Source organism: Mesorhizobium temperatum (assembly GCF_002284575.1).
GTDB lineage: Bacteria > Pseudomonadota > Alphaproteobacteria > Rhizobiales > Rhizobiaceae > Mesorhizobium > Mesorhizobium temperatum.
Window position 1 is genome coordinate 112,823 of the sequence record NZ_NPKJ01000060.1, and the last position, 114,573, is coordinate 227,395.

102 protein-coding genes and 2 pseudogenes (2 of these 104 only partly in view) are annotated in these 114,573 nt (G+C 62.1%); 51 read left to right on the plus strand and 53 right to left on the minus strand.

What is annotated here, in order from left to right:
- The 3 genes and pseudogenes from CIT26_RS22045 to CIT26_RS38900 all read right to left on the minus strand — a co-directional run.
- Positions 1–449, minus strand: partial view of an SMP-30/gluconolactonase/LRE family protein gene (locus CIT26_RS22045; protein ID WP_167391508.1) — the 5' portion only. Its footprint begins 418 nt before the window's first position; 449 of the gene's 867 nt are visible here — the first part of the coding sequence; its start codon is at positions 447–449; its stop codon lies beyond the left edge, outside the window.
- A gap of 1,314 nt (positions 450–1,763) precedes the next feature.
- Positions 1,764–2,099 carry a helix-turn-helix domain-containing protein gene (locus CIT26_RS37860; protein ID WP_245319532.1) on the minus strand — a complete coding sequence of 112 codons (336 nt, stop codon included), beginning with the start codon at positions 2,097–2,099 and terminating at the stop codon, positions 1,764–1,766.
- A 99-nt stretch (positions 2,100–2,198) separates the two neighbouring features.
- A pseudogene (locus CIT26_RS38900) lies at positions 2,199–2,704 on the minus strand (cupin domain-containing protein); the annotation flags it as partial.
- A gap of 196 nt (positions 2,705–2,900) precedes the next feature.
- Here CIT26_RS38900 and CIT26_RS22055 point away from each other — a divergent pair.
- Both CIT26_RS22055 and CIT26_RS22060 read left to right on the plus strand, forming a co-directional pair.
- On the plus strand, positions 2,901–4,238 hold the full coding sequence (locus CIT26_RS22055; RefSeq protein ID WP_095494526.1) for a tetratricopeptide repeat protein: 1,338 nt from the start codon (positions 2,901–2,903) through the stop codon (positions 4,236–4,238).
- 107 nt (positions 4,239–4,345) lie between these two features.
- On the plus strand, positions 4,346–4,762 hold the full coding sequence (locus CIT26_RS22060) for a DsrE family protein (RefSeq protein WP_095494527.1): 417 nt from the start codon (positions 4,346–4,348) through the stop codon (positions 4,760–4,762).
- A gap of 943 nt (positions 4,763–5,705) precedes the next feature.
- Here CIT26_RS22060 and CIT26_RS22070 read toward each other — a convergent pair.
- Both CIT26_RS22070 and CIT26_RS22075 read right to left on the minus strand, forming a co-directional pair.
- Positions 5,706–5,972, minus strand: coding sequence for a DUF2853 family protein (locus CIT26_RS22070; RefSeq protein WP_206072798.1), 267 nt, complete (start codon positions 5,970–5,972; stop codon positions 5,706–5,708).
- A 164-nt stretch (positions 5,973–6,136) separates the two neighbouring features.
- On the minus strand, positions 6,137–6,583 hold the full coding sequence (locus tag CIT26_RS22075; protein ID WP_095494528.1) for a YidB family protein: 447 nt from the start codon (positions 6,581–6,583) through the stop codon (positions 6,137–6,139).
- A 155-nt stretch (positions 6,584–6,738) separates the two neighbouring features.
- On the opposite strand from CIT26_RS22075, the gene CIT26_RS22080 reads away from it, so the two are divergent.
- Positions 6,739–6,996, plus strand: coding sequence for a GlsB/YeaQ/YmgE family stress response membrane protein (locus tag CIT26_RS22080; protein ID WP_095494529.1), 258 nt, complete (start codon positions 6,739–6,741; stop codon positions 6,994–6,996).
- 441 nt (positions 6,997–7,437) lie between these two features.
- On the opposite strand, the gene CIT26_RS22085 is transcribed toward CIT26_RS22080, so the two are convergent.
- The 3 genes from CIT26_RS22085 to CIT26_RS22095 form a co-directional block, all read right to left on the minus strand.
- Positions 7,438–7,866, minus strand: a complete 429-nt coding sequence (locus CIT26_RS22085) for a nuclear transport factor 2 family protein (protein WP_425350373.1) — start codon at positions 7,864–7,866, stop codon at positions 7,438–7,440.
- A 179-nt stretch (positions 7,867–8,045) separates the two neighbouring features.
- A complete protein-coding gene (locus CIT26_RS22090) occupies positions 8,046–8,849 on the minus strand; it encodes an SDR family oxidoreductase (RefSeq protein WP_095494531.1) in 804 nt (267 codons plus the stop codon).
- 39 nt (positions 8,850–8,888) lie between these two features.
- Positions 8,889–9,293 (minus strand): GlcG/HbpS family heme-binding protein, encoded by a 405-nt coding sequence (locus CIT26_RS22095; RefSeq protein WP_245319519.1) that lies wholly within the window; start codon positions 9,291–9,293, stop codon positions 8,889–8,891.
- Positions 9,294–9,528: 235 nt separating this feature from the next.
- Here CIT26_RS22095 and CIT26_RS22100 point away from each other — a divergent pair, with 235 nt between their 5' ends.
- On the plus strand, positions 9,529–10,404 hold the full coding sequence (locus tag CIT26_RS22100; RefSeq protein WP_095494532.1) for a LysR substrate-binding domain-containing protein: 876 nt from the start codon (positions 9,529–9,531) through the stop codon (positions 10,402–10,404).
- Positions 10,405–10,774: 370 nt separating this feature from the next.
- Here CIT26_RS22100 and CIT26_RS22105 read toward each other — a convergent pair whose 3' ends face one another.
- The 4 genes from CIT26_RS22105 to CIT26_RS22120 form a co-directional block, all read right to left on the minus strand.
- Complete coding sequence (locus tag CIT26_RS22105; RefSeq protein WP_095494533.1) at positions 10,775–11,557, minus strand: ATP-binding cassette domain-containing protein; 783 nt, start codon at positions 11,555–11,557, stop codon at positions 10,775–10,777.
- Positions 11,550–13,805, minus strand: a complete 2,256-nt coding sequence (locus CIT26_RS22110; RefSeq protein WP_095494534.1) for an ABC transporter permease — start codon at positions 13,803–13,805, stop codon at positions 11,550–11,552. The genes CIT26_RS22105 and CIT26_RS22110 overlap by 8 nt, the downstream gene beginning before the upstream one ends.
- 84 nt (positions 13,806–13,889) lie before the next feature.
- On the minus strand, positions 13,890–14,972 hold the full coding sequence (locus tag CIT26_RS22115) for a substrate-binding domain-containing protein (protein ID WP_095494535.1): 1,083 nt from the start codon (positions 14,970–14,972) through the stop codon (positions 13,890–13,892).
- Positions 14,973–15,365: 393 nt separating this feature from the next.
- Positions 15,366–16,262 (minus strand): LysR family transcriptional regulator, encoded by an 897-nt coding sequence (locus CIT26_RS22120; protein WP_095494536.1) that lies wholly within the window; start codon positions 16,260–16,262, stop codon positions 15,366–15,368.
- A gap of 97 nt (positions 16,263–16,359) precedes the next feature.
- Here CIT26_RS22120 and CIT26_RS22125 point away from each other — a divergent pair, with 97 nt between their 5' ends.
- The 3 genes from CIT26_RS22125 (at position 16,360) to CIT26_RS37870 (ending at position 18,397) form a co-directional block, all read left to right on the plus strand.
- Positions 16,360–17,547 (plus strand): MFS transporter, encoded by a 1,188-nt coding sequence (locus CIT26_RS22125; RefSeq protein ID WP_095494537.1) that lies wholly within the window; start codon positions 16,360–16,362, stop codon positions 17,545–17,547.
- Between the two features lie 45 nt (positions 17,548–17,592).
- Positions 17,593–18,063, plus strand: a complete 471-nt coding sequence (locus tag CIT26_RS22130) for a cyclophilin-like fold protein (RefSeq protein WP_095494538.1) — start codon at positions 17,593–17,595, stop codon at positions 18,061–18,063.
- A 178-nt stretch (positions 18,064–18,241) separates the two neighbouring features.
- Positions 18,242–18,397: a hypothetical protein gene (locus CIT26_RS37870; RefSeq protein ID WP_245319520.1), complete on the plus strand. Its 156-nt coding sequence runs from the start codon at positions 18,242–18,244 to the stop codon at positions 18,395–18,397.
- Between the two features lie 648 nt (positions 18,398–19,045).
- Here the strand turns inward: CIT26_RS37870 and CIT26_RS22140 are convergent.
- Complete coding sequence (locus CIT26_RS22140; protein WP_245319521.1) at positions 19,046–19,591, minus strand: BBE domain-containing protein; 546 nt, start codon at positions 19,589–19,591, stop codon at positions 19,046–19,048.
- Positions 19,592–19,761: 170 nt separating this feature from the next.
- Between CIT26_RS22140 and CIT26_RS22145 the strand changes: the two genes are divergently transcribed.
- Complete coding sequence (locus CIT26_RS22145) at positions 19,762–20,646, plus strand: GlxA family transcriptional regulator (protein ID WP_167391509.1); 885 nt, start codon at positions 19,762–19,764, stop codon at positions 20,644–20,646.
- 481 nt (positions 20,647–21,127) lie between these two features.
- Here the strand turns inward: CIT26_RS22145 and CIT26_RS22160 are convergent, their stop codons facing one another.
- The 3 genes from CIT26_RS22160 to choX form a co-directional block, all read right to left on the minus strand.
- The gene (locus CIT26_RS22160) at positions 21,128–22,297 is read right to left on the minus strand and encodes an aldose epimerase family protein (RefSeq protein WP_342587032.1); all 1,170 of its coding nucleotides are present in this window, start codon (positions 22,295–22,297) and stop codon (positions 21,128–21,130) included.
- 457 nt (positions 22,298–22,754) lie between these two features.
- Positions 22,755–23,600, minus strand: coding sequence for an alpha/beta fold hydrolase (locus CIT26_RS22165; RefSeq protein WP_095494541.1), 846 nt, complete (start codon positions 23,598–23,600; stop codon positions 22,755–22,757).
- Positions 23,597–24,529 (minus strand): choline ABC transporter substrate-binding protein, encoded by a 933-nt coding sequence (gene choX / locus CIT26_RS22170; protein ID WP_095494542.1) that lies wholly within the window; start codon positions 24,527–24,529, stop codon positions 23,597–23,599. Before choX ends, CIT26_RS22165 begins: the two co-directional genes overlap by 4 nt.
- A gap of 104 nt (positions 24,530–24,633) precedes the next feature.
- Between choX and betI the strand changes: the two genes are divergently transcribed.
- Positions 24,634–25,266 carry a choline-binding transcriptional repressor BetI gene (gene betI / locus CIT26_RS22175; RefSeq protein WP_095494543.1) on the plus strand — a complete coding sequence of 211 codons (633 nt, stop codon included), beginning with the start codon at positions 24,634–24,636 and terminating at the stop codon, positions 25,264–25,266.
- Between the two features lie 417 nt (positions 25,267–25,683).
- On the opposite strand, the gene CIT26_RS22180 is transcribed toward betI, so the two are convergent.
- Positions 25,684–26,112 carry a L,D-transpeptidase gene (locus CIT26_RS22180; protein ID WP_095494544.1) on the minus strand — a complete coding sequence of 143 codons (429 nt, stop codon included), beginning with the start codon at positions 26,110–26,112 and terminating at the stop codon, positions 25,684–25,686.
- A gap of 238 nt (positions 26,113–26,350) precedes the next feature.
- Between CIT26_RS22180 and CIT26_RS22185 the strand changes: the two genes are divergently transcribed.
- The 5 genes from CIT26_RS22185 to CIT26_RS22205 all read left to right on the plus strand — a co-directional run bounded on the left by CIT26_RS22185 (position 26,351) and on the right by CIT26_RS22205 (position 32,737).
- On the plus strand, positions 26,351–27,631 hold the full coding sequence (locus tag CIT26_RS22185; protein ID WP_095494789.1) for an acetylornithine deacetylase/succinyl-diaminopimelate desuccinylase family protein: 1,281 nt from the start codon (positions 26,351–26,353) through the stop codon (positions 27,629–27,631).
- Positions 27,632–27,761: 130 nt separating this feature from the next.
- Positions 27,762–29,240 (plus strand): ABC transporter substrate-binding protein, encoded by a 1,479-nt coding sequence (locus CIT26_RS22190; RefSeq protein ID WP_095494545.1) that lies wholly within the window; start codon positions 27,762–27,764, stop codon positions 29,238–29,240.
- A gap of 22 nt (positions 29,241–29,262) precedes the next feature.
- A complete protein-coding gene (locus CIT26_RS22195; protein WP_095494546.1) occupies positions 29,263–30,210 on the plus strand; it encodes an ABC transporter permease in 948 nt (315 codons plus the stop codon).
- On the plus strand, positions 30,207–31,076 hold the full coding sequence (locus tag CIT26_RS22200) for an ABC transporter permease (protein ID WP_095494547.1): 870 nt from the start codon (positions 30,207–30,209) through the stop codon (positions 31,074–31,076). The genes CIT26_RS22195 and CIT26_RS22200 overlap by 4 nt, the downstream gene beginning before the upstream one ends.
- Entirely contained in the window at positions 31,073–32,737 is a 1,665-nt protein-coding gene (locus tag CIT26_RS22205; RefSeq protein WP_095494548.1) for an ABC transporter ATP-binding protein, read from the plus strand. The genes CIT26_RS22200 and CIT26_RS22205 overlap by 4 nt, the downstream gene beginning before the upstream one ends.
- 17 nt (positions 32,738–32,754) lie before the next feature.
- Here the strand turns inward: CIT26_RS22205 and CIT26_RS22210 are convergent, their stop codons facing one another.
- Entirely contained in the window at positions 32,755–33,186 is a 432-nt protein-coding gene (locus tag CIT26_RS22210; protein ID WP_095494549.1) for a TerB family tellurite resistance protein, read from the minus strand.
- A gap of 206 nt (positions 33,187–33,392) precedes the next feature.
- On the opposite strand from CIT26_RS22210, the gene CIT26_RS22215 reads away from it, so the two are divergent.
- From CIT26_RS22215 to CIT26_RS22230, 4 genes are all read left to right on the plus strand, one after another.
- The gene (locus tag CIT26_RS22215) at positions 33,393–34,178 is read left to right on the plus strand and encodes a TSUP family transporter (protein WP_095494550.1); all 786 of its coding nucleotides are present in this window, start codon (positions 33,393–33,395) and stop codon (positions 34,176–34,178) included.
- A gap of 51 nt (positions 34,179–34,229) precedes the next feature.
- Complete coding sequence (locus tag CIT26_RS22220; protein WP_084646958.1) at positions 34,230–34,400, plus strand: hypothetical protein; 171 nt, start codon at positions 34,230–34,232, stop codon at positions 34,398–34,400.
- A 99-nt stretch (positions 34,401–34,499) separates the two neighbouring features.
- On the plus strand, positions 34,500–35,333 hold the full coding sequence (locus tag CIT26_RS22225) for a helix-turn-helix domain-containing protein (protein ID WP_095494551.1): 834 nt from the start codon (positions 34,500–34,502) through the stop codon (positions 35,331–35,333).
- Between the two features lie 106 nt (positions 35,334–35,439).
- On the plus strand, positions 35,440–35,859 hold the full coding sequence (locus CIT26_RS22230) for a VOC family protein (RefSeq protein ID WP_095494552.1): 420 nt from the start codon (positions 35,440–35,442) through the stop codon (positions 35,857–35,859).
- Between the two features lie 129 nt (positions 35,860–35,988).
- On the opposite strand, the gene CIT26_RS22235 is transcribed toward CIT26_RS22230, so the two are convergent.
- Both CIT26_RS22235 and CIT26_RS22240 read right to left on the minus strand, forming a co-directional pair.
- Positions 35,989–37,461, minus strand: coding sequence for a cobyric acid synthase (locus tag CIT26_RS22235; protein WP_095494553.1), 1,473 nt, complete (start codon positions 37,459–37,461; stop codon positions 35,989–35,991).
- Positions 37,461–38,075, minus strand: a complete 615-nt coding sequence (locus CIT26_RS22240; RefSeq protein ID WP_095494790.1) for a dimethylsulfonioproprionate lyase family protein — start codon at positions 38,073–38,075, stop codon at positions 37,461–37,463. Before CIT26_RS22240 ends, CIT26_RS22235 begins: the two co-directional genes overlap by 1 nt.
- 137 nt (positions 38,076–38,212) lie before the next feature.
- Between CIT26_RS22240 and CIT26_RS22245 the strand changes: the two genes are divergently transcribed.
- From CIT26_RS22245 to CIT26_RS22260, 5 genes are all read left to right on the plus strand, one after another.
- Complete coding sequence (locus CIT26_RS22245; protein ID WP_095494554.1) at positions 38,213–39,379, plus strand: isobutyryl-CoA dehydrogenase; 1,167 nt, start codon at positions 38,213–38,215, stop codon at positions 39,377–39,379.
- Positions 39,380–39,430: 51 nt separating this feature from the next.
- Positions 39,431–39,799, plus strand: a complete 369-nt coding sequence (locus CIT26_RS22250; RefSeq protein ID WP_095494555.1) for a four helix bundle protein — start codon at positions 39,431–39,433, stop codon at positions 39,797–39,799.
- Between the two features lie 44 nt (positions 39,800–39,843).
- A complete protein-coding gene (gene mmsB, locus CIT26_RS22255; protein ID WP_095494556.1) occupies positions 39,844–40,728 on the plus strand; it encodes a 3-hydroxyisobutyrate dehydrogenase in 885 nt (294 codons plus the stop codon).
- A gap of 327 nt (positions 40,729–41,055) precedes the next feature.
- Positions 41,056–41,184 carry a hypothetical protein gene (locus tag CIT26_RS38335; protein WP_280951125.1) on the plus strand — a complete coding sequence of 43 codons (129 nt, stop codon included), beginning with the start codon at positions 41,056–41,058 and terminating at the stop codon, positions 41,182–41,184.
- A 181-nt stretch (positions 41,185–41,365) separates the two neighbouring features.
- A complete protein-coding gene (locus CIT26_RS22260; RefSeq protein ID WP_095494791.1) occupies positions 41,366–43,390 on the plus strand; it encodes an ABC transporter ATP-binding protein/permease in 2,025 nt (674 codons plus the stop codon).
- A gap of 333 nt (positions 43,391–43,723) precedes the next feature.
- Here the strand turns inward: CIT26_RS22260 and CIT26_RS37880 are convergent.
- Positions 43,724–43,825 (minus strand): annotated as a pseudogene (locus CIT26_RS37880) (oxidoreductase); the annotation flags it as partial.
- A gap of 92 nt (positions 43,826–43,917) precedes the next feature.
- Here CIT26_RS37880 and CIT26_RS22270 point away from each other — a divergent pair.
- Positions 43,918–44,364, plus strand: coding sequence for a winged helix-turn-helix transcriptional regulator (locus tag CIT26_RS22270; RefSeq protein ID WP_095494557.1), 447 nt, complete (start codon positions 43,918–43,920; stop codon positions 44,362–44,364).
- Between the two features lie 118 nt (positions 44,365–44,482).
- Here CIT26_RS22270 and CIT26_RS22275 read toward each other — a convergent pair whose 3' ends face one another.
- The 3 genes from CIT26_RS22275 to CIT26_RS22290 form a co-directional block, all read right to left on the minus strand.
- Positions 44,483–44,683 carry a hypothetical protein gene (locus tag CIT26_RS22275; RefSeq protein ID WP_095494558.1) on the minus strand — a complete coding sequence of 67 codons (201 nt, stop codon included), beginning with the start codon at positions 44,681–44,683 and terminating at the stop codon, positions 44,483–44,485.
- A gap of 46 nt (positions 44,684–44,729) precedes the next feature.
- On the minus strand, positions 44,730–46,109 hold the full coding sequence (locus tag CIT26_RS22280) for an aspartate aminotransferase family protein (protein WP_095494559.1): 1,380 nt from the start codon (positions 46,107–46,109) through the stop codon (positions 44,730–44,732).
- 208 nt (positions 46,110–46,317) lie between these two features.
- On the minus strand, positions 46,318–48,381 hold the full coding sequence (locus CIT26_RS22290) for a prolyl oligopeptidase family serine peptidase (protein WP_095494792.1): 2,064 nt from the start codon (positions 48,379–48,381) through the stop codon (positions 46,318–46,320).
- 146 nt (positions 48,382–48,527) lie between these two features.
- On the opposite strand from CIT26_RS22290, the gene CIT26_RS22295 reads away from it, so the two are divergent.
- Positions 48,528–49,085, plus strand: coding sequence for a hypothetical protein (locus tag CIT26_RS22295; protein WP_095494561.1), 558 nt, complete (start codon positions 48,528–48,530; stop codon positions 49,083–49,085).
- Here the strand turns inward: CIT26_RS22295 and CIT26_RS22300 are convergent.
- Both CIT26_RS22300 and CIT26_RS22305 read right to left on the minus strand, forming a co-directional pair.
- Positions 49,082–50,242, minus strand: a complete 1,161-nt coding sequence (locus tag CIT26_RS22300) for an MFS transporter (RefSeq protein WP_095494562.1) — start codon at positions 50,240–50,242, stop codon at positions 49,082–49,084. The two genes, CIT26_RS22295 and CIT26_RS22300, sit on opposite strands and share 4 nt — an antisense overlap.
- Before the next feature lie 127 nt (positions 50,243–50,369).
- Entirely contained in the window at positions 50,370–52,238 is a 1,869-nt protein-coding gene (locus tag CIT26_RS22305; protein ID WP_095494563.1) for a phospholipase D-like domain-containing protein, read from the minus strand.
- 227 nt (positions 52,239–52,465) lie between these two features.
- Between CIT26_RS22305 and CIT26_RS22310 the strand changes: the two genes are divergently transcribed.
- The 4 genes from CIT26_RS22310 to CIT26_RS22330 all read left to right on the plus strand — a co-directional run bounded on the left by CIT26_RS22310 (position 52,466) and on the right by CIT26_RS22330 (position 59,926).
- Positions 52,466–54,043, plus strand: a complete 1,578-nt coding sequence (locus tag CIT26_RS22310; protein ID WP_095494793.1) for a trimethylamine methyltransferase family protein — start codon at positions 52,466–52,468, stop codon at positions 54,041–54,043.
- Between the two features lie 178 nt (positions 54,044–54,221).
- Positions 54,222–56,795 (plus strand): GcvT family protein, encoded by a 2,574-nt coding sequence (locus tag CIT26_RS22320; protein ID WP_095494565.1) that lies wholly within the window; start codon positions 54,222–54,224, stop codon positions 56,793–56,795.
- A 91-nt stretch (positions 56,796–56,886) separates the two neighbouring features.
- Positions 56,887–58,581, plus strand: coding sequence for an ArnT family glycosyltransferase (locus CIT26_RS22325; RefSeq protein WP_143747891.1), 1,695 nt, complete (start codon positions 56,887–56,889; stop codon positions 58,579–58,581).
- Between the two features lie 25 nt (positions 58,582–58,606).
- Complete coding sequence (locus CIT26_RS22330) at positions 58,607–59,926, plus strand: M24 family metallopeptidase (protein WP_095494567.1); 1,320 nt, start codon at positions 58,607–58,609, stop codon at positions 59,924–59,926.
- On the opposite strand, the gene CIT26_RS22335 is transcribed toward CIT26_RS22330, so the two are convergent.
- From CIT26_RS22335 to CIT26_RS22350, 4 genes are all read right to left on the minus strand, one after another.
- Entirely contained in the window at positions 59,893–61,140 is a 1,248-nt protein-coding gene (locus CIT26_RS22335; protein ID WP_095494568.1) for a hypothetical protein, read from the minus strand. The two genes, CIT26_RS22330 and CIT26_RS22335, sit on opposite strands and share 34 nt — an antisense overlap.
- Entirely contained in the window at positions 61,107–61,769 is a 663-nt protein-coding gene (locus CIT26_RS22340) for a hypothetical protein (protein WP_143747892.1), read from the minus strand. The genes CIT26_RS22335 and CIT26_RS22340 overlap by 34 nt, the downstream gene beginning before the upstream one ends.
- A 93-nt stretch (positions 61,770–61,862) precedes the next feature.
- Complete coding sequence (locus CIT26_RS22345; RefSeq protein ID WP_095494570.1) at positions 61,863–62,684, minus strand: phosphate/phosphite/phosphonate ABC transporter substrate-binding protein; 822 nt, start codon at positions 62,682–62,684, stop codon at positions 61,863–61,865.
- Positions 62,685–62,767: 83 nt separating this feature from the next.
- Positions 62,768–63,769: a fatty acid desaturase gene (locus CIT26_RS22350; RefSeq protein WP_425350368.1), complete on the minus strand. Its 1,002-nt coding sequence runs from the start codon at positions 63,767–63,769 to the stop codon at positions 62,768–62,770.
- 237 nt (positions 63,770–64,006) lie between these two features.
- Here CIT26_RS22350 and CIT26_RS22355 point away from each other — a divergent pair, with 237 nt between their 5' ends.
- Positions 64,007–64,849: a helix-turn-helix domain-containing protein gene (locus CIT26_RS22355; protein ID WP_095494571.1), complete on the plus strand. Its 843-nt coding sequence runs from the start codon at positions 64,007–64,009 to the stop codon at positions 64,847–64,849.
- 89 nt (positions 64,850–64,938) lie between these two features.
- On the plus strand, positions 64,939–65,955 hold the full coding sequence (gene bmt, locus CIT26_RS22360) for a betaine--homocysteine S-methyltransferase (RefSeq protein ID WP_095494572.1): 1,017 nt from the start codon (positions 64,939–64,941) through the stop codon (positions 65,953–65,955).
- A gap of 112 nt (positions 65,956–66,067) precedes the next feature.
- Here the strand turns inward: bmt and CIT26_RS22365 are convergent, their stop codons facing one another.
- The 5 genes from CIT26_RS22365 to CIT26_RS22385 all read right to left on the minus strand — a co-directional run bounded on the left by CIT26_RS22365 (position 66,068) and on the right by CIT26_RS22385 (position 72,002).
- Positions 66,068–68,161 (minus strand): vWA domain-containing protein, encoded by a 2,094-nt coding sequence (locus CIT26_RS22365; RefSeq protein ID WP_095494573.1) that lies wholly within the window; start codon positions 68,159–68,161, stop codon positions 66,068–66,070.
- Positions 68,162–68,163: 2 nt separating this feature from the next.
- The gene (locus tag CIT26_RS22370) at positions 68,164–68,724 is read right to left on the minus strand and encodes an RNA polymerase sigma factor (protein WP_095494574.1); all 561 of its coding nucleotides are present in this window, start codon (positions 68,722–68,724) and stop codon (positions 68,164–68,166) included.
- Positions 68,725–68,813: 89 nt separating this feature from the next.
- Positions 68,814–69,545, minus strand: a complete 732-nt coding sequence (locus CIT26_RS22375) for a dienelactone hydrolase family protein (RefSeq protein ID WP_095494575.1) — start codon at positions 69,543–69,545, stop codon at positions 68,814–68,816.
- Positions 69,546–69,648: 103 nt separating this feature from the next.
- Entirely contained in the window at positions 69,649–70,338 is a 690-nt protein-coding gene (locus CIT26_RS22380) for a hypothetical protein (RefSeq protein ID WP_095494576.1), read from the minus strand.
- An 89-nt stretch (positions 70,339–70,427) separates the two neighbouring features.
- Positions 70,428–72,002 carry a trimethylamine methyltransferase family protein gene (locus CIT26_RS22385; protein ID WP_095494577.1) on the minus strand — a complete coding sequence of 525 codons (1,575 nt, stop codon included), beginning with the start codon at positions 72,000–72,002 and terminating at the stop codon, positions 70,428–70,430.
- 270 nt (positions 72,003–72,272) lie between these two features.
- On the opposite strand from CIT26_RS22385, the gene CIT26_RS22390 reads away from it, so the two are divergent.
- The gene (locus tag CIT26_RS22390; protein ID WP_095494578.1) at positions 72,273–72,971 is read left to right on the plus strand and encodes a corrinoid protein; all 699 of its coding nucleotides are present in this window, start codon (positions 72,273–72,275) and stop codon (positions 72,969–72,971) included.
- A 1,437-nt stretch (positions 72,972–74,408) separates the two neighbouring features.
- A complete protein-coding gene (locus tag CIT26_RS22400) occupies positions 74,409–74,603 on the plus strand; it encodes a hypothetical protein (RefSeq protein WP_095494579.1) in 195 nt (64 codons plus the stop codon).
- Positions 74,604–74,772: 169 nt separating this feature from the next.
- Here the strand turns inward: CIT26_RS22400 and CIT26_RS36760 are convergent, their stop codons facing one another.
- The 3 genes from CIT26_RS36760 to CIT26_RS22410 all read right to left on the minus strand — a co-directional run bounded on the left by CIT26_RS36760 (position 74,773) and on the right by CIT26_RS22410 (position 76,096).
- Complete coding sequence (locus CIT26_RS36760; RefSeq protein ID WP_167391511.1) at positions 74,773–74,910, minus strand: hypothetical protein; 138 nt, start codon at positions 74,908–74,910, stop codon at positions 74,773–74,775.
- Positions 74,911–75,546: 636 nt separating this feature from the next.
- The gene (locus CIT26_RS22405) at positions 75,547–75,762 is read right to left on the minus strand and encodes a hypothetical protein (protein WP_095494580.1); all 216 of its coding nucleotides are present in this window, start codon (positions 75,760–75,762) and stop codon (positions 75,547–75,549) included.
- A 193-nt stretch (positions 75,763–75,955) separates the two neighbouring features.
- Entirely contained in the window at positions 75,956–76,096 is a 141-nt protein-coding gene (locus CIT26_RS22410) for an entericidin A/B family lipoprotein (protein ID WP_023798937.1), read from the minus strand.
- Between the two features lie 66 nt (positions 76,097–76,162).
- Here CIT26_RS22410 and CIT26_RS22415 point away from each other — a divergent pair, with 66 nt between their 5' ends.
- Positions 76,163–76,792: a DUF1638 domain-containing protein gene (locus CIT26_RS22415; RefSeq protein WP_095494581.1), complete on the plus strand. Its 630-nt coding sequence runs from the start codon at positions 76,163–76,165 to the stop codon at positions 76,790–76,792.
- 44 nt (positions 76,793–76,836) lie between these two features.
- On the opposite strand, the gene CIT26_RS22420 is transcribed toward CIT26_RS22415, so the two are convergent.
- On the minus strand, positions 76,837–77,367 hold the full coding sequence (locus CIT26_RS22420) for a hypothetical protein (RefSeq protein ID WP_095494582.1): 531 nt from the start codon (positions 77,365–77,367) through the stop codon (positions 76,837–76,839).
- 44 nt (positions 77,368–77,411) lie between these two features.
- Positions 77,412–78,323 carry an NAD-dependent epimerase/dehydratase family protein gene (locus CIT26_RS22425; RefSeq protein WP_095494583.1) on the minus strand — a complete coding sequence of 304 codons (912 nt, stop codon included), beginning with the start codon at positions 78,321–78,323 and terminating at the stop codon, positions 77,412–77,414.
- 123 nt (positions 78,324–78,446) lie between these two features.
- Here CIT26_RS22425 and CIT26_RS22430 point away from each other — a divergent pair, with 123 nt between their 5' ends.
- From CIT26_RS22430 to CIT26_RS22475, 8 genes are all read left to right on the plus strand, one after another.
- Positions 78,447–79,019 (plus strand): DUF4893 domain-containing protein, encoded by a 573-nt coding sequence (locus CIT26_RS22430; protein ID WP_095494584.1) that lies wholly within the window; start codon positions 78,447–78,449, stop codon positions 79,017–79,019.
- A gap of 286 nt (positions 79,020–79,305) precedes the next feature.
- Positions 79,306–80,217, plus strand: coding sequence for a fatty acid desaturase (locus CIT26_RS22440; RefSeq protein ID WP_245319522.1), 912 nt, complete (start codon positions 79,306–79,308; stop codon positions 80,215–80,217).
- A gap of 146 nt (positions 80,218–80,363) precedes the next feature.
- Positions 80,364–80,666 (plus strand): virulence factor, encoded by a 303-nt coding sequence (locus CIT26_RS22445; RefSeq protein ID WP_095494585.1) that lies wholly within the window; start codon positions 80,364–80,366, stop codon positions 80,664–80,666.
- Positions 80,659–81,258: a methylenetetrahydrofolate reductase C-terminal domain-containing protein gene (locus CIT26_RS22450; protein WP_095494586.1), complete on the plus strand. Its 600-nt coding sequence runs from the start codon at positions 80,659–80,661 to the stop codon at positions 81,256–81,258. The genes CIT26_RS22445 and CIT26_RS22450 overlap by 8 nt, the downstream gene beginning before the upstream one ends.
- A complete protein-coding gene (locus tag CIT26_RS22455) occupies positions 81,255–82,346 on the plus strand; it encodes a methylenetetrahydrofolate reductase (protein WP_095494587.1) in 1,092 nt (363 codons plus the stop codon). Before CIT26_RS22450 ends, CIT26_RS22455 begins: the two co-directional genes overlap by 4 nt.
- Before the next feature lie 79 nt (positions 82,347–82,425).
- Complete coding sequence (locus CIT26_RS22460; protein WP_077383680.1) at positions 82,426–83,400, plus strand: methyltetrahydrofolate cobalamin methyltransferase; 975 nt, start codon at positions 82,426–82,428, stop codon at positions 83,398–83,400.
- Positions 83,351–85,480, plus strand: a complete 2,130-nt coding sequence (locus tag CIT26_RS22465) for an ASKHA domain-containing protein (RefSeq protein ID WP_095494588.1) — start codon at positions 83,351–83,353, stop codon at positions 85,478–85,480. Before CIT26_RS22460 ends, CIT26_RS22465 begins: the two co-directional genes overlap by 50 nt.
- Positions 85,481–86,111: 631 nt before the next feature.
- Entirely contained in the window at positions 86,112–87,095 is a 984-nt protein-coding gene (locus tag CIT26_RS22475; protein WP_095494589.1) for an alpha/beta hydrolase, read from the plus strand.
- Between the two features lies 1 nt (position 87,096).
- On the opposite strand, the gene CIT26_RS22480 is transcribed toward CIT26_RS22475, so the two are convergent.
- The gene (locus CIT26_RS22480; protein WP_029351948.1) at positions 87,097–87,996 is read right to left on the minus strand and encodes a LysR substrate-binding domain-containing protein; all 900 of its coding nucleotides are present in this window, start codon (positions 87,994–87,996) and stop codon (positions 87,097–87,099) included.
- A 225-nt stretch (positions 87,997–88,221) separates the two neighbouring features.
- Between CIT26_RS22480 and CIT26_RS22485 the strand changes: the two genes are divergently transcribed.
- A complete protein-coding gene (locus tag CIT26_RS22485) occupies positions 88,222–88,410 on the plus strand; it encodes a hypothetical protein (protein ID WP_029351950.1) in 189 nt (62 codons plus the stop codon).
- Between the two features lie 67 nt (positions 88,411–88,477).
- Here CIT26_RS22485 and CIT26_RS36765 read toward each other — a convergent pair whose 3' ends face one another.
- A complete protein-coding gene (locus CIT26_RS36765; RefSeq protein WP_167391499.1) occupies positions 88,478–88,969 on the minus strand; it encodes a hypothetical protein in 492 nt (163 codons plus the stop codon).
- Between the two features lie 199 nt (positions 88,970–89,168).
- Between CIT26_RS36765 and CIT26_RS22495 the strand changes: the two genes are divergently transcribed.
- On the plus strand, positions 89,169–90,170 hold the full coding sequence (locus CIT26_RS22495; protein WP_029351952.1) for a GlxA family transcriptional regulator: 1,002 nt from the start codon (positions 89,169–89,171) through the stop codon (positions 90,168–90,170).
- 50 nt (positions 90,171–90,220) lie between these two features.
- Here the strand turns inward: CIT26_RS22495 and CIT26_RS22500 are convergent, their stop codons facing one another.
- The 10 genes from CIT26_RS22500 to CIT26_RS22545 form a co-directional block, all read right to left on the minus strand.
- The gene (locus CIT26_RS22500; RefSeq protein WP_095494590.1) at positions 90,221–91,066 is read right to left on the minus strand and encodes a DUF1194 domain-containing protein; all 846 of its coding nucleotides are present in this window, start codon (positions 91,064–91,066) and stop codon (positions 90,221–90,223) included.
- A gap of 128 nt (positions 91,067–91,194) precedes the next feature.
- Positions 91,195–93,756: a GcvT family protein gene (locus CIT26_RS22505; protein WP_095494591.1), complete on the minus strand. Its 2,562-nt coding sequence runs from the start codon at positions 93,754–93,756 to the stop codon at positions 91,195–91,197.
- 233 nt (positions 93,757–93,989) lie between these two features.
- Positions 93,990–95,219, minus strand: coding sequence for a hypothetical protein (locus CIT26_RS22510; protein ID WP_095494592.1), 1,230 nt, complete (start codon positions 95,217–95,219; stop codon positions 93,990–93,992).
- Between the two features lie 21 nt (positions 95,220–95,240).
- Complete coding sequence (locus CIT26_RS22515) at positions 95,241–96,704, minus strand: aspartate aminotransferase family protein (RefSeq protein ID WP_425350374.1); 1,464 nt, start codon at positions 96,702–96,704, stop codon at positions 95,241–95,243.
- A 32-nt stretch (positions 96,705–96,736) separates the two neighbouring features.
- Entirely contained in the window at positions 96,737–97,744 is a 1,008-nt protein-coding gene (locus CIT26_RS22520) for an NAD-dependent epimerase/dehydratase family protein (RefSeq protein ID WP_095494594.1), read from the minus strand.
- On the minus strand, positions 97,741–98,190 hold the full coding sequence (locus CIT26_RS22525) for an EamA family transporter (protein WP_095494595.1): 450 nt from the start codon (positions 98,188–98,190) through the stop codon (positions 97,741–97,743). The genes CIT26_RS22520 and CIT26_RS22525 overlap by 4 nt, the downstream gene beginning before the upstream one ends.
- A gap of 121 nt (positions 98,191–98,311) precedes the next feature.
- Positions 98,312–99,664 (minus strand): FAD-binding oxidoreductase, encoded by a 1,353-nt coding sequence (locus CIT26_RS22530; RefSeq protein WP_095494596.1) that lies wholly within the window; start codon positions 99,662–99,664, stop codon positions 98,312–98,314.
- 2 nt (positions 99,665–99,666) lie between these two features.
- Positions 99,667–101,100: a UbiA family prenyltransferase gene (locus CIT26_RS22535; protein ID WP_095494597.1), complete on the minus strand. Its 1,434-nt coding sequence runs from the start codon at positions 101,098–101,100 to the stop codon at positions 99,667–99,669.
- A gap of 214 nt (positions 101,101–101,314) precedes the next feature.
- Positions 101,315–101,578, minus strand: coding sequence for a hypothetical protein (locus tag CIT26_RS22540; protein WP_023798910.1), 264 nt, complete (start codon positions 101,576–101,578; stop codon positions 101,315–101,317).
- A 318-nt stretch (positions 101,579–101,896) separates the two neighbouring features.
- On the minus strand, positions 101,897–104,383 hold the full coding sequence (locus CIT26_RS22545; RefSeq protein ID WP_095494598.1) for a mechanosensitive ion channel family protein: 2,487 nt from the start codon (positions 104,381–104,383) through the stop codon (positions 101,897–101,899).
- 219 nt (positions 104,384–104,602) lie between these two features.
- Between CIT26_RS22545 and CIT26_RS22550 the strand changes: the two genes are divergently transcribed.
- From CIT26_RS22550 to CIT26_RS22565, 4 genes are read left to right on the plus strand one after another with little or no spacing between them, the layout of a single operon-like run.
- Entirely contained in the window at positions 104,603–105,862 is a 1,260-nt protein-coding gene (locus tag CIT26_RS22550; protein WP_095494599.1) for a sarcosine oxidase subunit beta, read from the plus strand.
- Positions 105,863–105,870: 8 nt separating this feature from the next.
- Positions 105,871–106,167, plus strand: coding sequence for a sarcosine oxidase subunit delta (locus CIT26_RS22555; RefSeq protein WP_095494600.1), 297 nt, complete (start codon positions 105,871–105,873; stop codon positions 106,165–106,167).
- The gene (locus tag CIT26_RS22560) at positions 106,164–109,172 is read left to right on the plus strand and encodes a sarcosine oxidase subunit alpha (protein WP_095494601.1); all 3,009 of its coding nucleotides are present in this window, start codon (positions 106,164–106,166) and stop codon (positions 109,170–109,172) included. The genes CIT26_RS22555 and CIT26_RS22560 overlap by 4 nt, the downstream gene beginning before the upstream one ends.
- Positions 109,165–109,767: a sarcosine oxidase subunit gamma gene (locus CIT26_RS22565; protein ID WP_095494602.1), complete on the plus strand. Its 603-nt coding sequence runs from the start codon at positions 109,165–109,167 to the stop codon at positions 109,765–109,767. The genes CIT26_RS22560 and CIT26_RS22565 overlap by 8 nt, the downstream gene beginning before the upstream one ends.
- A 37-nt stretch (positions 109,768–109,804) precedes the next feature.
- Here the strand turns inward: CIT26_RS22565 and CIT26_RS22570 are convergent, their stop codons facing one another.
- Complete coding sequence (locus CIT26_RS22570) at positions 109,805–110,509, minus strand: nitroreductase (protein WP_095494796.1); 705 nt, start codon at positions 110,507–110,509, stop codon at positions 109,805–109,807.
- 306 nt (positions 110,510–110,815) lie between these two features.
- Between CIT26_RS22570 and CIT26_RS22575 the strand changes: the two genes are divergently transcribed.
- The 3 genes in view from CIT26_RS22575 to CIT26_RS22585 are tightly spaced (at most 17 nt apart) and all read left to right on the plus strand, a layout consistent with a single transcriptional unit that may run on beyond the window.
- Positions 110,816–111,409, plus strand: a complete 594-nt coding sequence (locus tag CIT26_RS22575) for a helix-turn-helix domain-containing protein (RefSeq protein ID WP_095494603.1) — start codon at positions 110,816–110,818, stop codon at positions 111,407–111,409.
- Positions 111,410–111,426: 17 nt separating this feature from the next.
- Positions 111,427–113,880 (plus strand): GcvT family protein, encoded by a 2,454-nt coding sequence (locus tag CIT26_RS22580; protein WP_095494604.1) that lies wholly within the window; start codon positions 111,427–111,429, stop codon positions 113,878–113,880.
- Positions 113,877–114,573, plus strand: partial view of a homocysteine S-methyltransferase family protein gene (locus CIT26_RS22585; protein WP_095494605.1) — the 5' portion only. 203 nt of this gene lie beyond the right edge of the window; the window shows 697 of its 900 coding nt (coding positions 1–697); it begins with the start codon at positions 113,877–113,879; its stop codon lies off the right edge, out of view. Before CIT26_RS22580 ends, CIT26_RS22585 begins: the two co-directional genes overlap by 4 nt.

A 114,573-nucleotide genomic window follows, 5' to 3' on the forward strand; every position in this document is an offset into this window, starting at 1 on the left:
AGAACATAAATCCTGTTCGCCAGCATGTCGGAAGCAAAGACACGACCCGCCTCGTCGACGGCGGGATCATTGAGGAACTGAGCGCCTTCTGCAGGCCACGTTCCAGTGATCTGACCGCTCTCGACGTCGACGGCCATAAGCCGGTCGATGTCGGTGACGAAAAGCGTATCGCCCTGCATCACCAATCCCTTGGGCGCGTTAAAGCCGGTCACCCACTCGGCTGCCTGCAACTTTCCGTCAGGCGACACCTTCGAAAGGTATCCGACCCCATCCCTGCCGGCGGGGTCGCCAGCAATGTTGGAGACGTAGAAGACATTCCGCTTAGCGTCGAAAAGTACGCTCTCGGGGGCCTTGAACCCGTCAAGCGACCAGATCTCCTCCGCTCTCGCAGGCGAACCCGCCAATCCTAGTAGTAGAATTATAAATAAACCTGACTGCAGCCTGATCATCATAGCCTCCCTGTGCTGTTTATCTGACGCGTTCAGGCAACCGCACATTGCATAGGTGGTTTTGCAACTCTTACGGTTGACGCTTTCGATTGCTCTGACGAGTCTGTTTGCCAAGCGGCATCTGCTTAGCCTTGTGAGCTTTATAATTCCCCAGATGAATGCCAGTTCCAACATCCCTGGAAGTCGACGTCGGACACACCTCATCGGTGGTCTGTTCGACCTTGCCGACCTCGGCTCACATGTTCGCCGGGCGATTGCCTACCGCCACGCCGCCGGTTGCGACGCCGACGCGGGGCCGCCAACGATAGGTCGTGCTTCTGGCTAAGGTTTTGAATTGCCTCGACAACTACGAGGCGGGCAGCGGCCCAGAGAGCTGGCACAGATGTTAAAAAGGGCCGCTGATGCGGCCCCTTCAGTGGTGTTCAGTTCGCCATAAGGGCAACTTAGGGCTGCTCGGGGTTCTCGTCAGCCAATTCCTGCTCTCGCCGCTCAAGCTGCTCCTGAAGCTCCACCGCTAGTGCGAAAAGCTTCGGTGGCAGAGTTTGATCTGCCTCCATGCTTAATCGCTTGCGTAGCTTCCGACGATTATCTTCCGAACTGATCAACTCCCGGAAGGCACGATCCCTATCTCGAGTTGCCATAACGGTTACCTTTAGTTTTGTACGCAACTCATCGATTACTGAAGGGTTCCGTAAAAGGTCCGAAATGTTTGCTAGAAGCTTCCGAGCGGTTTCAGATAACTACGCTAGATTGAACGGATATTAATCGCGCATCAAAAGCCACGAACTGGCCCAGGGCAGTATGCGCCTCGACGATAGCTCGGTTATCTCGTCGTTGGATGCGACCAAATCAGGCGCAGCCTGCCGAATTTGGTTCAATGCCGCTTTGATCGAGACGGTGTCCCCAAGGTCTGCCCTATTGAGGATTGCGGTAATCGCCTAATCTACACCTGGACTAATCCTTTGGACGATGCTCATCCACTCCCCCCGGGAGCGCGAGGGACAATAATAACGTGTCCGAAGCCTGGGTGCAACCAATGCGCGAAATCGGTAGTGTCTCAGTTTGAATTTCGGCTCACGACCCCTTGCGGACCATCCCTGATGGGAGGTCAAGGGAACGTCGTGACCCCAATCCTGACCTTCCGGGCCCCATTTTCCTTCCAGAAACCGGACATTGGGCCCAACCAGCGCTCGTGACCCGTTCGGGTCCTCAAGTGGTTGGAGGTCAAGGGCAGCTATGTCAGCCTTTGTTGCCGTTCGCCGATCGGGATGAGTTGTGCCCTCGACGATGTGCCCTCGACGATTCGTCGTCAGATCAGGCTTTGCGGACCATGTGCTCTCGCCGCCAGGCCGCTGGTGGGACGCCATATTCGCGTCGGAACGCCCTGTTGAAAGCCGCTTCGGACTCATAGCCGATATCGAAGGCGATCCGCACGATCGGGTCGGCGGAATCCCTCAGTTGCGCCGAAGCCTGTTCGAACCGCTGTCTCGCCAGATAACGCATGGGCGGCTCGCCGATCACGCGCGTGAAGCGCTCCGCGAAGGCCGAACGGGAAACGGCTATCTCTCGTGCAAGAGCTTCCGTCGTCCAGCGCCTGGCAATCTGGCCATGGAGTAGCCCAAGGGCGCGTCCGACGACCGGATCGCGCATTCCAGCTGTCCAGGTATTTCCCGCCGGGGGCTGAGACGACAAGTAGCGTCGGACGGCCTCCATAAACAGAACTTCTGCGAGCTTCGCGAGCATTGCTGGCGATGTGGCGTGGCGTCCCGCCAACTCCTTCGTTGCGAAGCGGAAGGTGCTTTCTATCCAGCTCCCGCCTTCGGCGACATCGAGCTTCAGCACGCTTGGCAGCATTGCGATGAAGGCGTTGTGCGGAAGATCGTTGCCAAGAAAGCCGCAGAAAATCTGCGTCCGCTCCCCGTTCCCTCCATAAATGATTTTTGCAAGCCCGCCTTCCGGTCCCGGCTGGATCAGTTGCTCGGCACTGACGGGCCGCAGGTTTAATGCACTTCCGAGGCGTGATCGTCATTTCGTGGCAGAACCACGATCTCGCCGCTCTCAATCTGCACCGGCTGCTGGCCGCCGACCTTCAAGACACAGCGGCCGGCGGTGACGTAATGATACGCGATAATGTGACGAGGCTCGGGCGTAAACGGGCTGCAGTCCTCCGGCCCGACCTTCGCCGAAATGCACCATGGGGCTGTGAGTTCAGCGTCGAGGAAGATGCCTCCCGTGAGGCGCATCGCTCGAAGCATATCCAAAAGAGCATCCACCGGGACGACATTCCATTAAAAACGGCGGATCGGTCAAGAGTTCCGGCGCATCGCTCATTAACCGGCCCGACCAGCAAGTCTAGCTTAGCATTGAAACCGCTGATCCGGCAGCCGGAAGCTCACGGCCGGCCGGGGTCGGTGATGCGTTCACTCTCTCTATTCAAGAAGGAAACCAATTATGATCGTCGATCAGCAGGGCCACGCGCTTTCCGGCGCAACATTCGAAGCCGCGGGACTGTACGATCGAGCTGCTGCGGCCTTCAACCTCTACCGTGGTGACCCCATCGGAATGCTGGACCAAGCCATCAAGGCGGCCCCGGAATTCGCGATGGCGCAAATCCTGAAGGTGCACCTGTTCGGGCTCGCGACCGAGCCGGGGGCGACGAAGGATGCGAAAGCAATCGTCGCCAAGGTTAAGTCATTGCGGCTTTCGGAGCGGGAGGCGTCTCATGTCGCCGCGCTTGACCTGCTGCTGGAAGGACACTGGACCGCCGCCGCCGAGGCCCTCGACCTGCACAATGCGAACTATCCGCACGACCTCGTCGCGCTTCAGTCGGGCCACCTGATGGATTTCTACCGCGCCAACGCCCGGGACCTGCGCGACAGGATCGCGCGAGTGCTGCCGAAATGGTCCGCGGATATGCCGGGCTATTCGATCCTGCTCGGGATGCATTCATTCGGGCTGGAGGAAACCGGCGACTATGGGCGAGCGGAAGAAGCTGGCCGCCATGCGGTCGACCTGCAGCCGCTCGACAGCTGGGCCCACCATGCCGTCGCCCATGTGATGGAGATGCAGGGCCGCGCTGAGGATGGCATCGGCTGGATGATCGCTCGCGAACCCCACTGGTCCGGCGACGACAATTTCTTCAAGGTTCACAACTGGTGGCATCGTTCGCTCTACCATCTAGATCTCGGGCAAGTCGACGAGGTCTTCGCGCTCTATGACGGTCCGATCCGCAGGGATCGGAGCACCGTCGCACTCGACATGGTCGACGCCTCGGCGCTTCTCTGGCGCCTGCATCTTTCAGGGCACGATGTCGGCGACCGCTGGCAAGAATTGGCGGCGACCTGGGACAATCATGCCGACGGCCGCACATACCCCTTCAACGACTGGCACGCGGTGATGGCATATCTTGGCGCCGGCCGGAACAGCGAGGTCGAACGGATCCTCGCATCCTATCGAAACGGAACCGACGTCACCGATGTCGCCGAATGGGGGCAACGGACTGCTATGCCCCTTGTTGAAGGGTTCACGGCATTCTGGCACGGCGACTATAACACCGCGGCGCAACGCCTCTCTGGCGCACGCTTCATCGCCAACTCGTTCGGCGGCAGCCACGCGCAACGCGACATCATCGACTGGACGCTTGCTGAGGCCGCCGTGCGCGGAGGTCTGACAGGCTTGGCTCAAGCCCTCGCGAACGAGCGCCTTGCGCTGAAACCCCACAGCCCGGTGAATCGAAGCTTCCTGACCCGGGCCGGAGCGAATGCAGCGCCGGACCGGGAAGCAGCCTGAGCGAACCTGCGTTTCGTATCCGGTAGTCCGGCGGCGGAACGCAGGAATTTTGAAGTCTCGACACGGCCCCTCGGGGCTCCATCAACCGCGCCATTGGAGTTTCAATCATGAAACATCTAGCAATCGTCGTACGCGATGACGCCTACGATAAGATCCTCACGCCGCTGACCTTCGCCTACACCCAGGCCCGAAAGGGCGTGAAGGTCGACATGCTCTTCCTGCTTTGGGCAGTAAGGGCGCTGACCAGCAAAGGGGCGGCTGCCCTTTCGGTGGACGGCCGACACAAGTGCGAAACCGATTGGCTTCGCGGCCGGATGGCCGCGGACGGAGAGCCGACCGAGATCGAGGACTTTCTGAAGCTTCTTGCTGAGACCGGAAATGTCAACCTCTACGGCTGCCGCTATGCGGCGCAGACGTTCAAGGTCGAGCCCGCCGACCTCATAGCCGAAGCTGAGGGAATCGTGGATCCTGGTTGGTTTCTGACCGAAAAGGCCGTCAAGGCGGACCACTGTCAGTACTTTTGAGCGTTCGTCAGCCAGTTACCTTAAGACTTTCAAGGAGTTCCCGCCTGCACAACGTCCCTCGAGCTTTCGATCGACCAGATTGTCGAGGATATGCAAGCGTCCTTCTCGGCCACCACCGCGCAATGAGGCGCCGGGATACCTCCGGAGCTCAGCAATAAACGGACGGGACCGCATCTTGCGGTCCCTTTTCCTGCAACGACCGCTTAGGGGACGGAGACGCGACGTTCACGTTGCTGGCAATGAAGGTCAGGAGATGGCGCAACCGCGACGTCCAGCGTGGTCGCCGGCGATGTCTGCTTTCAGGCGGTGGCAAAGCTGACCTCAACGGCCGACATGGGCGCAAAGCCGCCACACGGTCAGCGTCTCACGAAGATCGCCTTTGGGTCAAAAGCTCCCAAATCCGGCGGCTGATATATGCTAACATTGTGGCTAATTAAACGGGGCGTAATGATCGCCGGCCAGAACGTCAGCTAAGCGCCAGAGGCGGCCATTGACGAGCAGATTTTCTACCATCGCCTTTCGGCACGAGAGCAGACCGCAGCTTCGGGCCGCGAATATTCAAGAGCGGACATTCAGGTTGCTGTGGGCATCGTCGTGACTTTGCCGTCCTTCATCAGCCCATTTCGCTGCCCGATAGCCGACGTTAACCGGAACCAACGTTCCTGACCCGTTCGAGACGTTTGACGCCATCGGTTTCAATGTCGCAGACGTAGGTGAATGCGGACTTTCGTTTACGAATTAACAGAGCATCGCAATCAGCGCATGCTGTCACCCAGTAGACAGCGCTCAAGCTTGAACGGGATCCGGGTGCCTTGGCCTAGATGTTTGATCCCAGGCTTTGATGGGGCATCCTTGTCCTCCGAATCAAAGGATGCGCTATGGGCCAGGTTCTGCATGGGAGCGCCACGACGACAGAGGCGATCCATCGAGCGATACAGCATAGTCAAGAGAGCCTGAGGACGCTGAAATACGTGGCGAGAAGATAGTAGACGACCGCCCGGTACTTGTTGCGCTTGGACCGGCCATATTGCTCGATCACGTCGGAAAGTCGCTTGTCGAGGTCCGGTCCGTCCTTCAAACCGAGTTTACCGATCAGAAAACGCTTCTTGATCGTCTCCAATTCGGATTTGTCAGAGGCAGATACTGTCGAAGCGTCTGCACTGTAGATCGACGGGCCGCAACCAATTGTTACCTTCTTCAGAAGGCTCATGTCCGGCGTGACACCGCACTTTTAAGTCTGTCGCGTATTTGGCGGCCAGTTCGTCTCGCCTGGTCATCTGATTCCCTCTCCGTTGTCCAAGTTTCATCGCCCGTTGCGAGCGGCCTTAACGTCATTTCGGCACGGTTCGCCCGGACCCGGCTGCGATTATTTGTCTATGCGGCATTGAGGGCGGCGGCGACCTGTTCCTTCTTCGGCAGGTTCCCGTTCGGCGTGAGCTTGTCGACAACGCCCGGCAAAGCAGTGGAAAGCTGCTTCAGCAGTTCTTCCTCGCTAACACCCGCCTTGGCCGCCAGTTCCTTGACGGTTTGGTCGCCGAGCGCCTTGCCCAGATCGTTGGGCTGAATGGGCTTGTTCTCACCGGTCCCGACCCAAGAATCCGCCTTGTCACCCTGCCCTGCAGTTTTCAGTTTCTCGAGCAGGCCATCAAGGCCGCCAAGAAGGCCGCCATCCTCGGAACCGGGAGTCTGAGTTTGCGGGTTGGCCGGATCTGACTGGTCACGTCGACCGCCTAGCATCTTGCTGACGAGAAGCGCGCCAAGCGCAATCATCAACGGCTTGCCGATTTTACCGCCAGGTACCGCGTCGTCGAAAAGTCCCATATGGGCCTCCTGCTGTTACAGTGCGCCCCCAGAAAGCATACTTGTTCCACGGCAGCCGTATTTCAAGGCTCGGGCGTCTGGTTGCAGCCTTGAGTTTCCCCCGACCCTGTGTGAGCATGATTTCGGGGCGGAAGGGGCATAGAAGGAAGCCTCTCATGTCGGTTATCGGATGGATTGTTCTCGGCTTAGTTGCCGGATTTATCGGCAGCAAGATCGTCAACAGCAGTGGCCAGGGCCTGCTGATGGACATCGTGCTTGGAGTTGTCGGAGCGGTTGTCGGCGGTCTGATTTTCAGCTTCTTCGGAGCATCGGGAATTACCGGGTTCAATATATGGAGCCTGATCGTCGCCGTTATCGGCTCGATCGTCGTGCTCTGGCTCTACCATCAGATGACCGGACGACGCACGTTGTAGCATCAGCATCGAGCGGCATGGCCCCTTGTCATGCCGCTAGACTAGAGCTTCCCGCTTTTCCGGGAAGCCTATCCAACGAGTTGCCCGCGACCGCAAGCAAATCAGATGGAGGGAGGCGCTATTGGATCACGCCGAGAGCACCGATACTCTTCGATCGTGTGTGGTGGGCGACGGCTATCCGCGTTTGCGACGGAAGTCGCGTTCAGGTCATGGAGCTTGAATTCAGCGTAGGGCGGGGTAACTTCCGTTTCGGAACTCGACATCCGTAGCAGCGACCGCAACCGTCCGGAATTGGCGCGATCGAGCCGGCCGGGGCATCGGCTCGGATTGTACGGCGATGGAGCGTTCTACGTCTCAATCGGGTGGTTCTGAGACCTTAACTCACCAGATCTCCGACGGCGCGTGTGTCCAGAAGCGGACAATCCGAACACGGAGGTTCGACTATTCTGGCTGCACCCGGGTCCAGAGGTCGTTGAAGGCAACGCTGTCGTAAAAAGCCGTCGCCTTGACGATCTTGCCGCCGCTCAGATCGAGAAACCAGGCATAAGTGTTGATATAGGGCTTGCCGTCCTTCGCCGTACCGGCCGCGTCGAAGTGGACGATAACCGTGCTCCCGTCCGCGTGGATTTCGCGGATCACCGGCTTCAGCCCGACGCTCATCCTGGCGACGAAGGGCTGAATGACCTCGCCGATGAAGGCGGCGCGGCTGGGATAGGTCTTCGACGCGAGCGAATTGCCGGCGATCGTCCAGATCGCATCTTCGGCGAGCAGATCATAAGGGCTGCCGGTTCCCGCCGCCCATGCATCGAACGAACGCTGGACGATCGCCTTGTTGTTCGCCTCGTCGGCAGAATTCTGCGCCTGCGCCATTGGCACGAAGGCGGCCATGGCGAGGCCCGCCGTGGCAATCAATGTGCTGAAGCTTGTCATGTCATTTCCTTCCTTGACGAAAAAAGCCGGGGCGGATCGCGGACGCGCCGCAGTGCCGGCCCGGGCAGAAGATGGAGCGGCGGGGAGGCCCGCCGCCCGATAGGGTCAGACAGCGCGTTTCAGATCTGGTTTTCCCAGGCGGCGAGCTGGTGCTTCTTCAGCATGTCCTCGATCACCTTCGGCACCACGTTGCGGAACTTGCCGTTGTCGGCGGGCACGATCTCGATCATGCGGTCGATCATCTCCTTCGGATCCATCTTGCCCTCTGGCGTGGCGAAGAAGTCGTCGAAACCTTTGCGCAGATCGGCGCGCTTGGTGAAGTTCTTGGCGTCATCCAGCCAGCGGAACGGATTGTCGGCCATCGTTTCGTTGTAACCCGTGTAGTAGGCGCCCGGGTTGATCGTCTGGATCTTGATGCCGTAAGGAGCGAGCTCCTGCTGCAACGCTTCGGCGATCGATTCCAGCGCATGCTTGGTCGAGACGTAGGTGCCCCAGTTGGCCGGCGTGAACAGGCCGCCCATGGACGAGGTGAACACGACCTTGCCCTTCTTGCCTTCACGCACCCACTTCTGGACGACGCCCTGGGTAAGCACCAGCGGCAGGAAGACGTTGATCTCGAAGTTGCGGCGGACGAGATCGACCGGGATTTCCCAGACGGGGCCCGCTTCACCCATGCCGGCATTGTTCCAGAGCACATCGATGTCCCACGACTGGGCCTGGGCGATGTCATAGGGGTCGGTGAGGTCGAGGCGTTCGACACGAAGGTTCTTGAGACCGAGCTTCTCGGCCTCCTCGCGCAGAGGCATGACCTGCGGCGAGACCTGCACGGTAGCGATGACGTTGTGGCCGTTCCTGGCGATGCCTATGGCGGCGGCCTTGCCGAAACCGGAGCCTGCGCCGGTGACGAGAATGGTCTTGGGCATGAGTTTTCCTTTCTTGGGAGTTATGTCGAATTGTTGCGGCTAGTAGCTGAGCGCAGCCACAGCGGCTTCGGCGACTTCGCGATCCTGCGCGACGGCGCCGCCCGAGACGCCGACGGCGCCGAGAAGCGAGCCGTCCGGCGCGAATAGAGGTATTCCGCCGGCGAAAACGACGAGGCCGCCATTGGTCTGCTCGAGACCCGGCGATGTACCGCCCGGTTTGCAGAATTCGCCAATCGCTTCAGTCGCCATTCCGAAAAGCGCGGCGGTCTTCGCCTTGCCAATAGCAATGTCGATCGAGCCGAGCAGGGCGCCGTCCATCCTGCTGAAGGCTTTCAGGTGAGCGGCGGCGTCCAGCACCGATATGTTGATCGGTACGCCAATTTCAGTGGCACGGTTTTCGCCGGCCGCGATAACGGTTTGCGCATGAAGAGACGTGAGCGCCAAGAGGATTCTCCTTACGGTTGGGTTTCGATCAAAAGGTTCTGCAGGACAGACGTATTGCGTTAGCGCACGCGATATGCGGCGCCGGTCAACGTCCGTCACGTCCTTCGGAACTTCGAGAAAGCGTATAGCCTTTTGCGTTTTAGGCAATTGACTCGATTGCATAACTTCATGCGCAAAGGTTATGGTTGACGCAGCGGGCTGGCGCCTGCGAATATTTCTGGCAGCATAGGTCCGCATGAATTTCCGACAGGCCGAAACTTTTGTGACTGTGCTCAACACCGGCTCGCTGTCGAGGGCAGCCGAGATTCTTGGTGTTTCGCAGCCGGCAATAAGCCGCGGAATATCGGAATTTGAGCGCTCGGTTGGGTTCCCGCTATTTGCCCGCGTCCGCAACCGGCTGGTCCCAACCCCAGAAGCTCGATTGCTCTATCGAGATGTCGACACAGTCTTCCGCAGTCTTGATGCTGCCCGCGCTTCAGCGAGCAGAATCCGCGATCGAGGAACTGGCGAAGTTCGCTTCGCTTCTCTTTCCGCCGCCAGCTACACAATCGGCGCGAAGGCAGTCAGAATCTTTCGAGAGAAGCACCCAGATATCAGATTGACGTTCCATGTTATGCATTCACGCGATGTGCGTGATCTCGTTGCTTCTGGCGAATTCGACGTGGGTCTCACTGCTGATCTGGTCGACACTACTGGTGTTGTCAGCCAGAGTTTTGTCAATCGGGACGCACTTTGCGTTCTCCCTGCCGGACACCCCCTTGCGAAGAAGAAAACGATCACACCGACCGATCTGCACGAGGAGCCGTTTATCGCGTACCTTCCGGAGGACCACTTCAGAAAGCGCATCGATGCTGCATTCCACGCAGCAGGGGCTGAGCCTAAGATTGTAATCGAAACACCTCACGCGCCTGCCGCAATCGCGCTTGTCGCGCAAGGAGTTGGGATCACGCTCGCTAGCGCTCACGCCGCTGCTCTGTTCCATCCCTCACAGGTGGTGGTCAAGCCGTTTAGGCCTAGCATTAAGGTCGTTGTTTTGTTGCTGCTACCCGCCGACCGACCGAAGTCTCTGCTTGTCCGGGACTTCGTTCACTCGTTGATGCTGGCCCGCTAAAGAAAAAGCGCTAACGGGCGGCAACCCTAGCGTAGCGAGCAGGCGAGCCCGGCAACAACGTCGGCGTATGACGTGCCCAATTGGCAGCTTTGGGGTCAAGGATTGCCGTATGGCTGCTCAGAAGGAAGGGCAGAGAGGGGTCGCATCAAGTCGTTGCGCGAAAGGCAGGTTTGGGGAAACGCAATGAAGGTCGGCGAATGGCGCCGCCTGCGCGTTCCGATCGGCGACACCGAAGGCAGAAAACCACCCTTACCCGACATCCGGCATTCTTCGAGTGAACGACCAATCTCGTGCCACAACCTCGATGGACTTAGAGCGGGTGGTTTTAGCCGCATTTCTGCGACGCCTGGAGAAAAGCGATCCTGATCGGTCAAAACCTTGCCCCATCGGCCGTGAGTGCGTGCTCTCGCGTGCCAGAGACGATGATCTCGAGGACCTCATGCTCGTCGGTGTTTTTGATGTAGCGATCGCCGACGTTCTCGCCGCGTTTCAGCACCATCACGCGGTCGCCCACAGCGAAGATGTCAATGAGGCGGTGGGAGATGATGATCTGGGCAACGCCCTGCTTTTTCAGTTCCAGCATGGTCTCGAGCAGCCGCTCGGTCGCCATCACCGAGAGATTGGCGGTCGGCTCGTCGAGGATCACCACGCGCGGCTGAAAGGAGATAGCGCGGGCAATCGCCACAGATTGCTGGCGGCCGCCCGACAGGCTCTCGACCTTTTGATAGACGGAGTTCACGTCGACCTTGAGCCGCTTCAGCACACTGTCGGCTTCCGCGTACATTTTCCGCCGATTAACGAAAAGGCCCTTGCGCGGCCAACGGCCAAGAAAGATGTTCTGACCGACATCCATATTCCCGCAAAGAGCGAAATCCTGGTAGATCATCTCGATGCCGGCGTCGCGGCTTTCGTGCGGGCTCTTGAAGTGCACCGGCTGCCCGGCGACGAAGACCTCGCCGCCGGCGTCGCGCTGGTAGGCGCCGGTCAGGATCTTCATCAGCGTCGATTTGCCGGCCGAGTTGTCGCCGACGAGACCCAGGATCTCGCCGGGATAGAGCACGAGGTCGACGTTGCGGAGCGCCTGCACCGCACCGAAGGCTTTTTCGATGCCCCGCATTTCTACGATCGGTGCAGGCGTGGTCGGGTCACGCATGGGTGGTCTCCGCCGTTCTTGTGCGCCGCGCGAGGCGCGCCCGCAGGCGGCCGAAGATGTTGGCCTGGCGCACCCAGATGTCAATCAGCACCGCCACGATCAGGATGCCGCCGATGAAGACGTTGATCCAGTGCTGGGGCATGGTGAAGCCCTGGACGTTGAGCTGCAGCAGCGCCCGGATCAGGGTGATCACCGCCGCCCCGGCGAGCGCCCCGATCACGGTGCCGTAGCCGCCGAAGATCGAACCGCCGCCGATGATCACCGAGGCGATGGCGTCGAGCTCGCGGAACTGGCCGGCCACCGGGTTGAAGCTGCGGAAGTAGGCGACGTTGATGATCCCGGCCATTGTCGCGCAGAGCGCCGCCAGCATAAGCGCGAAGAACCGCACCCGGTTGGTGTTGATCCCGGCATAAGCGGCGGCGCGAATGTTGCCGCCGGTCGCATAGACCTTCTGCCCGAGCGGCATGTAGGCGAGCACGACGCCGGCAATGAGGGCGACCAACAGCATCCAGATGGTCTGGACGCTCACCACCTCGGCGATCGAGCGCAGCAGCCCGTCCGGCAGCGAGATGCGGTAGTGCAGCAGGATGTCGTTCACCTTGCGGCCAAGCAGGTTGTAGCCCTCGGGCCAGCCGGTGAGCTGCTGCCCGGCGACGAACCAGGCGGCGAGGCCGCGGGCGATGTAGAACATGCCGAGCGTGGCGATGAAGGCCGGCAGCTTGAAGCCGACGGTGACGATCGCGTTGACGAGGCCGGCGCACATGCCCGCGAGCAGGCCCATTGCCACGGCGGTCACGGGGTCGGCGCCAAGGACCTTGAGGAAATAGGCGGCGGTGCTGCCGGCGAGAGCAAGCACCGCCCCGACGGAGAGATCGATATCGCCGGCGGCGATGACGTAGGTGAGTCCGATGGTGATCAGCGCAAGCTCGGTGTAGTTGAGCAAGATCGCGAAGCTGTTGGACAGGTTCCACCAGTAGTCCGGCCGGAGCGCGAGGCCGGTCAGCCACAGGAGCGCGGTCAGGATGATGGCGAGCGCGTCGCGCCGGGCGAGGAACTTGCCGAACCCGGTGGCCGACAACGCCATGTCGGTCGCCATCGCGCCCTTGGTCTGCACCCCCTCGATCGCGATGCCGCCGATCTCGTAGGCCGGTGGCGGCGGCCGGTCGCGGAGCCAGGCCCAGAGGCGCCCTGCCACCTGGCGGCGGATGAGATAGGGCTCGATGAGCACCGCGACGACGAGCAGCAGCCCGAGGAACACCGGCACCGCGCCGACCGGTAGCGAGAAAACGGCATTGACCGTGATCTCCTCGTCGCCGATCTTGATGATGCGCGTGATCGGCCAGCCCTCGCGCAATACCTTGTCGAGCAGCACCACCAGCAGGGCGCCAAGGCAGGATCCGGCGACCCGGCCGCGGCCGCCGAGGATCGAGGCGCCGCCGATGATCACGGCGGCAATGACGGTCAGCTCACCGCTGACGCCGTAGAGGGGCGTCACGCCCTTGTCCTGGGCAGCTGACATCAAGCCGGCCAGCGCCGCGCAGAGCGAGGAGATCAGGAAGGCTCGGATGCGCACCCAGTTGGTCGGGATGCCGGCATAGGACGCCGCCTGCTCGTTGCCGCCGGTGGCGAAGGTCTCGTAGCCCCAGCGCGTCTTGGCAAGCACATAGGCGCCGATCACGGCGACAACGAGAAAGATCACGATCTGGTTGTTGAAGCCGAGGAGGTTGGTCTCGCCGAGGTGAAAAAAACCCGGATAACCGGTCGCCTTGGCAGGGTAGTAGATCGCCTGGCCGTGAGTGAGCGCCAGCACGAAGCCGCGGCCGATGAAGAGGACGGTCAGCGTGGCGATGAACGCCGGCACCTTCAGGATGGTGACAAGCACGCCGTTAATCAGCCCGATCAGCGTGCCGAGCAGCAGGCAGAGGATCGCCGACGCGACGACGCCGAGGTCAAGGAAGTTCGGCGCGAACAGCCTGGCAAAGACGACGGCGACTAGACCGTAAGTTGAACCGACCGAAAGATCGAGGTCCTTGTTGACGATGACGAAGGTCACTCCGACCGCGATGATGGCAACCCGCGAGGTGTCGCGGAGCAGCGAGTGAAACGCTCCTGTTGACCCGAAGAACGCGGGATTGACGAGAGCGCCGCCGAGATAGAGCAGCAAAAGCAAGGCAACGAGCCCCACCTCCCAGCCGCCGACAATCTGGGACGGCGCACGGCCGAGCGATGTGGTCGCGGTAAGCGCCATGGTCTCTTCTGGTCGATTTCCCTGCTGCGGCATTGCGGGAGAGCCTGCGCCCTCCCGCAATGATTTCAGACGTTCCGAGTGGACTCAGTTCTCGAAGCGCTTGCCGACGTCCTCGACGGTCTCCTTCGTCACCAGTTGGGCGCGTGTGTCGAGGTTGGCCGCCGCGATGCCGCGGTCGATCTCCAGATAGAGCTGCATGACCGGCCAGAAGCCCTGCAAGAAGGGCTGCTGCCCGAGCGCGCCGGTCAGATCGCCGCTCTTCATCGCATCCTGCTGGGCCGGGCCGAGGTCGAAACCGTAGGCGCAGATCTTGCCGGTCATTCCGGTCTGAGCGACGGCCTTGGCAAGCGCCGGCGTGAACACGTTGTTGCCGGCGAACGCGCCAACGACATCGCCGCGCGATTCGAACAGCGTCACGATGCCGTTCACCGGGTCGTTCGGATTGGTGTCTATACCGGTGTTCTCCGGACCCGCGTCGACCTTGAAGGCATCAAGCTTGCCGGCATCCTTCAAGCCCTTGACGATGGCGTTGAAAGCCGAAGTGACGCGATTGTTCACCTCGATGTTGCCCATTGCGGTCGACGACGGCAGGACGATCGAACCCTTCTCGATACCCTTGTCCGCGAGGCACTTGACGAGCGCCTCGCCGGCGATTGCGGCAGCGGAGGCGTCCTGGCCAGTGTGGCCGATGCCGCTGCGGTTGAGGATCGTGCCGTCAAAGGAATTGGTCGTAGCGACCGGTATGCCCTTCGCCTCGGCGGCCTTGACGATGTCGTTATAGGCGCCGACCTGGGGCGTTGTCATGATCAGCCCGTCGATCGTCGGATCCTGCACGATTTGGTTCAGGATTTCGATCTCGCGGGCAGGATCGTCGGTCGGCGATTCCGAGCCGAGCAGCAGGACCTTGGCGCCGATCAGGTTGCCGGCGACGGTCGCGCCGACGTAGACCGGATCGAAGAAGCCATTGCCGGCAGTGTGTGTCACGATAGCGAAAGTGAGGTGACCATCGGCCGAATGGAAGTCCTTGGTACCCGGGGCCTCCTTTGCGGCTTCTTCGAAGCTGTAGCCGCCGACCGCCTTATCGACGCCGCCCGATTGTGCGTAGGCGTTCGATACGCCGAGCGATAACGCCGCGGCACACGCCACGAGCGAGAAAATACGTTTCATGATTTTCCTCCCTTGCAACCAACGGTCGGAAGCCGTTCGGGCGCATTTATTCAGGGATTCCGAATGCTTCCTCCACCCGTATATTCTGCCCAAAGCCTGCCCACGTAAATAGTGCTCCCACTTTCGCCGATGAATTAGTTCAGAGCGGAAAGCCGGCGTCGCTTCACAAGAAGCGCACGTTCTGATTTTCTTGTAGGAGCCGCGGACCCTCGGCTTCCCAGTTTCCTTTCGCTTGCAGCCAGCCACGGTTAGTTGGTCGCGACGATCCTTTGCTTGCGGCACTGCCACCAGGGGCATTCCAGCTACCTCGTCCGTCCACCAAAGCAGACATCGCTGGGCCGACGTACAAGCGAGTTGCGGATTTAGTTTGCCCAGTTCGACCGATTTGAGGGTCTATCGAGATTGGTACCGGAAAGCCGCGACAAAGGTGCCAAAGGCGGGCGAGGGATTACGCCGGCTCGGATAGTATAGATGATATCCCTGGAAGGTCGGGCACCAGTCGGCAAGGACTTCCTGGAGCTGATCACTCTCAACATATGGTTGAACAATATCCTTCGGTGCATAGGCCAAACCGATGCCGTCAAGCGCCGCGTCAAGCGCCGGCGCGATATTGTTCAAAGTCAGCTGGCCGTCCACACGGACGCTGAACTCGCGTCCGTTCTTCCTGAATTCCCAGGCATATAATGCGCCTGAGGTGGGAAGCCGCAGGTTGATGCAATCGTGGCGGGTCAAGTCCTGAGGGCTATTCGGCGCGGCCCGACGAGCGAAGTAATCGGGTGAGCCGACCACGGAATAGCGAACATCGGGACCAATGCGAACGGCCACCATGTCGCGCGCGATTGCCTCGCCAAGTCGAACACCGGCATCGAACTGACGCTCGACGATATTGGTGAAGCCGTTGTCGACAATGAGCTCCACGTTGATGTCCGGGTAATCTCGCAGGAAGGCTGGCAGCCTGGGGCGAAAGACGAGGTCGACGGCATCATCAGGGCACACGATGCGGACCTGACCCGAGGGCTTGCCGCGCAGGGCACTGATCGCGCTGATCCCGGCGGCAATGCTCTCGAAATGGGGCTCGATGCTTTCGACGAGGCGCTCCCCGGCCGCAGTGGGCGCCACATCGCGGGTCGTGCGGGAGAGGAGACGGACGCCAAGCCGCTCCTCCATTGCCCTGATCGTATGACTGAGGGCCGATCGGGTGACGCCCAACTTGGCGGCCGCTCGCGTAAAGCTCCGCGCCCGAGCGACCTCCAGAAACGCTCGCATCTCACTGAACTCGTCGCGGGGCATTGGTGAGCTCCATTCACTACGACATGCAGATTATAGATGCTAGTCGGACAAGACCAGTCTGGCTACCCAGTCTGGCAAACGGACAGGAGCGTACGGCATGGCCATCGAACTGACCCTGGATGACATCCCTTCGGCCGAAAGGGCGGCGACTCCATGGGCTGCGGTCACCTGCCTCTCGCTTTTGACCTTTCTCCTGGTCGGCTTGGAGTTCATGCCGGTGAGCCTGTTGACTCCGATCGCGCAGGACCTGGCCATCTCGGAAGGCCAAGCCGGACAGGCGATCGCCGTGTCGGGGCTCTTTGCCGTGATCACCAGCCTGTTCGGCAACTCGCTCCTGGCCGAGCTCGACCGGAGAACGGTCGTCCTGCTCTACACGGCAGTGCTGGTCGCATCGAGTTTGGCTGTTGCCCTCGCTCCCAACTTCTTCGTTTTTCTGGCCGGACGGGCCCTGGTCGGGATCGCGATCGGCGGCTTCTGGTCGCTCTCCACGGCCATTTTGGCGCGCCTGGCCTCAGGTTCCGACCTGCCCAAAGCCATCGCCCTGCTGCAGGGCGGGACAGCATTCGCGATCGTCATCGCCGCGCCAATCGGCAGCTTCCTCGGCGAACTGATCGGGTGGCGGGGCACCTTTTTCGTCACAGTCCCCCTCGGCCTCGCGGTACTCATCTGGCAATTCGCCGTTCTGCCGAAGATGCCGCCGATGGAGGCCATTTCGGTAACCAGCATGTTCCGTCTGCTGCGCAATCGGACGTTCGCCATCGGCATGGCCGCGACCGGCCTCGCCTTCATCGGGATGAATTCGCTGTCGATCTACCTGCGTCCTTTCCTCGAAAATGTAACGGGCCTCGACGTGAACGTCCTGTCGGTGGTGCTCCTTGGCCTGGGGTTGGGCGGCTTGGCCGGGCTGTTCATCGCCGGCTTCGTTCTCCAGCGGAACCTCACCGCCGTGCTGGTCGGGCTGCCGAGCGCGCTTGCGCTCCTCTCCCTGCTTCTGATTGCAGCGGGTCCGGTCTTTTGGGCCACGGCCGCCCTTCTGGTTCTTTGGGGGCTGTTCAACACCCCAATCCCAGCGGCGTGGAATACCTGGATGGCGAGGGTCATTCCCGACGATCTTGAAGCCGGAGGTGGGTTGCAGGTCGCATTGATCCAGTTCGCCATCGCCGGCGGCGCTTCCGCGGGCGGCATGCTGTTCGACACTGCCGGCTGGTGGAGCGCTTTCCTGCTCGCCGCAGCCCTGCTGGCGGGCTCAGCCGTGCTCGCCGCTGCCGCCAGCCCTCGCGCATAGTCCCAACTGACGCCCCTAGGAGCTCATCATGTGCGAGGCGCAGCCATGACGACGGTATCGCCACATCTCACACGTCGAGCGGTGCTCGGCGGAGCCTTGGCAGCCTTGATCCTGCCCTATGCAGCCAATGGGCAGGAGGGTCGGGATCCTGCCAGTCAGGAGCCGACCAACGTGCGGGTCAGGATGACGTTCAAGGGCCTGAGCATGACGGCGACGCTCTATGACAATCCGACCGCGCGAGACTTCGCCTCGATGCTGCCATTGGACCTCGCGATCGAGGATTTCAGCAACAACGAGAAGATCGTCCATCTGCCGCGCAAACTCACCGAGGAAGGCAGCGGCCCCTTCGGGAACGAGCGACCGGGCGATCTTTGCTACTTCAAGCCTTGGGGCAACCTGGCCCTGTTTTACGCCGACTATCGCTGGGAGGGGTTGATCCGGCTCGGCCGCTTCGATGACGGCTTCGAAACACTGCTGGTGCGCGGCGAGTTCCCGGTTCGCATCGAGCGCATCTGAGAGTGGGAACCCGCGACGGCACTAAAGCTTCGGAAGATTTTCGACTTCACCCCCTCGCAAGAAAGGAATGCACATGATGATGACCAAGCTCCGGTTCGCGATGTTTGCTTTAGCCCTCGCTGGCTCCGCCCCCGCTCTCGCTCAGTAGAACAAGGGCCCCATCATCGGCGCGTGGCGCATGACGTCGCTGCAGATCACAAATTCGGAGGGCAAACCGGCCGACGTGCCTTATTCCGGCCAAGTCATCTTCTCGCACAGCGGCACGCTTTCGGTTCAGGCGATGGACCCGGACCCGGCTGCAAAGCCGACTACCTACACGGCGAACGGCTATTAAGCCTATTATGGTCCGGTCGCGATCGATGAGGAGAAAAGCACCTTCACCATCACTGTTGAATCGTCCCTGGTGCGCGATCTCATCGGACAGGAATTGCAGCGGGTGTTCGAGGTCACCGGAGATCAGCTGGTGATCACCCCGGTCGATCCCGAGGAAGGCTGGCGCGTCACCTACGAGCGCTTGTGATTGCATCGCCCCGCGAACGCGGGGCCGGGTGACGGCAGTTATGCTAGGAATTTAAGCACAATGTTGATCTGCGCCCGCCCGCTGAGGCGGTTTTTTGTTTCGGTCGGATCGCTCGACCGCAGCCCAATACAATTGGCAAAATCGGTCTCATCCCAGCGGGCGTTCGTTGAGGAGTAGGCATTCGGGCCCAAACCCAATCACTCGCAACGACCGAGTTCGACCCATTGCGGAAGTTCGCTGCGGCTCAGTCGATCTTACGCCCGTGACCTCGGTTACCTTACCTTCCTTGTCCGCGTTACGAATGGCAACAATGCGCCGATCTCGGCCGTTGCGGACAGATTTGCCACTGATTGAAAGCGGACATCGCGGCGACCACACTGGGCGTCGCTCGCGACCCAGCGCGATCAAAGCCACCACGATCGAGACGAGAGTCGCAACCGTACGCCCGATTTGGATTGTGCGTCAGTGCATTGGCAGGATGTTCTGGTTGAGGCGGAACAGATTGTCCGGATCGTACCTGTGCTTGATCTTGGCGAGCCGCGCGTAGACCTCGGCTCCGAAGGCGTCGCGCACGAGATTCGCTCCTTCGCCATGGCCGGGGAAGTTCAGATAGAGGCGGCCGGTCGAGTAGCGCTGCATGTCCTGCCAGAAGCTGCGAACCCAGCCGATGTTCGCATCGTCATCGTCAGCGCCTGGCCAGATGGCGTCGAGGCTGAGCATGGAGGGCATGGAGCGGTTGCCGAAGGCGGTCGCATCGGCTGCAACGCGATGGACGAAACCGCCGAACTTCCAGATCGAGGCGAAGGTCATCTCGGAGGGCCGCTTCGCCATCCGCGCGGTGATCTCCCCGATGACCTCGTCGTCGAGGCGCGAGAGGTAGGTGGATTTCCAGTAGCAGCGGTCGCGGCCTTTCGGGAACAGGCCGTCATAGAGCGACTGGATGGTGCGATACGGCATGCGACCGCTGAAATCGACGAGCGGTTCGCCAAAGCTGCGCAGCGGAGCCACGACGCGCTCGCCCTCGTCCGCCGGTCCGTCATAGACATGAGCAAGCGCCAGGACGCGGCGGCCCCAAGCGTGTTCGGGAACGGAGGGATCCTCCGGAATGGTGGAGAACTCGGCCAGCCCGCTCAGGCGGTCGGGGGCGGTTCACCAGCGGTGCGGCGGGCACGCCGCGCATGCGGCCCTATGTGGTTGCTGGGGACGGCAGCGCGTTTCGCGCCGCAAACGGCGTCTGGGTAAGCCCGGACCACGCGCTTTCCGACTGCCCGCGACCCGACATCGTCTGCATCCCCGATTTCTTCGTCAATCCGGGCGAAAGCGTCGCCGGGCAGTATGATGCCGAGGCCCGCTGGCTGCGGCAGGCGCATGCGGACGGCGCCATGCTGGCCAGCGCATGCTCGGGCGCGGTGCTGCTCGGCGAGGCGGGGTTGCTGGAAAATCGCGAGGCCACAATCCATTGGGCCTATGTCGCGACGCTCGCTAACAACTATCCCGGCGTGAAGGTGAAGCCGGGCCAGTCGCTGGTGCTGAGCGGCGAGGCCCAGCGCATCGTCATGGCCGCGGGCGGCTCGAGCTGGCAGGATCTCGCCCTCTATCTCATCGCGCGCTTCGTCGGCCTCAAGGAGGCGATGGAGGTCGCCAAGGTCTACATGCTGCAGTGGCACGACATGGGCCAGCAGCCCTTCGCCGCGCTGATGCGCTTTCGCCAGACCGACGACGCGGTGATCAACCGCTGCCAGAAATGGGCGGAGCTCAACTACCGGACGCCCTCGCCCGTCGCCGCCATGACCAAGCTGTCAGGCCTGTCCGAGCGCTCCTTCGTGCGCCGCTTCGCCAAGGCGACGGAAATGAAGGCAATCGACGACATCCACGCGCTCAGGCTCGAAGCGGCCAAGGAACTGCTCGAGACGGGCGACCTGCAGGTCGAGGCGGTGGCCAATGAAGCGGGCTATGAGGATGCGAGTTTTTTCGGGCGCCTGTTCCGGCGCAAGATCGGACTGACGCCGCAGCAATATCGCATTCGTTTCAGTGCTCTCCGGCGAGCGCTGAGCCGCGATTGAATCTCAACCGTCGCGGCGCGATGCCCATATTCCGCTCTGCGCCGCGATGTCGGCCATAGAGGCCAGCTTTGCCATTTCTCGTAAGCCGACATTGCCGGCATACATTTTGGAGTTCGCGGTTGCGCCAATTGCCGACCTTCCCGGCGCTTCTCCAAAGCCGCCCTTCGCGCGACGGCTTGAATCGACCCGCTTTCGGACGTAGACAGCGACTTGCATGAAGGTCTGATTGGCTAGACTTGGGCCAGCGGGCTTTGTGGGCGATGGAAAGCTGCAGACGTTCGCCTGCTTCGCCGCGGAGACGCTGCGTGTTCCGCCGGGGGCATATCGCCAGCAAGCAGCTAAGTCTCCGGATCCGCTGCCTTGCCTCCCACAGCGACGACGCCCAGAGCGCCAGCGTCTCGATCGAAACGCCCGTCATCCATGATCTCCGAATCAAGGCGACCCATCGATTCAGCAACCAGAAAAGAACGCAGCTGCAGCGCTAGGACGCGTCGGTGGAGAATTTGTGTATCGTAGTCGACTTCAGCGTTTCGCCCGGTTTCAGCACCGTCGTCGGAAATGACGGCTTGTTCGGCGAATCCGGGAAGTGCTGCGTCTCAAGGCAGAAGCCGTCGGTCTGGCGGTATTGCTGACCGGCCGCGCCGATGAGCGTCGAATCGAGGAAGTTACCGCTGTAGAACTGGACGCCAGGCTCGGTGGTCGAGATCTCCATGATCCGGCCCGAGCGCGGCTCGTAGACTCGCGCGGCGAGCGAAAGCCCACTACCCGACCGGTTCAGCACGAAGTTGTGATCGTATCCGCGGCCATAGGCCATCTGTGGGTCGTTCGAGCGGATGCGTGCGCCGATCGGCGCCCCTTGGCGGAAGTCGAATGGCGTGCCGGTCACGGAGGCGAGCTGCCCGGTCGGGATCAAGGTCGCATCGACCGGCGTGTAGCGATCGGCGCTGATCGTGAGGATGTGATCGTCGATCCCACCCGTGCCGTCGCCGGCGAGATTGAAATAGGAATGACTCGTGAGATTAACCACGGTTGGTTTATCGGTCGTCGCCTCGTAGTCGATGCGCAGCTCGTTGTCGTTGGTGAGGCTATAGACGACCTGGACCGTGAGCGTGCCGGGATAGCCTTCCTCGCCATCCTTGCTCGTGTAGTTGAGCCGCGCTGCGGCGCCGCTGACGCCGCTCAGCGGCTCGACCGCCCAGACGACCTTGTCGAAGCCTTTCGTGCCGCCATGCAGGCTGTTCGGCCCGTTATTGGCGGCGAGTTGGTATTGAGTGCCGTCGAGCGTGAACTTCGCGCCGCCGATGCGATTGCCGTAGCGCCCGATCAAGGCGCCGAAATAAGGGTTCATTGATTCGTAGTCGGCGAGTTCCTTGAAGCCGAGCACGACGTTGTCGAGCTTACCCCAGCGGTCGGGCACATTGATCGCCGTGATGATACCGCCATAGGCGATGAACTTGACGGACGCGCCCCTGTCGTTGGTGAGCGTGTACAGATTGACGGCTTTGCCGTCCTGCGTGTTTCCGAATGGGGTCTTGTCCACAGAGCCGGCGCCGGCGCTCGTTCCCGTCAGCAGCACGCCCATGCCGAGCACGGCCGCGCCGAGCACTGACCTATGCCAGGCACGCGACATGTTGGGATCGATCGGTGTCATGGTTTCCTCCCTCGATAGGCCTCTTCGCCGGCGGCTTCTGACGAGCCGCCTAGAAGACCAATTCTAAGCCCATCGGGCTATCAAGGTAAGCGCGTCCTGGTAGAGATTGTACAATAGCACCTTGAAAAGCGTGTGCCGGATACCGCCGGTCGCATCAGCTCATTGCCTGATCAAAATTGCCGTCGGTGCATGAATCGCGGGACGGGTATCCGCCTGATTCCCGACTTCGACTTGCTGATAGTTGGTGTCGCAAAGCCACCCAATTGAGACGTAGAACGCTCCATAAGCGGTAAAATCCGAGCCGATACCCAGGTCGGCTCGGTGCGCCACGAGCGGTCATTCCCAGCGATGGCGCAATAACGCTTGCCCACCGAAAAGCAGCCGTTCAAAAATTAGTTGTGGCGCTCAGAGCTGCCTTTCGATGGGGGATCACTTGACGCGAGTCAGTGGCTGTCGCTCATTGCGATAGCGATCCGTCACGATCGCCGGCCGCACCGGCGATCGCTGTCTCGAATTCCCGGAGTATTCTCGACACTCGCTCAGGCTGCTCCCAATGCAGATTGTGCCCACAACCGGCGAGTTCGATCATATTGCTGCGTGCCAGACAGCGCTTTAACATTCCCGCTTGCGATACGCTGAACAAAGGGTCGGCGCTTCCGTGGATAATCAGGCTGGGTTGTTTGATGATTGGGACCCTATTCGTCAAATCGCAGCTTCGGATTTCTTCGAGAACCCGCCTCCACAGCCTTGCAGGAATTTCAGCCGCGTCCCGCGCAAGAGCGGCCAGGAATGCGGCATCGACCGGTTCCTTGCATGCGTGCCAAACGCCAAAGAACTCGTCTTCGGGATCGATCGGATCTTGCAACGATGCCACGCCCAGGCAAATTGGACTCATCTCGTCGATCTCGGGCTTCAGACATCCCGAAAGGGTCACGAGCGCGCCGACAAGGTCTGGTCGGGAAGCCGCCAACTCCATTGCCACCATCGCGCCCAGCGAGTGCCCGGCGACGAGAGCATCGCGAACCCCGAGCGCCCCCATCAGGCGAACAATGTCGTCCGCAAAATCCCCGAGGCTGTAGGCATCTTCCGGCCGATGGGAGGCACCATGACCGCGCAGATCGGGCATGATCAGGCGCATGTCCTGCAAATGCGGTTCAACCAGGGAGAAGCTCCAACTGGAATCGGTGAAGCCATGGACAAGCACCGCCACCCGGTCGGATTTTCCCGTATCGACATAGGCGATGGTTTGCCCGCGGCCGATATCGATATGCCGCTTGCGCGACTCCCACTCCGGACAACTCATAGTCCGAGGGTGGCCTTGACCGCATCGAGGCCCGGCTCGCCATCAAAGGTCGTGACGTTGGTCAACCATGCATCGAGGCGCTGCGGATCGGCTTTGATCGCCGCGCGGGCTGCCTCGTCCGGCGTCATCCCGTCATTAATCAGGAATCCCATGCCCTTGTTCTCGAAGTCGATATCGAAACCCAGGTTCTTCAGCAACTGACCGGCATTCGGGCACTCTTCCAGATAGCCTTTTCTCACCTGAGTGCTGACAGTGGCAGCGCCGAAATTGGGACCATAGAATTTGTCGCCGCCCGTCAGATACCTGAAATCAAACGTCGTGTTCATCGGATGCGGCGCCCAGCCCTGGAAGACGATGAACTCCATGTCCTTGGTCTTGCGGGCTAGCTCCGAAAGCATGCCAACTTCGCTGGATTCGACGACCTCCCATCCTGAGAGCGCAAGATTTGGATCGGCGATCGCGTCCAGCATCAACTGGTTGGAGCCGGGTTCGATGCCGTACATCTTCTTGTCGAATTTGTCGGCAAATTCCTGCAGGTCTTTGAAATCGCGAACTCCTGCTTCCCAGACATAGGACGGCACCGCGAACGTGTATTTCGCGCCCTCAAGATTGACGCGAACCTGATCAACCGAGGTTCTATACGGCTGGTAATAAGTTTTCATGGCTGGATCCCAATAGCCGAGGAATACGTCGAGATCGCCGTTCTTGAGGCTCTCGTAGATGACATTGAGACCAAGCGTCGTGCTCTCTGCCTGATAACCCAGCGCATTGTAGAGCGTCACCCCGATGCCGGTCGTGAAAGCCAGATCATTCCAACCCGGCTCGGCCATTCTCACCTGCCGACAGGTCTCCGGATCAGCGGCCGCCGCGCCGGAGAGCGAAACAAAGAATGCGATGGCAGAGGTGCCGTAAATCAACAAATGGCGCATGGGTTCTCTCCCCTTATTGACCGAAAAGCATGTAAATTGACCAGCTGGTCAATCATTGATCTAAGCAGGCAAGTTTGTCAATATAGCCCGGAGAGGGGCCGCTCATGAAACTCACGCGCCTAAGCGACATAAGACGGAAGGAACTGCGGAAGGCGGCCTTTGCCGTGCTGCAGCGGGAAGGCATCGCCGGTGCGACCCTCGAAAAGGTGGCAACCGAGGCCGGAGCCTCCAAGGGCATTGTGCTTCACTATTTCCACAACAAGCAGGAATTGTTCGAGCATGCGATGCGCGAAGCCAATGCCGAATTGCGCGATGCGGTCGTCATCCGCTTGCGGCATGCCCGGACACCGCGCGAGAGGCTCGACGCTGTGATTGAGGGCAACTTCGAGCCCAGTTTCTTTCGGCCGTTGATCTGCCACGCTTGGCTGTCGCTTTGTGCCGAAGTGCCCCGCGATGATAAGCTTGCGCGCATCCAGACCGTTATCCACGCCCGTATGAGTTCAAATCTCGTCTCCGCCCTGAAGGATATGGTGGCGAAGGACGAGGCAGCCGACATAGCGCTCGGTATTACGGCGCTGATCGACGGACTTTGGCTGCGCCTCGGGTTGCAGAAGAGCGGTATTTCGAGCGAACAGGCCGTTCTGCAGGTCAGGAACTTTGTGGCCGGGCGACTTGCGCTCGCTGCTTCTGGCCGTCCGAAGGCGCAACGTCAGCTTACCAGCACCGGCGCTTCATGAGCGCGGCCTCAAATTGTGGATCGCCTTGTCTGTCGCCCTATCCAGACCTTCGAAAGATCGCTGGAAGGTCCGGGTCGGGTCATAGGCGTGAATTCGACTGAGGGCGAACTAACCTCCGCAAACGGTCGAAATGCCGGTTCCAGGCGAAGGTCCGCTTACGAGCGTCAAATCGGCCGTGGCAAGGCTGGTTTGGGTCAAGTCACGACGATGCTCCGGCTAAGCTGAACGTCCGATTTCCAAAACTGAAACCCAGAAGCTGCCAGTCCGCAAACGGCCCCAAGCGCGACGTCCGAGTAGTGGCTTGGCGATGTCCGTAGTTGTTGTTCGTTCCGGCGGATGAGCTGAGCGCCAATTTTCCACCCTTACCCGACATCCAGCATTCTTCGAGTGAGCGACCAATCTCGGGCCACGCTGGACTCAGTTGGTCACGACGATCCGCGTGTTGCGGAAGCCGGCTTGCCGCACCATCGAATAGAAGGCGGCGGCATTGGCCGGGTGCAGCCGCACGCAGCCATGCGACGCCGGGCGCCCGAGAGATTTTACCGCGCCGGTGCCATGGATGGCGTAGCCGCCGCGGTAGAATACCGAATGAGGCATCGGCGACATGTCGTATTTGCGCGAATACCACATCCGTGCCGTTCGTTGCGGCCGGTAGGTGCCGCGCGGCGTGATATAGCCTTTGCGCGCCGTGGATACGCGCCACCGGTAAACCGCCTGACCGTATCTTACAGTCATGGTCTGCGATGACACGTCGATCCTTGCAACCAGCTTGGCTGCCCAGCCCTCGACCGAAGAACCGAGCAGCATCGTTGCCAGTGCCGCTGCCATGAGAACGGTTTTTTTCATGCGATCAAACCCCTTTGACTGCCCTTGCCTGCTTGCCTTCACGCAATTCTTCATCTTTTAATCGCAAGTGAATGAGGTAACCACACACCTCTGACGAATTCACCAATCCAAAGCAGCGAATTTGAACGATTTCCCGCGATGGTTGCCGTGACGACATGTAACCACGTAACTAGGGCGCGACCCGCCAACAGGCTTGCCAAAACGCATCGTTGGCTGCTCAATTCGCCGAATGAACGAAATGAATGAACGGCTCCTGAAAGCGGTCGGTGATCGGGTCGACGACCTGGTCGCGTTGACCGCCGACCTGATTCGCTTTCCGACCATCAATCCACCCGGCGAAGCCTATCGGCCATGCGCCGAATACGTCGGAGCGCGGCTGAAGAAGCGCGGTTTCGAAGTCGAATTCATCCGCGCCGAAGGCACGCCCGGCGACACCGACCGCTACCCGCGCGTCAATGTCGTCGCACGCTTCGATGGCCGCTCGCCCGGCGCCTGCGTGCATTTCAACTCGCATATCGACGTGGTCGAAGCCGGCGACGGCTGGAGCCTCGACCCCTTCGCCGGCATCGTCAGGGACGGCAAGGTCTATGGCCGCGGCGCCTGCGACATGAAGGGCGGCTTGGCCTCGTCGATCATCGCCGCCGAGGCCTTCATGGAGGTTTTCCCCGACTTTCCGGGCGCCATCGAAATATCGGGCACGGTTGATGAGGAGTCCGGCGGCTTCGGCGGCGTCGCCCATCTGGCCGAGCTCGGCTATTTCTCCAAGCCGAAGGTCGACCACGTCATCATCCCCGAGCCGTTGAACAAGGACCGCATCTGCCTTGGCCATCGCGGCGTCTGGTGGGCGGAGATCGAGACCAAGGGGGAGATCGCGCACGGCTCGATGCCGTTCCTCGGCGACAACGCGGTGCGCCATATGGGTGCCGTGCTAAAGGCCTTCGAGGACGAGCTGTTTCCGGCGCTCGACCGCAAGGTGACGCGCATGCCGGTCGTGCCCGACGGGGCCAAGCGCTCGACCATGAACATCAACTCGATCCACGGCGGCCAGACCGAGGATTTCCGGCCCGGCCTGCCCTCGCCCAACGTCCCCGATTCCTGCCGGCTGACCATCGACCGCCGCTTCCTGCTCGAAGAGGACCTCGGCACGGTCAAAAGCGAGGTGACCGATATCCTCGACCGGCTGAGGCGCGAGCGCAAGAAATTCGACTACGAGATCCGCGATCTCATGGAGGTGCTGCCGCTGATGACCGAGCGCGATGCGCCGGTGGTCAAGGCGGTGGCGCAAGGCATCATGGAGATATTCGACCGCGAGCCCGACTATGTGATTTCGCCCGGCACCTACGACCAGAAGCACATTGCCCGCATCGGTCACATCTACGACTGCATCGCCTATGGCCCGGGCATTCTCGACCTCGCCCACAGGCCCGACGAATGGGTGGGGATATCAGACATGGTCGAATCGGCCAAGGTGATGGCGATCGGGCTCAACGTGCTGCTGAGGGGCGCGGGCGCACGGTAGTCGGTGATGGGCGAAAAAACATTCCTGCCGGCGCTGCCGGAAAACACGAAACGCAATTTACTCGTTGGTGAAATCACGCTTCTATCCACCGGGTTTTGAGCATGTTTTTGAGCATATCGGGAGTTGCACGATGAAATTGTGGAAAACCATTCTCACCGCCGCGGCACTGGTGCTGGCCACTGGCGCTTCGGCGCTTGCCGCGCGCGATCTGGTCATCGGCATTACGCTCGAACCTCCGCATCTCGATCCGACCGCAGGTGCTGCGGCCGCGATCGACGAAGTGCTTTACGCCAATGTGTTCGAGGGGCTGACCCGCATCGGTCCGAACGGCGAGGTGCTGCCGGATCTCGCCGAAAGCTGGATGATTTCCGACGACGGCAAGGTCTACACCTTCAAGCTGCATACCGGCGTCAAATTCCATGACGGCACCGACTTCAATGCCGACGACGTGAAATTCTCGCTCGACCGCGCCCGTGCCGACAACTCCGTCAACGCACAAAAGGGCCTGTTCGCCGCCATCGATACGGTCGAGGTGGTCGATCCGGCGACGGTCAAGATCACGCTGAAGAACCCGCAAAGTTCGTTCCTCTACAATATGGGCTGGGGCGACGCGGTCATCGTCGCGCCGGAGACAGCCGACACCAACAAGGAAAAGCCTGTCGGCACCGGCCCGTTCAGGTTCCAAAACTGGGCCAAGGGCTCTTCGATCACGCTAATCAAGTCCGACACTTACTGGGGCGCCCCGGTGTCCCTCGACAAGGCAGAGTTCCGCATTGTTCCCGATGCCGCTGCCGCTGTGCCGGCATTGCTTTCCGGCGACATCCAGGCCTTTCCCTTCTTCCCCGATCCCGACAGTGTCGCCCAGATCAAGGATGACCCACGCTTCAAGGTGGTGATCGGCGCGACCGAGGGCGAAACCATTCTCTCGATCAACAACAAGAAGCCGCCTTTCGACAAGCTGCAGGTCAGGCAGGCAATTTCGTTTGCGCTCGACCGCAAGGCGATCATCGACGGCGCCTCGGCCGGTTTGGGTGTGCCGATCGGCTCGCATATGTCGCCGGCCAACAAGGCCTATGTCGACCTCACCGGCCTCTATCCGCACAATGTCGAGAAGGCCAAGGAACTCTTGAAGGAAGCCGGCCTGGAGAACGGCTTCAAGGCGACGCTGAAACTGCCGCCGCCTCCCTATGCGCGGCTTGGCGGCGAGATCATAGCGTCGCAGCTTCGCGATGTCGGCATCGATCTGCAGATCGTGCCCGTGGAATGGGCGCAGTGGCTGGATCAGGTCTTCACCAAGAAGGACTACGACCTGACCATCGTCTCCCACACCGAGCCCAACGACATCGATATCTATTCGCGCAAGGATTATTACTTCAACTACGACAACCCGACCTTCGACAAGATCATCGCCGATCTGAGCCTCACCTCTGATGAGGCCAAGCGCATGACGCTGCTTGGCGAGGCGCAGAAGATACTGGCCGACGATGCCGTGGTCGGCTTCCTCTACGAACTGCCGAAAGCCGGCGTCTGGGACGCCAAGCTCGAGGGTTTTTGGGAAAACGCTCCGATCCAGGCCAACGACCTGACCAAGGTGAAGTGGACGGAGTGAGGCAGCGCAGCGGTCCTCCCCCATGACCGCCTATCTCCTCAAGCGTCTTGCCATCGCGCTCATCACGCTGGTTCTGGCCTCGATGGTGGTCTTTGCCGTGCTGGAGATCATTCCTGGTGACCCGGCGCGGCTGATGCTTGGCCTGAACGCCAGCGCCGACCAGGTCGAGTTGCTGCGCAACCAGATGGGCCTCAACGCACCCCTTGCGCTGCGCTATCTGCACTGGGCCGGCGGCTTGCTGAGCCTCGATTTCGGCCGTTCCTACACCTATTCGGTGCCGGTCATCGACCTGGTCCGCGAGCGCGTCGTCGTCTCGCTGCCGCTGGCCCTGATCGCGCTGGCGCTGTCCACCATCATTGCCGTTCCGGTCGGGCTGTTTTCAGCCGGCCGGCACGGGCGGGCCGGCGACACGATCGCGATGGGCGCCGCCCAGCTTGGCGTCGCTGTGCCGAACTTCTGGTTCGCGCTGATGCTGATCTACCTCTTCGCCGTCTGGCTGCGGCTGGTGCCATCAGGCGGCTTTCCGGGCTGGAGCGCCGGCGTCTGGCCGGCGCTGAAATCGCTGATCCTGCCGGCGATCGCGCTCGCTCTGCCGCAAGCGGCGATCCTCGCCCGCGTCACCCGCTCGGCGCTGATCGAAGTGCTGAACGAGGACTACATCCGCACCGCCCGCGCCAAGGGCCTGCCCTTTCGCGCGGTGCTGTGGCGGCACGCGCTGCGCAACGCGATGATCCCGGTGCTGACCATTCTCGGCCTGCAGTTCGCCTTCCTGCTCGCCGGCACCATCATCATCGAGAACGTCTTTTACCTGCCCGGTCTTGGCCGGCTGGTGTTCCAGGCGATCACCCAGCGCGACCTGATCGTCGTCGAAAGCGTCGTCATGCTGCTGGTTGCCGCCGTCATCGCGGTCAACCTGCTTGTCGATCTCTCCTATGCGGTCGTCGATCCGCGCCTGAGAAGCCGCCAATGACGCTGCGCTTCGACATTCCAGAGGAAAATTTTGCCGACATCCTCGTCAAGGCCTTCACCAACCGCTCGTTCCTCACCGGCTTCGTCATCACCATAGTGGTGGCAGCGGTCGCCATCGTCTCGTTCTTCTGGACGCCTTTTGACGTCACCAGGCTGATCATCGCCGACAAGACCCAGGCACCCTCGCCGGCGCACTGGTTCGGGACCGACCATTTCGGTCGCGACATTCTTTCCATGATCATGGTCGGCGCCCGCAATTCGATCGCCGTGGCGCTGGTCGCTGTCGGCATCGGCATGGGCGTAGGCGTGCCGCTCGGCGCCTTCGCCGCGGCGCGCGGCGGCATCGTCGACGAAGCGGTGATGCGGCTGAACGATCTCGTCTTCGCCTTCCCTGCCCTGCTGTCGGCGATCATGATCACCGCCATTTTCGGGCCGGGTGCGCTCAACGCCATCATCGCCATCGGCATTTTCAACATCCCGGTGTTCGCCCGCGTCGCCCGGGCCGGTGCGCTGGCGATCTGGCCGCGCGAATTCATCCTCGCCGCGCGCGCCGCCGGCAAAGGCAAAACGCTGATCACGCTGGAGCATGTGCTGCCCAACATCGTCACATTGCTCCTGGTGCAAGGCACCATTCAGTTCGCGCTCGGCATCCTGGCCGAAGCCGGGCTTTCCTACGTCGGGCTCGGCACACAGCCGCCAATGCCGAGCTGGGGGCGGATGCTGTTCGATGCGCAGACCCGCATGGTGGCGGCGCCGTGGATGGCGATCTTTCCAGGCATGGCGATCGTCGTCACCGTGCTTGGCCTGAACCTGCTCGGCGATGGGATTGCCGACATCCTCGACCCAAAATCGCGGCGGCAGCGATGAGCCTGCTGGAAATCCAGAGATTGTCGCTGAGCATCGGCGACACGCCGATCCTGAGGGATGTCGAGCTCTCCGTCGCGCCCGGCGAGGTGATGGGGCTGGTCGGCGAATCCGGCTCGGGCAAGTCAATAACGGCGCTGACGGTGATGCGGCTTCTGCCCTGGGCGGCGCGCGCCACCGGGCGCGTCGTCTTCGACGGCATCGACATCCTTGCGGCCAGCGAAGACCAGATGTGCGCGCTGCGCGGCGACGATATCGGCATGGTTTTCCAGGAGCCGATGACGGCACTCAACCCAGTCAAGACCATTGGCGAGCAGGTCGCCGAAGGCATCCGCTGGCACACCAGGGCAAGCCGCGCCGACGCCGAGGACCGCGCGCGAAAAATGCTCGACCGGGTCGGCCTGCCGGCGGCACAGTTCCCGCTGTCGCGCTATCCGCACGAGCTTTCCGGCGGTCAGCGCCAGCGCGTCGTCATCGCCATTGCCTGCGCGCTGAAACCCAAGCTGCTGATCGCCGACGAGCCGACGACGGCGCTCGACGTCGTGCTGCAGGCGCAGATCCTCGACCTGTTGCGCGACCTGGTCGCAGAGAACCGCATGGGCCTGCTCTTGATCTCGCACGACCTCGCGGTGGTGACCGAGATGGCGGACCGCATCACCATCCTGCGCCACGGCGAAGTGATGGAGGCCGGCGACACGGCGCGCACTTTGTCCGAGCAGCTCCATCCTTACACCCGGCAGCTGGCGCAGGCCTCGATGCATGTGCCGGCGCGTGCCAGGACGCACGAGGTCGGCCAAGACAGCCCCCAGCTCCAAGCTGCCAACCCTCTTCTTCAGGTGGCCAAACCTCTTCTTCAGGCAGAGAGCGTGACGCGGGACTATCCGGGACGGCGCAAATCGCTGCTGAAGCGCGCGGCCCCGATCCGCGCCGTCGACGATGTCTCGTTCTCGATTGATCCCGGGCAGTCGGTGGCGCTGGTCGGGCGTTCCGGTTGCGGCAAGTCCACGCTTGCCCGCATGGTCCTGGCGCTGGACGGGCCGACATCGGGAACAATCCGGTTTCGCGGCGAAGTCATCACCGGCAAGAGCGAGGCTGAGCTCAAGCCGGCGCGGCGCGACATGCAGGTAGTGTTCCAGGACCCTTACGGCTCCTTCGATCCGCGCCAGAAGGTCGAAAAACTGGTCGCCGAGCCACTGCATGTCCTGGAGAAGAAGCCGACGAATGCGGAACGGCGCGAGATGGTGGCAAAGGCCTTGCACGAGGTCGGCCTTAGTCCACGCGACATGGACAAATATCCGCACGAGTTTTCGGGTGGCCAGCGCCAGCGCCTGTCGATCGCCCGCGCCATCATCACCCGCCCCAAGCTGGTCGTCGCCGACGAGCCGGTCTCGGCGTTGGATGTCTCGATCCGCGCCCAAATTCTCGACCTGTTCGCCGAGCTGAACCAAAAGCTCGGCGTTGCCTATCTATTTATCACCCACGATCTGACCGTTGCCCGCGCCATCACCGATCAGGTGATGGTCATGCATGACGGCAAGATCGTCGAGCGCGGCAGGACAAGCGAGGTTCTCGACCATCCGCAGTCCGAAGCCGCCAAGGCGCTGGTCACCGCCGCTCCGGACCTGCACCGGGCAATAGCGCGCCGGTTACAGGAACAAGGGTGAGCGGCGGTTTCGTAGGCTTAGCTTTCCGGCTTCACCACATCGGCAGGGCTGATGTCGAGCAGGTCGAGCGTGCGCCGCAAGAGCTGCATCTCGGTCCCGGCAAGTTGCGAATCGGCCTTGGCGATCTCAGCCATGTGGCGGGCAAGCAGCTTGCGCCGCTCGACGTCGAGGTCACGGAACTGCGCGATGGCTTGCGAGCTGTTGGTCTCGTAGCCGAAGTCGTTGAGATACTCGATGACGCTGTCGATGCTGGCTTCCGGAATGCCGAAGGCTTCCCGGCAGATGCGCCTGAAGGCCGCCATTTCACTCTCGCTGACCGTGCCGTCGGCGAGGATCATGCGAAACAGCATGAGCAGTTCCGCCGACAGCACAGGATCGTCCGCAACCTTGCGCACGCCGGGGTCGCCTTCGAAGATCGAGCGTATCTGGTCCAGCAAAGCGAATGCCATCAGCGTCCCTTTCCGATTCGTCAAATGCATGTCGCTCAAAAGTGCGCAGCGGTTTTGAGATAACGACATGCATAAAACAAAAGAGCCAAGCGCGTCGCGGCGCGCTTGGCATAGGTAGCGCGGAATCGGCCTTGCGCAAACGGGCCGGCCGTGGTCGAACGCGCCATATTTTCCCGCTGGCCAGAAGACCTTCCCGCAACCATCCGATGTTCGATCTCGCCACCCAGACCGTCGTCATCCTCGGCGCCGCCGCCTTCGCTGCCGGCTTCGTCGATTCGATTGCCGGCGGCGGCGGCTTGGTCACCATTCCAGCACTGCTGTTGGCGGGCTTCTCGCCGGTCGAGGCGCTAGGGACCAACAAGCTGCAGGGCATGTTCGGCTCAGGCTCGGCGACCATCCACTACGCCGCGAAGGGCCATGTCGATTTGCGCTGGCAATTGCCTTCGGCCCTGTTGGCGCTTGCCGGCAGTGCTCTCGGCGCCTTGCTGGCGACATTCGTGCCGGGCGACCTGTTGCGGGCTCTTCTGCCGGTCCTGCTGATCGCCATCGCCCTTTTCTTCGCCCTCAAGCCAAACATGGGCGACGTCGACCGCGCCCGGCGCCTGTCGCCGTTCCTGTTCGGGCTGATCCTGGTGCCGATTGTCGGCTTCTATGACGGCCTGTTCGGGCCGGGGGCCGGTTCCTTCTACATGCTGGCCTTCGTCACCCTTGCCGGCTACGGCGTGCTCAAGGCGACGGCGCATACCAAGCTGCTCAACTTCGCCTCCAACATCGGCGGCTTCATCGTCTTCGCTGCTGCCGGGGTCATCTTCTGGAAGATCGGCCTGATGATGGGTGTCGCCCAGTTTCTCGGCGCCCGTGTCGGCGCCAGCCTCGCCATCCGCAATGGCGCAAAACTGATCAAGCCGCTGCTGGTGATCGTTTGCCTGGCGCTGGCCATCAAGCTGCTGGCCGATCCAGCGAACCCGCTGCGCACGCTGATTGGTGTGTGACGGGGCGCCTGATACTATGCGGTTGTACGAATCATGTCGGAGGAGCCACACATGAATCTCAGTGCGCCTACGCAGCTTATCTTTATCATATCCCTTGTTATCGCCCTCATCGGCCTGCTCGCCGCTCTCGGCGTCCTTGCGTTTATTCCCCTGGCCGCGGTGTGGATCGTCCTCATCGCTTATATCGTGCTTGCTGGCGGCTGCCTGGTTCGCGGCGCTTAAGCACTCAGACCTCAGGCAACTCGGAGCGCCCGGCCACAAGCCGGGCGCTTTTGATTCTGAGGACTGGTCTGTTAGACTCCTTGGGCGGAAGGAAAGCCCATGCCCGCCGAGAGCGAAGACGGAAGCCGCCATGAAATTCCCGGCCTCGACCGGTTCGAGATGGTGCGGCGTGCGCCCGGCCCTCGGCTCCGCGGCTCCGTCACCGATCTATGCTTCTATCGCGAAACGGCACCGGGCCGCTTCCGCAACGTCGAATATGCATCGCTGACCGTGCCGCTGGTCATCAGCTTCGCCGAACCCTTCGCCATCGGGCTCGGCAGGGAGCCGGGCGGCAATGACCGCTTCGCCAGTTTCGCCGCCGGCCTCTATGCCGGTCCGGTGGTGATCGAATCCTTCGGTGGTGCCTGCTGCGTCCAGGTCAATTTCACGCCGCTCGGCGCCCGACGCTTCTTCGGCCTTGCGATGAGCGAACTGACCGACCGGATGGTCGGGCTCGACGATGTGCTCGGACTTGAAGGCATCGCGCTACGCGAAAGACTTGGCAATGCGCGCGACTGGAGCGCACGCTTCGCCATCGTCGAGACGTTCGTCGCGGCACGACTGGCCAAAGCCCGGGAAACGCAGACCGAAATCGCCTGGGCCTATGACCGGATCATCGTCTCGGGCGGCCGCATTCGCGTGTCGTCGCTCGCCGACAGGCTGGGCTGGAGCCGCAAGCATCTCTTGGGAAAATTCTCCAATGCGATCGGCGTCGGCCCCAAGACGCTGTCGCGCATCGTCCGCTTCAACCGGGCGCTCGGCCTGTCAAGGCAGGACAAATCCGATTGGGCTGATATCGCCGCCGATTGCGGCTATGCCGACCAGGCGCATCTGGTGCGCGAATTCCGCGACCTTGCCGGCGAAACGCCGACGACGCTTGCCGCCCAGGCATAGACGCGCAGGGTCCCTTTGCAGGACGCTCAGGTAACATTTCTTCAAGACGGGCGAACAGCCTTCGCCCAGACTGGGTTATCCACCAACCCAAACGAAGGAGATCGTCATGCCGAAAACTACCGAACCACCACGGCTTTACCCAGCGCTGCGCTACCGCAATGCCGCCAAGATGATCGACTGGCTGGGCGAGGCCTTCGGCTTCAGCGTCCGCGCCCGCTATGGCGAAGGCGACGTCGTGCACCATGCCGAGCTCGCATTCGGCTCTTCGATCATCATGCTCGGCACCGCACGCGAGGACGCTTACGGCAAGATGGTCGGCGCACCGGGCTCCGGCGGCGGCAACTCGATCTATATCGCCGTCGACGACGCCGATGCCGCCTACATCAGAGCCAAGAAGGCCGGCGCCGAAATACTGGAAGAACTGACCGACCGCGACTATGGCAGCCGCGAGTTCATCTGCCGCGATCCGGAAGGCAATGTCTGGTCCGTCGGCACCTACTGGCCGAAGGCCGATGAAAAAGCCTGAATGGCAACGCTCCCCAACTTCGTCATCCCTGGGTCTTCGCGACGGAGCTTCGCTCCTGCTTCGCCCAGGGATGACGAAGCGATCGGCACATCTGGCCGGCTCAAGCTTCTGCGCTAAGGACCATGAGCTCTAACGCGCCAGGCCAAAAATGGCGTCGCAGTCGAGGTGAGTCTCCAGCTCGGCTGCGACCTCGTCCAGTGCCCGTTCGACCTCGGCGCGGTAGTCGATGCCGCCGCCTTTGACGCCGAGATTTTCCAGGAATTTCGCCCGAAAAGCGTCAGCGGAAAACAGCCCGTGCAGATAGGTGCCCGACACCTTGCCGTCGGCGGAGATGGCGCCGTCATCGGCGCCGTTGATGACGGCGGACGGCCGCAGCGTGTCCGGACCGGTGGTGCGGCCGAGATGGATCTCGTAGCCTTCGAGCGGCAGGTCGAACTGCAGCGAGCGCGCGCTGACATTGCGCACCGTCTTTTCCGACTCCATCACCGTTTCGACGTCGAGCAGGCCGAGGCCCCTGGTCTCGGTAACGCTGCCCTCGATGCCGTCGGGATCGCGCACGACACGGCCGAGCATCTGGAAGCCGCCACAGATGCCGACCACGTGGCCGCCGCGCTTGCGGTGGGCGACAAGGTCGCGATCCCAGCCATTCTCGCGAAATCTTAGGAGATCGCCGATCGTCGACTTCGAGCCGGGAATGACCACCAGCCCAGCATCCTCTGGCAAGTGCTGGCCGGGCGGCACGAACATCACCTCGACCTGAGGCTCGGCCTTGAGCGGGTCGAGGTCGTCGAAATTGGCGATACGCGAAAGCATCGGCACCGCCACTTTCAACGCCCGCTTTTCGCCGGATACCAGGCGTTCGAGCACCACCGAATCTTCCGAGGGCAATCGCGCCGCCGCCTTCAGCCACGGCACGACGCCAAAGCAGCGCCAGCCGGTGAAGCTCTCGATCGCCTTGATGCCGTCATCGAACAGCGAGACATCGCCGCGGAACTTGTTGATGAGGTAGCCGACGATCATGCGCCGGTCCTCTTCCGGCAGGATCAGATGGGTGCCGGCGATCGAGGCGATGACGCCACCGCGATCGATGTCGCCGACGAGGATCACCGGCACGTCGGCGCGCGTGGCAAAGCCCATATTGGCAATGTCGCGGCTCCTGAGATTGATCTCGGCCGGCGAGCCGGCGCCTTCGACGATGACGAGGTCGGCGCCCTCACCGACCTTTGCCCAGGAGTCCAGCACGGCATCCATCAGCCGGCCCTTCAGCGCCTGGTAGTCGCGTGCCCGCGCCTCGCCGAACACCTTGCCCTGCACCACAACTTGCGCGCCGACATCGGTCTGCGGCTTGAGCAGCACCGGGTTCATGTGGACGGAGGGCACAACGCCACAGGCGATCGCCTGCAGCCATTGGGCGCGGCCAATCTCGCCGCCGCCGGAGTTGTCGCCCGGAATGTCGGCGACGGCGGCGTTGTTCGACATGTTCTGCGGCTTGAACGGCCGTACCTTCAGCCCACGGTTCCTGGCCGCGCGGCACAGACCCGCGACCAGCACCGTCTTGCCGACATCGGAGCCCGTGCCCTGGAGCATGATCGCCTTGGCCATTAATTCCTGCCCTGTGAAACGGTGCCGGTGACCGTGGATTTCGCCGCCAGTGGCCCGCCGCGCCAGATGTAGAGCGCCAGCAGCGGCTCCTTGCCGGTGCGCATGGCGTGGCTGACGTCAGAGGCATGGTGGATCACCTCGCCCGCCTCGCGCCTGCGAAATTCGCCCTCGCCCATGCGCCATTCGGTGCCGCCGGTCAACGGAATGTAGATCTCCTCGGCGACGTGGTGATGATCGGGATAGACGATATCAGGTCCGAGGATCAGCAAGCCGGCCGCGACCTCGTCGTTGACGAAATGGCCGCGCGTGCCGAAGACCTCCAGCCAGCCGTAATTGTCGATGAATGTCTTGCCGAAATCCGCCTCGCTGTAGGTCTGGCCCCAGCACAGTTCGCCGCGACGCTCCGCAACCAGCCGCGCCAGCGGCTGGGCATTTGCCGGGGCGAGTTCGACGATGCGGTCGAGCTGGCGCAGGCAGGCGAGCGGACGCGGCTCGAGCGGACGCGCCGGCATGGCCCAGCCGATCCGGGCCACGGCATCGCGCACCAGCGCATCATTGAACGTTTCGAGATAGGTGTGGAAACGTTCGAGCAGTTCATCGAAATTTGTCGTCACGCCTTGCTCCAGATACGCATTCGCGCACAGCCGCTGCCCAGATGGTTGGATGGAGATGGTCGGCTTGCGCGGCGGCATCATTGGTCTAGATTGAGCGGCGCGCAAAGCCAAAAACGACAGACATCAGGGAGCACGCCATGGACGCCGCTGTCGATGCGAGCACCAGCCAGTTCGAACTCAACGAGGACCAGCGCGCCATCCAGGAGATGGCCGAGGCCTTCGCTGCCGATCGTGTCGCGCCGAACGCACTCGACTGGGACCGCAACAAGCATTTTCCGGCCGACGTGATCCGCGAGACCGGGCCGCTCGGCCTTGGCGGCATCTATATCCGTGACGATGTCGGCGGCTCGGCACTGGGACGACTGGACGCGGTGCTGATCTTCGAGGCGCTTTCGCGTGCCGATCCGGCCTTCTCCTCCTTCATTTCGATCCATAACATGGTGGCGTCGATGATCGACCGCTTCGGCAGCGACGAACAGCGTCAGCGCTTCCTACCGAAGCTGACTTCGATGGAATGGCTGGCCAGCTACTGCCTGACCGAGCCGGGTTCGGGATCGGATGCGGCGGCGCTGAAGACGCGCGCGGTGAAAAGCGGCGATGACTACGTGCTGAACGGCGTCAAGCAGTTCATCTCAGGCGCCGGCGACAGCGACATCTATATCGTCATGGCGCGCACTGGCGCCGACGGGCCGAAGGGCATTTCCACCTTCGTCGTGCCGAAGGATGCGCCCGGCCTTTCCTTCGGCGCCAACGAGCACAAGATGGGCTGGCACATGCAATCAACCCGCCAGGTCATCTTTGAGGATTGCAAGGTGCCGGCGCAAAACCTGCTTTCAGCCGAAGGCGCCGGCTTCGGCATCGCCATGGCCGGGCTCGACGGCGGCAGACTCAACATCGCCGCCTGTTCGCTGGGCGGGGCGCAATCGGCGCTCGACAAGGCGCTGTCCTACACCGCCGAGCGCAAGGCCTTCGGCGCCAAGATCAACCAGTTCCAGGCGCTGCAGTTCAAGCTCGCCGACATGGAGACCGAGCTGCAGGCAGCACGAATCTTCCTCTACGCTGCCGCCTCGAAGCTCGACCACAAGGCCCCGGACGCCTCGAAATGGTCGGCAATGGCCAAGCGCTTCGTCACCGACATCGGCTTCAACGTCGCCAACGATGCGCTGCAACTGCATGGCGGCTACGGCTATCTGCACGATTACGGCATCGAGAAGCTGGTCCGGGACCTGCGCGTCCACCAGATCCTCGAAGGCACCAACGAGATCATGCGCGTCATCATCGCACGCGCCGTGATCGGTCGGTAAGGCAGTAGGCAGTAGGCAGTAGGCAATAGGCAATAGGCAGTAGGCAGTAAGATGACCGGCAAGATCAATTCGTACAAGGATCTTATCGTATGGCAGCAGGCGATGGATCTGGCCGTCGCCACCTACTCCTTGACCAAGGCATGGCCAAAAGAGGAATTGTATGGGTTGACCAGCCAAATCCGCCGCTCAGCAACCTCTATCCCTGCAAACATCGCGGAAGGTTATGGCCGAGACAACAGAGGCTCTTATCAACAATTTCTCAGGATAGACCAAGGGTCGCTGAAGGAGTTCGAGACGCACCTCCGGATCGCTGAACGCATTGGCCTTGCTACGCATGATCAAGCTTATCAGATGCTGTTAGCGACCGAGGGCATCGGAAAAATGCTTCGCCAACTTATTAGCAAACTTGCGCCCGAATAGGCTGCCTACTGCCTACTGCCCTACCCAAACCACGGAGTGCCATTATGACCACCATCGCCTTCATCGGCCTCGGCAACATGGGCAACCCGATGGCCGCCAACCTCGTCAAGGCGGGATATGCAGTGCACGGCTTCGACCTGTTGCCGGAAAACCTTGTCATCGCCAAGGACCATGGCGTCGTCGTCATGGCCAATGCCGTTGCCGCGGTGAAGGAGGCCGATGTGGTCATCACCATGCTGCCGGCCGGCAAGCATGTCCTGTCGGTCCACGAGGACATCGCGCCCAAGGCGAAAAAAGGCGCCCTGTTCATCGATTCCTCGACCATCGACGTCGAATCGGCACGAAAAGCCCACGCCATTGCCGCCAAACATAAGCTGCTGTCGATCGACGCGCCGGTTTCCGGCGGCACCGGCGGCGCCACCGCCGGCACGCTGACCTTCATGGCCGGCGGCTCGAACGAAGCCTTCGCCAAAGCCGAACCAATCCTCAAGCCGATGGCCGGCCGTATCGTCCATTGCGGCGACGACGGCGCCGGACAAGCGGCAAAGATCTGCAACAACATGATCCTTGGCATTTCGATGATCGGCGTCGCCGAAGCCTTCGTTCTGGCCGAAAAGCTCGGCCTGTCGCATCAGGCGCTGTTCGACGTCGCCTCGACCTCGTCGGGCCAGTGCTGGTCGCTGACCACCTACTGCCCGGTGCCCGGCCCGGTGCCGACATCGCCGGCCAACAATGGCTACAGGCCGGGGTTTGCCGCAGCACTGATGCTGAAGGACCTGAAACTGTCACAGGAAGCCGCGCAAAGCGCCGGTGCGGTGACGCCGCTGGGCGCCGAGGCCGCCCAGCTTTATGCGTTGTTCAATGCCCAGGGCCATGCCGCTGCCGATTTTTCCGGCATCATAAATTTCCTGCGCGGCACCCCGGCGTAATGTCGCCCAAAAGCTTACCCTCGGCTTGACCCGAGGGTGCGCAGCGGTTTTGGGACAACGACATGGATAAAAACAAGAACTTAAAGCGCGTCGCATGAGTCCCATCAGACGCGCCGCGCATTAGGCCTCGAACTCGACGGGCCTTTCGATTTCCCGGCAAAAGAAACATCGCAAATTTAGATTTGCTTAAACTATCGATAACCACCCGGTAACGATGTTCCTGTAGAACGGAATGCGAGGCGGCATATCGCATCCGCCCGGCGCTCCGGATCAGGTCTCGCGTACCGGAGCCCGTAAGTTTCGCAAGTGTTCTGGTAGCGAAGCGCCATGCGTATCTGGCAAAGCCGCGTTCCGGATGGAGCGCGGTTTTTGCGTTTCGCATTCTTCAAGGACAGTGAGACGATCGCCCTGGCGCGTCTCCAGATGGTCGTCGGCATCGTGGCGAGCGCGATCTGAGATGACCTAACTCCTGAAGCTCATCAGTCCTGTCGGCAAGATTGTCGACAGGCTCACGAAGTGGCAGCAGATCAAGGAAGACGCCAAGAAACGAAGCCGACCGCATCCGCGCCGACGAGGAGATCAAGCGGCTCGAGCGGACATCATGAAACCTTCTGATTTCTACGCCGTTATCGCCGGTATGTCCGGGGCTAAATTCAAGCCGAAATCGGTCTCCAAATCACGCGATGCCGAGAAGTCGCGCCAGGAGAAGCAATCGACTGTCGAAGTCGCGTCTGAGATCGTCGGCGCGGCCCCACCGCCGCTGGATCTCGTCGAACCCGATTCGGAGCTGACCCCTGAGGAGGCCGAGCAGGCGCGCAAGAGATATTTGCTGAGGCGTTTCTGGATCAGCGCGCGCGGTTATTGGGGCCGCGGAGGCGATAGGCTGGCTTGGCCGTACACGATCGGGTTATTGGTCCTGATCGTCATCAATGTTGGCTTCCAGTATGGGATCAATGTCTGGAATCGCGCAATTTTCGACGCCCTTGAGCAACGTAATGCTCGCACCGTCTATGTCCTGAGCGCCGTTTTCGTGCCGCTCGTGCTCGGAAGCGGAAGCCTTGTCGTTGCACAGGTCTTCCTTCGCATGACGATTCAGCGCCGCTGGCGTTCCTGGCTCACCACCGCGGTCATCGCGCGTTGGCTTGCAAGCGGCCGCTACTTTCAGCTGAACCTCGTCGGCGGCGACCACCAGAATCCCGAAGCCCGCATTACGGAGGATTTGCGGATTGCCACCGAATCCCCGGTCGACTTCATCGCCGGTGTCATCAACGCGTTTCTGTCGGCCTCGACCTTCATCGTGGTGCTCTGGACGATCGGCGGGGCCCTGACCCTGACGATGGCAGGTTCGACGGTGACCATTCCCGGCTTTCTCGTCATCACCGCGGTATTGTATGCCGCGATCACATCCACCTCGATGGCGGTCATTGGCCGCCATTTCGTCCACCTCTCCGAGGAAAAAAATCAGGCGGAAGCCGAATTCCGCTACACGCTGACGCGCGTGCGGGAAAACGGCGAGAGTATCGCATTGCTCGGCGGCGAGGAGGAGGAGCGTAGCGGCATCGACAAGACGTTCGCCCATGTGCTCAGGCAATGGGCGCTCCTTACAGGTCAGCACATGCGCACAGCGCTGGTATCGCAGGGGGCGAGTCTGTTTGCGCCTGTCGCGCCGGTTTTGCTTTGCGCTCCAAAGTTTCTCGAAGGCAGCATGACGCTTGGACAGGTAATGCAGGCTGCTTCTGCCTTTGCCATCGTGCAGGGCGCGTTCGGATGGCTGGTCGACAATTACCCCCGTCTCGCCAATTGGAACGCCTGTGCACGGCGCATGGCCTCGCTGATGATGTCGCTCGACGGCCTCGAGCGCGCGGAACAGAGCAACACTCTGGGACGCATAAAGCGCGACGGAACTGCAGGCGATGCGATGCTCAGCCTGAACAATCTGTCCGTGTCGCTCGACGACGGCACCGCCGTGGTCAAGGAAACCAAGGTCGTAATCAAAGCAGGCGAGCGGGTGCTCGTCGCCGGCGAATCCGGCTCAGGCAAGAGTACGCTGGTGCGGGCCGTCGCAGGTCTGTGGCCGTGGGGTGGCGGCAGCGTCAACATCCACGCCGACAGACGGCTGTTCATGTTGCCGCAACGGCCTTATGTCCCCACCGGGACGCTTCGCCGCGCAGTCGCCTACCCAGGCGCCGCCGATCGCTGGACGCTGGACAAGATCAAGGCTGCCCTCGACAAAGTCGGACTCGATTATCTGAACGACAAGCTCGACGACGACGCGCCATGGGACCAGACCTTGTCGGGTGGCGAAAAGCAGCGGCTCGCCTTCGCGCGTCTTCTGCTGCACAGCCCCGATATCATCGTGCTGGATGAAGCAACGTCAGCACTCGATGAAAAGAGCCAGGACAAGATGATGGAGATGATCGTTCACGAATTGCCGAAGGTCACCATCATAAGCGTGGCGCATCGCGCCGAGCTGGAAGCCTTTCATAGCCGCAAGATCACATTGGAGCGGCGCGAGGGCGGCGCAAAGCTTGTCAGCGATATCGATCTTGTCCAGCGCAAGAGAAGACGGAACTTGCTTGTGCGATTTATGGGGCGCCGGCGCGCCGTACCGAAGCGCAGCACGACCTTGAGCAAAGCGGCGCTGCCCGAGACAAAAAAGTAAAGTCCGCCGGTCGGGCCTGGTGACAAAGGCAGCAAGGAAGAGGTCGCGTCGAGCGCACTGTGAACTAAGTGGCCCAAGAAAAAGTTCCTGGGCGTCTCTGCACCAGGCGACACAGCTTTCCTCATCGGAGCTGAAAGTCCGACGACCGCCTTTGGCACTGCCTGCTCGTTTCGCTCGACGAATAGACGGCAGAGAACCACTCACAGCCGAAATTCAAACTGAGGCACTTCGGATCACTTGTTGAACTCGACGGGACATACCCCGCCGGCGCAGTCAACACAGCGGCTCTCGTTTGAAATTTCAGCGGCGTGGCGCGACGGGCCGAACGTCTTGTCAGGCTGGCAACTTCATTTGTTTTCGAAGGCTCTTATCGAAGGCATTTGCGGGGGCAAAGCGGCGGAGGAAGTGCAATCGACGTGCCTGTTTGCTGGCCGCCGCCGGCCTTCGCATTCATTTTTTGATGGAACGTCGACGAGCGATAAGATACTATCATTTTAGGAGTAAGTCACTATCAAAAAGATATCAACATGAAGGATCTTTCGAACCAACCCTGTCTGATCGCTCGCAGTCTTGCCTTGGTAGGGGATGCATGGAGCATGCTGATCATGCGCGATGCGCATGCCGGGCTCAGTCGTTTCGACGAATTCCGCAAGAGCCTCGGTATAGCCCCGACGATGCTGACCAGCCGGTTGGCAGCCCTGACGGAGGAAGGGCTGCTGGAGAGACGGCGATACTCCGAGCGGCCGCCGCGCGATGAATACGTGTTGACGCAGGCTGGTCAGGATCTGCTTCCAGTGCTGTTCTCACTCGTCGCTTGGGGAGGCAAGCACCGCGGTGGAGGCAATTTCACCCGGTTCTTTGACGCAGAGACAGGATCCGAAATCGACCCGATTAGCATCGACCGTTCGACCGGAGCGCCGATCGGCACCCGTCCCATTCAGATCGTTATGCCCAAGTCCACAACCAACGAGTAGGTAGCGCGGTCTATCCGCCCTTCGGATCACTTGTTGAAGTCGACGAGACACGCCCCGCCGGCACAGTCGATGTAGACCTTGTCCACGTCCTCGATCATTTGCTCGGCGATCGTTGCCACTATGGCTTCGTAGCGGCCTTGGTGAGCGGCCCCTCCGGTTGGTAGTCGTAGGACAAGGAGGCGACCTGGGGCAGGACCGACACGGCGCGCACTAGATTGATGTGGCCGCCCATGACCATCGAACATTTCAGTGTGTAGGAGACCTGATTGCCGCCCTCACGGCCGATCCTCGCATGGGGAGCTTCGGCAGAATGCGGCATTCAAACGCCAGACGTCCGTTGCAGGACGCCTGGCGATCGTTCTATCTTACTGCTTGCGCAAATCCGCTTGCGCCAGATCAAGTGCCTTGGCGATACGGTCGCAGGCCATGTCGATCGTCTCGCGCGTCCAGATCAACGGCGGCGACAGGATCATCGTGTCGCCGGTGGCGCGCAGCATCATGCCTTGCGCAATTGCGTGATCGCGGACAAGCACGGCCGCACTCCCGGCCGGCAGGAAGCGTTCCTTGGTCGCGTTGTCCCTAACGATCTCGATCGCCCCCATCAGCCCGATCGAGCGCACCTCGCCGACCAGATCGTGACCGCCGATGTGCTCCTGCAGCGCCTTGGCGAAATAGGGTCCGGTGTCGTTCTTGACCCGATCGACCAAACCTTCCCGCTCGATGATCTCGAGGTTCTTCAGCGCCACGGCGCAGGCCACGGGGTGGCCGGCATAAGTATAGCCGTGATTGAACTCGCCGCCCTTCTCGACCAGCGTCGCGGCGATGCGGTCACCGACCAGCAGCGCCGACAGCGGCTGATAACCGGAGGTCAGCGCCTTGGCGGTTGTGATGGTATCGGGCTCGATGCCGAAGGTCTGAGCCGCGAACCACTCGCCGGTGCGGCCATAGCCGGTGATGACCTCGTCCAGCATCAGGAGGACATCGTATTTGCGGCAGATGCGCTGCACTTCCGGCCAGTAGCTCATCGGCGGTATCTTCACGCCGCCTGCCCCCATCACCGGCTCGCCGATGAAGGCGGCGACCTTGTCGGCGCCGGCTTCGAGGATGGCGTCCTCGACGGCCTTGGCCGCGCGCAGGCCGAAATCATGGTCGCTTTCGCCGGGCAGAGCCAGCTCGTAGGCATAAGGCATCATCACATGGACGATGTTGGGAACCGCGCCGTTGAGCTGCTTGTGCATCGGCTCCATGCCGCCCAGCGACGCACCGGCGATGGTCGAGCCATGATAGGCCGTCTTGCGCGAGATGATGCGGTTCTTCTCCGGCTTGCCTTCCAATGCCCAATAGTGGCGGACAAGGCGCAGCGCCGTGTCGTTGGCCTCCGAACCGGACGAGCCGAAGAACACCTGGTTGACGTGCTTCGGCGCCAGTTCCGCCAGCTTTTTGGCCAGCAGCACCGGCGTCGGGGTCGAGCATTTGAAGAATGAGTTGTAGTAAGGCAGTTCCTTCATCTGGGCGTAAGCCGCGTCGGCCAGCTCATCGCGGCCGTAACCGATGTTGACGCACCACAGCCCGGCCATGCCGTCGAGGATTTCCGTGCCTTCCGAATCGTAGATGAACGGACCGTTGGCGCGGGTGATGATGCGTGAGCCGGCCTCGCGCATCTCCTTGTGGTCGGTGAACGGATGAAGGTGATGCGCAGCATCGATCTGCTGAAGCTGCTTCAGCGAATAATTCTGATAGGTCATGTCTGATCTTTCCTCTTGAACCAATCCGGCAATTGCAGCCGGGGCGGATTCGTCAGAGGAAGGCGGGCGGCGAATAGCCGATGCGGGCGCAAAGCCGCAAAAGCTCGGCGCGAAGCGTGCGCGGCGACGGCGTCACCGCCACCCCAAATGCGCAACATGTCCTCACCCGAGCCATGGGCTGCACCTTAGGCGGTCTGATGCGATCAGTTCAAGCCGTTCCGTTCAGCGTCCGTTGCAGGAAGACATACTTCATCGCCGCCTGTGCTGCTTGCGGCCGGCGATCGCCACGCCCGCCATGGCCGCCCTCGGTCTCCTCGAAGAACAGCGTCTTGGCGTGCCCGGCGGCCTGCAGCCGCCCGGCCATCTTGCGCGCATGGCCGGGATGGACCCGGTCGTCGGCGGTCGAGGTGGTCAGCAGCACAGGCGGATAGGCAGCATCGGCCTCGACATGCTGATAAGGCGAGTAAGCGGCAAGCCACTCGGCCTCTTCAGGCTTCGCTGGATCGCCATACTCGGCCATCCAGGATGCCCCAGGCGGCAATTCGGTGTAGCGCAGCATGTCGAGCAGCGGCACGTCGATGATCACCGCACCGAAAAGCTCCGGATGCTGGGTCAGCGAAACGCCGGTCAGCAGGCCGCCGTTCGAGCCGCCCTGGATGCCGAGCGTGGCCGGTGTGGCGATGCCGCGTTTCACCAGGTCTTGCGCGACCGCTATAAAATCGTCGAAGGCATTCTGGCGATTGGCCTTGAGCGCGGCCTGGTGCCAGTTCGGGCCGAACTCGCCGCCGCCGCGGATATTGGCCTGCACATAGGCATTGCCATTTTCCAGCCACAGCCGACCGCGCACGCCGGCATAGCCTGGCAGCAGCGGCACTTCGAAGCCGCCATAACCGTAAAGCAGCGTCGGCGCCGGCCCGCTTTGATCGCGCCGCCTGACGACGAAGTAAGGGATCTCTGTGCCGTCTTTCGAGCGCGCCTCGAACTGTTCCGAGACCAGGGACGACGCGTCGAAACGCGCCGGCTGCGATTTCACCGTTGCCAGCGTCGCAGCATTGTCGTCCGACCAGATGATCGAGCTCGGCGTCAGGAAGTCGGTGAAGGAGAAGGAGACGCTGGAGCCGAAACGCTCGGCGTGGCTGATGCCAACATTGCCGTTTTCAGGTAAGGCTACCGGCTCCAGTGACCAGCCGCTGCCGCTGCGATCGCAGGCGATGACCTTGCCGCGCACATTGTCCATCACATTGATGAACAACCGGTTTTGCGTGCGGGCGATGCCGGCGATCGAGACACGCTCCGCCGGCTCGAGCACGGTTTCGACAGGTCCAAGCGCATTGGTTTCGATCCAGCGCGCGAAGTCTAGCGAATAGAGGCCGTCAGGCTTGCACAGCGTGCCGTCCGGCGCCGTCCACGGGCTGCGGACCCCGAAGACGAACTGATCCCTGAACAGCGCCGTGTCGGTGACGTCGTCCGGCAGCGGGATGCGCCTGTTTTCGCCGGAAGACAGATGCAGGAAGCTGTGCGAGGCAAAGAAGTCGAGCGTCCGGGTCAGGAACAGATGCCGCTTGTCGCCGTCGAATTCGAGGGAACCGCCGGCGGCGAGGTCCTGCTTCTGCGCCTCGAAGATCGGCGTCGCATCCTCCAGCCTGGTGCCGCGCTGCCAAAGCTTGACCACGCGCGGATAACCGGACTGGGTTTTTTCGTCCTCTTCGAAGGCAGCCGAGACGATGACCGTGTCCTTGTCCAGCCAGTTGAAGCCCGACTTCGAGGCGGGCGCGCGAAAGCCGCCCTCGACGAAGGACTTGGTGTCGATGTCGAATTCGCGCATCTCACTGGCGTCGCCGCCATCCGGCGACAGGCTGAGCAGGCAGCGGCTGAAATCGGGGTAAAGCCGGCTGGCGCCGCTGAACACCCACTTCACGCCCTCTTTCGCGGACAGACTGTCGAAGTCGATGATCGTCTGCCAATCCGGCTTCTCGGTCTTGTAGGAAGCGACCGTCGTGCGCCGCCAGAGGCCGAGCACATTGGTCTTGTCCTGCCAGAAATTGTAGACGTGGCCGTTGAGTGCAGACCCGACCGGAATGTTGTCTTCGGCGGTCATCAGGTCGAGTGCGGTTTGGAAGTAGGCCTGGTAGGACGGATCGCCCTGCAATTCACCTGTTGTAGCCTCGTTCTGACGGTGAACCCAGTCGAGCGCTTCCTTGCCTGTCCTGTCCTCCAGCCAGAGAAAGGGATCTTCGTCCGCCGAATTCGCCTGCGTCTTTGTGTTCGACATCGTCAAATGGTCTCCGATAAACTCATCAAGGCTCGCAAACATCGTCTTGCCACTACCGATTTTCAAATTGGAACGCGCAAAACGAGCCGTTGCGCTGTTGGCTTTAAGGTGGGCCTCCTGCCGCGCGCAGGCCACGAGGGAACTCCATGCAACATCTGTACATTGCGAAAGAGAAGTTCGGTCCTTTCAGCGGCACTGCGTGGACCATGTACATCAACTGGTCCGGCCTCACCCAATTAAGCGAGGTCGTCTCACTCGATGGAATGCTCGGGCCGGTCGCGCTTGGAGAGGTAAAGGACAGCTACTGGCCCCATATTGTTAACGAGGACTACATGCTCGATTTCTTTGTGGACCTGGACTTCCTTCTTTCGGAGTTGGCGGATCCGGGCGACTTGAATGTCCTCAATGTGATCCGAAGACCGTCGGTTGACGTGCGTTCACTCGACTGGAACGGATTTACCTTCCTGGGCTACGACTTGTTGGATCAAGACGTCTCCATAAGCGCTTTGACCAACTGCGGAGGATTTCCTGACGTGTTTGCGAACACGGAACTGTCTGACGTTGGATTGATACCCGACTTTGATCGTGCCGTCGAAATTCGAGACCTCCTACGCAGGATGCATCCCTCTGAATACCATGCCGAGTGTGATTTATGGGCGATTTCCAGATGGCAAGGAAATCAAGGCACCCCGCAATTGTATTAGACCGCTCGCCCCCGCAATACGGTTGTGACCGCCAACGCCAGGCAAATGGCGCCAAGCGTGATCGGCAGGCCGTCCGCACCGAGAATATCCATGGCGCCGCCCGCCAGCGGCGGCACGGCGATGCCGCCGACGCCCCACATCAGCGAGAAGGCGGCGTTGCCGGCGACCAGTGCCGAGCCGGTGAACCGCTCGCCAAGCTCGATAATCGACATCGTGTAGATGCCGTAGGAGACTGCACCCCAGATAAAGACGCATGGCCAGATCAGCGGCGTCTCGATGAGAACCGGCAACAGCGCGCATCCGACCAGCGTTAGCGACACACAGATAAATCGGACCAGACGCGCCGTCAGCCGTTCCGCCAGCAGACCGAGCGGCACCTGCATGGCGATATTGCCGGCGATCATCATCGACAGCAGCGCCGACATGCGGGTTTCCTCGATGCTGTAATGCGCTCCGTAGACCGGCAGCAGCGCCAGCACCGCCTGTTCGAAACCGGCTGCCACGACGACCGCCGACAACAGCAGCCATGCCATCGGCATGAACCCCATTACCGAAACCCGGTGCCCGGCCTCATCGACCTTCGGCAGCCGTCGCAGCACCAGCGCCAGACAGGCGCCGCAAAAAAAGAATGCGGCGATGCCGACGAGAAACGGCGGCCATCCTTCGGTGCCGACCGCAAGCAGGCACAGCGGGCCGGCGGCGAAGCCAGCCGAAATGACTGTGGAATAGATCCCCATCACGCGGCCGCGGCGCAACGGCGGCGCCAGCGCGATCACCCAGATCTCGCTCAGCACATAGAGCGGATTGGTCACCACGCCGATCAGGAAGCGCAGTGGAAACCATAGATAGACATTTTGCGTCCAGCCGATCAGCGCCAGCATGATCGCGGAAAGGGCTGCGCAGGTGAGCGCCGTGCGCCCTGCCCCGAACCGGCGCGCCAGCGCCGGGATGAGCGGCGACGAGACGATAAAGCCGACCGGCGTCATTGCTGCCGAGAGGCCGATCATGGCCGGCGAGACGCCCTGGCGCTGCAGGATGAAGCTCAACAGCGGATAGCTCAGCCCTTGCGCGATGGCGAACACCGACACGGTGGCGATCACGCCGGTGATCGCCGCCCACTGCATTGTCTCGCCGCTGTTCTGTTCCGCCAGGTCCATGATCCGCACCAATAGGGAACCTGCACGATTAGCGTTTCGGCAGCGTGCCGGGAAGCACCGGCGGCAACAACCGCTTGCGCCAGCCAGAGCATGACTTGTTCAAGAGTCCCCGGCGCCATTCAGACCACTACGGAAAATACCGGGCAATCGCCCCCTTCCTGCCCTCCGCGTAAGGCATCAGCCACTTGTCGTCGATGGAGAGCCCATCATTGTCCGACGGTCCTTCTCCAATCGTTCTGCGCCAGGCGCGGAACTTGTAGTGGTCGAACACGTCGAGCATATGCACCGCAAAGGCCGCAGCGAACGTCTTGTCGCCTTCTACAATCACCATGTTCTCGTCGTTTTCATAGGACGCCTTGTAGCCAAGGTTGTGGCTGCCGGCGATGACGGTCGCGTTGTCGGCCATCGGATCAATGATGACGATCTTGTCGTGCACGATCGCATGGCCGACGGTCAGTACTTCCGCCTGAAAATCCCGCGCAACGGAGGCCCCCGTCAGGTTGGCCGCCCTGACGATGGAGACGTTCGGCGCCTCCCAGACCTTCTCCGGAAAGACGAATGGCGATTTGCCGTCCTTGTTCGATTTGTGGGTGACCGAATCCCTGGTCGGGGCAACATAGTTGGGCATGGCGGTGTGATCGCTGATTGCGCCTTGCACGATCAGCTTTGGATTCGCCGTCGCCGCCGCGACCGCCTGATCGACGACCGAATTGTTGCCAAGCCGCGAAGGATTGAACACGAGAAAGAGCACCGCCTCCTTCGCCGCCTTGATCCGTGCGAAAACGTCTTCGAGATCGACAGGCCGCACCGAGATGTCCTTTTTGCTGCGGTCGGGATCGTTTGGCGAGAACCAGATCGTGGCCCCATTGACATGGTTCGGTGTGCGATTCTTCAGGCGAAACGGCTTGCCTTGCTTCTGCGCCACACGTCCGGCGGCGCTATCGCTCGCCGGCGGCGGGAACACGTCGGCCTTCATCCGCTCCCAATAGGCATCGAACACTTTGGCCATGGCAGGGTCGTCGCGGATGAAGGCGTTGTTGGATTGCCCGCAAATGCCCGTCGACGTCCAATTGGTGCTGCCGGTCATGACCGCTTGCGGATTGCCCTGGGCGTCGCGGTAGACGGCAAACTTGTTGTGGCCGATATGGTTGTTGTTGAACAGACGATCGGTCAGCACGACGCCGGCGTCCCGCAGCCGCTTTCTGAAGGGCGCGTTGCCCGCGTCCCACGCCTTCGTTTGTTCATCCCTGCCCGAATTCGAAAGAATGACGTCGACGACATCCTTGGCGTCGATGATCGCGTCGCACAGCTCGTCATCGCCAAGTTCATAGAGGGCAAGCCTGACAGTGCCGCCCTCGGCCTTGGCCCGTTTCATCAGGCTGGTGAGCACATCCGGAACCTCGCCGTGAAGATAGGCGCGTATCTTGCTGCCGGGACGCTGGAGCTCGGCCCTGATCTTATCGCGCTGCCCGACCTTGATGCCGGCGTCCTCCAGAGCGCGCGACAACCATTGCGTCGATAGCACGCCATTGGTGAAGGCGAGCCGCGCCTTGCCGAACATCGATCCCAGGAAGATGGTCGGGCTGACGGCACCTTGTCCGAGATAGCCGAGCGGCCGCGCCGCTCCGGTATAGGCTTTCTCGGGGCGCACCGGCACCGGATCGAGGCCGGGCCGCATGTCGCCGACCGGACGCACCCGGTAGGCGACCATTTCGCCATCCGGCCTGATTTCGATGCTGTCGCGGCGCCGCCGCACCGTGAGATCGCGCCAGAATGTCTTCTGCACCGGCCAGACGCCGGTATCCTGCGGAATCCAGTCCTTGTTCCGTTGTCCTTTGAAAGGCACCCAGGACGCCAGACAGCGTTCCTCGCCGGTGCCGGGATAGATGCGGACGATCTCGAAGCCGAGACAGCCGTCGATCATTCCGTCAATATCCCAGGCAATGAAGGCGACTTCGTTGTTGGTCGCGGCACGCACGCTGACAACATCCGACATGGAAATAGTCTCCCTCAGGACGGTTTTTATTCAATGTACTTACTTCATGTGACGTGATCGCAACGTGACATGTTTCACAGTTCGGGCACAGACCTGGTTCGCCCTGGTGCGTCCGGCTGGCGAACATCCATGTCGCTTCCCTCGTCCAAGTGGTCGCCGCCTCCGCAATGCCGGGACGGCTGGCGGTCCATTATGTCGCCGCACTGTCGCAGCGTACGAGGCCTGTCATGACCGCCGCCCTTCATCCCGCCGAACCGGCATTGGCAAACGACCGCGCCCGTCGCGGCGGCCGCGCGGGAAAGCGCGCCGGTGGATCGGCGGCGTTCGAGCAGCCGCCTTTCCGTCAGCTGAAAATTCCGCTGACGCCGACCAAGCTGGTTTCCGACGACGAGTTGGAATCGATCCACCTCGCCTCGCTGCGTGTTCTCAGGGAAATCGGCGTCGACGTGCTTCACGACGAGGCCCGGCGCATCATGAAGGCGCATGGCGCGGATGTCCGCGAAGGCAGCGAGCGGGTGCGCTTCGACAGCGACATGATCCTCGAGCTGGTTTCTCACTGCCCGTCGGAATTCACCATCCATGCCCGTAATCCGGCGCACAATGTCCGCTTCGGCGGCGACAATCTGATCATCTCGATGATGGCGTCGGCGCCCAATTGTTCCGACATCGATCGCGGCCGCCGGCCGGGCAACCAGCAGGACTACCGCAACTTCCTCAAGCTTGCGCAGATGCACAACATCCTGAACTGCACGGGCGGCTATCCGGTCGAGCCGATCGACATCCATCCGTCCGTCCGCCACCTCGAATGCATCCGCGATCTGAGCGTGCTCACCGACAAGGTGTTCCACATCTATTCGCTCGGCAAGGAGCGCAATGTCGACGGCATCGAGATCACCAGGATCGCGCGCGGCATCAGCGACGAACAGCTTCTCGAAGAGCCATCGGTGTTCACCATCATCAACACCAATTCGCCGCTCAAGCTCGACGTGCCGATGATGGAAGGCATCATCCAGATGTCGAGCAAGGGCCAGGTCGTCATCGTGACGCCGTTCACCCTGTCGGGCGCCATGGCGCCGGTGACCATCGCCGGCGCGCTTGTGCAGCAGAATGCCGAAGCGCTGTCCGGCATTGCCTTCGCCCAGATGGTGCGCAAGGGCGCGCCCGTCGGCTATGGCGGCTTCACCTCGAACGTCGACATGAAGTCCGGCGCGCCGGCCTTCGGCACGCCGGAATACATGAAGGCGCAATTGGTCGGCGGCCAGCTCGCCCGCCGCTACAACATCCCCTACCGCACCTCCAACACCTGCGCCGCCAACACGGTCGACGCGCAGGCGGCCTATGAAAGCGTGTTCTCGCTGTGGGGCGCCATCCAGGGCGGCGGCAATCTGATGATGCATGCCGCCGGCTGGCTTGAAGGCGGCCTGCGCTGCTCCTATGAGAAGACCATTCTGGACATCGATCTGCTGCAGATGGTGGCCGAGTTCCTGACCCCGCTCGACCTCTCCGAGGAGGCCCTCGGCTTCGACGCCATCCAGTCCGTCGGTCCGGGCGGCCATTTCTTCGGCACCCAGCATACCCAGGACCGCTACAAGACCGCCTTCTATTCGCCTGTTATCTCCGACTGGCGCAATTTCGAGACCTGGGCGGAAGCCGGGTCGCCGACGGCTATCGAAAAGGCCAACCGGGTCTGGAAGGAGCGGCTGGCCTCCTATGAAGAGCCGTACATGAACCAGGCTATCCGCGAGGAGCTCAACGCCTTCGTCGACAAACGCCGGTCCGAAGGCGGCGCGCCGACCGATTTTTGACCATCTGTATTGGTTTGATGAGTAGTCTACCCCCACTCCGTCGAGCTTCGCTCGACACCTCTCCCCCGGTCGACGGGGTAGAGGAAGGGCGTGAGATTATTCCAGCCGGCGCCGATCTCCGCTTTGTTTTCACGCCCCTCACACTCGATTCAATCTCTTCAAAAACGGAACTATCTTCATGAAATCTCATGCAAAAGCGGTTGTCATCGGCGGCGGTGTCGTCGGCTGCTCGGTGCTCTACCATCTGGCCAAGGCCGGCTGGAACGACATCATGCTGATCGAGCGCTCGGAGCTCACCTCCGGCTCGTCCTGGCATGCGGCGGGCGGCTTCCACACGCTCAACGGCGATCCCAACGTCGCCAAGCTGCAGGCCTATACGGTGCAGCTCTACAAGGAGATCGAGGAGCTTTCCGGCCAGTCCTGTTCGCTGCACCTGACCGGCGGCGTGATGATGGCCGACACGCCCGAGCGCATGGACTTCCTGCGCCTTGCCCACGCCAAGGGCCGATATCTCGGCATGGACACCGAGCTGATCACGCCGTCCGAGGCCAAGGCGATGTTCCCGCTGATGGACGAGACGAATTTCGTCGGCGCCATGTGGGATCCGGTCGAAGGTCATCTCGACCCTTCCGGAACCACCCACGCCTATGCCAAGGCCGCCAGGAAGCTCGGCGCCGAGATCGTGCTGCGCAACCGCGTCGTCGAGCTGACGCAGGAGGTCGACGGCACCTGGAACGTCGTTACCGAGCAAGGCACGGTCAAGGCTGACCACGTCGTCAACTGCGGCGGCCTGTGGGCGCGCGAGATCGGCCGCTTGGTCGGGGTCGAGCTGCCGCTACTGGCCATGGAGCATATGTACCTTTTGACCGAGCCAATGCCGGAGGTCGAGGAATTCAACAAGTCGACCGGCCGCGAAATGATCGGCGTTATGGACTTCAAGGGCGAGATCTACACCCGCCAGGAACGCAACGGCATCCTGCTCGGCACCTATGAAAAGGCCTGCAAGCCGTGGTCTCCGGTCAATACGCCGTGGGATTTCGGCCACGAATTGCTGCAGCCCGACATCGACCGCATCGCGCCGTCGCTGGAGATCGGCTTCAAGCATTTCCCAGGCATCGAGAAGGCCGGCATCAAGCAGATCATCAACGGCCCCTTCACCTTCGCGCTGGACGGCAATCCGCTCGTTGGCCCGGTGCAGGGCCTGACCAATTTTTGGTGCGCCTGCGCCGTCATGGCAGGCTTCAGCCAGGGTGGCGGCGTCGGGCTGGCATTGTCGAACTGGATGGTCCATGGCGATCCCGGCTTCGATGTCTGGGGCATGGACGTGGCGCGCTTCGGCGAATGGGCGACGCTGCGCTACACCAATGCCAAGGTGCGCGAAAACTATTCGCGCCGCTTTTCCATCCGCTTTCCCAACGAGGAATTGCCGGCCGCGCGCCCGGCGCAAACGACGCCACTCTATGACACGATGCTGGCCAACAACGCCGTCATGGGCGATAGCTGGGGCCTCGAAACCCCGCTCTGGTTCGCGCCGAAAGGCGCGGAGCCGAAGGACATCGTTTCCTTTCATCGCTCCAACGATTTCGGGCCGATCGGCGAGGAAGTGCGTGCGACCCGCGAGAAGGTCGGCGTCACCGAGATCGCCAACTTCGCCAAATACGAAGTCTCCGGGCCGGCAACCGAGGATTTCCTCAACCGGCTGATGACCAACCGCATGCCGAAGACCGGCCGCATCGTGCTGACGCCGATGCTGAACGAATTCGGCAGGCTGATCGGCGATTTCACCATCGCCAAGGCGGGTGAAGAGCGCTTCATGATCTGGAGCTCGTCGGCGGCGCAGAAGTATCATATGCGCTGGTTCGAGAAGCACCTGCCGAAGGATGGTAGCGTCCGCATTCACCGCTTTGACCAGACGCTGGTCGGCTTGTCGATCGCCGGGCCGAGATCGCGCGACCTGCTGCAGAAGCTGGTCGATGTCGACATCTCGACCAAGGCCTTCCGCTTCATGGATTTCCGCGAGATGGCGGTCGGCGGCGCGCCCTGCATGGTCAATCGCATCACCTATACCGGCGATCTCGGTTACGAGATCTGGATGGCGCCGGCCTACCAGCGTCTGGTCTACAAGGCGATCAAGGATGCCGGCGAAGAGTTTGGCGTCGTCGATTTCGGCATGCGCGCCCTGCTCTCGATGCGCCTGGAAAAGAACTTTCCGACCTGGTTCCGCGAACTGCGTCCGATCTACGGGCCGTTCGAAGGCGCGATGGACCGCTTCGTCAAGCTGGAGAAGAACGACTTCATCGGACGCGAAGCGGCGGCCAGGGAGCAGGCGGAAGGGCCAAAACTGCGCCGTGTCTCCTTCATCGTCGATGCCGCGGATGCCGACGTCATGGGCGACGAACCGATCTGGGCCAAGGTCGACGGCAAAGACTACGGCACAGTGGAAAAGCCGCACGGCTATGGTGCGCCGCGTTTCGATACGGACGGCAAGGAGGTGCGCGGCTCCAGGGCCGCGGAAGGCGCTTCGGCCGTGCGCGGCATCGTCGACGGCGACTGGCGCGTGGTCGGCTGGGTCACCTCCGGCGGTTATGCCCATTACGTCCGGAAATCGATGGCGCAAGGCTATGTGCCAGCGGCCTTGGCCGGGAACGAGAGCGCCGGACTGTTCGAGATCGAAATCCTCGGAAGCCGGCGCCCGGCTCGCATCAATGTCGAGCCGCCTTTCGACCCGAGCGGCGAGAAGATGCGAACCTAGAGCAGCGGACCCAAATGCCAGCCCTCGCGCTTGACCCGGGCGTGGGACCGATTTGAGGAAATCCGATGCCAGAACAAAAGAGAGAGCGACGGTGCGATTCGACTTGCCTGCCCGCCGCTCCGGCAGCGATCACGGCTGTCACATTGTGCGGGGCATGGTCTTCATGCTAGCGGAGCCGGCGGCAACTGGCACCGGCGATGAGAATTCGTTGAAGTATTCGATGAAATGGGACGAATGGCTTGCCGAGAGCAGGATCGGCCCCTTCCCGGCGGCGATCGTCATGGTCGCCGCCTACTTGGCCTTGCAAACCGTCATATTGTCCGTGCTGGCCACTTGGGCAGGAACTGGCGTCGGCGTCGATGACGCGGAGCAGCTGATTTATCTTCCATATCTTTGGGCTGGGTATGGCGGCTCGCAACCGCCTCTCTACACATGGATCAATTGGCTGGCCGCGCAAATTTTCGGCACGAACATTTTCACGCTGAAGCTCGTCAAATACTCCGTGCTGTTCCTCGCCGCCTGCAGTGTGTTCGCCGCCATGCGACGGTTCGGCTACACGAAAGCGACGGCAGCGGCGGCCATGCTCGGACTTTTCACAATCCCGCAAATCGCCTGGGAATCGCAGCGGGCCTTGTCGCATTCGGTCGCCGTTGTCGGCTTCTGCGCGCTGCTGCTGCTCGCGATGGCTAATCTGATCGAGCGGCGAAGCGTGATCGCCTATGCGGTGTTTGGCTTGGCAACGGCTGCGGCAATTCTTGCCAAATACAACGACGTATTCCTGGTGGCAGCGCTTGTTGCGGCGGTGTTGTCGCTGCGCGAGTTGCGCGACGCGATCCTCGATCCGAAATTCGCAATCAGCGTTGCCGTCGCGATAGTGGTGCTGGCGCCAACCACATATTGGAGCCTCATGCATCCTGCCGATTTGCTGGCGAGAGGCGAGAAGTTCGGAATAGACCTACAGCAGGGGCGCATGACGGCCGCGGCCACCGGCGCCGGCAAGTTTATCATGGGGACCTTCAATTTCGCTGTCTTGCCGGTGCTCGTTTCCGCGCTGGCTTTCGCGCTGACGGGGTTTCGTTTCTCCGAGCGTCGCCCCAAAGCTCCGGCCAGGGAAGTTCTCTTGTGGCGTACCTTGGCGCTCGGCTTGGCCATGCTGGCGATATTTGTGCTGGCCACCGGCGTGACCGAGGTCAAGGCCCGTTGGCTGGTCCCGGTCCTGGTCATCTTGCCGCTGGCGATGGCCGCCTATATGGAACGGCTCTCACCACGCGGCAGGGACGCCCAGCTCCTGGTGATCGCGGCCGGAGCGATCATCGCCGTTCTGCTCGCGCCCGCCACTTGGTACTTCCAGATAAACGGGACCAGTGGTCTCTCGCGGATGATCCGGGTGGATTACGCGGCACTCTATCGCCAGCTGAGTGCCGACGGGCCGGTGAAAACCGCAATATCCGACGGTGCATGGGTCGGAAATCTGCGGTTGGTCGACGAAAAATTGGTCGCGCTTGACCAGGAAGTGCCGAATTTCGACAGGCTGGTGCAAGAGCCGGCCGTACTCGTCTGGCTTGACCGCGACGATCCGCGGCCGGTGATTTTGGAGCAGCTCAAAAAAGCCGGTTATGAGCCGGACGGCCAACCAAGGCAAATCATGATTCCGCTATTGCCTAGCACCGACAAGTCTGCCCGGCCCGGCGCGTATATAAGATTGAAGAGAATGGCTGCGGAAAAAGCCACAGCGCCGGAGGAAGGCGTCAGCAAAGGAGCCGAGGGTGGACAGGAACCCGACTGATCGGCCTCCTCGTCACCGCAGGATCATGCCGTTCGAGCCGGACGAAGCAGGCTCCATCGATGCGTTGCGCCTGAAGTCGCGGCGGAAGGCCGCTGAGCTCAACCAGCATGTGCTTGGCTATGGCGCACTGGCGGAAGCCGAGTGGCACGCCGCCGGCATTGCTGCTCCCGACCTGCCCGCAATGCGTCAGTACCGGCTCGACCGCATCCGCGCCGAGCTGAAGCGCCGCGGCTATGCGGGAGCCCTGCTCTACGATCCGATCAACATCCGCTATGCGACCGACTCGACCAATATGCAGCTCTGGGTTGCGCACAATCCGACAAGACATTGTTACGTTGCCACCGAAGGCCCGGTGGTGCTGTTCGACTATTTTTCCTGCGAGCACCTTTCCGACCATTCCGGCGTCGTCGACGAGGTGCGGCCGGCAGTGTCGTGGATGTATCTCTACAGCGGCGAACTGACCGAGCAAAAAGTCCGCCGCTGGGCGGCCGGCATCGCCGATCTGGTGAGGGAGCATGGCGGCGGTATCAGCCGCATCGCCGTCGACTACATCAATCCCGAGGGCGTCGAAGAACTCGCCCGCCTCGGCATCTCGATCGGCAACGGCGAAGCGCTGATGGAAAATGCACGTCTGATCAAATCGGCCGACGAAATCCTGGCCATGCGCCGGTCGATCGTCGCTTGCCAGGCGGCGATGGGCGAGATGGAAGCAGCATTGAGGCCAGGCATTTCCGAAAATGAATTGTGGGCCGAACTCCACCGCGGCAACATCGCGCGTGGCGGCGAATGGGTCGAAACCCGGCTCCTGACGTCAGGCCCGCGCACCAATCCCTGGTTCCAGGAATGCTCGTCGCGAACGATCGAAGCCGGCGATCTCGTCGCTTTCGATACCGACCTGATCGGCCCCTACGGTTTCTGCGCCGACCTGTCGCGCACCTGGCTCTGCGGCGACACCGAGCCGTCCAACGAGCAACGCGAGCTGTTTCGCATCGCCGCCGACCAGATCGCCCACAACATCCGCCTGATGCAGCCGGGCATATCCTTCCGCGACCTTGTCGAACGCTCGGCGGTGCCGCCCGGAGATTGTTTCCCGGCGCGCTACGGCGTGCTCTATCACGGCGTCGGCCTGGCCGACGAATACCCGACGCTGCCGCATGCGATCGACTGGACTGAAGACACGCCCGACGGCGTGCTCGTGTCAGGCATGGTGCTTTGCGTCGAAAGCTATATCGGCCGGCTTGGCGGACGCGAGGGCGTCAAGATCGAAGAGCAGATCCTGATCACCGAAACCGGCAACGAGCAGCTTTCGACCTATCCGCTCGACGAGCGGCTGCTCGGCGGCTGACGGACGAAAAGCTCAGTAGCTGCAGTCGATTTTGCGCCTTGCCTGGTCAAAGACGCGGTCGAACCGTGCCGATTGGAATCCCGATCCTTGGCCGGAAAGACTTGCCGGAGCGTATCCTTGTCGGCGCCCATGCCGGCCAACGTGTTGATCGCCAGGTCACCATAGCTGGCATGCAGCGGGATGATCCCCGCCCGGATACGCTCCAGAAATGGCTCGATGGCGGGAGCGCCTCGCTCGCCGAGTTGGCAAAGGCCCTGCACTCCCGCCAGGTAGGAATGCTGCCAGAAATTGCCCTTGTCGCGCGGCTGCAGCACCGCGTCGTCAATCAAATAGAGCATTGTCGGAATGGCATCGGCACCGAGCACGGAAAGCCTCGTCAGAGCCGGAAAAGCGGCGACGCGCCGGGGCGTATCCTTTGCCAGTCTTTCGAGATCGGCACGGTGCTCCGGGATCACCTGTTCGGGCAGGTACTGGATCGCGCTGGCCAGGCGCCCGGCCTGCGGTGCTTCGATGTTATCGAACTTGCTGACCTTGATGTCCAGTTCGAAAAGCCGCGCGAAAAGCGCGTCGGCAAGCCGCACCATGCTCTCGGGCGCCACATCCTTCGCATAGTTCGCCGCTGCGAAGACGCTGTCCGGAACGTCCAGACGTCGGTCGCCGAGAATCGCTATGGCCAGATCGACATCGGCCTGCGCCGCAGCCCGTCTGTCGCGCAGCCTATCGAAGAAATCATTGACGAGAGAGTTGGTGACGGCGTCGATGGGGCCTGGCTGACTGAGCTTCGCTGCCAGGATGGCAGCAGCATCTTCCGAACCGTCGACCGCTGGCAGCGTAAGGTCCATGCCGAGCGTGCCGATTACAAACGCGCTCCAATCGGGCCGATCTGCGAATTGGACGATATGGGTGAGGTCGAGCGTTCTCGGGAAGCCAACGCGAATATCGAACTGATAGCCGGTCACATAGCTCGGCAAAAGCAGGAGCAGCAGCCGGTAGGAAGCAACGCCCGTCCATCTGTAGACCTCGGAGAAGGTTGCTCCGTCCTTGTTGTGCACAGAGATGCGGTAGACCGACATCGTGTCGGCGGTCGGATTGAGCCCCGCCTGGTAGTCGTTCGCCCCACGCTCGATCTGCCCGGCGCTGATCACCGTGTCAGCTTCGGCAAGTGGCGCCTCGGATTCGATCAGGCAATTGCCCTTGGCGATTTCGAGCCGCATGCGCTCCGAAGCCTTCGGCGCATTCCGCGCCGCGGACCCTTGTCGAGATCAAGGAGGCGAATGTCGACAAGCTCGACTGGCGGGCATGAGGTCCGGCGCTCCATGTGGAAAGTCCGGACGATGGCTGAAAAGTCCGGCTCCGGCATGTCCGCGGCATAGTCGAGCACCATGATACGCCGGGCGCTGCGGGTCAGCAGCGCACGCATGCAGAAATCATCACAGCGGGTCTGGGTCTTTTTCCAGAGGACTGTCCGGCCGGAGCGAACCGCCAGCGTCTCGGCCCGGAACGGCCGCACGATCCGGTCGTTGTCGCCCGATACCAGCGCCATCGTGGTCTGGTCCATTGACCTGTTGATTATGAAAGGTGGCAACGCAAGCAGCGCCACCGCGATCAGCGGGCTCGTCAACCAGGCCAGTCGGGCCGGGACCCCGAAGCTGATGGCCCATGTCAACAGCAGGAACAGGAACACCGGCGGGATCAGCGCCATCGCCAGGGCGAGCGGGATGCCCACGATGCTGATCGCCGCGACGATCGCGATCTGCGGCAAGAGCAGGCATGGCAGGGCCGCCAGCCCCAGGACCAGCAGCACTGTCCGAAATGTCCATCTCTGAATGGTTGCCACGGCCATGGTGCTGTCCCCGCGAAGTCGCGCGCAGGTTGCACGCACCTGGTGACGGTCGCGTAAAGATCAGCCCCGGCCTGGGTCTATTGCCAATCAGAGTTAGCGAACGGTTGTGCCGACGGCTCCGGGAGAGGACAGCAGGTCGACCAGGATGTTCTTGACCGGCTCCGGTGTCGTCCTGGCGGTGATGAACGGCAGGCCCCTGCGCCGCCTTGTCCAACCGACGACCGTGACCGCTTCCGCTGCAGGCTCGAAGCGCCGCGCCAGCGCCCAGCTCTGGCAGTCGATGGCCGCGACATCGGCCTTGCCCTCGGCAATCGCGACGATCGAGGCGCGGTGGCCACCGCTTTCGCTGCGCTCAGAGAAGATGTTCAGGCTTTCGCCCAGCGCCTCCAGGTCACGCGTCAGCCCGACGAAGCCCGACATCGAATCGGAGTGGTTGAAGGTGAAACGCATGCTGCGCAGCAGGTCGAGAGGAACAAGAGGGCTGCCGTCATCAGGTGCTCGAACAGACGGCGAGCCGTCCGCGCGCATCACGATGGCGCTCGAATAGAGTTCGCCCTGCCCGCCCTCGTATGCGTCGTAGCTCGGCTGGCCGACCACCTGGACATGCTCCGACAGGCCGAGTTCCATCGGCCCCCAGCAGGTCTGTGCGAACAGCAGCGCCGGATGCAGCCAAAGCCCGTGAAAATCCAGTTCGTCCGGCGGCAGCGTCGCTGGATCGGGCGCGATCACCTTTCCGGCGGCGTCACGGATGCCGCCGTCTACAGGCCACAGATCGGCATTGACGCGAGCGATGGTCTGCGGCGCGTCGATGCCTCTTTGCCGGAAGGCATCACGCAGCCGTGCCCATTCGGCATCGACCTCGCTCCGCATTTCGGGCCAGTCATACATCGGCAAGGCGGCAACGAAATTGCTCATGCCGGGATTTTGGTCGTTACGCTGAGAGACTGACGAGACCATTGACGCGCACCTGGGCATCGCAGCCGGCGATGCCGCAAAATTCATTCTTTCGGCGGCTCGGCGGGCACCGGTGCACTGCCAAGCCCATTGAGGCTGCGCGCCCGAACGCGCGGCTTGAACGCCCGGCCCGGCTCCGGCGTGCGCCGCAGCACCGGGTGTACGATCGGCTCCTTCGCCTTGAACGCATAAGCCTTGAGTAGCGCGAAATAGTTTGGATAGGCGTAGCCATTGTTCATCCGTAGCCACTCGTCACGGCGCTCGCGAAACAACTTCGGCAGCCGATACCAAGCCACCGTCGGGCTCTTGTGATGGACGAAATGCAAATTGTTGTTGAGGAACAGCAACGACAGCGGCGAACGCTCGACGATCACCGTGCGGCCTTCCGGATGCTCCGACCACTGATGCTCGGCGAAGGTACGGATCGAGATCAGTGACTGGCCGAGCCACACCGGCACCAGCACGTAGAGCCACAGCGGGATGCCGAAGCCGAACTGCACGACCGCCAGCACCACGGCGAGGCCGATGGCGTGCAGCAGCCATGCCTTGCGGATCACCTTGTCGCCGGCAAGCATCTGCTTGGCATCGTCGATGAAGAAGCCGGTGCACGACAGCCACGGGCCGAGAATGAGGCGGCCGATCATGGTGTTGTTGATTTTCAGCAGGAACTTCATCGCCGGCGGCAATTCGTCATGGTGCCACAGCGCCTTGTAGTAGCTTTCAGGATCGTCAAGCGGATCGGTCAGCCGTTCGTCGGCATGGTGGCGCAGATGGATGGTCTTGAACCGACGGAACGGCCAGACGAGACCGATCGGCAGGAAGACGAAAGCTTCGTTGAGCTGCGCATTGCGGGTCGGATGGCCGTGCAGGACTTCGTGCGCCAGCGAGGATTGCAGCGCAGCCATCAAGGCCAGAACGACGAGCGCCAGCAGCGGATAGGACGGCCACAGGAACAGGCCGGCTGCGAGCCAGGTGCCGTAACAGAAGAACGCGAGAAACACGGTCGGCCATTCGATGGCCGGTGCATTGCGTCGTCTGTTATTCATGCTCGTCATGGATCGACCACTGCCCTTCCAGTCGCCGGAACCGTTTTGATTCCTGACAGCATTGTGTCAGGAGCATTGAGATGCTGCAATGAGACAAAGCGCACAAAATGTTGCGATTGCGCATTTTAAGCCGCACATGTTATTAATTGTAAACGAGCTGGCGGATTCATTTACGCCCGATGTGCCAGTTTAGTGGCCTCGGCGGATTTTTTTCCTCCCAATAGCCGGAATGACGATATGGACAAACGCGACCTGTCGACGATCTTTCGGGAGCGCATGAAAATGCTCCTGACACGATCCGACTTGAACCAGTCCGCCTTCGCGACGGCGGTGGGCATCGACCGCTCGGCGCTTTCGCAGTTGCTGTCCGGCGCCTCGACACGCCTTCCCCGCGCCGAAACGCTGCTCAACATCGCCGCCGAATTCAAGGTGTCGCTCGACTGGCTGCTTGGCCTCAGCCAGGACGAAGGCGTCACCGGTGAAATCCGCGAAAGCCTGGAGATCGAGGAAGCGGCCGACGGCTTCGACCGCACGCTGCTGGCCAAATGGCATGCCGAGGCTGCGGGCACGAAAATCCGTTACGTGCCGGCCGGCATTCCCGACCTTCTGCGCACCGAGGCGCTTGTCGACTACGAGGCTGGTATTGCCAACAAGAGCCGCGAGGCGCAGGCCGGTGAGACGCAGTACCGCATCGACTACAACCGGCGGCCTGAAACCGACATGGAAGTCTGCATGCCGCGCCACACGCTGGAGATCTTTGCGCGCGGACTGGGCGTCTGGGACCGTTTCCCTGAGGCCGACCGCCACCAGCAGCTTCTTCACATGGCGACGCTGCTCGACGACCTTTATCCCACCTTCCGCCTGTTTCTCTATGACGGGCGCATGCGCTATTCGATCCCCTACACCATCTTTGGGCCTTATCGCGCCGCCATCTATGTCGGCGACATGTATCTGGTGCTGAACGCGACCCAGCCGGTCCGCACGCTGACCAGCCATTTCGACAATCTGATCCGCGCCGCCGACGTCAACGCGCATGAGGCGGCCAGCTTTACGCAAAGGCTGGCGGAGACGCGATTTTGACGGCTTGTTTGCCGCGCCGACATTGACGCCATATAAAGATTTCTTTATATCCTTATCTCGACAAAGAATTCCCGGAAGGCGTATTTCCAATGACGAATCCAATTGACGCGCTGCTTGCCGAAAAGGGCGTTCTGCTTGCCGATGGCGCCACCGGTACCAATCTGTTCGCCATGGGGCTCGAGGCCGGCGAGGCTCCAGAGTTGCTGAACGAGACGGCTCCCGACACCATCACCAGCCTGCACCAGAACTTTGTCGATGCCGGCGCCGACATCATTCTCACCAACTCCTTCGGCGGCACCCGCCACCGGCTGAAGCTGCACCATGCGCAAGACCGCGTGCATGCGCTGAACAAGCGCGCCGCCGAGATCGCCCGCGCTGTCGCCGATAAAGCCGGCCGCAAGGTCATCGTGGCGGGTTCGGTCGGCCCGACCGGCGAGTTGCTGGTGCCGCTCGGTGCCATGACCTATGACGAGGCGGTCGAGGCCTTTGCCGAACAGATCGAGGGCCTGAAGGCCGGCGGTGCCGAAGTCGCCTGGATCGAGACCATGTCGGCGCCGGACGAAATCCGCGCCGCAGCCGAAGCCGCGATCCGCGTCGGCCTGCCCTATACTTATACCGGCTCCTTCGACACCGCCGGCCGCACCATGATGGGGCTATTGCCGAAGGACATCCACGGCGTCGCCGATGGGCTATCGCAGGCGCCGCTCGGTGTCGGCGCCAATTGCGGTGTCGGCGCCTCCGACATCCTCGCCTCGCTGCTCGATATGACCGAGGCGAAGCCGGAGGCGACGGTGATCGTCAAGGGCAATTGCGGCATTCCGGAATTCCGCGGCGCCGAAATCCACTATTCCGGCACGCCCGAATTGATGGCCGACTATGTCAGGCTCGCCGTCGATGCCGGCGCCAAAATCGTCGGCGGTTGCTGCGGCACCTCGTTCGCCCACCTAGCCGCCATGCGCAAGGCACTCGACGCGCACACCAGATCGGATCGCCCGACCGTCGAGAAAATCGTCGAGCGCATCGGCCCGATGCGCAACAAGCAGGCGACAGTCAACACCGCCGAGACCAGCGAAGCCCGCCGCGAGCGCCGACGCAGCCGCGCCTGACAAATGTTGAAAAAAGGGCCGGCAAGGTTTTCCTCGCCGGCCTGTCTCACGGCCGTGTGTCGGTTTTCCGTATCAGAACGATTCTATCTGAGGAAACCGGCCGTCATCACCATTACCGGTTACCGCCGAGCGCCGAGGCAAGGCGCACCAGCGAGAGGAACTCGGACCGGTACCCAAACGGGTCGGCTCCCCGGGCGGCAGTGGCAATCTCCATGATCTTGTCGTAGCCGAACTTCGCGGTCGCATCCTCGTCGCGCAGCTTCTGGCCGAAGGCCGCGACGGCAACGGAGAAACGCTGGTCGGTGCTGGCCTGGTCGAAATCAGCCACTTCATTGGCCGATGTCACCGGCGTGGTGATCAGCTTCGAGGCATCCTCATTCGGCAACTTGTAGCGGATCTTCACGAACGCATATTCGTCGGCATTGGCGACGCCGCCATTGTTCACTGCAGCCTGGCCATAGCGCAGCGGATCGATTTGCTCGGCGCCGTTGCCTTTCGGCGTGATCTCGTAGATCGCAGTGACCGAATGGCCGGAGCCGATCTCGCCGGCATCGACGCGGTCGTTGTTGAAATCCTCGCGATTCAAGGCGCGGGTCTCGTAGCCGATCAGCCGGTATTCCGAGACTTTTTGCGGGTTGAACTCGACCTGGATCTTCACGTCCTTGGCGATGGTGAACAGCGTCGAAGACGCATCCTCGACCAGCACCTTCTCCGCCTCGGCCAAAGTGTCGATATAGGCGGCGGTGCCGTTGCCGTTCTGGGCGATGGTCTGCATCATCTGATCGTTCAAATTGCCGCGACCGAAACCGAACACCGACAGGAACACGCCGGTCTTACGCTCCTTTTCGATCAATCGCTTCAGATCGTCGTCGTCGGTCTGGCCGACATTGAAGTCGCCGTCCGTGGCGAGCATCACGCGATTGATCCCGTCGTCGACAAAGGATTTCTGCGCCAGCCTGTAGGCTTCCTTGATACCCGCCTCGCCGGCCGTGCTGCCGCCGGGCGCCAACGTGTCGATGGCATTGAGAATCTTGTCCTTCTCCGAAACCTTCGTCGGCTCCAGGACAGTGCCGGCATCGCCCGCATAGGTGACGATCGAAACCGTGTCGTCGGGCTTCAATTTGTTGACCAGAAGTCGGAAGGCGGACTGCAAGAGCGGCAACTTATCCTGCTCGTTCATCGAGCCCGACACGTCGATCAGGAAGACCAGATTGGCCTTGGGCTGCTCGGCCGGCTTCGCGTCGAAACCTTTGATGGCGACATGCATCAGCCTAGTGTGCCCATTCCATGGCGTTGGCATGACGCTAACGGTCGAGTTGAACGGCGTCGAGGCGGTCTCAGGACCTTTCCAATCATAGGGGAAGTAGTTGATCATCTCCTCGACGCGGACCGTGTCGGCCTGCGGCAGGAAACCTTCCTTCAGCGAACGCCGCACGAAGGAATAGGAGGCCGTGTCGACATCGATCGAGAAGGTCGAGACCGGGTCTTCGAGCGCGGCACGCACCGGATTGGTCTTGAAATCCTCGACGCGGTCGCGGTTTTGCTCCTGCGTCAGCATCTGGTCGGCCGGCATAGCGGCAGGCCGCTGCCCCATCAGTTTGGACTCGGCTGTTGTGCCGGGCATAGCATTGACCGTTGGGGCGCTTGCGCCGCCGTCCAGTGCGAACTCGCGGCTCGGCGCCGGCGGGGGCGCATTGCGGGTCAGCGCACCTTGCCTTGCCATGCCGCCGACGGCCGCCGATTCTGGCTTCGGCGGCGATGCCGGCGCAAGCGCCTCGGCTGCGTCGCGGCTTTCGTCGTCGGCTTTCTTCCGCCTGTCGGCCTCGGCCACGGTGAGCGGTCTCGCCGTTGGCGGCGCATTAGCCACTGGTTTGTCGGCCAGCGTTTCCGTGATCTTCTCGTCCCCACCGGAATAGAACGGCTGCTCCTGCAGCATATAGATGGTGGCGTATCCGGCGATCGGCAGGGCGACGAGCCCGGCAATGGCCGGGGTAGCGAAGAGTTTCTTTTGCATGATTTCGCTCCAGAGGTTTTGTGCTCGCTCTGTGAGACGCAGCCCGTTCGCCGATCCTTGGGCTGCGGGTGAAGTTTTTTCGTCCAGGTCGTAGGCCCGCATGGCGGCCTCGAAGGCACGCGTCTTGGCGTCGGTGCCCGGTGCCGGCGTTGCGATGTCGCGCAGCCTGTTGAGTTCGTTGTCGTCGACCATGATTACACTTCCCCGGCTGAAAGCAGGAGCGTCTTCAACCGTTTCTTCGCTTCATGGATGTGCCAGGAAACCGTCGTCTCCGAGATGCCCATCGCCTCGGCGGCAACTGCGTGGCTCAGCCCTTCGCCATAGACGAGCAGCACCGCGTCGCGCTGCTTGCCCGGCAGCATCCGCACCGCCGCCCAAAGCGCCTCGGCCGGATCTTCGGGCTCGACCGGAGCTTCTCCCGAGATCCGCTCGTAAGCGCCGTAGGCTTCGGTCTTGGTCGTCTCGCGGACGGTCTTGCGCATCATGTCGCGCGCTGCATTCAGCGTCATGGTGTAGAGCCAGGTGGTGAAGGCGCCGTTGCCACAATAATCGCGGATCGCCCGGCCAAGGCGGACGCAAACTTCCTGGGCGATATCCTCGGCATCGGCCTTTTTCCCGCACCAGCGATAGGCGGCGCGATAGACGAAATCATAGTGCCTTTCGAGCAATGTGCCGAAAGCCCCCCTGTCTCCGCCCTTCGCCCGCCCGATCAACTCGGCGTCGGAGGCTTCGCTTTCATCCAGCATCAGCGCCATCATTTGCCTGTTGGACGAAGGCTAATGGCGATTCCTTGGGATGATGGAAGAAATTTTTGGCAGGCGGTCACATGACGACCATCTGCGCCCTACCCTAGCGTCTCCGTGAACAGCGTCGTCAGCCGCTTCCAGTGGCGCTCGGCGCCGGTTGCATCGAAGGCGCTGTGGTCCGGCACGCACCAGCCATGCGCCATACCGGCATAGTTCTCGATGACATGGTCGACTTCAGCCGTGCGCAGCGCTTCGGCCAGCCGTGCCGACTGCTCCGGCGGGAAATTTCTGTCCACGCCCGCAGTGCCGACATAGACCCGCGCCTTGATCGACGCAGCCTTCCGGTGCGGGCTGTCGGCGGCATCGCTCGCCAGATTGCCGCCATGGAAACTGGCCGCGGCAATGATGCGGTCGGGATAGGCCGCAGCGGCGTTCAGCGCCCGCGCTCCGCCCATGCAATAGCCGACGGCGCCGACCGGTCCGGTCACGCCTTCGGCATCGAGCGCATCGAGGAAGGCGCCGCTGTCGCGGATGGTCATGTCCTGCGTCGTGCCGCTGAGGAGACCCATGATGGCAGCCTTGCGCTTCTCGTCACTGAATGCGGTCTTGGCCTCGAAAGGGCCGTAGGGCGCGTTGCGGTAGAAAAGGTCCGGGACCAACACCGCGCAATTGTCGCCTGCAAGTCGTTCCGCCATTTGGTCGAGCGCCGACCGCGGACCAAAAGCGTCCATATAGAGGATGATTGCGGCCTTGGCCGGGGCCGCCGAGCGGAATAAACCGGCTTTTGCCAAGCCGTCGCTGGTTTTGATCTGAATGTCCCGCTTCGCCATCACCCACTCCTTCGATTGTCGCGCGATACATATCCACGCAGGCCAACAGGGCAAGTCGCAATGAGGCAACCTCATTCAAAATTTCGTGCGGCATTCGGCGACGCTACAGACCCGCGAACGCGGCCATGTGGAAGGCCTGAACCTGTGGTGGATAACGGTAGGCCGCGCCGTAGGGACAGGCGTTGCGGTCGAGGCAGCCGCCGGTTCGGCAAGGCGCGCCGTTTTGCCCACGCACATGCGCCAGACAGGCTTTGTGCGCGAAACCATCCGCAGAATAAGCGTCGACCGGACAGGATTTCAGGCAGGGTTTTTCGAGACATGCATCACAAAGGTGAATCACGTCGCGGGGTTCTGGAAGCGCAATCTCGTCCTCGAACAGCAGCGCGCCGCGATAGGCGTGCCAGAGCCCGTATTGCGGATGCATGAGGATGCCGAGCGGCGACGACCGCAAGCCCTCCGCCCGCATCGCCCATTGCTGGAACGGCAGATACGGTCTGTCGGAGGGCGAAGCGGCGCGCGCCCCGAATGTCTCCGCCACTGCGCCGATTACTTCTCGCGACCATTTGTCGAGCGGATTGGCGATGGTCCCCGATTGGCCTTCCCGCCAGCGCAGGAAATGCGGCCATGGCGCGGCGCCCGCCTGCCCGACCAGCAGCACGGATATGGCGGCTGCGCCGGAGAGACCGGAGGGTGTTTCCTCACCGCCTGCAAAATTGAAGCCGCCGCGAAGCACGAGGCCGTGGGCGGAAAGCGCTGCCGCGATATTTTCGATCAGGCTGCGCGCAGGAGTCACCCCTTCTTGTCCGGCTCGGAGAAGGCGCTCCGCCAGACTTCCTTGTGGATGATGTTGGCGACTTTAGCCCCGCCTGACTCGGGCTCCTTTCAGGTGAAGGCGTCGGCCATCGACGCCTTCTTCCTGGCGATGAACTCCTTCAGCCCGTCGTCAATACCCTGATCGAGATGCGGCGCCTCGTAACTTTCCAGCCAGCGGCGGGCGAGCTCGTTGGCGCGCTGCGGCGCGGTTTTTTCGCCCTCGGCCAACCACTGCTCGTAGGAATTGTTGTCGGCGATATTGGAACGGTAGAAGGCGGTCTGAAAATTGGCCTGGGTGTGATCACAGCCGAGATAGTGGCTGCCCGGACCGACCTGGCGAATGGCATCCATCGCCTGGCCGTTCTCCGACAGGTCGACGCCTTCCGAGAACTTCTGCGTCATGCCGAGCTGGTCGATGTCCATCATGAATTTTTCGTAGCAGGAGGCGAGCCCGCCCTCGAGCCAGCCGGCCGAGTGCAGCACGAAGTTGGTGCCGGCGAGGATCGTCGAGTTCAGTGTGTTGGCGCTCTCATAAGCCGCCTGCGCGTCCGGTATCTTCGAAGCACACAGCGAGCCGCCGGTGCGGAACGGCAGGCCAAGCCGGCGGGCGAGTTGCGCCGCACCATAAGAGACGAGCGACGGCTCCGGCGTGCCGAAGGTCGGCGCGCCCGACTGCATCGAAATCGACGAGGCAAAGGTGCCGAACAGCACCGGCGCGCCCGGCCGGATCAGCTGCGTGAACGACGCGCCGGCCAGCACTTCGGCCAGAACCTGGGTCAGCGTGCCGGCGACCGTCACCGGGCTCATTGCGCCGGCGAGAATGAACGGCGTGACGATACAGGCCTGGTTGTGGCGCGAATAGACTTTCAGCGCGCCCAGCATGGTCTCGTCGAACACCATCGGCGAGTTGGCGTTGATCAGGCTGGTCAGCACCGTGTTGTTCTCGACGAAATCGTCGCCGAACACGATCTTGGCCATCGCAACCGTGTCTTCGGCGCGCTCCGGCGCGGTGACCGAGCCCATAAACGGCTTATCCGAATATTTGATGTGGCTGTAGATCATGTCGAGATGGCGCTTGTTGACCGGCACGTCGACCGGCTCGCACACCGTGCCGCCCGAATGGTGGATCGACGGCGCCATATAGGCGAGCTTCACGAAATTCTGGAAATCCTCGATCGTCGCATAGCGCCTAACGCCATCGAGGTCGCGCACGAAGGGCGGGCCGTAGACCGGCGCGAAGACCGTGGCGTTGCCGCCGATCTGCACCGAACGTTCTGCATTGCGGGCATGCTGGGTATAGACGGACGGCGCGGTTTTCAAAAGTGAGCGGCAGAGCCCCTTCGGGAAATGCACGCGCTCGCCCTTGACGTCGGCGCCGGCTTCTTTCCACAGTTGCAGCGCCTCGGCGTCGTCGCGAAAGATGATGCCGATCTCCTCGAGCACCGTGTCGGTGTTCTTCTCGATCAGCGCCAGCCCTTCCTCGTCCAACACCTCATAAACGTTGATCTTGCGCTTGATGTAGGTGAGCTGGGTGCCGGGGCCGCCACCCGAGCGCGCCGCCCGCCGGGCAGCAGCACCTCCGCTGGCGGCGCGTCCGCGCCGCGCGTTTGACGCTTCCTGGTCGACCGGCGCGTTCTCACTCATGATCGTTCTTCCCTGACTTTGTTCTGGCGCAATTGTTATGGCCGCATATCGCGGCTTCTGGCCGGATCGTAGTCATGCACCCTATTCGAAACGGCCCGCCAGCGCCAACGCCTGTCGCAAAATCGACAAGAATTCCAATAGATTTGCAGTCGCTTTCCTTTTGCGGGAAGTCGCAAATCAGCTATGGACGCAAGCCTGTAGCGGGTTAGGTATTGACGTGATATTTGAGGCCCCGCAACTGTATCCGTGCGGCAAGGAGCTGGATTAAAAATGGCCGACGACGAGATCATCCTTTCCGAGCTTTCCGACGACGAACTCGTGCAGCAGATGCACGACGATCTTTATGACGGGCTGAAGGAAGAGATCGAGGAAGGCACAAACATCCTTCTCGAGCGCGGCTGGGCGCCTTACAAGGTGCTGACCGAGGCGCTGGTCGAAGGCATGCGCATCGTCGGCGAGGATTTTCGCGACGGCATCCTGTTCGTGCCGGAAGTGCTGTTGTCGGCCAACGCGATGAAGGCGGGCATGTTCATCCTGCGTCCGCTGCTCGTCGCCACCGGCGCGCCAAAGCAGGGCAAGATGGTGATCGGCACCGTCAAGGGCGACATCCACGACATCGGCAAGAACCTTGTCGGCATGATGATGGAGGGCGCCGGCTTCGACGTCATCGACCTCGGCATCAACAATGCGGTGGAAAAATATCTCGACGCCATCGAACAGCACCAGCCTGACATCATCGGCATGTCGGCGCTGCTGACGACGACCATGCCTTACATGAAGGTGGTCATCGATACGATGAAGGAAAAGGGCATCCGCGACGACTATGTCGTGCTGGTCGGCGGCGCGCCGCTCAACGAGGAGTTCGGCAAGGCAGTCGGCGCCGACGCCTATTGCCGCGACGCTGCCGTGGCGGTCGAGACCGCCAAGGACTTCATGAAGCGCAAGCACAACGTCCGCGCTTCGGCCTGAGCTCTTTAGCCAATTCCCCGCAGGGACTGGCCCGGTGCCGTCGGCCCCGGGCCCAATCGCCACTGGATTTCTCGATCGGCATAGGCATTGCCGTCGGCATGGCGCTGGCCGGCTAGCTATTGGAAGTACGGTACTTCCGCGATCACGCCATACCCACGGACCTAACCTCTGGTAGCTTATTCGTGCGGCGGACCCCAACGCCGCCCGGCCGGCGCCCTACAAGGCACTCTACCCCAACGCCCCCCAAAGCGGCGCCGGCCACCCCTTATCTGCATCGCACTGACAAGGAGAAGCCCGCGCTCCTCCTCTGAGCGCGGGCCGATCGGGCTGCGGCCCGATCTGCAGTGGGGGCTAAGCGGGGGGATAGGCCCACTGCTCCCAGACAACTGTTAGAAACTCCTAATGTTCCGCTTGATCAGCACCGCAAAACGGAGGCGGGATGCCGGTCACTCTTCCTCCCGTTAGGCACCAAATTGACTCTAGGCTCATCCGGTTTGATGACTAAGGGAACGGATCATGACCATTTTACTAAATTAGAAATGTTGCATGAAATGACCTATAATTCGGCCCAACCGGCGAACGGACCCAATTGCCCGCTGGCTAGGCCCGGCGGCCAGCTTGTCGCCCCCCGATTGGCTGTCGGGCCGTCTATCAAACGCACGGTAGCGACCAAACGTGAGACGAGATCGAATCAACACCCCGCAACCAGCATCAAGGGCAAGCGCCACGGGACGCCTGCCAACGACGGAGAAGGCTACCTCGAGTTCTGCCCCGTTTGTGGCCCAAACGTTCGACAAGCGGAATCTTGCCGAGGTGCTGCATCATCATCTCCCCGACCATGAGCCGCTGCCGACCGAACAATAGGTTCCGCCAGCCTCTCGACATGGGGGCAAAATGCGGCTCCTCATTGTCCGCTGGCCTGCCTTGCCCTTCGGATGTCCAGCATCAGGAACATGCCGACGAACAGTGTTCGTTCGAATGATGCTATTCCGTTGCCTTGAGCGTAAGTTTTTGGTCAGCCAGCACAGCGCCTCCTCTTAAGCTAGCTGGCAAGGCCCAGCGGCCTCCAGCTGCCAGTCCCCCTCGCAACCAAGCCGCTGGGCCGTTCCCGCTAGAGCGAAGCGCGTTGTCTCGTATATCAGCAACCTTTTGACTGGTGGCGATCACAGCCACAGTGCGAAGGCGGGTAAGCGAGGGACCGCGTAAGCGTCTCCATCCCCTCCTACGGATTCCCGCACTCCATCCGCGATTCTACAAGGGTCAAGCGCGGCCAGCATATTGAGCTTCTGGCGAGATTACGCGCATAGACGAGGAGGCCGGCAAGGTGACGATCGACCTTGGATCGCTGGTTACGGTGGGTTTGGATAAGGTCAGGCGGGTGGAGAAATACCGGCCGCAGGAGCGCAAGAAGCCGCTGCGTGGACATGGTGCGCTAGCATGGAAGTCCAACAGAACATCCGCAGCGCCTGGGCCGCCCTCAAACTGGTTCGCATGGCTTTTGAACAGACCTGCCGGCCCGGCTTGCTTCCGAGCGCGGAAGCAGTTTTGTTGCTATTCGGTTCCGAGCCTGTCCATGAAGGCGAAGCCCTTGCCAAAGCCATCATTGGGACGGTTGAAAGGCTGGCCCGATGATTCGCCATGAATCAGTGCCGCGACGAGGAGCGAGCAATCGAGCTCCTCCGGAAACGAAACATTCAAGTCACTCTGAGTTGCCATGCGAAGCGATTTCAATCTTGCCGTCTTTGCGGCGCGTTCGGCGCGCTCAGCCTCAGCGATTACCTTCGCGGAGCGCCTAACTGTGCTATTTCCCAGCCAACACATCTATTCGATCCAGCAGAATTCCGATGCGCCGGTCATGCCCTGACTCTTTGAGATTGTCGCCGTTCATTGTGATGAAGTCGGTTTCGATCGGTGAGGTTAAAACCTGCACTCCCGCCATGCGCGGGCCGATCGCCTTGGGAATAGCCGTTGGCTTGGCGCGCGCCGCCTAAAGCCGACCCTTGGGCGCGCGTCTGGTCTCCAATCGGCAACAAACGCATTGTTGACTCTGGGAGTGGGAGGGGTGGAAAAATCGCGCTACGATAATCGGTCTGGTCAGTGGCGAAAGCGCGCTAGACACCGCCGACATTGGCGACCTTCGCGCGATGCGACTTGGTGGGCGTCGATTGCTGCGGCAAGCGCAATCCTGATCGGCCTGATCGCCCTCAAAGGCGGATCTCCCTAGGCGCACTGCAAACGTTCATTTGCCACCACCCTAGGTGCCATAGCCACCACCTGTTGCTGCTTGCTCGTCACGACGTTGCAATGGGCTTATGGAAATAGCCGTTGGGATGGCGATCGCAGGATATTTAGATATTCCGCCCGCGCGGCTGGGGGATGGCAGACCAAGGAGGAGACCAAAGCATAAGTACGACAGCCCGTACTTATGCTCTGCCAGGCCGAGGCGGCGCGCGACGCTGGCATGTCTTGACATCAACAAGCAACAGCGCCCCGCAGCGAACATACCCGGTGAAACTTTGGACGGGAAGTTGAGCGCGGCAAGCCTCGCTCGGAGCGTTCGGGCGGGTTGAAGCGCCTATTTTGACTTTTTCGCCTCTTCCTTTTTCAGGATCGGCGTTTCGGCAGTTGTGGGCGTATTCGCGACGCTTGCGACTTTGGTCTGCTGATCTACGCTTGCAGCTTTGGTTTGCTGATCTACGGAAGCCGTCGTTTTAGTGTGGCCAACACATTCCGCTGCGGCGCCGGACACCGAAAGGCCCAGAGCGGCGACAACTAAGAGAGCGGTCTTCATCCTATGGCTCCTAGCTTCGTTGTTAAGGGTACCAGAAAAGATTAACGGCATATCCCCCGCTCGAAAAGTCAACTTTTCGTGCCCGCCCGATCCGAGCCTTGCAGCACGACTTTCTTGTTCCCAGATGTCACAAGGACTTAATGCGCATCGCTTGAACTATCTTGAGAGTAATGCGCTTTGGCGAGACTGCGGATCAGGGGTTCTCGACCGTGTCCTCAACCGCGTTGGCTGTCGATTTGACGTCCCTGCCGACGCCACGGACGGTGTTGGCGCAGGCCGAAAGTGCCAGGGCGCAAGCGAGAATGGCGATCGGTGCAATGCGTAGCGGTTTCATGAATTTGGTATCTCCCTCAACAGATAGATTCGTGGGACAGCAACGAAAATCGGTTAGACTGGTTCCATGAGCATTGCGCGAAAGCTACAACCCGATCAAGGCGACAGGCTGCTTGTCATCGCCTGCGGGATGATTGCGCGCGAAGTTCTGGCCGTCAAGGAGCAGCTGGGGCTCGACCATCTCGACCTGACCTGCCTGCCGGCGGAGTTCCATTTCTACCCGGACCGCATCGCGCCGGCCATGGACAAGGCAATCGAGAAGGCCAAGGCGGACGGCTATAGATACATCTTCGTCGGCTACGCCGATTGCGGCACCGGCGGCCTGCTTGACCGCGTCTGCGAGAAGCATGGCGTCGAGCGCATGGCCGGGCCGCACTGCTTTGCCTTCTACCAGGGCATGGACGCCTATGCTAAGGTCGCCGACGACGACATGATGTCGTTCTACATGACCGATTTCCTGTGCCGGCAGTTCGACGCCTTCTTCATGAAGCCGCTCGGCCTCGACAGGCATCCCGAGCTGATCAAGGACTATTTCGGCAATTACGAGAAGCTGGTCTATATCGCCCAGACCGACGACCCGGAACTCGACAAGGTCGCCGAGAAGGCCGCGAAAATGCTCGGCCTCGCCTATGAGCGCCGCTCGACCGGCTATGGCGACCTGACGACGGAGCTGGCCAGCGCCGCGCACAGTCGGTGAAAGAACCAACGTCCTGTTAACGCTAATGGCTCTGAGGATGCCGATTACTCGCCATCGGCTCGCCGATCCGATGTGACATCGGCAATGCGCCCGGTTTCAAAGCGGATCGGCCCCCGCGCAGTTGGATCTTTGCGCAATATCTCGTCAATCATGGCTTCGACGCTGTCGAAATTACCTTGCAGAATTGACCGATCATCCAGTTCCCAATACTCCCCTTCATCTATGACATCGAGATTGTAAAACAAGTGAGTAAGTTCACGAAGAAGCTGGATGATCTCGATATGCGCGTCTGATCCTGCAAATTGAGTCTTACAATATTGTTGAATGAAGAAGTGCTTGTCGAACTCAAGACGAAGCGGTTCCGAATTAGGATGTGGCTGCAGCTCTATTCCGAAGACCGGACCAATGTATTCCACGTCACGTTCATCGACGGTACGATTGCGCTTCATCTCATGTTCATCGATCACCCGAACCGACCAGCCTCGAGTGGTGGCAAACGCCTTGGCTTCCCGTACCAGAGCAACATATTGCTCGTGTCCCCGTAACTGTCCCTCGAAGTGGATTGTTATTCCCACGGACATCTCCCGCTTAAAAACAGTCGTGACGGATAGCGGCGCTTCTATTCCGCCGCAAGCGCGGCAAGCACATCGGCAAAGCTCGTCTTGCAGACGAAGCCCAGCCTGTCCCGCGCCCGCGAGGCGTCGTAGACGCGGTCGATCGAGGAAAACATCGTCCAGCCCTTTCGCGCATAGAGCGCCGGAAATTCCGGAAAATATTGCGCGACGACGGACGGCGCGTCGGCGATCAATGCCTCGCAATCATCGGGCCGGAACGGCGTTGGCGCCGAGATGATGAAGATGTCGAAGCCCAGTTGTGGCGCCTTCTCCAGCGCCGCGACATGGGCCTCGGCGGCATCTTCCACGGTCAGCCGGCGGAACAACAGCTCATTGGCCTTGGAGTTGGCGTCCGACTGCTCGATGGCGTGCGCCATGTCGTCTGCCTCGGGAAAGAACCGGGCGGTGCGCAGCACGATCACCGGCAGACCGGACTGGATGTGATAGAGGCGGCAAAGATGCTCGGCCGAAAGCTTGGTGACGCCGTAGATGTTGCGCGGCTCGGGCGACATGTCTTCCGTCAGCCAGGCGGCTTTGCGCGTACCGCCGGTCAAGCCGGCGCGTATGGCTTTCGAGATCATCAGCGAGGTCGTCGACGTGAAGATGAAGCGCTGAACGCCTGATGTCACCGCCGCGTCGAGCAGGTTGAGCGTGCCGCGCACATTCGTCTCGATGAAATCCTCATTACGGCTGTGTTCGATGTCCGGCTTGTGCAGCGCGCCGCTGTGGACGATCGCCTCGATGCGGTTTTCCCTGATCGTCCGCATGACCAGATCACGGTCGGCGACCGAGCCGATCACCTGCGTTTGCGCCGTCCGGGCGGGATCGAGGCCGATGACGCCATGGCCAAGAGCCCGCAGGCGCGGAGCTAGCGCGCTGCTCAGCCACCCTGACGATCCCGTAAGCAAGATCCGCATCGGCGAAACCACGATTTTTAAGCTGATCGCTGTTAAGCACGGATGACAGGTCACCGCGAACGGGTAAGTTGTATGCCAAACGAGAAAACAGGCTGTTCCAGCTTTCGACCAGGAAACGCACCGATGATCGCTCGCCTCCTGATTGCCGCAGGCGTTGTCTGCTTCGCTCTGCCTGCGCTCGCCGATGGCGAGGTGCAGAAGCTGATCACGCCCGCCGACAAGGTGCGGCTCGACAAATATGACGAGACGCGCAAGGCAGCCCTTGACGAAGCCAGGGCTGGCGACGCCGCCGATGTCAAGCAGCTCGACGCCTTGCTGGCAAAGCCGTTGGTCTCGTTTTCCGACAAGGACCTGACCGGCAACTGGCAGTGCCGTACCATCAAGACCGGCGGGCTGAGCCCGCTCGTCATCTATGGCTGGTTCAAGTGCAAGGTGAGCGACGACGGTTCGGGCTGGATGCTGGAAAAAATCACCGGTTCGCAGCGCACCAAGGGACGTTTCTTCGACGACGGCGAAAAACGCTCGATCTATCTCGGCTCCCTTTCCGTCAACGACGATCCTGCAAAACCCTATGGCGGCGGCCCACAAAGCGATCAGGTCGGCTATACCTTTCGCAACAGCGCCAACGAATGGCGCATCGAGTTACCGGCGCCCTATTACGAATCGAAGCTCGACATCCTTGAATTCAAGCGCTGAGCCCGCGATCCCTACTTGCGGCGTGCTGCGGCAGGTGCGCGGCAAGCCTGAGGCAGGCGATATGATTTCAAGCCACGCGCTGCGGCAGGCGGCATTCTCACGCGACATCTGCATCGAGGCGTTCAGGGATGCGCAGCCGCAAGCTTGCCACATCATATCCCGGCCTGCCCTCGAAACAGTGGTATCATCCGACGATCTGGTTCTATCTCTGGACCGGCGTAAAAGCCGGCGTCTGGTAACGAGCGCCGATTTACCGGACAGCGCCCCGGCGATAAGCTTGGCCCCCATGAGCGAAATCGACCACCGCACCATCATCGCCAGCCTTTCGGCCGAGGATCGTCGCGACCTCACCGTTAAACTAGACAGGCCCGGTATTGTCCGGCTGGCCGTTCACGGCGGGCTGGTTGTCCTGCTGGGTGCGTTGATCGCCGCCAGCATTCCGTTCTGGCCGGTTCTCATGCTGCCGCTGGGAATCCTGATCGTCTTCTTCTTCACGCCGTTGCATGAGACCATCCACGAAACGGCATTCAGGACGCCGTGGCTCAATCGCGCCATCGCCACCGTGACCGGCTTCTTGATCCTGCTGCCGCCGGCATGGTTCCGCTATTTCCATTTCGCGCACCACCGCCACACGCACGATCCGGACAACGATCCCGAACTGATGGCCCCAAAACCGGAGATCATAGCCCAGTACCTACGCTATCTCTCCGGGATCCCCTATTGGAGCGGCATGGCGCGCGTGATCGTCGTCAACGCGGCCGGCCGCAACCGCGACGGCTTCGTGCCGGACAAGGGCCGCGACAAGGTGATTTCGGAATCACGTTGGTTTCTGATCGCCTATGCGGCGCTGCTGGCGGCCTCCCTGGTCGTGCAGTCGGCGCTGCTGCTGTGGGTCTGGATTGTGCCGGTGCTCGTCGGTCAGCCGTTTTTGCGGGCCTATCTGTTGGCCGAGCACGCGCTCTGCCCGCATGTCGCCAACATGCTCGAAAACACCCGCACCACCTTTACCACAAGGCTGGTACGCTTCGTGGCGTGGAACATGCCTTACCACTCCGAGCACCATTCTTATCCGGCCGTTCCCTTTCACCGCCTGCCGCGTTTCCACCAGATCGTCGCGGAGCATCTGCGCACGACCGAGCGAGGCTATCTCCGCTTCCACAGGAAGCTCGTCGGCAGCTTCGATCGCCGCGCCGGCTGATCCATACCAAGCCAAATATCGAAAATTTTCGCGTTTCCTTTTGCGGCCTCCAATTGCGTCGTTTTTGAATGCGCGCGCGTCGTCCCATAACAAGCAGCCCAACAGCGCTTCCGGCAATGCTCAAAGCCACGAGGAGTAAGAAATTCATGGCCGATCTGATCGTCGTCTACTGGCGCGACATCCCCGCCCAGGTCATCGTCAAGAAAGGCCGGCAGAACGCCAAGCGCGAACTGCCGCTGCGCTTTACCGAGGCGATCGACATGTGCGCGATGCGCACCGGCGCCGGCGGCACTGACGACTACCTGGCCGAATGGCGCAAGGCCGACCCCGTGCCGGTCAGCGACGATCTTGAAGGCGAGGCTGAAAAAGCCTTTCAGGACATCGACGCGAAATACGACCGCGAGCGGCTGGTCGCTCTGGTCAAGGCGGGCGGAAAAGAAGATGTCTGAAACGACCCCGGCGATTACCCAGGCCACTCTGGTCAAGAAGGCAGCGCCGAAATCCGACTACAAGCCGGCCGACGTGTCGCCGCAGCGGCGCGTGCAGCGCTCCTTCGCGGTCCGGCTGTGGTCCGTCCGCCACTCGCGACTGCTCGAATGGTTCTACGCCAGGTTCTCCGACATGTTTTTGCTCCTCCATCCGCTGTGGAAGGGCATCGGTTACGGCCGCGTCGAAGGTCCGATCAAATTCGTCGAAAAACGCGTCAAGGGTTTTATGTTCGACTGCCGCATGTGCGGCCAGTGCATCCTTTCTTCCACCGGCATGTCGTGCCCGATGAATTGCCCCAAGCAATTGCGCAATGGCCCTTGCGGCGGTGTGCGCGCCAACGGCAATTGCGAGGTCGAGCCTGATATGCCGTGCGTCTGGGTCAAGGCCTGGGAAGGTTCGCGAAACATGGTGCATGGCGACAAGATCCTCGACGTGCAGAAGCCGGTCGACCAGTCGCTGCGCGAGACCTCGGCATGGCTGCGGGTGACCGCACAGGCCGCCGCCGCGCGCGAGGCCGCGCGCAACGCTCCGAACACCGGGGCACCGGCATGATCGCCCGCCAGCCCGACGAGAACCCGGCCGGCATCCATCTGCCGCTCGACCCGCTGCCCGGCCACACCTCGCGCGGCCGGCTGGAGCGCGTCCTGCGGCGCGGCGAGTTCGCCGTGACGACCGAGCTCAACCCGCCCGACAGCGCCGATCCGGAAGACGTCTACAACCGCGCCAAAATCTTCGACGGCTGGGTCGACGCCATCAACGCCGTCGACGCGTCGGGCGCCAACTGCCACATGTCGTCGGTCGGCATCTGTGCGCTGCTGACCCGCATGGGCTATGCCCCGATCATGCAGATCGCCTGCCGCGACAGGAACCGCATCGCCATCCAGGGCGACGTGCTGGGCGGCGCGGCGATGGGCGTCGCCAACATGCTGTGCCTGACCGGCGACGGCGTGCAGGCCGGTGACCAGCCCGGCGCCAAGCCGGTGTTCGATCTCGACTGCATGTCACTGCTGGAAACCTGCCGCATCATGCGCGACAACGGCAAGTTCCTGTCCGGCCGAAAGCTGACGACGCCGCCTCTGCTTTTCCTCGGTGCCGCGATCAACCCTTTCGCGCCGCCGATCGATTTCCGCCCCTACCGGCTGGGCAAGAAGATCGCCGCCGGTGCGCAGTTTGTGCAGAGCCAGTACTGCTTCGACGTGCCGATGTTCCGCACCTACATGCAGCAGGTCCGCGATCTCGGTTTCACGGAAAAATGCTTCATCCTGTGCGGGGTCGGGCCGCTGGCCTCGGCCAAGACGGCCAAATGGATCCGCACCAACGTGCCGGGCATTCATATCCCCGATTCGATCGTCAAGCGGCTGGAAGGCGCCCAGGACCAGAAGAAGGAAGGCAAGCAGCTCTGCATCGACATCATCAACGAGGTGAAGGAAATTCCCGGCGTCTCCGGCGTCCATGTGATGGCCTATCGCCAGGAGGAATATGTCGCCGAGATCGTCGATGAATCGGGCGTGCTGAAGGGCCGCCAGCCCTGGAAACGCGAAATCCGCCGCGACGACCAGCTCGTCGCCGAGCGGCTCGACCACATATTGCACGACGAGATCACCGAAACGCAGGTCGACATGGTCAAGACCGCGCATTGATGGCGCGGACGGTCACCATTCGCTTGATCGAAATCAGAAACGATATAAAGAAGTCTTTATATCACGAGGGAGAGATTTCATGACCCGGACGATCGTCGCCTCGGCGACACGAGAAATCATTATCGGCTTCGACCAGCCCTTCTGCGTGATCGGCGAACGCATCAATCCGACCGGGCGCAAGAAGCTCGCGGCCGAGATGATCGCGGGCAATTTCGATACCGTCATCAGGGACGCGCTGGAACAGGCTGCCTGCGGCGCGACCATGCTCGACGTCAATGCAGGCGTCACCTCGGTCAACCCGAACGAGACCGAACCCGGCCTGCTGGTGCAGACGCTGGAGATCGTGCAGGGGCTGGTCGACCTGCCGCTGTCGATCGACAGTTCGGTGACCGCCGCGATCGAGGCGGCGCTCAAGGTCGCCAAGGGCCGGCCGCTGGTCAATTCCGTCACCGGTGAGGAAGAAAAGCTCGAAGCCATCCTGCCGCTGGTCAAGAAATACAATGTTCCGGTTGTCGCCATCTCCAATGACGAGACAGGCATTTCGATGGATCCGGATGTGCGCTTCGCCGTCGCCAAGAAGATCGTCGAGCGCTGCGCCGATTTCGGCATTCCGGCGCATGATGTGGTCGTCGACCCGCTGGTCATGCCGATCGGCGCGCTGGGCGACGCCGGCCGCCAGGTCTTTGCCCTCCTGCGCCGGCTGCGTGAAGAGCTCAAGGTCAATACCACTTGCGGCCTGTCAAACATCTCGTTCGGCCTGCCGCATCGCCACGGCATTAATGCCGCCTTCATCCCGATGGTGATCGGCGCCGGCATGACCTCGGCGATCATGAACCCGGTGCGGCCGCAGGAGATGGAAGCGGTGCGCGGCGCCAACGTGCTGAACGGCACCGATGAGAACTGCACCAACTGGATCAGGACCTACAAGGACTACAAGCCGGCCGAAGGCGGCCAGGCGATCGCAGCGCCCACGCAAGTCAATGCGCCGGGCGAAGGCAATGGCAATGGCGGCCGCCGGCGCGGTGGCCGTGAAGCCCGTATGGCCCGAGGATAAGCGCGCAATCGTGAACTCTCCTGCCAACATCACCGATCCGCTCGTGCTGTTCATGCCGTCCGGCAAGCGCGGGCGGTTTCCGGTCGGCACGCCGGTGCTCGATGCCGCGCGCCAGCTCGGCGTCTATGTCGAGAGCGTATGCGGCGGACGCGCCACTTGCGGGCGCTGCCAGGTCGAGGTGCAGGAAGGCAATTTCGCCAAGCACAAGATCGTTTCCTCCAACGACCACATATCGCCCAAGGGCGCCAAGGAAGAGCGCTACGAACGCGTGCGCGGCCTTCCCGAACGGCGCCGCCTGTCCTGCTCTGCGCAGATCCTCGGCGACCTCGTCGTCGACGTGCCGCAGGATACGGTCATCAACGCACAGACCATCCGCAAGGACGCCGACACCAGGATCATCGCCCGAGATTCGGCAATCCACATGTGCTATGTCGAGATCGAAGAGCCCGACATGCACAATCCATCAGGCGATCTCGATCGCCTGAAGATCGCGCTGATGAAGGACTGGGGGCTCAAGAGCCTCGATTTCGATTTCCATCTGCTGCCGCAGGTGCAAGGCATATTGCGCAAGGGCAACTGGGCCGCGACCGCAGCCATCCACAAGGATGCCGAAAGCGAGACCGCGCGGGTCATCTCTTTGTGGCCAGGCCTCAAGAACGAGGCCTACGGGCTTGCCTGCGACATCGGTTCGACCACCATCGCCATGCATCTGGTGTCGCTGCTGTCGGGCCGCGTCGCCGCCTCGTCGGGCACGTCGAACCCGCAGATCCGCTTCGGCGAGGATCTGATGAGCCGCGTTTCCTATGTGATGATGAACCCGGACGGCCGCGAGGGCATGACGGTCGCGGTGCGCGAGGCGATCTCGGGGCTCGTCGACAAGGTTTGCGCGGAAGGCAACGTCCAGCGCAACGACATCCTGGATTCCGTCTTCGTCGGCAATCCGATCATGCACCATCTGTTCCTCGGCATCGACCCGACCGAACTCGGCGGCGCACCCTTCGCGCTGGCCGTCTCGGGTGCCGTGCACATCAAGGCGTCGGATATCGGCCTGAAGCTTAATCAGGGCGCCAGGCTTTATATGTTGCCCTGCATTGCCGGTCATGTCGGCGCCGACGCGGCGGCGGTGACACTGTCGGAAGGCCCGCACCGCCAGGACGAGATGATGCTGATCGTCGACGTCGGCACCAATGCCGAGATCGTGCTCGGCAATCGCCAGCGGGTGGTGGCGGCTTCCTCGCCCACCGGTCCGGCCTTTGAGGGCGCGGAAATCTCGGGCGGCCAGCGCGCTGCGCCCGGCGCCATCGAGCGCGTCCGCATCGATCCCGACACGCTGGAGCCGAAATACCGCGTCATCGGCTCGGAACTGTGGTCAGACGAGCCCGGCTTCCTCGACAGCGTGCAAGCAACCGGCGTCACCGGTATCTGCGGCTCCGGCATCATCGAGGTGGTCGCCGAGATGTATCTGGCCGGCATCATCTCCGAGGACGGGGTCGTCGACGGCGGGCTCTCCGCCCGCTCGCCGCGGGTCACCGCCAATGGCCGCACCTTCTCCTACGTGCTGAAGGAAGGCGAGCCCAGGATCACCATCACCCAGACCGACGTGCGCGCCATCCAGCTCGCCAAGGCGGCCCTCTACGCCGGCACCAAGCTGTTGATGGAAAAGCAGCATACTGATCATGTCGATCGCATCCACTTCGCCGGCGCCTTCGGCTCCTTCATCGATCCGAAATACGCCATGGTGCTGGGACTGATCCCCGACTGCGACCTCGACAAGGTCTCGGCCGTCGGCAACGCCGCCGGTGCCGGCGCGCGCATGGCACTCTTGAACCGCGGCTATCGCCGCGAGATCGAGGAAACGGTGAGCCGGATCGATAAGATCGAGACCGCGCTGGAGCCGAGATTCCAGGAGCATTTCGTCTATGCCATGGCGCTGCCGAACAAGGTCGACCCGTTCCCGAAACTATCGGCGGCGGTGAAACTGCCACCGCGCAAGACCGTCAGCGAGGACGGTATTGCCGGCGATGCCGCCCCGCGGCGGCGTTCGCGCGAAGGCCACGCGGCACGGCGCGGCCGGGGGTAGCATCCCGCTGCTAAAAGCTGCACTCACCCTCATTCTCGTTTGCATGCATATGTTTCCGGATCAGCCCACACTGAAACAAGGCGCTGTTTTCGTGAAATCCACCAGATACATGTGCGGCGCATTTAACCGGCATCGAACGGCAGGCAGGAAATAACTTTCAGCCGCCGCAGCACTCCAAGGGAGATGAAGATGTCGATGTTCGAAAGCCTCGGCCGCTTTGGTGCGGCCATCAAGCATGCGCACAACAGGAACAGGTCCGTCCGGGCCCTGAACAGCCTGCCGCCCGAAATTCAGAGGACATCGGCTGGCCCGTGTCGCCCCGCGAAGACCCGCAGGTCACCTTCTCGGCCCTGCTCCTGGGTTCGGCGCGCTGATGACCTTCGCCGACAAATGCAAGCTGCCGGCCAAGCGCCGTCATGCGGCTCCGGCAGCAAGCGACCGTTGGCTGCGCGCTGCACTGCTGCCCCGGCGCTGACCGTTATGGCGAGCCACGCCCCGATGCCGGCCTTGATTGCCAGCCAGATCACACCGCCGTGTTGTCTCAGCGCAAATCTTGACATTCTGGGCGAAGGCACGATCTTCGATAGCGAGGGGTTCTCTTAGTCGGCTCAGCCGAAGTCCGTGTGTCCGCATGCCCAGTATCAAAAGCCACGTCATTTCCTTCGTGCTCAGGTATAGCCGCAAGAAAGCCTTCTCCAGCCCGCAAAACCTGCAGCGCTGGATTGCCTACGCGCGCAAGACGGAGAACCATCAGCCGCCCGCATCGCTGCAGTCGCGTTTCGAGATCGCGACGCGCAGCGTGGACGGCTTTCCCGTCTACGAGATCGCGCCAAAGACCGGCGAGCGAAAGCGTGTCCTCTACCTGCATGGCGGCGCCTATGTCTTTCAAATCACGTCCTATCACTGGGGACTGATCGCCGATATGGCCGACCGGCTGGGCTTCAGCATCACCGTACCGATCTATCCCATAGCTCCCGAACACGATTTCCACGCCATGTTCGGCATGGTCGGCAAGGTCTACCGCCAGATGCTCGACGAAACGGATGCACAAGACATCGTCTTCATGGGCGATTCCGCCGGCGGCAACATGGCCGTGGTGCTGACCATGATGGCCGCGAAAGCCGCCCTGCCCTTGCCGTCGCGCCATGTGCTGATTTCGCCCGGCCTCGACTTGTCGCTCGCCAACCCCGAAGTGTTCGAGGCGGAACGCTACGATCCATGGCTGGGAATTCCGGGCGGGCTGGAGGCGGTCCGGCTCTACAGTGCCGGCATAAATTCCAGCGACTGGCGCATCAGCCCGCTTTACGGCGACCTCTCGGTGTTGCCGAAAACGCTGCTTCTGACCGGTTCGCGCGATATGCTAACCCCCGACAATCTGATCTTCGCGCAAAAGGCCCGTGCCGCCGGTGTCGAGATAGAGGTCGTCTTCGAGCAAGGCATGTTCCATGTCTGGCCGCTGATCGACATGCCAGAAGCGCGGCGCGCGCGGGACAGCATCGTGACGTTCTTGACCGGCGACACCGAAAGCTATCACGCCAAAGCCGGCGAATTGGCGCTGCAAAGGACAGATCGCGGCGTCACCGCTCACAACATGGCTACGCCGTTGAGGTCCTGAATCAAAATTTCCCGGTTTCCCTGAACACTTCGAAGGTCGCACGGATGTGGTCGGCGACCGCCTTCACCGGCGCGCTGGCGTCCGGCGCCACGACCATGGCCAGATTGTAGGTGCCGATATCGGGCATGCCGTCCTTCGGGCAAAGCTCGACCATGTCGCTGCCGAGGAAAGATTTCGGCAGCGGCGCCACCGCGAGGTCGGACATGATTGCGGCGCGCTGGCCGGCCGTATGCGCGCTCATATAGGCGACGCGATAGTTGCGGCCCTCGCGGCCAAGCGCCTCGAGCGCCCCGGCCCGCCAGGCGCAACCCTCTTCCCACAATGACACCGGCAGCGGCTCGCGCAGATGCGCGCAGCCGCCCTTGGCGCCGGCCCAGACGATCGGTTCGGTGAGCAGCACTTCGGCGCCGAGCGCGCTGGTCTTGTAGGAATTGGTGAGAAGCGTGATGTCGAGTGCCCGGTCGTCCATGCGCCGGCGCAGATTGCTGCTCTGGTCGATGGTCACGTCGACGGCGATCGAAGGATGCGACTGCGCAAAACGCTTCAGCACATGCGGCAGCACGCGCTCGCCATAATCATCCGGTGAGCCGAGCCGCACCACCCCGACGATATCGGGGATGATGAACTTCGATACCACCTCGCGGTTGATCGACAACAGCCGGCGGGCGTAGCCGAGCAGCATCTCGCCATCCGTGGTCAGCGTCACCGAGCGCGCGTCGCGCGCGAATACCGAGCGACCGAGAATGTCCTCCAGCTTTTTGATCTGCATGGAAACAGCCGACGGCGTGCGGAAGACGGCATTGGCCGCGGTGGTGAAACTGCCGGTCTCGGCGATAGCCACGAAGGTGCGCAAGACGTCGAGATCGAGCAGCGGCAACGGATGATTGAGTGGGGCGTTCATCGGGATCGACCTTCAATTTTTCTGATGCAAACTATCATTCCATTTCGTTTGATTGAACATCACTTTTGGAGGATAGTCAACTCCATCGAAGGCAGACGTATCGAAAGCGGCCTTGAAACGCTCACGACACGGATCTGCAATCGACACGAAATGAAGCTGAAACAAACCTGAAGTAGCGCTTCGTATGCGGAGCGACCTCCCGGCTCAACGTAAAGGAGAATGAAAATGTCCATCCTGTCATCCATCGGCCGCATCGCGACCGAATTCAGCGCGGCTCGCGCCCGCTACCAGACCGAACGCGCCATCCGCTCTCTGCCGATCGAACTGCAGAAGGATATCGGCTGGCCCGAAGCCGCCGACACCAAGACCGGTACTCGCTATGGCGTTGGATCCTGGGCTGGTGGAGCAAAATAGATCGTGTGTATTCAAAGCTGAAGGCCTGCCGCGCAGATCATGTCCGGCAGGCCTTTTTATTTGTAAATCAAATGTTTTTTAGAGCCATGTCACCGCTGCATGGCGCATATGAGCAGGCTGCATAGCAGCCCACATTTCGAGCTAACGCCTTGTAAGTGATCACAAATCCTGGCAGTTGCCAAAATTTGTCGCATTCCGTGTCGCTTTTCATATCAAGTGCTTCGCTTTTGCGATTTAGTTTCCCCTTACGTAAGCCTATATCAGCGCCAGCCAACGAGCTGCCCCACTCCATCAAGCGAAGGCGACCCGTCTGAGCAACCGAATGGAGATGATCATGAAGCTTTTTGCCCGCCTTTTTGCCCGCCGTGAAATGAACCTGACGACCGCGCTCGAGCGCCAGCGCCTTGCCAACACCATGCCGGGCCAAACCGGCGCCATGGCCGCCGCCCGCCTCGGCTTCGTCGCCTGATCTGACAAGTTCGCAAGCGGCGCTCCCTGCTGCTGCTTCGAAGTTGATCACAGCGCCGCTTCGGTTTGCCGAGGCGGCGCGTTTTGTCATGCGCCGACCACATGCGGCATATGCTCAATCCGGCAGCAATGTTGAGTCGGTCACCGCATAACGATTGCCCATTTGCGACCCATGTCGCAAATAAAGTCTATCCTTTGCTGCCTAGCCAATTGACAGGAAAGGTTTTTCCTGATGTCGCTATGCTGATCGCGACATCCTGTTCGCGCCATTGCAGCGTGAGGGTTACCCTGTGAACGTCGTAAATCATCCGATCAGGCGATCGTTTGTCTTCTTCCTGGTCCCCGATTTCACCATGATCGCCTTTGCAACGGCGCTCGATCCGTTGCGCTCGGCCAACCGGATGCTCGGCTACGAGGCCTACCGCTGGCGGCTCGCCAGCATCGACGGCAAGCCGGTGCGCGCCTCTAACGGCGTCGAATGCGCCGTCAACACCTCGCTGGAGGACGAACGCAAGAAGATGTCCGGCCCCGAACGGCCGAACATGGCGGTCGTCTGCAGCGGCATCAATGTCGAGCGCTACCAGAACAGATCGGCCTTCGCCTGGCTGCGCGAGGAATACAACCGCGGCGTCGCCATCGGCGGCCTGTGCACTGGCGCGCATATACTGGCTGCCGCCGGCCTGTTGTCCAACAAGCGCTGCGCCATTCATTGGGAAAACCTGCCGGGCTTTTCCGAGGCGTTCCCGAAGGCCAATGTCTTTGCCGATCTCTTCGAGATCGACCAGAACATCTACACCTGCGCCGGCGGCACCGCGGCGCTCGACATGATGCTGAAGCTGATCGGCGACGATTTCGACGACAACCTCGTCAACCGGGTCTGCGAGCAGGTTTTGACTGACCGCGTACGCAGCCCGACCGATCGCCAGCGCCTGCCGCTGCGCGCACGCCTTGGCGTACAGAACTCGAAGGTGCTGACCATCATCGAATTGATGGAAGCAAACCTGTCCGAGCCGCTGTCGCTGATCGAGATCGCCGATCACGTCGACCTGTCGCGCCGTCAGATCGAGCGCCTGTTCCGCACCGAGATGGGCAGGTCCCCTGCCCGCTACTATCTGGAAATCCGCCTCGACCGGGCCCGGCACTTGCTGATCCAATCATCGATGCCGGTGGTCGAAGTGGCGGTCGCTTGCGGCTTCGTCTCCGCTTCGCATTTCTCCAAATGCTACCGCGAGCTCTATGCGCGCTCGCCGCAGCAGGAGCGCGTCGACCGCAAGCAATTGCTGGTCGCGTAAACAAGCAACATCTTGAATGTGTGGCCGCCGGCGGGGAATGCTCGCCAGCTCTAGCGGCTGTCGAACATCCAGCTTCGGTCGCGCCACATTTTCTCGCCGACCTGACAGTCGGTGGCCGGCTTGTCTTGCGCCAGCACCACCGGCGGATGCGCCGCTTCGTCCGCCGCCCATTGCGGTGACGCAGGCCCGGCAAGCTCGAGCACCAGCTTGCGGCGGATCGCTTCAGGAAACTGCGTCCACTCATTGACCGGGATCATGAACGCGCCGGGCCCACCGATGACGCAGTCGGTGTAGTAGCGGTCGAGATAATTGACGTCGTAGACGCTGGTGAAGCCGCTCCGGGTCATCAGCGGCAGGCCGTTGATGGTGATGCCTTGCTTGACCAGTTCGTCACGGGTGACGTCGACGGGAGCACCTTGATTGTTGGGGCCATCGCCTGAAATGTCGATGACGCGCTTGACGCCCTGAAAGCCGCTTTCGGCGAAGAGATCGCTGCCGAATTGCAAGGCACCGGAAATCGAGGTGCGCCGGGCGCTGTTGGGCGCATGGGCGGAGAGCTGTTCGACCACCCGCTCGGCGTCAGCACGATTGGCGATTACCGTCCACGGCACGATCACATGCTGCCAGGTCGTGCCGGCCCATTCGACGTAGGTGACGGCAATCTTGCCGTAGGCGCCATCGGCGATGGCCTGCAGCACCGTGTCGTGCGTCAGCGCCGCGACATAGCCGCGACGCTGGATTTCGAGTTCGGCCGGCGACATCGAAAGCGAAACGTCGACGGCAAGGACCAGCTCGATGTCGACAGGCTCGGCGGCGCGGGATTCCGGCGTCAGCCAAGGCACCAGCGCCAGCGCGGCGGCAGAGAGGAGATGTCTTGCGTGGGGAAAAGCAGACATGCCGTAAGGTAAGCGAGAATCGTCGTGTCACAAAGCGAAAAGCCCGGCGCCGGGCTAAGTCTTTGCGTTCACGTTTTTGCGAACCCGCCCCTTACCCTCCTGCGGGAGGACCGGTAGACAATCAACGCTTAGCTGCGTGGATTGAGGTTCTCCGGATCGTAGAGCGGCCTGTAGCCGACGGCGGCCACTTCGACCGGGTATGTCTCGCCGAAATATTCGACAGTCAGCTTGCGGCCCTCCTGGCAATACGCCCAGGGCAGATAGGCGAGCGCAATGTTCTTGCCGATGGTCGGGCCGTAGGCGATCGAGGTCGTGAAAGACCGGCGGCCGAGTTCGTCGACCAGCGTCTCACCCGTTTGCGGGTCCATCACCGGCATCGTGCCGACGGGATAACGGGCAACGCCCTTGGAATCGACATTATCCGTCATGACAAGCGTGCAAAGCATGGCCGGCTGATGCGCGCGGGCGCGATATTCCAGATGCTTTGCCTTGCCGCTGAAATCAGCCTCCTTGACCTTCGGGCGGGCAAGATCGGCCTCCAGCAGATTGTACTCGGTCAGAAGGTCGGCATTCTGCAGGCGCAGGCTCTTCTCCATGCGGCGGCTGTTGGCATAGGTCTCGACGCCAAAAGCCATCACGCCGGTCGAACGCAACGCGTCCCATACGGCTGGGCCGTCTTCGTATCGCATATGCAGTTCCCAGCCCTGCTCGCCGACATAGGAGATGCGGAAAGCGGTCACGTCCTTTCCGGCGATCCTGACAGGCTTGATTGCCGCAAAGGCAAAGTTCTCTGGCGTCAGGCCATCCGGGTCTTCCACGACCTTGCTCAATGTTGCCCGGGCGTTTGGGCCCCAGATGCCGACGGTCACGTACTTCTCGGTCACATCGGTGATGGTGACGTCGAACCCTTTGTCTTCTGCCGTCCGCCGCATGTACTGGAAGTCGCGCGGGCCGGCATCTGCGCCGTCGATGACCCTGCAGCGGTCGGCCATGCGGATGACCGTCAGGTCGGCGCGCACCATGCCGTGATCGTCGAGGAAATGGGTGTAGATGCCTTTGCCGATATTGCCGTCGCCGCCGATCTTGGCCGCGCACAGCCATTCCATCAGCGCGACATGATCCGGGCCTTCCACATCGTACATCGCGAAATGCGATAGATTGACGATGCCGCAATCCTCGCTCATGGCGAGATGCTCGGCATTGGAGACGCGCCAGAAATGGCGGTTGTCCCACTCGTTTTCACGCACCGGCACCCGGTTGCCGTATTTCTCGAGCAGGTGCTCGTTGGCGGCATAGCCATGGGCGCGCTCCCAGCCGCCGAGCTCCATGAAATAGCCGCCGAGTTCCTTCTCGCGCTCCCAGAAAGGCGAGCGGCGCACGTCGCGGGCCTTGGAGAAGGGCTCGCGCGGATGGACCGCCGGATTGTAGACCTTCATCGCCGTTTCGGTGCAGCGGTCCCAGATGAACTGCTCTTGCGTCTGGTGCGGATAGAAGCGCGAATAGTCGATGGCGTGGTGGTCGATCGACGTCCGGCCGTCCGTCATCCAGTCGGCGATGAGCTTGCCCATGCCGGGGCCGTCCTTGACCCAGATCGCGACGGCATACCAGAGGCCCCGCACCTTCTGGCTCTCGCCCATGGAGGGGCCGCCGTCTGCCGTCACCTGCAGAAGCCCATTGAAGGAATGGCTCTCATTGTAGCCCAGTTCGCCCAGGATCGGCGTCAGTTCCATGGCCCGCTCGAGCGGGGCGAGGATCTGTTCCATGTCGAGGTCGCGCTGCGAGGGCGAAAGACGGGCCTGGTCCTTCTCCAGAAGGTCGCGCGGATGGCAAAGGCGCGGATTGGTCTCTTCGTAATAGCCCCACTCGATCTGCCCGCCTTCGGCGGTCTTGGGATCGCCAGTGTCGCGCATGTAAGCCGAGTTGCCCTGGTCGCGCAGCAGCGGCCAGCCGATCTCCTTGCCGGTGCCGGCGAACTCGGTATACGGCCCGAAGAAGGTGAGCGGATGATCGATCGGCATGACCGGCAGGTCCTCGCCCACCATTTCCGCGATCAACCGGCCCCAGATACCCGCGCAAACAATCACATAGTCGGCTTCGATGGTGCCGCGATCGGTCACCACGCCCTTGATGCGACCGTTCTCGACGACAAGCGACCTGGCCGGCGTGTTGGCGAAGGATTTGAGTTTGCCGGAGGCTTCCGCCTGGTCGACCAGCTTACCGGCGACCGTTTGCGAGCGCGGGATGACGAGACCGGCATCGGGATCCCAGAGGCCGCCCTGCACCATCTCTTCTTCGATCAGCGGGAACTTCTGCTTGATCTCGGCCGGTTCGATCAGGCGGGCACGCGTGCCGAAAGCCTTAGCCGAGGCGATCTTGCGCTTGATCTCCTCCATGCGGGCGTCGTCGCCAACGCGGGCGACCTCAAGGCCGCCGATGCGGGCGTAATGGCCCATCTTTTCGTAGAACTCGATGGAGTAGAGCGTCGTCCAGCAGGACAGGAAATCATGGCTGGTCGTGTAGCAGAAGTCGGAGGCGTGCGCCGTCGATCCGATATCGGTCGGGATGCCCGATTTGTCGATGCCGACGATGTCGTCCCATCCGCGCTCGATCAGGTGGTGGGCGACCGATGCACCGACAATGCCGCCCAGCCCGACGATGACGACCTTCGCCTTTTTCGGAAACCCTGCCATTGCCCGCGACTCCAAAAGTGCTGCTGCGGGCGGCCGCGCCCGCTTGATCGGCGCACAATATGCAGGCGACGGCCATCGCGCTACCGCCTGTTTGCGACACGCTGCAGGTGCGGCGCGACCCCGGCGCATGACCCGAAAAATCGGAACCGATTTTCGCTGGGATCATGCGCAGAAACTGGTTTGAGATCGGCTGCTTCAAGGGAAAATGATGCGCGCCAGGCTGGAGACGGAACTCATGGTTTATCTTCCGGAACAACGTGCAACACTGCGGCGCGACGCCCTTTGATGCTCGCCCACAGCGCCATGAAGGGGCCGGCGAGCAGCAGGAACGGCGGGATCAGATTGGGAAAATAGATGCGGGTGTCGTGGATCGGGAAGACGGCGAACTTGGCCAGCACCCCGAGCACCAGCGCCGCAAACAGGATGCCGGCGCGGCGGTCGAGCTTGAAGCCGGCGCGACCGGCTGCATACCACCCCGCCAGCGCCAGCACCGAGATTCCGACCCAGTTGTTCAGGCTGACGGCGCGGACCAGGGAGGCGGCAAAAGCCCGGAGATAGGCGGCAGCCGAGAACGGCGGATCGAAGCCGCCCATATTGTAGTGCTGCTCGATGCTGGAGAACCACAGATGCGGCCACCAGCCGGGATGCTGCGCCCAGTGCGAGATGGCGAAATAGGCGACCAAGGAAGCGGCAAAGCCGGCCTGCGCGCCCCACGCCTTCTGCCGGTAGCCGACCAGCAGCACGGCGAAGATGGCGAGGAAGACAATGCTGTCGGGCCGCGCCATGAAGGCGAGAAAGAGCAGGATCGCCGCCGCCACCTCGCGACCGCGCACATACGCAAAAAGTCCGCAGAGGAACAGCGCCGAGCACAGCAGATCCGGCGTCGCGGCCCGCGCCGCGTCGCCGAATTCGGCCATCATCAGCACCGCGCCGGCGACCGGCGCCAGCGCCAGCGCACCTTCGGACCGCAGCCAGAGCAGCGCGATCGCACCGAACAGCAGCACTGACAACACCGAGACCGCGCGCATCGCCTCGACCGGCGACATCACAGAACTCATCGCCGAGAGGATCTCGGCGTAGAGGAACTTGATCCGGTACATGCCGAGCAGCGAATGGAAGTCGGCGGCGTTGCCGGCCATATGACTGCGGAAACCGCCGCCATCATCGATCAGTGCCTTGTAGTCGCTCGCCGACACACCGTCCCTAACCGTGCCATAGGCATAGTCGTGCAGCGCCTGCACATCGGGATAGGTGCCCTCCTCGGCGATCGCGAGATAGGGCAGCATATCCCAATTGGCGTCGGGCATGAACCATGCCATCACCGCGGTCAGAAGGATGTAGAGCGCGAAGGCCGCCGCGCCGATCGGTGCGGCAAGACGCGCATAGGTGCCCTCTCCCCATGCCAGACCGGCCTCGGTGAGCCGGTCGAGCAGGTTTGTCGGAACGGGAGATTTGGTCAGCATGGTTTCGCTCAGCAGACCTGGCTAGCGGACCTGGCTTTTGACGAAATCCTTCACGATCGACACGATGCCGCGCGACAACAGGCTGTCGAGCGCCTCGATAAAGCGGTCGACATGTTCGCGCTGGCAGATCAGCGGCGGTTCGAGACGGATGACGTTGCGGTTGTATTCGGTGAAGGCGACGAGCACGTCGTAGTCGCGCAGCAGCAGCGCACCGACGAAGCCGGACAGGGATCCCTTCAGCTTCTCGTCAAGCACGCTGACCACAGGCCGCAGCACCATCGGCAGGGTCTGCGAAAAGTCGTGGAATTCCAGCCCGACCATCAAGCCTTTGCCGCGGACGTCCTTGATGATCTTCGGGTATTTCTCCCTCAACGCCTGCAGGCGTTGCAGGAGATAGTCGCCGGTCACGGCGGCGTTGTCGATCAGCCCCTCGTCGTAAAGCACGTTGAGCGCCTCGATCGAGGTGACGCAGGCCTCGCCCATGCCGCCGAAGGTGGCCATGGCGTGGATCATCGCCGTCTTCGGCGTGCCATAGGCCTTCATGTAGACCTCGCGCCTGGCGATCATCGCGCCGACCGCCGCCTTGCCGCCGCCGAGCGATTTTGCCAACGCCGTCACATCAGGAACGACGCCGTAATGCTCGAAGGCATAGAAGCGGCCGGAGCGTCCATAGCCGCACTGCACCTCGTCGGCGACCCACAGCACACCGTACTGGTCGCAGAGTGCGCGCAGCTTCTGCCAATACTCGGCAGGCGCCTGAATGATGCCGCCACCGCCCTGGATGGTTTCGAGCACAATGACGCCGATCTCCGGGTCCGAGCGGAAGGTGCGCTCGACCGCTTCGATGTCGGCGAACGGAATGCGCACGACATTGTCGGCCACCTTGAAATCGGCGCGGTAGAGCGAGCCGTCGGTGATCGCCAGCACGCCCTTGGTCTTGCCGTGGAAGGAATTCTCGGCATAGACGACCTTCGGCCGCTTCGGGCCCGCGGCGCGCTCGGCGAGCTTCACCGCCGCCTCCATGGCTTCCGAGCCGGACGAGCCCAGAAACACCATGTCGAGATCGCCGGGCGAGCATTTGGCGAGATTGTGCGCCAGCGCAGCCGCATATTGCGACATGAAGGCGATGGCGATCTCCTGCCGCTTCTCGTCCTGGAACTTTTTGCGCGCTTCGAGAAGGCGCGGATGATTGTGACCGAAGGCCAGCGAGCCGAAGCCGCCGAAGAAATCCAGGATCTTGCGCCCGTTCTGATCGATGTAGAACATGCCTTCGGCGCGCTCGATCTTGATCTTGTGGAAGCCGAGCAGCTTCATGAAATGCAGCTGGCCGGGGTTGAGATGCGCCTTGAACAGGTCGGTCATGCGCGCGACGTCCATCGCCTTGGCCTGCTCGACGCTGATCAGATCGGGCTTGGCGGTGGTGGCGGGCGAAAGCGCCGGCGCGCTGACCGTGGCGCGCACAGTCGTGTGGGCTGGCTTGGTCATGACGGTCATGTCAAAGAGTCTCCTGCTGCCCTTCACTCGGCGGGCACATGTTTTGCGGCGACGGCATGGGCGTCTTTCTTGGCGCGGTATTCGCTATAGGCGGCGATCAGCATGTCCTCGTCGCGATACTGCGGCACCCAGCCGAGCTGGCGTTCGGCCTTGGACACGTCGAGCACGCAATCCTCGTCGGCGATCAGATACTGTTCCGGATCCATGATCGGCATGTTCAAGAGGTCGAGCAGGTCGAGCGTGCGCTTGACCGCCCAGCCCGGTGTCGGGATCAGGATCGACTTCGACCCGGCATGCCTGATCAGGTCGCCGAGCAGTTTTCTGACCGGCGGCGGGTTGAGCGAGCCGAGATTATAGGCCTCATCAGGCACTCCAGCCTTCCAGGCGGCGCGCGCCGCCTCGGCGCAGTCGAACACCGAGATGAACTGATAGGGGTTCTTGCCCGAGCCGATCATCGGCACCGGAAGGTTCCAGTCGATCAGCTTGAACAGTTTTTCGAGGATGCCGAGGCGGCCGGGGCCGATGATCAGGCGCGGCCGAAACAGCGAGATCGACATGCCGCGCTTGCGCCATTCGGCGGCCAGTTCCTCGGTCTTCTGCTTCGACCAGCCATATTCGCCGAGCGGCGCGACCGGGTGCTCCTCGGTCATCGGTTGTGTGACCGTGTGGCCGTAGATCATGTCGGTGGTGTAATGGACGAGCTTGGGCGCGCCGGCTCTATCCATCGCCTGTATGATGTGCTCGGCGCCGTGGAAATTCACCGGGAAGAAGAACGCGTGGCGCTTGGCACGCACCTGGATCGGCGACAGCATTTTCGCCGATAGGTTGTAGACCATGTCGTCGGCCTTCAACCCGACTGAAGCGACCGAGGCCGGATCTGTGACGTCGCACCTGACGTATCGGACCGAGCGGTAATGCGGCAGGTCGCTCTTGGCGATGTCGGCGACGACCACCTCCTCGCCGTCGGCGAGCAATTTCGGGGCTAGATGGCGGCCGACGAAACCGTCGCCGCCGAAGATTACATGTCTCATCGAACGATCCCGCTGGTGTGAATCTTGTCGGGGGAAAGGCCAGCCGTCTCGTCCTCGTGTCCCCGGCCGCCCAAATCCCGGCCACTTTGGGCGATCAGCACCGTGCCGACGCAGATGAAAGCGATGCCGGCGATACGCCAGCCATTGAGGTCCTCACGGAAGACGAAATAGGCGAAGATCGCAACGGCGACATAGGCGAGGCTGAGGAACGGGAATGCGAAACTGAGCTCGACCTTGGACAGCACATAGAGGTGCGACGCCATCGAGATGACGAAGGTGCACAGGCCGAGGAAAACCCACGGGCTGAAAACAATCTGCAACAGCTTCAGCAACGGATTGGTGCCCTCGAAGGAAATCGGGCCGAGCGACATCATGCCCTGCTTCAGCATGAGCTGCGCAGCGGCATTGGTCATAACCGTGAACAGAATGAAGACGATGTATTTCATGTCTTTTCCATCAACCCTTCCCTGTTCTATTAAAAACCTGCAAACATTTCGTGAAGCACAGAAAGCCTTGAAGAAACCTTAGCCTTGTCGATCCGTTAACCACGAACTATTCGAATTTTATCTATTCTGCGGCTTCGGCGGTTTCGCGCCGCACATCGAGCTTTTTCGCCGTTCGCGCCCAGAAGCTCGACATGAAGGCGGGATCGCGAATGCCTTCGAGGCGCTGCCATTCCGGAAAGGACGCGGCGAAAATGTCGGCGCCCATGCGGGCGTCCTTGTAAGGATTGACCGCGCCGCCGGCCTCGACCGTGATGCGGTCAAGCTCCTTCAGCAGCGCCAGCGTCGCCCGGCCACGGTTGGGAAAATCCAGCGTCAGCGTGAAACCCGGTCGCGGGAACGACAGCAGTGCCGGCGAACGGACCCCGCCGAAGCGCTTCAGGACCGTCAGGAACGAGCCCTGCCCCGCCCGTTTTGCTGCCGCAAGCAGCGCCGGCACCGCTCGGCGCGCGACGTCTTCCGGCAGCACGCTCTGGTGCTGGAAAAGCCCGTTCGGCCCGTAGAGCCGGTTCCAGTTGCCGACTCCGTCGAGCGGAAAGAAAAAGCCCTGGTAGCCGACCTGGCGCGGCGCCGTGGACCGGCCTTTCTTCCACCGGTAGGCGGCGTTGAAGGCAGTCAGGAACGGCCGGTTGAGCACGTTGAACGGCGGCTGGAACGGCACCGAAAGATTGCCGCCGGCACGCAAGGCCGCATGGGAGCCATGCTCGGCGTGATTGCCGGTAAACAGCAGCCCGCGCCCACGGCGGTGGCCACCGGCAAGCTGGTCGATCCAGGCGACGACGTATTCGTTGGCCTGGTCGGCCGCTTCGGCAAGCTCGAAGAATTCGCCAAGGTCGCGGAACGGCGTCGCCGTCTCGACGATGTCGAGGGATGGCACCCGCATCAGCCGGATCGATGTCGACAGGATCAGTCCGGTCAGCCCCATGCCGCCGATCGTCGCCGCAAACAGGCGTGCATTGTCGGTGGCGGAGCAGTAATGGGGCCGTCCATCCGATCTGAGCAGCGTGAAGGATTCGACATGGCAGCCAAAGGTGCCGCGCCGGTGATGGTTCTTGCCGTGAACGTCATTGGCGATGGCGCCGCCGAGCGTGACGAACTGCGTGCCCGGAACGACTGCCGGAAAGAAGCCGTATGGCGCTGCATGGGCGATGATATCGGACAGAAGCACCCCGGCCTCGGCCTCGATCACGCCGGTCTCGGCGTTGAAGGCGCGGATGCGGTTCAGCGGTCGCATATCGACGACCATGCCGGCCTCGTTCTGGCAGGAATCGCCGTAGGAGCCGCCGTTGCCGTAGGCGAGCAAGGCGCTTCTTGTCGCCTTGCCGCTCTTCAGCAGCGCAACAGCGTCATCCGCCGGGATCACATCGAGTGCCGGTGGCGTGGCAAGACCGAAGCTCTGGAACCGTTCCCCCGCCATCCCTACCAGCCTCCGGCGACCAGAAACACGGCGCCGATGAGCACGACGATCTGGCTGCGCCAGTCGCGGATGATGAAGACGACCGGATCGTCATGCATCTCGTCGCGGCGAGCGAGAATCCAGACGCGCATGGTCAGGTACAGCACGATCGGCGCCAGCGGCCAGACCAGCCAAGGATGCGGATAAAGTTCGCGCACCGCACCGCTGTCCATATAGAGCGCCAGCACCAGCGCCGAGGAAAAGGCCGAGGCCATGCCCGCCTGGGCGACGATCTCCTGGTCTTCGGTGCGGTAGCCGCGACCGGCAATGCGCTCGCCGGCTGGAATAGCGGTCGTGCGCAGTTCGACAAAACGCTTCACCAGCGCCAGCGACAGGAAAAAGAAGATCGAGAAGGCCAGCAGCCAGAACGAGACGTCGACGCCGGTCGCCGCGGCGCCTGCCAGAACGCGGATCGTGTAGAGACCGGCCAATGTCAGCACGTCGATCAGAAGCATGCGCTTGAACGACAGCGAATAGGCGGTGGTGATGACCATGTAGCCGCCGAGCACGCCGAGGAATTCGATCGGCAGCAGAAGCCCTGCACCAACGCCTATTGCAAGCAGCACCATCATTGAACCGAGGCCGAACGGGATCGACAGCGCGCCACTGGCGAATGGCCGGTTGCGCTTGGTCAGGTGTTTGCGATCGAGCGCGAGATCGAAGAAATCATTGAGGATGTAGATGGCGGAAGCCACTGCGCTGAACGAGACGAATGCCAGCAGGCACTCCCAGATCATGTCGGTGTTGAAGTATTCGTGCGACAGCACCATCGGCACCGCGATCAGCGAGTTCTTCAGCCACTGATGAACGCGCAGCATCTTGACGACGGTCCTGAATGTCGGCTTCGGCGCCGGCATCATTTCGGCACTGTGCGCGGCCTGCCAGCGCGCGGCATGGCGGTCGGGCGCGACGACGATTGCCGTGCGCGCGGCGTCGAATACCCTAAGGTCGTGCCGGCTGTTGCCGGCATAGTCGAAGCCGCCATCGCCATAGGCGGCGACAAGCGAAGCGCGCTTTCTGCCTGAAGTCATGTTGTGGGGGCCGTCGGTCGCCAGGACGCGATCGAATATCCCGAGATGTGCGGCGATCGCCTCGGCGAATTTGCGCGGCGTGCCGGTCGCCAGCACGATCTGACGGCCCTCGCCATGTTCGGTGCGAAGGCGCTGAAGCAGCGCCTCGCGGTAAGGCAGCGACGCAGGATCGATGTCGATGCGCCGAGCGATGGCCTGCTTCAACCGCGCCGGCCCGCCGGTAAGCCAGAACGGCACGAGGAAAATATAGAGCGGATTCTTCTTGAGAAGGATGAACAGCCCTTCCCACAACAGGTCGGTCGCGATCAGCGTGCCGTCGAGATCGACCGCAAGCGGGATTGCGTTCCTGTCCGACCGCGCGTCCATTTTCCGTTGCCCTGCCAAAACCCGCGCCGGTACTTCAGCGTCTTCGGCCCGATATAGCGGGCAACAGCGCAGCGAACGTTAAAACGCCCAGCCTGGCCTGGTTTGCGTGACGGTATTTCCCCCTTCATCGTTAAGCTTCGATGATCCGAAGCGATAAAAGGCCGGGCATTTGCCCGGCCTTCGAAAAACAAGTCGTCAATGTTTTTTGACGCGGTTACTTGATACGGGCGACGCCGCCTGAGATTTCGATCGTTTCCGAACCGGTCAGCGCCTCGAGGTCGCCATTCGGCATGGTAACGAAACAGCCGGTCGGGCAGAATTCCGCGGTTTCGCCGGCGGCCAGCGCCAGCTCCGTCTTGCCACCGCCTTCGGTCACGACGAGTGTGCGGGTCTCGGCGTCCTTGTTGGTCGCGCTGGCGGCGAAGGCTGAACCGCCCACGGCAAGAAAAGCGATGGCGGCGACGAGAGACTTCCACATTTGCAGTATCGGTGTTTCCACCGCCTCTGTTGCATTTCGCAAGGCATTCTCGCCCTTTGCATGTGAGCTTATATGAGATGCCAGCTGAACGGCAACTGAATGCCGCATTCATGCCGCAATTGGTTTCGCTGTGTCGAAAGCCTGACTTGAGGGCATGTTGAGATTTAGGTCAGGCCGAGCCGGAGTCGAAGACGGGCGCGAAGCGACCAGACTGGTGGGCTCCGAGAACCGGAACGGAGCGGACATTTGGGTCCGTGAGTAGCGGAAGCGCAGGAAACCGCCGTTCGCAGGGCGGCATCACCTGAATATCAATATACCCTAATCGGGGTCCGGCTTGCGGACCTTGCGCCCGGATCTAGCCAGGCGTTTCGTCTCGGCCACAGCTTCAGCCGCCGCGCGTTCCTGCTCGGCGAATTCGGCCTCGATCTGATCGTCATCGATCGGCCACGCCTCATGCTTCTTGGTCTCGACGACGGCGCGCGGCGCCGATGGAATTTCGATATGCTGGTCGGCGAACTCATCGAGGACGGCAAACCGGATGTCGTTCTGCACGATGTTGCCGTTCATCACGTCGGCCAGGAACACACGGATTTCGAACTCGAGAGCGGCCGGCCCGAAATTGGTGAACAGCACGAAGGGCTCCGGATTTTTCAGCACCAGCGGATGGCCGCGCGCAATCTCCAACAGGACAGCATGGGCCTGCTTGACGTCGCTGCCGTAGGCGACGCCGACCTTGATGTCGATGCGCCCGAGTTTGTTGCGGTGCGTCCAGTTGCCGACGGCATTGTTGATCAGGTTTGAATTGGGCAGGATCACCGACTGCCGCTGGAACGTCTCGATCTCGGTAGCGCGCACGCTGATCTTCTTGACCGTGCCGCTGATCTCACCGGCGACGATCCAGTCGCCGACCTTGAACGGCCGCTCGGCCAAAAGGATCAGACCGGAGACGAAGTTGGAGACGACATTTTGCAGGCCAAAGCCGATACCGAGCGACAGGGCGCCCGCGACAAGCGCCAGATTGGAGAGATCGATCCCCGCCGCCGAGACGCCGACGAGTGCTGCGAGCGCCACGCCGGCATAGCCGACCGCCAGCCGGATCGAGTTTCGCACGCCGGTATCGACTTTGCCGCGCGCCATCACCGAGCCGTCGAGCCAGCCCTGGAACCAGCGCGTCAGGAAATAGCCGATAATGAAGACAATGATGCCGGTCAGGATGCCGGTCACCGAGATCGTCACCGAGCCGATGGTGAGGCCCGTCGCCAGTTTATAGCCCCAGGCCTGGATGTCGCCGGGCTGGAAGCCCCACATCAACAGGATCAGCGGCAGGAACACCAGCACGATCATCAGGTTGATGGCGACGCTGACGACCAGACCGAGCTGGTCGAGCGCGGACTCCTCATAGCTGGAATTGGTCGATAGCCAGCGCCCGATCGACGTGTTGGCAAAGCCGCCTTCCTCGCTGATCGCCCGCGCCGACAGGAAGCCGATATAGGCAGTGACCAGAATGGTTCCGGTGACCACGACCTGCCGCGAGACGAAGATGGCGAGGCCGATATAGCCGAGCAGCGCCGTGGCGATGGTGAAAAGGCCGAGCGCGACGGCCGTGTAGCGCAGCCACGCCGGCCAGGGACGCCAGCTTCCGTCGGCGGCCTTGAACGGTTTCAGCAGCCCCATCAGGATCAGGATGACGCCGACGATAATGGTGGCGACAAAACTTCTGGCGATGGTCAGCGACAGTGGCGAGCCCATCTTGTCGTTGACGACCGACAGGAAATTGTTGACGCCGATCACCACCGCCATGGCGGTCGTCAGCCGCACCAGCCAGCGGGCCGGACCCGATTCAACGGGTATCAGCCGCCAGTTCGGCAGCCGCGGTTCCAGCGCCGCATTGGTCAGCCGGTTGACGCAGAACACCACCGCGATGACCCCAACCAGCGCATTCAGGAAAACGCCAATGTCGCCTCGCAGCACGTTGTAGTAGTTGAAAAAGAACACCGTCGAGACCAGGAAGACGCCAACAGCCAGCGTCGGCAGCAATGTCGACCAGAACGCCACCGACAGCCGGCTGAGATAGGACGGATCTTCGACGGAAGGATCAGCTTCGAAGACACGCCCGAACAGGCGCCGCCCACCGACAAAAAGTACCGCCGCCAGGGAAAGTGCCGTCAAGGTCGCGGCCAGCACGGCCTGGAACTTGAACTTGAAGGCGAAGGTCAGCCACGATGACACCGCCTTGTAGAAGCCGGTAAATTCACCGTTGGCATCGGAAATGACCTCGGGGCTCAGGGCGTCGGACAGCACGTAGCGCTTGGTGAGCAGATTGCGAAACAGCTCGCTGCGCATATTGGCGATCTTGGCGATGAGGCCGCTGATGCGGATCGACAGGTTTTGCGCCGCGGCGATGACAGCATTGATCTCGGCCTTTTCGGACGCCAGCGCCTGGCGTTCGCTGGTCACGATGTCGGGTTCGGGCGGCTGGCCCGCAGCCGGCGGCGCCCCAAGCTGATCGAGCCTTGCGTTGATCTCCGAAAGGCGCGGGCGGAAGGCAAGCGCGCTGTTCAGTGCACCTCGCGACATTTCCTCGAGCTGCAGGCGGATATCGACAAGGCTGGCGTCGTCGTCACCGTCCTCCTGGATTTTCTTTTCGAGATTGTCGGTCCTCGTCGTCAGGTCCTGCAGGATTTTCTGCTGGTCGGCGACCACCCCGGAGGCCTGGTCAAGCTCCTGCGCCACCGCATCAAGCGACAGCGGCGCCGAGGCAACGATCGCCAGGACCAGAACGAAGCGGAGCAGTCGGAAAAGCATGATCGTTTGGCGACTCACAGGCGGCAAGGCGTTCTAAAGCTCGTCCTTGATAAAGACGCTCATACCAGGGAGCAAGCCGTCCCGCTCTGCTCGTCGATCTCGGGCGTCGGCCAGTCGAAAAGCGATGGCGCAATATTGGCTTTGCGGCAGCGGCCTGCTCTATAGTGTGCCGCATCGCCCAAAACGGATGACAAAAAGCCAGAACGGATAACAAAAAGAATGGCGGAATATTCGGCCTTCTCGCTTCTCAAAAACGCGCTGACCGGCAACAAGGACTGGAAACCGGCCTGGCGCAAGCCGGACCCGAAGGCGTCCTATGACGTGATCGTCATCGGCGGCGGCGGCCATGGCCTGTCGACCGCCTATTATCTGGCCAAGGAGCACGGCATCACCAATGTCGCGGTGCTGGAGAAGGGGTGGCTCGGCTCCGGCAATGTCGGCCGCAACACGACGGCCGTCCGCTCCAACTACCTGCTGCCTGCCAACACCCGCTTCTACGAACATTCGATGAAGCTGTGGGAGAACCTCTCGCACGACCTCAACTACAACGTCATGTTCTCGCAGCGCGGCTGCCTGAACCTGGCGCACACACCCGCCCAGCTCGACGATTTTGCCCGCCGCGGCAACGCCATGCGCCATCTCGGCGTCGACGCCGAACTGATGACCACGGCCGAGATCGCACGCCTGGTGCCGGCGCTGGACGTCTCCGCCACGGCGCGCTTCCCTATCGTCGGCGGCCTGATGCAGCGGCGCGCCGGCACCGCCCGCCACGATGCCGTCGCCTGGGGCTATGCGCGCGGCGCCGACCGTCGCGGCGTCGACATTATCGAGAATTGCGAGGTCACCGGCTTCCTGCGCGACGGCGACCGCATATCAGGCGTCTCGACGTCGCGGGGAGAGATCCGCGCCAGGAAGGTGGCGGTCGCGGTGGCCGGCAGCACCGGGCAAGTCATGCGGCTCGCCGGCATCGATACGATGCCGATCGAGAGCCATGTGCTGCAGGCCTTCGTGACGGAATCGCTGAAGCCGTTCATCAACACGGTCCTGACTTTCGGCATGGGCCATTTCTACATGTCGCAGTCGGACAAGGGCGGCCTTGTCTATGGCGGCGACCTCGACGGCTACAACAGCTACGCCCAGCGCGGCAGTTTGCCTGTTGTCGACGAGGTGATGAGCGAGATGCTGGCGCTGTTTCCGGGTCTCGCCCGCGTTCGCATGCTGCGCTCCTGGGGCGGCGTCTGCGACATGTCGATGGACGGCTCGCCGATCATCACCATCGGCCCGCTTCCGGGCATGTATCTCAACTGCGGCTGGTGCTACGGCGGCTTCAAGGCGACGCCGGCCTCCGGCTGGTGCTTTGCCTGGACCATCGCCAAGGATGAACCGCACGACATCAATGCGCCCTTCACGCTCGATCGCTTCCATCGCGGCCTGGTGATCGACGACAAGGGCCAGGGCGCGACGCCGCGGCTGCATTAGGAATTTCCATGCTTATTACCTGTCCCTATTGCGGCCCGCGCGACGTCATCGAGTTCACCTATCAGGGTGACGGCAACCGTGAGCGCCCTCAATCTGCCTCGCAGGACCTCGATGCCTGGAACGCCTATGTCTACGACCGGTTGAATCCGGCGGGTGACCACAACGAGATCTGGCAGCATTCCGGCGGCTGCCGCGCCCATCTCAGGGTCGTTCGCAACACGCTGACACACGAGATCTCCAGCGTCGCCTTCGCGCGCGGCGACCACAAATCCGTTGCGCGGCACAAGACGGAGGGCAAGTCATGAGCCCGCGCCGCACCGATTCCGGTGGTCGGATCGACCGGCTGCGAACCATCCGGTTCACCTTCGACGGCGCGCCCTACACCGGCCATGCCGGCGACACGCTTGCCTCAGCGCTGCTGGCCAACGGTGTCACCCTGTTCGGGCGCTCGTTCAAATATCACCGCCCGCGCGGCGTGCTGACATCAGGCGTCGAGGAGCCGAACGCCCTGGTGACGGTGTTGCGGGACGAGGTTCGCGAGCCCAACATCGCCGCGACCATGGTCGAGATCTATGACGGGCTGACCGCTGTCAGCCAGAACCGCTTTCCATCGCTGGCCTGGGATGTCAGCGCCGCCAACCAGCTCGGCGGCAGGCTTCTGTCCGCCGGCTTCTACTACAAGACCTTCATGGGACCCGCGATCGGCCCGCTGAAGAGCACGCGTTTCTGGATGTTCTGCGAGCATTTCATCCGTCGCGCCGCCGGTCTCGGCCGCGCCGGGACCGCTGCCGACACGGCGCGTTACGAGCGCATGAACGCCTTCTGCGATGTGCTGGTGGTCGGTTCCGGTCCGGCCGGACTGATGGCCGCCAGGGCAGCCGCCGATCAGGGCGCGCGTGTCATCCTCAGCGAACTCGAACCGCGTTTTGGCGGCTCGGCCAACTGGTCGGGCGAGACGATCGACGGAATGCCCGGGGCGGACTGGGCAGCGCGAGCCGCCGGCGCGCTCGAAGGCTATGACAATGTCCGCCTGCTGCCACGCACCACGGTCTGGGGCTATTACGACGGCAACGTGCTCGCCGCGCTCGAACGGGTTACCGACCACAAGGAGAGGCCCGGCAAGGGCGAACCGCGCCATCGCTACTGGATCATCCGCGCCAAGTCGGTGGTCCTGGCCACCGGCTCCTTCGAGCGGCCGCTGGTGTTTCCGGGCAACGACCGGCCAGGCGTGATGCTGGCGCATGCCGCCGAGCGCTACGCCAACGAGTACGGCGTGCTGCCGGGCCACAGGATCGCGCTCTTCACCAACCATGACAGCGCCTATCGCTCCGCCCTGGCGCTGAAGAAGGCCGGTGCGGCGATTGTCGCCATCGTCGACGTGCGACCGGAGCTTTCGAGCGAGATGCGCGAGTTGGCCGATGAAGCGGAGGCCAAGACATTTGCCGGTCACGCCGTGGTCGCCACCGAAGGCGGCAAGGCGTTGTCCGGTATCAAGGTGCAGCGCTTCGACATGGCCAACGGCGCGCTTGCCGGCGACGCGCGCAGCATTCAAGCTGACTGCCTGCTGATGTCGGGCGGCTGGTCGCCGACCATCCATCTGGCCAGCCAGGCCGGCGCTAAGGCGGAATGGAACGCCGCCCGGCAGGCCTTCCTGCCACCGAAGCCGACGCAGATGTGGCCAACACAGCAATGGATTGGCGCGGGCGCCTTCACCGGCAGCTTTTCCACCGCCGAGGCAATCGCCGAAGGCCGCGCCGCCGGCCTTTCCGCGGCGGGTGGAACGGGTACGCCAGCGGCCTTGCCGGTCGTCGAAGCCGCACCTGGCGATCCCGATCCGGCGCCGGTGTTCGAGATCAGGGCCGATGGAAAAAGCTTCGTCGATTTCCAGCACGATGTGACCGCGGAGGATGTGCGGCTTGCGCGTCGCGAAGGCTTCATCTCGGTCGAGCATCTGAAGCGTTACACCACGCTCGGCATGGCGACCGACCAGGGCAAGAGCTCTAACATACCCGGCCTAGCCATCATGGCCGAAGCGTTGGGCAAGCCGATTCCTGAGGTCGGTACGACCCGTTTTCGTCCGCCCTTTTCGGCCGTGTCGATCGGTTCGCTGGCCGCCGAACGGTTCGGCGACCTGAGGCCCGAGCGGCTGACGCCGATGCATGACTGGCACGTCGCCAACGGCGCGACCATGTACTCTGCCGGCCTCTGGTATCGCCCGATGATCTACGGGCTTTCAGGCGAGACAATCGAGCAGGCCTATGTGCGCGAAGCCAGGGCGACGCGCGAGAGCGCCGGCATCGTCGATGTTTCGACGCTGGGCAAGATCGCCGTGCAGGGTCCGGACGCGGCGGAGTTCCTCGACCGGGTCTACACCAACATGTTCTCGACGCTGGCCGTGGGCAAGGCCCGCTACGGGCTGATGCTGCGCGAGGACGGCCTCGCCTTCGACGACGGCACGACATGGCGGCTCGCCGAACAGGACTTCTTGATGACCACCACCACGGCCAATGCCGGCAAGGTGATGCAGCATCTTGAGTATTTCCTCGACGTCATCTGGCCGGAGCTGAAGGTCCATGTCACCTCGGTGACCGACGAATGGGCGGGTGCGGCGATCGGCGGGCCAAAGGCGCGAGCCATTCTTGCTGCTTGCGTCACCGGCACTGCCGTCGACAACGCCGCACTGCCCTTCATGGGCATCGTGCACGGCAAGATATCGGGTGTGCCGGTGATGATCTGCCGGCTTTCCTTCTCCGGCGAAATGGCTTTCGAAGTTTACTCCGGCGCCGGCTACGGCACCCATGTCTGGGAAGCGTTGATCGAAGCCGGCAAGCCGTTCGGACTGGTGACTTACGGGCTTGAGGCGCTGGGCACGATGCGCATCGAAAAAGGCCACGTCACCGGCGCCGAGATCGACGGCCGCACCACGGCGCGCGACCTGCATCTCGACTGGATGCTGTCCAAGAAGAAGCCCTTCATCGGCTCGGCGATGATGGATCGCGAGGGCCTGATCGCGCCCGGCCGTCTGGAACTCGTCGGCCTGATTTCGCTGGACAACCAGCCGCTCAACGGCGGCGCGCACATCGTCGAGGCGCTTGACGAAGCCAATCCGCACGACTCCATCGGCCACATCACCGCTTGCTGTTATTCGCCGGCGCTCGGCAAGTACATCGCGCTCGCTTTGGTCAAGGACGGCAAGGCGCGGCGCGGCACACGCGCCCATATCTCCGATCCCCTGCGCAACCGGTTCGGCCCGGTCGAGATCGTCTCCAACCACTTCTTTGATCCGGACGGGAGCCGCATGCATGGTTGAGCGCCAATCACCGCTTGAGCCGGCACCGCTTGAGCCGGAACTGCGCACCGGCTCGCACGGCGATTTCGAACACGGCGTCGATGTCATCCTCTCCGAAACCAGGCCGGGGTCGATCCTGCAACTCGCTGCCTGGCCGGGCCAGGAGAAGGAGTTGATATCAGGTATCCGCACTGTTACCGGCCTCGCTCTGCCCGATGGCGCCGGCGCCGGCAGCACCGACGGCGTGAAGTCGGTGTTCGGCTTTGCGCCGGGAAAATTCACTGTCGTCGATGAGGCCGAAGGCCTGGCATCGGCCTTTGCCAATGTCGTCACCCCTGATATCGGCACGGTGACCGACCTGTCGCATGGCCGCACCGCGATCCGCATCGCCGGACCGAAGGCCGAATGGGTGCTGGCGAAATTTTTCGCCATCGACTTCGCGCTGCCGGCCTTCCCGGTCGGTGCCGGCCGCTCGACCATGCATCATGACGTCTTCGCCCAGATCCAGCGCACCGGCGCCGACCAGTTCGACATCTATGTATTCCGCTCGTTTGCGCGCTCGTTCTGGAAGGCGCTCTGCCATGCCAGCGAGGAAGTCGGCTACGAGGTACAGTAGACCGAGACGGCGTATCGTCACCTCACGTGGCGCCACCTCATTTGGCGAACGTCACCCACTCTTCCAGCGGCGCGCGGTCAGTGCGGAACTCGTTTTCGGGCTTGGACCTGTCCTCATGGCCGAGCGCCATGCCGCAGACGACGATCTCCTCGTCGGGAATGTTGAGCACCGGCCTGATCTGCTTGTGATAGGGTGCAAAGGCGGCCTGCGGGCAGGTGTGCAGGCCTCTGCCCCGTGCCGCCACCATGATGTTCTGCAGGAACATGCCGTAGTCGATCCACGATCCCTTGTTCAGCCGCCGGTCGACGGTGAAGATCATGCCGATCGGCGCGTCGAAGAAGACAAAGTTGCGGTCGTGCTGCGCGCGCATCCTGTCCACTTCGCGTCGGCCGATGCCGAGCACGCTGTAGAGGCCGAAGCCGTTGGCCCGCCGCCGGGTGAGATAGGGTTCGAAGAACTGGTCGGGATAGTAGCGATACTCGTCCCACTCGGCCTTTTCGGCGCGGATGCCGGAGTTGAGGATGGCATCGGTGATCCGCTGCTTGACCTCGCCCTTGGTGACGTAGACCCGCCAGGGCTGCATGTTGGTGCCCGAAGGTGCACGCGCGGCAACGGAGAGAATGGCGCGGATCGTTTCATCGTCGACCATGTCGGGCAGGAAGGCGCGCACCGAACGGCGCGACGTGATCGCCTCGTCCACGATCGCCGCATCATCTGTAATTGTAGTCCTGTTTTCCAGCATGGGCGTCCCTTTGCGCGTGACCCGGAAACCGGAATCGATTCCGGAAAGGATCATGCGCCGTCCAGAAAATGAGAGAACACCATTGCGGGTCCAATTTGACGCGTGGCGCTCTATCGTAAGCCTCGACCGGGCGCCCTCACTCGCCTTCGTGGCCGAGCCTTTGCCTGAACCGCCAAAACGGTGCAAGCAAATCTTGTGGCCTCATGAAAATCCTCTTGATTTTTTCACAAACCTGCTCCCTCATGAAATTTGCCCCAAATTTTTCACCAAGGGGTATTTTTCACCAGAGAGATTTCACCAAGAGAAATGGCTTTGCCCTCAACCGCCGTCAGATCGGACCAGGAAAACCGCGAACGGCTGCTGGCCGGCGATATCAGGGCGCTGCGCCGGGCGCGCGGGCTGACGCTTGCCGAGATCGGCCTGAAGCTCGGCCGCTCCGTCGGCTGGGTCAGTCAGGTCGAGCGCGGCCTGTCGATACCATCGCTCAGCGATCTCAGAGCCTTCGCGGAATTGTTCGGCGTGCCGGTCAGCCTGTTCTTCAGCCACGACGTGCCCGTCGAGAACGAGCGCGGCGTGGTCGTGCGCGCCGGCAGCCGCCGCACGCTTGGTACAAGCGATTCCGGCCTGGTGGAGGAGCTTCTGTCGCCCGATCTCGGCGGTAGCTTCGAGATGCTGCGTTCGGTCTTCGCGCCGGGTGCTGAACTGAAGACCGAGGCGCGCCGGCCGACGGAGGAAGCCGGATATGTCGCTTCCGGCAGCTTCGACATCGAGATATCAGGCGTCTGGCATCGGCTTGGTGAAGGCGACTCCTTTCGCTTCGACGGCAAGCCGTTCCGCTGGCGCAATCCTGGCGCGGAGCCGGCCGTGGTCATCTGGGTGGTTTCGCCACCTGTCTATTGAAGGGTCTGGAGAAAAACATGGCCGGTTTGCCGACCACGGCACGTGTGGTGATCATCGGAGGCGGTGTCGTCGGCGCCTCCTCGCTCTATCATCTCGCCAAGGCGGGCTGGACCGACTGCGTGCTCCTGGAAAAGAACGAGCTCACCTCCGGCTCGACCTGGCATGCAGCCGGCAACGTGCCGACCTTCTCCTCGTCATGGTCGCTGATGAACATGCAGCGCCATTCGACGGAGCTCTATCGCGGGCTGGCCGACGAAGTCGACTATCCCATGAACTATCATGTCACCGGCTCGCTCAGGCTGGCCCATACGGCCGAGCGCATGCAGGAATTCCAGCGCGCCAAGGGCATGGGCCGCTACCAGGGCATGGACATCGATGTGGTCGGGCTCGACGAGATCAAGTGCCGCTACCCATTCATCGAAACGCATGAGCTGAGGGGGGCGCTTTATGATCCCAGCGACGGCGACATCGACCCGGCGCAGCTGACCCAGGCGCTGGCCAAGGGCGCCCGCGACATGGGTGCGAAGATCATTCGCTTCTGTCCGGTCATCGGGGTGCGCCGCGAGAAGGACGAGTGGGTGGTCGACACCGCGCAGGGCGAGATCCGCTGCGAGATCGTCGTCAATGCCGCCGGCTACCGTGCGGCCGAAGTCGGCAAGATGTTCGGCCGCGACGTGCCAATGATGGTGATGAGCCATCAATACATCCTGTTCGAGGAAATCCCCGAACTGGCGGCGTGGTCGAAGGAGCAAGGCAAGAAACTGCCGCTGCTGCGCGACGTCGACACCTCCTACTATCTGCGCCAGGAAAAGAACGGCATGAATCTCGGCCCCTATGAGCGCAATTGCCGTGCGCATTGGGTCGGCCACAACGACCCGATGCCAGACGATTTTTCATTCCAGCTATTCCCCGACGATCTCGACCGGCTGGAGGACTATCTGGCCGATGCCGTTGCCCGCGTGCCGATCCTCGGCACCGCCGGACTGTCCAAGGTCATCAACGGCCCGATCCCTTACGCGCCGGACGGCAATCCGCTGATCGGCCCGATGCCCGGCGTGCCGAACGCCTTCGAGGCCTGCGTCTTCACCTTCGGCATCGCCCAGGGCGGCGGCGCCGGCAAGGTGCTGGCCGAATGGGTGACGGAGGGCCAGACGGAATGGGACATGTGGTCCTGCGATCCGCGCCGCTTTACCAGCTTTGCGTCGGCCCCGGATTACTGCGTCGCCAAGGGCATGGAAATCTACGGCAACGAATACGCCATTCAGTTTCCGCGCCATGCCTGGCCGGCTGGGCGCGACCGCAAACTGTCGCCGATCCATGATCGTATTAAGGCGCTCGGCGCCTGCTTCGACGCCTATAATGGCTGGGAGCGCGCCACATGGTATGCGCAAGCCGGCGACGACGTCTCGGAAGCCGCAACGCTGACCTTCCGCCGCGATGGGCCCTGGCAGCATCGCGTCCGCGAAGAATGCCTCGCCGTGCGCGACGCCGCCGGCATTTTGGACCTGCCTGGTTTTTCCCGCTTCAATCTCGACGGTCCGGGTGCCGCCGAATGGCTGAGCCAACAGGTTACCGGGCTGGTGCCGAAACCCGGCCGCATCGGCCTGGTCTACTTTGCCGACGACAAGGGCCGCATCGTCACCGAAATGTCGGTGGTGCGCCACGACGAGAACTTGATGACGCTGATTACCGCCGCAGTGGCGCAGTGGCACGATTTCGAGTGGCTGAAATGGCGCATGCCGAAGAATTCTTCGTTCAAGCTGGTCGACCGGACGGAGGAATACTCCACGCAGATCCTCGCCGGGCCCAATTCGCGAAAAATCCTCGCCGATGTCTGCGCCGCCGACCTTGCCCTGCCCTGGCTGACGCACCAGGAGACGACAATCGCCGGTCGTCGGGCAAGGCTGGTGCGTGTGTCCTTCGCCGGCGAACTCGGCTGGGAAATCCACACCAAGGTCGATGACACCGCCGCCGTCTTCGACGCCGTCTGGGCGGCCGGGCAGAAGCATGGCCTGAAGCCGTTCGGCATGTACGCGCTGGATTCGCTTCGGCTCGAAAAGGGCTACCGCGCCTGGAAAGGCGATCTTTCGACCGACTACTCGATCCTGCAGGGTGGGCTGGAGCGCTTCGTCAAATGGGACAAGCCCGACTTCCGCGGCAAGGCGGCGTTGCAGAACGAGAAGCAGCAGGGCGTGAAGAAGCGCTTCGTCACGCTGGTCGTCGAAAATCCCGGCGACTGCGACGCCCCCTCCATGTCGACGCTGTGGCATGACGGCCGGATTGTCGGCGAGACAACGTCTGGCGGCTGGGGTCATCGCATCGACAAGTCGATCGCGCTCGGCATGCTGCGCGCCGACCTCACTGAGCCGGGAACCACCGTCGAGGTCGAGATCTTCGGCGAGCGCTTCAAGGCGGTCGTGCAGAAGGACGAACCGCTGTGGGATCCAAAGAACGAGAGGTTGCGCGCATGAGGTCGGTTATCCTTACAGACGGCGGCATGGGCCAGGAGCTGGTACGCCGCAGCAAGTCCGAGCCCACCCCGCTGTGGTCGGCCAGGGTGCTGATCGACGAACCCGACCTGGTGCGCGATCTGCACGCGGAATTCATCCGGGCCGGCGCCCGTGTCATCACCATCAACACCTATTCCGCGACGCCCGAGCGGCTGGCGCGGGAGGGCGCGGAAGAGTTGTTCAAGCCGCTGCAGAAACGCGGCATAGAACTGGCAAGGCAAGCTCGCGACCAGGCCGGCGACGCGGCGATCGCCGGCTGCCTGTCTCCCCTGTTCGGCAGCTACGCACCGGCACTGACGATATCCTTCCAGGATACGCTCGACATCTACCGCCGCATCGTTGCCGAGCAGGCTGACGGCGTCGATCTGTTCCTGTGCGAGACCATGGCGTCGGCCGAGGAGGCGCGCGCGGCCGTCACCGCAGCATCGGAGAGCGGCAAGCCTGTATGGGTGTCGTGGACGCTCGCCGATCACGGCACGCCACGCCTGCGCAGCGGCGAAGCCATTGCGGCGGCGTCGAGCGCTCTCGACGGCCTGCCGGTCGCAGCTAGACTGATTAATTGCTGCCGGCCCGAAGCGATTGCTGCAGCGCTGCCCGAACTGATCGGCCTCGGCGGCCCGGTCGGCGCCTATGCCAACGGCTTCACCTCGGTCG

Bases quoted from the DNA above. Each gene is read 5' to 3' on its own strand.
- CIT26_RS36760 (WP_167391511.1), bottom strand. From the start codon at position 74,910: ATGGCGGGAGTGCAGGTTTTAACCTCACCGATCGAAACCGACTTCATC.
- CIT26_RS22300 (WP_095494562.1), bottom strand. From the start codon at position 50,242: ATGGACCTGGCGGAACAGAACAGCGGCGAGACAATGCAGTGGGCGGCG.
- CIT26_RS22465 (WP_095494588.1), top strand. From the start codon at position 83,351: ATGGCGGCCGCCGGCGCGGTGGCCGTGAAGCCCGTATGGCCCGAGGAT.
- CIT26_RS22540 (WP_023798910.1), bottom strand. From the start codon at position 101,578: ATGTGGAAGTCTCTCGTCGCCGCCATCGCTTTTCTTGCCGTGGGCGGT.
- CIT26_RS22085 (WP_425350373.1), bottom strand. From the start codon at position 7,866: ATGGCGCAGGCGCAGAATTCTGCCGACGAGGCGAACAACAAGGCGATC.
- CIT26_RS22510 (WP_095494592.1), bottom strand. From the start codon at position 95,219: ATGCTGACCAAATCTCCCGTTCCGACAAACCTGCTCGACCGGCTCACC.
- bmt (WP_095494572.1), top strand. From the start codon at position 64,939: ATGACGAATCCAATTGACGCGCTGCTTGCCGAAAAGGGCGTTCTGCTT.
- CIT26_RS22565 (WP_095494602.1), top strand. From the start codon at position 109,165: ATGGTTGAGCGCCAATCACCGCTTGAGCCGGCACCGCTTGAGCCGGAA.
- CIT26_RS22480 (WP_029351948.1), bottom strand. From the start codon at position 87,996: ATGAACGCCCCACTCAATCATCCGTTGCCGCTGCTCGATCTCGACGTC.
- CIT26_RS22375 (WP_095494575.1), bottom strand. From the start codon at position 69,545: ATGGCGAAGCGGGACATTCAGATCAAAACCAGCGACGGCTTGGCAAAA.
- CIT26_RS22165 (WP_095494541.1), bottom strand. From the start codon at position 23,600: ATGAGTTGTCCGGAGTGGGAGTCGCGCAAGCGGCATATCGATATCGGC.
- CIT26_RS22070 (WP_206072798.1), bottom strand. From the start codon at position 5,972: ATGAGCCTTCTGAAGAAGGTAACAATTGGTTGCGGCCCGTCGATCTAC.
- CIT26_RS22350 (WP_425350368.1), bottom strand. From the start codon at position 63,769: ATGAATAACAGACGACGCAATGCACCGGCCATCGAATGGCCGACCGTG.
- CIT26_RS22580 (WP_095494604.1), top strand. From the start codon at position 111,427: ATGGCCGGTTTGCCGACCACGGCACGTGTGGTGATCATCGGAGGCGGT.
- CIT26_RS37870 (WP_245319520.1), top strand. From the start codon at position 18,242: ATGACGTCGCTGCAGATCACAAATTCGGAGGGCAAACCGGCCGACGTG.
- CIT26_RS22205 (WP_095494548.1), top strand. From the start codon at position 31,073: ATGAGCCTGCTGGAAATCCAGAGATTGTCGCTGAGCATCGGCGACACG.
- CIT26_RS22560 (WP_095494601.1), top strand. From the start codon at position 106,164: ATGAGCCCGCGCCGCACCGATTCCGGTGGTCGGATCGACCGGCTGCGA.
- CIT26_RS22575 (WP_095494603.1), top strand. From the start codon at position 110,816: ATGGCTTTGCCCTCAACCGCCGTCAGATCGGACCAGGAAAACCGCGAA.
- CIT26_RS38335 (WP_280951125.1), top strand. From the start codon at position 41,056: ATGCGTATCTGGCAAAGCCGCGTTCCGGATGGAGCGCGGTTTTTGCGT.
- CIT26_RS22555 (WP_095494600.1), top strand. From the start codon at position 105,871: ATGCTTATTACCTGTCCCTATTGCGGCCCGCGCGACGTCATCGAGTTC.
- CIT26_RS22125 (WP_095494537.1), top strand. From the start codon at position 16,360: ATGGCCATCGAACTGACCCTGGATGACATCCCTTCGGCCGAAAGGGCG.
- CIT26_RS22520 (WP_095494594.1), bottom strand. From the start codon at position 97,744: ATGAGACATGTAATCTTCGGCGGCGACGGTTTCGTCGGCCGCCATCTA.
- CIT26_RS22245 (WP_095494554.1), top strand. From the start codon at position 38,213: ATGGACGCCGCTGTCGATGCGAGCACCAGCCAGTTCGAACTCAACGAG.
- CIT26_RS22215 (WP_095494550.1), top strand. From the start codon at position 33,393: ATGTTCGATCTCGCCACCCAGACCGTCGTCATCCTCGGCGCCGCCGCC.
- CIT26_RS22450 (WP_095494586.1), top strand. From the start codon at position 80,659: ATGTCTGAAACGACCCCGGCGATTACCCAGGCCACTCTGGTCAAGAAG.
- CIT26_RS22185 (WP_095494789.1), top strand. From the start codon at position 26,351: ATGAATGAACGGCTCCTGAAAGCGGTCGGTGATCGGGTCGACGACCTG.
- CIT26_RS22320 (WP_095494565.1), top strand. From the start codon at position 54,222: ATGAAATCTCATGCAAAAGCGGTTGTCATCGGCGGCGGTGTCGTCGGC.
- betI (WP_095494543.1), top strand. From the start codon at position 24,634: ATGAAACTCACGCGCCTAAGCGACATAAGACGGAAGGAACTGCGGAAG.
- CIT26_RS22060 (WP_095494527.1), top strand. From the start codon at position 4,346: ATGAAACATCTAGCAATCGTCGTACGCGATGACGCCTACGATAAGATC.
- CIT26_RS22160 (WP_342587032.1), bottom strand. From the start codon at position 22,297: ATGACACCGATCGATCCCAACATGTCGCGTGCCTGGCATAGGTCAGTG.
- CIT26_RS22110 (WP_095494534.1), bottom strand. From the start codon at position 13,805: ATGGCGCTTACCGCGACCACATCGCTCGGCCGTGCGCCGTCCCAGATT.
- CIT26_RS22290 (WP_095494792.1), bottom strand. From the start codon at position 48,381: ATGTCGAACACAAAGACGCAGGCGAATTCGGCGGACGAAGATCCCTTT.
- CIT26_RS22340 (WP_143747892.1), bottom strand. From the start codon at position 61,769: ATGGCCGTGGCAACCATTCAGAGATGGACATTTCGGACAGTGCTGCTG.
- CIT26_RS22115 (WP_095494535.1), bottom strand. From the start codon at position 14,972: ATGAAACGTATTTTCTCGCTCGTGGCGTGTGCCGCGGCGTTATCGCTC.
- CIT26_RS37860 (WP_245319532.1), bottom strand. From the start codon at position 2,099: ATGCGCGATCCGGTCGTCGGACGCGCCCTTGGGCTACTCCATGGCCAG.
- CIT26_RS22550 (WP_095494599.1), top strand. From the start codon at position 104,603: ATGGCGGAATATTCGGCCTTCTCGCTTCTCAAAAACGCGCTGACCGGC.
- CIT26_RS22515 (WP_425350374.1), bottom strand. From the start codon at position 96,704: ATGACCAAGCCAGCCCACACGACTGTGCGCGCCACGGTCAGCGCGCCG.
- CIT26_RS22225 (WP_095494551.1), top strand. From the start codon at position 34,500: ATGCCCGCCGAGAGCGAAGACGGAAGCCGCCATGAAATTCCCGGCCTC.
- choX (WP_095494542.1), bottom strand. From the start codon at position 24,529: ATGCGCCATTTGTTGATTTACGGCACCTCTGCCATCGCATTCTTTGTT.
- CIT26_RS22105 (WP_095494533.1), bottom strand. From the start codon at position 11,557: ATGCGTGACCCGACCACGCCTGCACCGATCGTAGAAATGCGGGGCATC.
- CIT26_RS22525 (WP_095494595.1), bottom strand. From the start codon at position 98,190: ATGAAATACATCGTCTTCATTCTGTTCACGGTTATGACCAATGCCGCT.
- CIT26_RS22120 (WP_095494536.1), bottom strand. From the start codon at position 16,262: ATGCCCCGCGACGAGTTCAGTGAGATGCGAGCGTTTCTGGAGGTCGCT.
- CIT26_RS22260 (WP_095494791.1), top strand. From the start codon at position 41,366: ATGTCCGGGGCTAAATTCAAGCCGAAATCGGTCTCCAAATCACGCGAT.
- CIT26_RS22405 (WP_095494580.1), bottom strand. From the start codon at position 75,762: ATGAAGACCGCTCTCTTAGTTGTCGCCGCTCTGGGCCTTTCGGTGTCC.
- CIT26_RS22295 (WP_095494561.1), top strand. From the start codon at position 48,528: ATGCAACATCTGTACATTGCGAAAGAGAAGTTCGGTCCTTTCAGCGGC.
- CIT26_RS22090 (WP_095494531.1), bottom strand. From the start codon at position 8,849: ATGCCCAAGACCATTCTCGTCACCGGCGCAGGCTCCGGTTTCGGCAAG.
- CIT26_RS22455 (WP_095494587.1), top strand. From the start codon at position 81,255: ATGATCGCCCGCCAGCCCGACGAGAACCCGGCCGGCATCCATCTGCCG.
- CIT26_RS22440 (WP_245319522.1), top strand. From the start codon at position 79,306: ATGAGCGAAATCGACCACCGCACCATCATCGCCAGCCTTTCGGCCGAG.
- CIT26_RS22235 (WP_095494553.1), bottom strand. From the start codon at position 37,461: ATGGCCAAGGCGATCATGCTCCAGGGCACGGGCTCCGATGTCGGCAAG.
- CIT26_RS22545 (WP_095494598.1), bottom strand. From the start codon at position 104,383: ATGCTTTTCCGACTGCTCCGCTTCGTTCTGGTCCTGGCGATCGTTGCC.
- CIT26_RS22430 (WP_095494584.1), top strand. From the start codon at position 78,447: ATGATCGCTCGCCTCCTGATTGCCGCAGGCGTTGTCTGCTTCGCTCTG.
- CIT26_RS22075 (WP_095494528.1), bottom strand. From the start codon at position 6,583: ATGGGACTTTTCGACGACGCGGTACCTGGCGGTAAAATCGGCAAGCCG.
- CIT26_RS22180 (WP_095494544.1), bottom strand. From the start codon at position 26,112: ATGAAAAAAACCGTTCTCATGGCAGCGGCACTGGCAACGATGCTGCTC.
- CIT26_RS22190 (WP_095494545.1), top strand. From the start codon at position 27,762: ATGAAATTGTGGAAAACCATTCTCACCGCCGCGGCACTGGTGCTGGCC.
- CIT26_RS22055 (WP_095494526.1), top strand. From the start codon at position 2,901: ATGATCGTCGATCAGCAGGGCCACGCGCTTTCCGGCGCAACATTCGAA.
- CIT26_RS22390 (WP_095494578.1), top strand. From the start codon at position 72,273: ATGGCCGACGACGAGATCATCCTTTCCGAGCTTTCCGACGACGAACTC.
- CIT26_RS22460 (WP_077383680.1), top strand. From the start codon at position 82,426: ATGACCCGGACGATCGTCGCCTCGGCGACACGAGAAATCATTATCGGC.
- CIT26_RS22100 (WP_095494532.1), top strand. From the start codon at position 9,529: ATGAATTTCCGACAGGCCGAAACTTTTGTGACTGTGCTCAACACCGGC.
- CIT26_RS22280 (WP_095494559.1), bottom strand. From the start codon at position 46,109: ATGACCTATCAGAATTATTCGCTGAAGCAGCTTCAGCAGATCGATGCT.
- CIT26_RS22445 (WP_095494585.1), top strand. From the start codon at position 80,364: ATGGCCGATCTGATCGTCGTCTACTGGCGCGACATCCCCGCCCAGGTC.
- CIT26_RS22250 (WP_095494555.1), top strand. From the start codon at position 39,431: ATGACCGGCAAGATCAATTCGTACAAGGATCTTATCGTATGGCAGCAG.
- CIT26_RS22365 (WP_095494573.1), bottom strand. From the start codon at position 68,161: ATGGTCGACGACAACGAACTCAACAGGCTGCGCGACATCGCAACGCCG.
- CIT26_RS22230 (WP_095494552.1), top strand. From the start codon at position 35,440: ATGCCGAAAACTACCGAACCACCACGGCTTTACCCAGCGCTGCGCTAC.
- CIT26_RS22270 (WP_095494557.1), top strand. From the start codon at position 43,918: ATGAAGGATCTTTCGAACCAACCCTGTCTGATCGCTCGCAGTCTTGCC.
- CIT26_RS22530 (WP_095494596.1), bottom strand. From the start codon at position 99,664: ATGGCGGGGGAACGGTTCCAGAGCTTCGGTCTTGCCACGCCACCGGCA.
- CIT26_RS22355 (WP_095494571.1), top strand. From the start codon at position 64,007: ATGGACAAACGCGACCTGTCGACGATCTTTCGGGAGCGCATGAAAATG.
- CIT26_RS22335 (WP_095494568.1), bottom strand. From the start codon at position 61,140: ATGCGGCTCGAAATCGCCAAGGGCAATTGCCTGATCGAATCCGAGGCG.
- CIT26_RS22275 (WP_095494558.1), bottom strand. From the start codon at position 44,683: ATGCCGCATTCTGCCGAAGCTCCCCATGCGAGGATCGGCCGTGAGGGC.
- CIT26_RS22410 (WP_023798937.1), bottom strand. From the start codon at position 76,096: ATGAAACCGCTACGCATTGCACCGATCGCCATTCTCGCTTGCGCCCTG.
- CIT26_RS22485 (WP_029351950.1), top strand. From the start codon at position 88,222: ATGTCCATCCTGTCATCCATCGGCCGCATCGCGACCGAATTCAGCGCG.
- CIT26_RS22130 (WP_095494538.1), top strand. From the start codon at position 17,593: ATGACGACGGTATCGCCACATCTCACACGTCGAGCGGTGCTCGGCGGA.
- mmsB (WP_095494556.1), top strand. From the start codon at position 39,844: ATGACCACCATCGCCTTCATCGGCCTCGGCAACATGGGCAACCCGATG.
- CIT26_RS22220 (WP_084646958.1), top strand. From the start codon at position 34,230: ATGAATCTCAGTGCGCCTACGCAGCTTATCTTTATCATATCCCTTGTT.
- CIT26_RS22305 (WP_095494563.1), bottom strand. From the start codon at position 52,238: ATGTCGGATGTTGTCAGCGTGCGTGCCGCGACCAACAACGAAGTCGCC.
- CIT26_RS22310 (WP_095494793.1), top strand. From the start codon at position 52,466: ATGACCGCCGCCCTTCATCCCGCCGAACCGGCATTGGCAAACGACCGC.
- CIT26_RS22500 (WP_095494590.1), bottom strand. From the start codon at position 91,066: ATGTCTGCTTTTCCCCACGCAAGACATCTCCTCTCTGCCGCCGCGCTG.
- CIT26_RS22345 (WP_095494570.1), bottom strand. From the start codon at position 62,684: ATGAGCAATTTCGTTGCCGCCTTGCCGATGTATGACTGGCCCGAAATG.
- CIT26_RS22400 (WP_095494579.1), top strand. From the start codon at position 74,409: ATGGAAGTCCAACAGAACATCCGCAGCGCCTGGGCCGCCCTCAAACTG.
- CIT26_RS22475 (WP_095494589.1), top strand. From the start codon at position 86,112: ATGCCCAGTATCAAAAGCCACGTCATTTCCTTCGTGCTCAGGTATAGC.
- CIT26_RS22425 (WP_095494583.1), bottom strand. From the start codon at position 78,323: ATGCGGATCTTGCTTACGGGATCGTCAGGGTGGCTGAGCAGCGCGCTA.
- CIT26_RS22505 (WP_095494591.1), bottom strand. From the start codon at position 93,756: ATGGCAGGGTTTCCGAAAAAGGCGAAGGTCGTCATCGTCGGGCTGGGC.
- CIT26_RS22330 (WP_095494567.1), top strand. From the start codon at position 58,607: ATGCCGTTCGAGCCGGACGAAGCAGGCTCCATCGATGCGTTGCGCCTG.
- CIT26_RS22200 (WP_095494547.1), top strand. From the start codon at position 30,207: ATGACGCTGCGCTTCGACATTCCAGAGGAAAATTTTGCCGACATCCTC.
- CIT26_RS22195 (WP_095494546.1), top strand. From the start codon at position 29,263: ATGACCGCCTATCTCCTCAAGCGTCTTGCCATCGCGCTCATCACGCTG.
- CIT26_RS22210 (WP_095494549.1), bottom strand. From the start codon at position 33,186: ATGGCATTCGCTTTGCTGGACCAGATACGCTCGATCTTCGAAGGCGAC.
- CIT26_RS22535 (WP_095494597.1), bottom strand. From the start codon at position 101,100: ATGGACGCGCGGTCGGACAGGAACGCAATCCCGCTTGCGGTCGATCTC.
- CIT26_RS22570 (WP_095494796.1), bottom strand. From the start codon at position 110,509: ATGCTGGAAAACAGGACTACAATTACAGATGATGCGGCGATCGTGGAC.
- CIT26_RS22415 (WP_095494581.1), top strand. From the start codon at position 76,163: ATGAGCATTGCGCGAAAGCTACAACCCGATCAAGGCGACAGGCTGCTT.
- CIT26_RS22080 (WP_095494529.1), top strand. From the start codon at position 6,739: ATGTCGGTTATCGGATGGATTGTTCTCGGCTTAGTTGCCGGATTTATC.
- CIT26_RS22370 (WP_095494574.1), bottom strand. From the start codon at position 68,724: ATGGCGCTGATGCTGGATGAAAGCGAAGCCTCCGACGCCGAGTTGATC.
- CIT26_RS22385 (WP_095494577.1), bottom strand. From the start codon at position 72,002: ATGAGTGAGAACGCGCCGGTCGACCAGGAAGCGTCAAACGCGCGGCGC.
- CIT26_RS22145 (WP_167391509.1), top strand. From the start codon at position 19,762: ATGCGGCCCTATGTGGTTGCTGGGGACGGCAGCGCGTTTCGCGCCGCA.
- CIT26_RS36765 (WP_167391499.1), bottom strand. From the start codon at position 88,969: ATGACAAAACGCGCCGCCTCGGCAAACCGAAGCGGCGCTGTGATCAAC.